Annotated in this window: 83 protein-coding genes and 1 pseudogene (1 of these 84 only partly in view); 42 read left to right on the top strand and 42 right to left on the bottom strand. The window is 72.9% G+C overall.

Annotated elements, in window-relative coordinates; translation table 11 throughout:
• A protein-coding gene (locus tag ACZ61C_RS35275) for a LacI family DNA-binding transcriptional regulator (protein WP_465312224.1) crosses the window boundary here: on the bottom strand, nucleotides 1-718 show its 5' portion. It extends 278 nt beyond the left edge of the window; only the first 718 of its 996 coding nucleotides appear in the window; its start codon is at nucleotides 716-718; its stop codon lies off the left edge, out of view.
• A 112-nt stretch (nucleotides 719-830) separates the two neighbouring features.
• On the opposite strand from ACZ61C_RS35275, the gene ACZ61C_RS35270 reads away from it, so the two are divergent.
• From ACZ61C_RS35270 to ACZ61C_RS35260, 3 genes are read left to right on the top strand one after another with little or no spacing between them, the layout of a single operon-like run.
• Entirely contained in the window at nucleotides 831-1367 is a 537-nt protein-coding gene (locus tag ACZ61C_RS35270) for an NADPH-dependent FMN reductase (RefSeq protein WP_465312223.1), read from the top strand.
• A gap of 11 nt (nucleotides 1368-1378) precedes the next feature.
• The gene (locus tag ACZ61C_RS35265) at nucleotides 1379-2356 is read left to right on the top strand and encodes an ATP-binding cassette domain-containing protein (protein ID WP_465312222.1); all 978 of its coding nucleotides are present in this window, start codon (nucleotides 1379-1381) and stop codon (nucleotides 2354-2356) included.
• Nucleotides 2353-3198, top strand: a complete 846-nt coding sequence (locus tag ACZ61C_RS35260; RefSeq protein ID WP_465312221.1) for an ABC transporter permease — start codon at nucleotides 2353-2355, stop codon at nucleotides 3196-3198. Before ACZ61C_RS35265 ends, ACZ61C_RS35260 begins: the two co-directional genes overlap by 4 nt.
• Here ACZ61C_RS35260 and ACZ61C_RS35255 read toward each other — a convergent pair.
• Together ACZ61C_RS35255 and ACZ61C_RS35250 are read right to left on the bottom strand one after the other, a co-directional pair.
• The gene (locus ACZ61C_RS35255) at nucleotides 3125-3841 is read right to left on the bottom strand and encodes an 8-oxoguanine DNA glycosylase OGG fold protein (RefSeq protein ID WP_465312220.1); all 717 of its coding nucleotides are present in this window, start codon (nucleotides 3839-3841) and stop codon (nucleotides 3125-3127) included. The genes ACZ61C_RS35260 and ACZ61C_RS35255 overlap by 74 nt on opposite strands.
• 30 nt (nucleotides 3842-3871) lie before the next feature.
• A complete protein-coding gene (locus tag ACZ61C_RS35250; RefSeq protein WP_465312219.1) occupies nucleotides 3872-6946 on the bottom strand; it encodes an ATP-binding protein in 3075 nt (1024 codons plus the stop codon).
• A gap of 111 nt (nucleotides 6947-7057) precedes the next feature.
• Here ACZ61C_RS35250 and ACZ61C_RS35245 point away from each other — a divergent pair, with 111 nt between their 5' ends.
• Nucleotides 7058-8719, top strand: coding sequence for a peptide-N4-asparagine amidase (locus ACZ61C_RS35245; RefSeq protein WP_465312218.1), 1662 nt, complete (start codon nucleotides 7058-7060; stop codon nucleotides 8717-8719).
• A gap of 52 nt (nucleotides 8720-8771) precedes the next feature.
• Nucleotides 8772-10049, top strand: coding sequence for a cytochrome P450 (locus ACZ61C_RS35240; protein WP_465312217.1), 1278 nt, complete (start codon nucleotides 8772-8774; stop codon nucleotides 10047-10049).
• Between the two features lie 3 nt (nucleotides 10050-10052).
• On the opposite strand, the gene ACZ61C_RS35235 is transcribed toward ACZ61C_RS35240, so the two are convergent.
• The 3 genes from ACZ61C_RS35235 to ACZ61C_RS35225 all read right to left on the bottom strand — a co-directional run bounded on the left by ACZ61C_RS35235 (nucleotide 10053) and on the right by ACZ61C_RS35225 (nucleotide 12614).
• Entirely contained in the window at nucleotides 10053-11009 is a 957-nt protein-coding gene (locus ACZ61C_RS35235) for a DUF1152 domain-containing protein (RefSeq protein ID WP_465312216.1), read from the bottom strand.
• Nucleotides 11010-11374: 365 nt separating this feature from the next.
• Entirely contained in the window at nucleotides 11375-12001 is a 627-nt protein-coding gene (locus ACZ61C_RS35230) for an alpha-ketoglutarate-dependent dioxygenase AlkB (RefSeq protein ID WP_465312215.1), read from the bottom strand.
• Between the two features lie 37 nt (nucleotides 12002-12038).
• On the bottom strand, nucleotides 12039-12614 hold the full coding sequence (locus tag ACZ61C_RS35225; RefSeq protein WP_465312214.1) for a dihydrofolate reductase family protein: 576 nt from the start codon (nucleotides 12612-12614) through the stop codon (nucleotides 12039-12041).
• Between the two features lie 240 nt (nucleotides 12615-12854).
• Here ACZ61C_RS35225 and ACZ61C_RS35220 point away from each other — a divergent pair, with 240 nt between their 5' ends.
• Nucleotides 12855-13433, top strand: a complete 579-nt coding sequence (locus ACZ61C_RS35220; RefSeq protein ID WP_465312355.1) for a hypothetical protein — start codon at nucleotides 12855-12857, stop codon at nucleotides 13431-13433.
• A gap of 23 nt (nucleotides 13434-13456) precedes the next feature.
• Here ACZ61C_RS35220 and ACZ61C_RS35215 read toward each other — a convergent pair whose 3' ends face one another.
• Genes ACZ61C_RS35215 through ACZ61C_RS35205 form a run of 3 tightly spaced genes read right to left on the bottom strand, consistent with a single transcriptional unit; the run spans nucleotide 13457 to nucleotide 15391 of the window.
• The gene (locus tag ACZ61C_RS35215; protein ID WP_465312213.1) at nucleotides 13457-14044 is read right to left on the bottom strand and encodes a cadmium resistance transporter; all 588 of its coding nucleotides are present in this window, start codon (nucleotides 14042-14044) and stop codon (nucleotides 13457-13459) included.
• The gene (locus tag ACZ61C_RS35210) at nucleotides 14041-14982 is read right to left on the bottom strand and encodes an RluA family pseudouridine synthase (RefSeq protein ID WP_465312212.1); all 942 of its coding nucleotides are present in this window, start codon (nucleotides 14980-14982) and stop codon (nucleotides 14041-14043) included. Before ACZ61C_RS35210 ends, ACZ61C_RS35215 begins: the two co-directional genes overlap by 4 nt.
• A 16-nt stretch (nucleotides 14983-14998) precedes the next feature.
• Entirely contained in the window at nucleotides 14999-15391 is a 393-nt protein-coding gene (locus ACZ61C_RS35205; protein ID WP_465312211.1) for a DUF5313 domain-containing protein, read from the bottom strand.
• Nucleotides 15392-15461: 70 nt separating this feature from the next.
• On the opposite strand from ACZ61C_RS35205, the gene ACZ61C_RS35200 reads away from it, so the two are divergent.
• The 3 genes from ACZ61C_RS35200 to ACZ61C_RS35190 all read left to right on the top strand — a co-directional run bounded on the left by ACZ61C_RS35200 (nucleotide 15462) and on the right by ACZ61C_RS35190 (nucleotide 17418).
• Nucleotides 15462-15899: a MarR family winged helix-turn-helix transcriptional regulator gene (locus ACZ61C_RS35200; RefSeq protein ID WP_465312210.1), complete on the top strand. Its 438-nt coding sequence runs from the start codon at nucleotides 15462-15464 to the stop codon at nucleotides 15897-15899.
• 60 nt (nucleotides 15900-15959) lie between these two features.
• A complete protein-coding gene (locus ACZ61C_RS35195) occupies nucleotides 15960-16841 on the top strand; it encodes a TIGR03854 family LLM class F420-dependent oxidoreductase (RefSeq protein ID WP_465312209.1) in 882 nt (293 codons plus the stop codon).
• 94 nt (nucleotides 16842-16935) lie between these two features.
• Nucleotides 16936-17418: a hypothetical protein gene (locus ACZ61C_RS35190; protein ID WP_465312208.1), complete on the top strand. Its 483-nt coding sequence runs from the start codon at nucleotides 16936-16938 to the stop codon at nucleotides 17416-17418.
• 8 nt (nucleotides 17419-17426) lie between these two features.
• Here ACZ61C_RS35190 and ACZ61C_RS35185 read toward each other — a convergent pair whose 3' ends face one another.
• Nucleotides 17427-18227 (bottom strand): hypothetical protein, encoded by an 801-nt coding sequence (locus ACZ61C_RS35185; protein WP_465312207.1) that lies wholly within the window; start codon nucleotides 18225-18227, stop codon nucleotides 17427-17429.
• 193 nt (nucleotides 18228-18420) lie between these two features.
• On the opposite strand from ACZ61C_RS35185, the gene ACZ61C_RS35180 reads away from it, so the two are divergent.
• Nucleotides 18421-20640, top strand: coding sequence for an ATP-binding protein (locus tag ACZ61C_RS35180; protein WP_465312206.1), 2220 nt, complete (start codon nucleotides 18421-18423; stop codon nucleotides 20638-20640).
• Nucleotides 20641-20873: 233 nt separating this feature from the next.
• On the opposite strand, the gene ACZ61C_RS35175 is transcribed toward ACZ61C_RS35180, so the two are convergent.
• The 4 genes from ACZ61C_RS35175 to ACZ61C_RS35160 form a co-directional block, all read right to left on the bottom strand.
• Nucleotides 20874-22100 carry a hypothetical protein gene (locus ACZ61C_RS35175; protein WP_465312205.1) on the bottom strand — a complete coding sequence of 409 codons (1227 nt, stop codon included), beginning with the start codon at nucleotides 22098-22100 and terminating at the stop codon, nucleotides 20874-20876.
• 501 nt (nucleotides 22101-22601) lie between these two features.
• Nucleotides 22602-23465, bottom strand: a complete 864-nt coding sequence (locus tag ACZ61C_RS35170) for a helix-turn-helix domain-containing protein (protein WP_465312204.1) — start codon at nucleotides 23463-23465, stop codon at nucleotides 22602-22604.
• 221 nt (nucleotides 23466-23686) lie between these two features.
• Nucleotides 23687-23839 (bottom strand): DUF397 domain-containing protein, encoded by a 153-nt coding sequence (locus tag ACZ61C_RS35165; RefSeq protein WP_465312203.1) that lies wholly within the window; start codon nucleotides 23837-23839, stop codon nucleotides 23687-23689.
• A gap of 371 nt (nucleotides 23840-24210) precedes the next feature.
• Nucleotides 24211-25728: an MDR family MFS transporter gene (locus tag ACZ61C_RS35160; protein WP_465312202.1), complete on the bottom strand. Its 1518-nt coding sequence runs from the start codon at nucleotides 25726-25728 to the stop codon at nucleotides 24211-24213.
• A gap of 125 nt (nucleotides 25729-25853) precedes the next feature.
• Here ACZ61C_RS35160 and ACZ61C_RS35155 point away from each other — a divergent pair, with 125 nt between their 5' ends.
• Nucleotides 25854-27014 carry a DUF1015 family protein gene (locus tag ACZ61C_RS35155; protein ID WP_465312201.1) on the top strand — a complete coding sequence of 387 codons (1161 nt, stop codon included), beginning with the start codon at nucleotides 25854-25856 and terminating at the stop codon, nucleotides 27012-27014.
• 121 nt (nucleotides 27015-27135) lie between these two features.
• Here the strand turns inward: ACZ61C_RS35155 and ACZ61C_RS35150 are convergent, their stop codons facing one another.
• Both ACZ61C_RS35150 and ACZ61C_RS35145 read right to left on the bottom strand, forming a co-directional pair.
• Nucleotides 27136-28059 (bottom strand): prenyltransferase/squalene oxidase repeat-containing protein, encoded by a 924-nt coding sequence (locus ACZ61C_RS35150; RefSeq protein WP_465312200.1) that lies wholly within the window; start codon nucleotides 28057-28059, stop codon nucleotides 27136-27138.
• Entirely contained in the window at nucleotides 28059-28565 is a 507-nt protein-coding gene (locus ACZ61C_RS35145) for a DinB family protein (protein WP_465312199.1), read from the bottom strand. The genes ACZ61C_RS35150 and ACZ61C_RS35145 overlap by 1 nt, the downstream gene beginning before the upstream one ends.
• 54 nt (nucleotides 28566-28619) lie before the next feature.
• Here ACZ61C_RS35145 and ACZ61C_RS35140 point away from each other — a divergent pair, with 54 nt between their 5' ends.
• The 3 genes from ACZ61C_RS35140 to ACZ61C_RS35130 are packed head-to-tail and all read left to right on the top strand — an operon-like array spanning nucleotide 28620 to nucleotide 31163.
• The gene (locus ACZ61C_RS35140) at nucleotides 28620-29699 is read left to right on the top strand and encodes an ATP-dependent DNA ligase (protein ID WP_465312198.1); all 1080 of its coding nucleotides are present in this window, start codon (nucleotides 28620-28622) and stop codon (nucleotides 29697-29699) included.
• Nucleotides 29696-30700 carry a DNA polymerase domain-containing protein gene (locus ACZ61C_RS35135; RefSeq protein WP_465312197.1) on the top strand — a complete coding sequence of 335 codons (1005 nt, stop codon included), beginning with the start codon at nucleotides 29696-29698 and terminating at the stop codon, nucleotides 30698-30700. The genes ACZ61C_RS35140 and ACZ61C_RS35135 overlap by 4 nt, the downstream gene beginning before the upstream one ends.
• Nucleotide 30701: 1 nt before the next feature.
• On the top strand, nucleotides 30702-31163 hold the full coding sequence (locus ACZ61C_RS35130) for a GNAT family N-acetyltransferase (protein ID WP_465312196.1): 462 nt from the start codon (nucleotides 30702-30704) through the stop codon (nucleotides 31161-31163).
• Here the strand turns inward: ACZ61C_RS35130 and ACZ61C_RS35125 are convergent.
• The 3 genes from ACZ61C_RS35125 to ACZ61C_RS35115 form a co-directional block, all read right to left on the bottom strand.
• A complete protein-coding gene (locus ACZ61C_RS35125) occupies nucleotides 31140-31400 on the bottom strand; it encodes a hypothetical protein (RefSeq protein ID WP_465312195.1) in 261 nt (86 codons plus the stop codon). The two genes, ACZ61C_RS35130 and ACZ61C_RS35125, sit on opposite strands and share 24 nt — an antisense overlap.
• A gap of 238 nt (nucleotides 31401-31638) precedes the next feature.
• On the bottom strand, nucleotides 31639-32658 hold the full coding sequence (locus tag ACZ61C_RS35120; protein WP_465312194.1) for a CobW family GTP-binding protein: 1020 nt from the start codon (nucleotides 32656-32658) through the stop codon (nucleotides 31639-31641).
• Nucleotides 32655-33011, bottom strand: a complete 357-nt coding sequence (locus tag ACZ61C_RS35115; RefSeq protein WP_465312193.1) for a hypothetical protein — start codon at nucleotides 33009-33011, stop codon at nucleotides 32655-32657. The genes ACZ61C_RS35120 and ACZ61C_RS35115 overlap by 4 nt, the downstream gene beginning before the upstream one ends.
• Before the next feature lie 84 nt (nucleotides 33012-33095).
• Between ACZ61C_RS35115 and ACZ61C_RS35110 the strand changes: the two genes are divergently transcribed.
• From ACZ61C_RS35110 to ACZ61C_RS35100, 3 genes are all read left to right on the top strand, one after another.
• The gene (locus ACZ61C_RS35110; protein WP_465312354.1) at nucleotides 33096-34241 is read left to right on the top strand and encodes a nitric oxide synthase oxygenase; all 1146 of its coding nucleotides are present in this window, start codon (nucleotides 33096-33098) and stop codon (nucleotides 34239-34241) included.
• A gap of 94 nt (nucleotides 34242-34335) precedes the next feature.
• Entirely contained in the window at nucleotides 34336-34842 is a 507-nt protein-coding gene (locus tag ACZ61C_RS35105) for a flavodoxin domain-containing protein (protein WP_465312192.1), read from the top strand.
• Nucleotides 34843-34922: 80 nt separating this feature from the next.
• Nucleotides 34923-36218: an MFS transporter gene (locus ACZ61C_RS35100; protein ID WP_465312191.1), complete on the top strand. Its 1296-nt coding sequence runs from the start codon at nucleotides 34923-34925 to the stop codon at nucleotides 36216-36218.
• Between the two features lies 1 nt (nucleotide 36219).
• On the opposite strand, the gene ACZ61C_RS35095 is transcribed toward ACZ61C_RS35100, so the two are convergent.
• The 3 genes from ACZ61C_RS35095 to ACZ61C_RS35085 are packed head-to-tail and all read right to left on the bottom strand — an operon-like array spanning nucleotide 36220 to nucleotide 40100.
• Nucleotides 36220-38196 (bottom strand): hypothetical protein, encoded by a 1977-nt coding sequence (locus ACZ61C_RS35095; protein WP_465312190.1) that lies wholly within the window; start codon nucleotides 38194-38196, stop codon nucleotides 36220-36222.
• A 35-nt stretch (nucleotides 38197-38231) separates the two neighbouring features.
• Nucleotides 38232-38891, bottom strand: coding sequence for a response regulator transcription factor (locus ACZ61C_RS35090; RefSeq protein ID WP_465312189.1), 660 nt, complete (start codon nucleotides 38889-38891; stop codon nucleotides 38232-38234).
• 9 nt (nucleotides 38892-38900) lie between these two features.
• Nucleotides 38901-40100, bottom strand: a complete 1200-nt coding sequence (locus ACZ61C_RS35085) for a sensor histidine kinase (protein WP_465312188.1) — start codon at nucleotides 40098-40100, stop codon at nucleotides 38901-38903.
• A 170-nt stretch (nucleotides 40101-40270) separates the two neighbouring features.
• On the opposite strand from ACZ61C_RS35085, the gene ACZ61C_RS35080 reads away from it, so the two are divergent.
• On the top strand, nucleotides 40271-40885 hold the full coding sequence (locus ACZ61C_RS35080) for an MmpS family transport accessory protein (RefSeq protein WP_465312187.1): 615 nt from the start codon (nucleotides 40271-40273) through the stop codon (nucleotides 40883-40885).
• A gap of 85 nt (nucleotides 40886-40970) precedes the next feature.
• Here ACZ61C_RS35080 and ACZ61C_RS35075 read toward each other — a convergent pair whose 3' ends face one another.
• Nucleotides 40971-42467, bottom strand: coding sequence for a sialidase family protein (locus tag ACZ61C_RS35075; protein ID WP_465312186.1), 1497 nt, complete (start codon nucleotides 42465-42467; stop codon nucleotides 40971-40973).
• Nucleotides 42468-42583: 116 nt separating this feature from the next.
• Nucleotides 42584-43558 carry a YeiH family protein gene (locus tag ACZ61C_RS35070; RefSeq protein ID WP_465312185.1) on the bottom strand — a complete coding sequence of 325 codons (975 nt, stop codon included), beginning with the start codon at nucleotides 43556-43558 and terminating at the stop codon, nucleotides 42584-42586.
• A 71-nt stretch (nucleotides 43559-43629) separates the two neighbouring features.
• Here ACZ61C_RS35070 and ACZ61C_RS35065 point away from each other — a divergent pair, with 71 nt between their 5' ends.
• From ACZ61C_RS35065 to ACZ61C_RS35055, 3 genes are all read left to right on the top strand, one after another.
• Nucleotides 43630-44532 carry a LysR family transcriptional regulator gene (locus ACZ61C_RS35065; RefSeq protein WP_465312184.1) on the top strand — a complete coding sequence of 301 codons (903 nt, stop codon included), beginning with the start codon at nucleotides 43630-43632 and terminating at the stop codon, nucleotides 44530-44532.
• 308 nt (nucleotides 44533-44840) lie between these two features.
• Nucleotides 44841-45863, top strand: coding sequence for a PadR family transcriptional regulator (locus tag ACZ61C_RS35060; protein ID WP_465312183.1), 1023 nt, complete (start codon nucleotides 44841-44843; stop codon nucleotides 45861-45863).
• Nucleotides 45864-45922: 59 nt separating this feature from the next.
• On the top strand, nucleotides 45923-46954 hold the full coding sequence (locus ACZ61C_RS35055) for a class I SAM-dependent methyltransferase (RefSeq protein ID WP_465312182.1): 1032 nt from the start codon (nucleotides 45923-45925) through the stop codon (nucleotides 46952-46954).
• 1 nt (nucleotide 46955) lies between these two features.
• Here ACZ61C_RS35055 and ACZ61C_RS35050 read toward each other — a convergent pair whose 3' ends face one another.
• Nucleotides 46956-48275, bottom strand: a complete 1320-nt coding sequence (locus ACZ61C_RS35050) for a M14 family zinc carboxypeptidase (protein WP_465312181.1) — start codon at nucleotides 48273-48275, stop codon at nucleotides 46956-46958.
• Nucleotides 48276-48477: 202 nt separating this feature from the next.
• Between ACZ61C_RS35050 and folP the strand changes: the two genes are divergently transcribed.
• From folP to ACZ61C_RS35035, 3 genes are read left to right on the top strand one after another with little or no spacing between them, the layout of a single operon-like run.
• On the top strand, nucleotides 48478-49341 hold the full coding sequence (gene folP, locus ACZ61C_RS35045) for a dihydropteroate synthase (protein ID WP_465312353.1): 864 nt from the start codon (nucleotides 48478-48480) through the stop codon (nucleotides 49339-49341).
• Entirely contained in the window at nucleotides 49332-50099 is a 768-nt protein-coding gene (locus ACZ61C_RS35040) for a dihydrofolate reductase family protein (RefSeq protein WP_465312180.1), read from the top strand. The genes folP and ACZ61C_RS35040 overlap by 10 nt, the downstream gene beginning before the upstream one ends.
• A complete protein-coding gene (locus ACZ61C_RS35035) occupies nucleotides 50096-50638 on the top strand; it encodes a DUF6630 family protein (RefSeq protein WP_465312179.1) in 543 nt (180 codons plus the stop codon). Before ACZ61C_RS35040 ends, ACZ61C_RS35035 begins: the two co-directional genes overlap by 4 nt.
• Here the strand turns inward: ACZ61C_RS35035 and ACZ61C_RS35030 are convergent.
• The 5 genes from ACZ61C_RS35030 to ACZ61C_RS35010 all read right to left on the bottom strand — a co-directional run bounded on the left by ACZ61C_RS35030 (nucleotide 50635) and on the right by ACZ61C_RS35010 (nucleotide 59831).
• Nucleotides 50635-56106 carry an ATP-binding protein gene (locus ACZ61C_RS35030; RefSeq protein ID WP_465312178.1) on the bottom strand — a complete coding sequence of 1824 codons (5472 nt, stop codon included), beginning with the start codon at nucleotides 56104-56106 and terminating at the stop codon, nucleotides 50635-50637. The two genes, ACZ61C_RS35035 and ACZ61C_RS35030, sit on opposite strands and share 4 nt — an antisense overlap.
• Before the next feature lie 263 nt (nucleotides 56107-56369).
• Nucleotides 56370-56609: a hypothetical protein gene (locus tag ACZ61C_RS35025; protein WP_465312177.1), complete on the bottom strand. Its 240-nt coding sequence runs from the start codon at nucleotides 56607-56609 to the stop codon at nucleotides 56370-56372.
• A 180-nt stretch (nucleotides 56610-56789) separates the two neighbouring features.
• Nucleotides 56790-58406 carry a DUF6345 domain-containing protein gene (locus tag ACZ61C_RS35020; protein WP_465312176.1) on the bottom strand — a complete coding sequence of 539 codons (1617 nt, stop codon included), beginning with the start codon at nucleotides 58404-58406 and terminating at the stop codon, nucleotides 56790-56792.
• Nucleotides 58407-58509: 103 nt separating this feature from the next.
• Entirely contained in the window at nucleotides 58510-59103 is a 594-nt protein-coding gene (locus ACZ61C_RS35015) for a hypothetical protein (protein ID WP_465312175.1), read from the bottom strand.
• A 167-nt stretch (nucleotides 59104-59270) separates the two neighbouring features.
• Nucleotides 59271-59831 carry a hypothetical protein gene (locus ACZ61C_RS35010; protein ID WP_465312174.1) on the bottom strand — a complete coding sequence of 187 codons (561 nt, stop codon included), beginning with the start codon at nucleotides 59829-59831 and terminating at the stop codon, nucleotides 59271-59273.
• Nucleotides 59832-59922: 91 nt separating this feature from the next.
• Here ACZ61C_RS35010 and ACZ61C_RS35005 point away from each other — a divergent pair, with 91 nt between their 5' ends.
• The 3 genes from ACZ61C_RS35005 to ACZ61C_RS34995 all read left to right on the top strand — a co-directional run bounded on the left by ACZ61C_RS35005 (nucleotide 59923) and on the right by ACZ61C_RS34995 (nucleotide 62725).
• Complete coding sequence (locus ACZ61C_RS35005) at nucleotides 59923-60249, top strand: hypothetical protein (protein WP_465312173.1); 327 nt, start codon at nucleotides 59923-59925, stop codon at nucleotides 60247-60249.
• A gap of 76 nt (nucleotides 60250-60325) precedes the next feature.
• Nucleotides 60326-61843 carry a CehA/McbA family metallohydrolase gene (locus ACZ61C_RS35000; protein WP_465312172.1) on the top strand — a complete coding sequence of 506 codons (1518 nt, stop codon included), beginning with the start codon at nucleotides 60326-60328 and terminating at the stop codon, nucleotides 61841-61843.
• Nucleotides 61844-61930: 87 nt separating this feature from the next.
• Nucleotides 61931-62725 carry a hypothetical protein gene (locus ACZ61C_RS34995; protein ID WP_465312171.1) on the top strand — a complete coding sequence of 265 codons (795 nt, stop codon included), beginning with the start codon at nucleotides 61931-61933 and terminating at the stop codon, nucleotides 62723-62725.
• Nucleotides 62726-62836: 111 nt separating this feature from the next.
• Here the strand turns inward: ACZ61C_RS34995 and ACZ61C_RS34990 are convergent, their stop codons facing one another.
• The 3 genes from ACZ61C_RS34990 to ACZ61C_RS34980 are packed head-to-tail and all read right to left on the bottom strand — an operon-like array spanning nucleotide 62837 to nucleotide 65545.
• Nucleotides 62837-63862 (bottom strand): NAD(P)-dependent alcohol dehydrogenase, encoded by a 1026-nt coding sequence (locus ACZ61C_RS34990; RefSeq protein ID WP_465312170.1) that lies wholly within the window; start codon nucleotides 63860-63862, stop codon nucleotides 62837-62839.
• Nucleotides 63859-64530 carry an iron-sulfur cluster assembly protein gene (locus ACZ61C_RS34985; protein ID WP_465312169.1) on the bottom strand — a complete coding sequence of 224 codons (672 nt, stop codon included), beginning with the start codon at nucleotides 64528-64530 and terminating at the stop codon, nucleotides 63859-63861. Before ACZ61C_RS34985 ends, ACZ61C_RS34990 begins: the two co-directional genes overlap by 4 nt.
• Nucleotide 64531: 1 nt before the next feature.
• The gene (locus ACZ61C_RS34980; protein ID WP_465312168.1) at nucleotides 64532-65545 is read right to left on the bottom strand and encodes an amidohydrolase family protein; all 1014 of its coding nucleotides are present in this window, start codon (nucleotides 65543-65545) and stop codon (nucleotides 64532-64534) included.
• Between the two features lie 163 nt (nucleotides 65546-65708).
• Between ACZ61C_RS34980 and ACZ61C_RS34975 the strand changes: the two genes are divergently transcribed.
• Entirely contained in the window at nucleotides 65709-67172 is a 1464-nt protein-coding gene (locus tag ACZ61C_RS34975) for an AAA-type ATPase lid domain-containing protein (RefSeq protein ID WP_465312167.1), read from the top strand.
• Here ACZ61C_RS34975 and ACZ61C_RS34970 read toward each other — a convergent pair.
• Nucleotides 67147-68373 carry an MFS transporter gene (locus tag ACZ61C_RS34970; protein WP_465312166.1) on the bottom strand — a complete coding sequence of 409 codons (1227 nt, stop codon included), beginning with the start codon at nucleotides 68371-68373 and terminating at the stop codon, nucleotides 67147-67149. The two genes, ACZ61C_RS34975 and ACZ61C_RS34970, sit on opposite strands and share 26 nt — an antisense overlap.
• An 81-nt stretch (nucleotides 68374-68454) precedes the next feature.
• On the opposite strand from ACZ61C_RS34970, the gene pdxR reads away from it, so the two are divergent.
• Nucleotides 68455-69861, top strand: a complete 1407-nt coding sequence (gene pdxR / locus ACZ61C_RS34965; RefSeq protein WP_465312165.1) for a MocR-like pyridoxine biosynthesis transcription factor PdxR — start codon at nucleotides 68455-68457, stop codon at nucleotides 69859-69861.
• A gap of 32 nt (nucleotides 69862-69893) precedes the next feature.
• On the opposite strand, the gene ACZ61C_RS34960 is transcribed toward pdxR, so the two are convergent.
• Together ACZ61C_RS34960 and ACZ61C_RS34955 are read right to left on the bottom strand one after the other, a co-directional pair.
• Nucleotides 69894-71285 carry an MFS transporter gene (locus tag ACZ61C_RS34960; protein ID WP_465312164.1) on the bottom strand — a complete coding sequence of 464 codons (1392 nt, stop codon included), beginning with the start codon at nucleotides 71283-71285 and terminating at the stop codon, nucleotides 69894-69896.
• An 81-nt stretch (nucleotides 71286-71366) separates the two neighbouring features.
• Nucleotides 71367-71843: an SRPBCC family protein gene (locus ACZ61C_RS34955; RefSeq protein ID WP_465312163.1), complete on the bottom strand. Its 477-nt coding sequence runs from the start codon at nucleotides 71841-71843 to the stop codon at nucleotides 71367-71369.
• A 160-nt stretch (nucleotides 71844-72003) separates the two neighbouring features.
• Here ACZ61C_RS34955 and ACZ61C_RS34950 point away from each other — a divergent pair, with 160 nt between their 5' ends.
• Both ACZ61C_RS34950 and ACZ61C_RS34945 read left to right on the top strand, forming a co-directional pair.
• Nucleotides 72004-72519, top strand: a complete 516-nt coding sequence (locus tag ACZ61C_RS34950) for a bifunctional nuclease family protein (RefSeq protein ID WP_465312162.1) — start codon at nucleotides 72004-72006, stop codon at nucleotides 72517-72519.
• Nucleotides 72520-72596: 77 nt separating this feature from the next.
• Nucleotides 72597-73538, top strand: coding sequence for a sigma-70 family RNA polymerase sigma factor (locus tag ACZ61C_RS34945; RefSeq protein WP_465312161.1), 942 nt, complete (start codon nucleotides 72597-72599; stop codon nucleotides 73536-73538).
• 1 nt (nucleotide 73539) lies between these two features.
• Here ACZ61C_RS34945 and ACZ61C_RS34940 read toward each other — a convergent pair whose 3' ends face one another.
• Entirely contained in the window at nucleotides 73540-74025 is a 486-nt protein-coding gene (locus tag ACZ61C_RS34940; protein WP_465312160.1) for a DUF2087 domain-containing protein, read from the bottom strand.
• Between the two features lie 587 nt (nucleotides 74026-74612).
• On the opposite strand from ACZ61C_RS34940, the gene ACZ61C_RS34935 reads away from it, so the two are divergent.
• The 7 genes from ACZ61C_RS34935 to ACZ61C_RS34905 all read left to right on the top strand — a co-directional run bounded on the left by ACZ61C_RS34935 (nucleotide 74613) and on the right by ACZ61C_RS34905 (nucleotide 87006).
• Nucleotides 74613-75299, top strand: coding sequence for a helix-turn-helix transcriptional regulator (locus ACZ61C_RS34935; RefSeq protein ID WP_465312159.1), 687 nt, complete (start codon nucleotides 74613-74615; stop codon nucleotides 75297-75299).
• Nucleotides 75300-75701: 402 nt separating this feature from the next.
• Complete coding sequence (locus ACZ61C_RS34930; RefSeq protein ID WP_465312158.1) at nucleotides 75702-78422, top strand: AAA family ATPase; 2721 nt, start codon at nucleotides 75702-75704, stop codon at nucleotides 78420-78422.
• Between the two features lie 178 nt (nucleotides 78423-78600).
• The gene (locus tag ACZ61C_RS34925) at nucleotides 78601-81366 is read left to right on the top strand and encodes an AAA family ATPase (RefSeq protein ID WP_465312157.1); all 2766 of its coding nucleotides are present in this window, start codon (nucleotides 78601-78603) and stop codon (nucleotides 81364-81366) included.
• A 9-nt stretch (nucleotides 81367-81375) separates the two neighbouring features.
• Nucleotides 81376-84117, top strand: coding sequence for an AAA family ATPase (locus tag ACZ61C_RS34920; protein ID WP_465312156.1), 2742 nt, complete (start codon nucleotides 81376-81378; stop codon nucleotides 84115-84117).
• Between the two features lie 507 nt (nucleotides 84118-84624).
• Nucleotides 84625-85068: a MarR family winged helix-turn-helix transcriptional regulator gene (locus ACZ61C_RS34915; protein ID WP_465312155.1), complete on the top strand. Its 444-nt coding sequence runs from the start codon at nucleotides 84625-84627 to the stop codon at nucleotides 85066-85068.
• Complete coding sequence (locus tag ACZ61C_RS34910) at nucleotides 85065-86435, top strand: MFS transporter (RefSeq protein ID WP_465312154.1); 1371 nt, start codon at nucleotides 85065-85067, stop codon at nucleotides 86433-86435. The genes ACZ61C_RS34915 and ACZ61C_RS34910 overlap by 4 nt, the downstream gene beginning before the upstream one ends.
• Nucleotides 86428-87006 carry a cysteine hydrolase family protein gene (locus tag ACZ61C_RS34905; RefSeq protein WP_465312153.1) on the top strand — a complete coding sequence of 193 codons (579 nt, stop codon included), beginning with the start codon at nucleotides 86428-86430 and terminating at the stop codon, nucleotides 87004-87006. The genes ACZ61C_RS34910 and ACZ61C_RS34905 overlap by 8 nt, the downstream gene beginning before the upstream one ends.
• A 1-nt stretch (nucleotide 87007) precedes the next feature.
• Here ACZ61C_RS34905 and ACZ61C_RS34900 read toward each other — a convergent pair whose 3' ends face one another.
• Nucleotides 87008-89629: a helix-turn-helix transcriptional regulator gene (locus ACZ61C_RS34900; RefSeq protein WP_465312152.1), complete on the bottom strand. Its 2622-nt coding sequence runs from the start codon at nucleotides 89627-89629 to the stop codon at nucleotides 87008-87010.
• Nucleotides 89630-89999: 370 nt separating this feature from the next.
• Between ACZ61C_RS34900 and ACZ61C_RS34895 the strand changes: the two genes are divergently transcribed.
• Nucleotides 90000-92753, top strand: a complete 2754-nt coding sequence (locus ACZ61C_RS34895; protein WP_465312151.1) for an AAA family ATPase — start codon at nucleotides 90000-90002, stop codon at nucleotides 92751-92753.
• 10 nt (nucleotides 92754-92763) lie between these two features.
• Here ACZ61C_RS34895 and ACZ61C_RS34890 read toward each other — a convergent pair whose 3' ends face one another.
• The 4 genes from ACZ61C_RS34890 to ACZ61C_RS34875 are packed head-to-tail and all read right to left on the bottom strand — an operon-like array spanning nucleotide 92764 to nucleotide 98385.
• On the bottom strand, nucleotides 92764-94305 hold the full coding sequence (locus ACZ61C_RS34890; protein ID WP_465312150.1) for an MFS transporter: 1542 nt from the start codon (nucleotides 94303-94305) through the stop codon (nucleotides 92764-92766).
• Complete coding sequence (locus ACZ61C_RS34885) at nucleotides 94302-95237, bottom strand: ACP S-malonyltransferase (RefSeq protein ID WP_465312149.1); 936 nt, start codon at nucleotides 95235-95237, stop codon at nucleotides 94302-94304. Before ACZ61C_RS34885 ends, ACZ61C_RS34890 begins: the two co-directional genes overlap by 4 nt.
• 27 nt (nucleotides 95238-95264) lie before the next feature.
• Nucleotides 95265-96677 carry a class I adenylate-forming enzyme family protein gene (locus ACZ61C_RS34880; protein ID WP_465312148.1) on the bottom strand — a complete coding sequence of 471 codons (1413 nt, stop codon included), beginning with the start codon at nucleotides 96675-96677 and terminating at the stop codon, nucleotides 95265-95267.
• A gap of 19 nt (nucleotides 96678-96696) precedes the next feature.
• A complete protein-coding gene (locus tag ACZ61C_RS34875; RefSeq protein WP_465312147.1) occupies nucleotides 96697-98385 on the bottom strand; it encodes a flavin monoamine oxidase family protein in 1689 nt (562 codons plus the stop codon).
• 396 nt (nucleotides 98386-98781) lie between these two features.
• On the opposite strand from ACZ61C_RS34875, the pseudogene ACZ61C_RS34870 reads away from it, so the two are divergent.
• The 3 genes and pseudogenes from ACZ61C_RS34870 to ACZ61C_RS34860 all read left to right on the top strand — a co-directional run.
• Nucleotides 98782-105072 (top strand): annotated as a pseudogene (locus tag ACZ61C_RS34870) (SDR family NAD(P)-dependent oxidoreductase); the annotation flags it as partial.
• A complete protein-coding gene (locus ACZ61C_RS34865) occupies nucleotides 105072-105290 on the top strand; it encodes a hypothetical protein (RefSeq protein ID WP_465312146.1) in 219 nt (72 codons plus the stop codon). The pseudogene ACZ61C_RS34870 and the gene ACZ61C_RS34865, both read left to right, overlap by 1 nt.
• Nucleotides 105291-105306: 16 nt before the next feature.
• Nucleotides 105307-115215 (top strand): SDR family NAD(P)-dependent oxidoreductase, encoded by a 9909-nt coding sequence (locus tag ACZ61C_RS34860; protein ID WP_465312352.1) that lies wholly within the window; start codon nucleotides 105307-105309, stop codon nucleotides 115213-115215.
• Nucleotides 115216-115343 lie beyond the last annotated feature (128 nt).

The raw sequence follows: 115343 nt of genomic DNA, 5'->3' as shown, positions 1-115343 counted from the left end.
ACACCGCCGTCGGCCGGGGGCTCGTGTCCAGGAGGCGGGCTCCCGCGTCGCGCCCCGACGAGACGTCGAGGCCGATCGCCTCCAGCACCGTCAGCTCGGCCGTCGAGCCGGAAAGCGCGGTGCGGACGCCTTGTTCGCGGTCGCGGCACTGGGCGAGGATCGCGGGCCCGTTGACGAACGCGATCCGGTGGTGGCCGGTCTCCAGCAGGTGCCGGGCCGCCAGCGAGCCGCCCGCGACGTCGTCGACCGACACCGAGCTGGCCTCCGAAGCCGGCGCCTTGCGGTCGACCAGGACGTACGGCGTGCCGCTGCGGCGGAACGCGTGCAGAGCCTCGCCGGTGGTCGCGACCGGGCTCAGCAGCACCCCGCGGACCCGCTGCTCGGCGAACATCGCGAGGTAGGACGCTTCGAGGTCGGAGCGCTGGCTGCTGTTCGCCGTGATGACGTTGAGGCCCTCGGCGTGCGCGGCCTGCTCGGCGCCGCGCGCGACGTCGACGAAGAACGGGTTGCCGAGATCGAGGACGAGCAGGCCCATGATCCGGCTGCGGCCCGCGCGCAGCTGGCGGGCGGACTCGTCGCGGACATAGCCCAGCTCCTCGATGACCGAGAGCACGCGGTTGCGGGTGGCCGCGGCGACCACGTGCGGCCGGTTGACCACATTGGACACCGTGCCGATCGAGACGCCGGCCCGCTTGGCGACGTCCTTGATGCCGACCAAAGCACCCCCTCGCAGAGAAGGCGTGAGCCTATCACGCACGATGAAACGTTTCAGCCAGATTCGATCTGGCGGCGCGTCTCGCGCCCTCCCCATGAGACGAGGGGAGGACGGCATGGACGACGCGCTGCGGGTGACGGTGCTCGTCGGCAGCACCCGCGAAGGCCGGGCCGGCGGGCGCGTCGGCCGGTGGTTCACGGCCGCGGCCGCCGCCCGGCCGGGGCTCGCGCTCGACCCCCTCGACCTCGCCGACGCCGGCCTCCCGGCGGGCTACCCGGCGGCGCCGACCCCGGCGCTGAGCCGGTTCCGGGAGCGCATCGCCCGGGCGGAGGCGTACGTCGTCGTCACCCCCGAGTACAACCGCAGCTTCCCCGGGCCGCTCAAGCAGGCGATCGACTTCGCCTACGACGAATGGCACGCGAAGCCGGTCGGTTTTGTCTCCTACGGCTACCGCGCCCGCGGCCGCCACGCCGTCGAGCAGCTGCGGGAGGTCTTCCTGGAGCTGCACACGGTGACGATGCGCGACGCGGTCGCCCTCGACCTGCTCGCCCCGGCGTTCGACGACGAGTGCGTGACCGCGCTGCTCGACGAGCTCACCTGGTGGGGGCTCGCGCTGCGCGACGCCCGCCGGACCCGCCCCTACTGCGCGTGAAAGGACCGCAGATGAACGCACCCGCGATCGAAACCTCCGGACTGGTCAAGGTTTTCGGCGACACCCGGGCGGTCGACGGTGTCGACCTCGTGGTGCCCGCCGGCACCGTCTACGGCGTCCTCGGGCCCAACGGCGCCGGCAAGACGACGACCGTCCGGATGCTCGCCACCCTGCTCCGCCCGGACGGCGGTGAGGCCAGGGTCTTCGGCCACGACGTCGTCCGCGACGCCGACACGGTCCGCAGCCGGGTCAGCCTCACCGGGCAGTACGCGTCGGTGGACGAAGACCTGACCGGCAGCGAAAACCTGGTGCTGCTGGGCCGCCTGCTCGGCCACCCCCGGGCCGCGGCGCGCGACCGGGCGGCGCAGCTGCTCGCCGCGTTCGGCCTCACGGAGGCCGCGGCCAAGCAGGTGAAGCAGTACTCGGGCGGGATGCGGCGGCGCATCGACATCGCCGCGAGCATCCTGCACACCCCGGACCTGCTGTTCCTCGACGAGCCCACGACGGGGCTGGATCCCCGCAGCCGCAACCAGGTCTGGGACATCGTCCGGGCGATCGTCGCGCAGGGCACCACCGTCCTGCTCACCACGCAGTACCTCGACGAGGCCGACCGGCTGGCGTCGCGGATCGCGGTGATCGACCACGGCCGCGTGATCGCCGAAGGCACCAAGGGCGAGCTGAAGGCGTCGGTCGGTGCGGGCGCGATCCACCTGCGACTGCGGGACGCGGCCCAGCGCGAGGCCGCTTCGGACGTGCTGGGCCGGGTGGTCGACGCCGCGATCCAGCACGAACCCGACCCGGTCGCGCTGACCGCCCGCCTCACCGCGGCGGCGGGCGAGGCGGCCGCCGCCGAGCAGTCCGCCCGCGCGCTGGCCGAGCTGGCCGCCGCCGGGATCACCGTCGACACGTTCTCACTCGGCCAGCCCAGCCTCGACGAGGTGTTCCTGGCCCTGACCGACCACACCGCGAGCGGAGAGGAAGCAGCGTGAGCGCCACCGCAGTCAAGGAGACCGAACTCGCCGCGCCGAAGGCCGAAGACCTGGCCGCGGTGCTCGTCGCGACGCACCGCCCAACCCGGCCGGGCCCGCTCTCGACGTCGTTCACCTTCGGCTGGCGGGCGGTGCTGAAGATCAAGCACGTGCCCGAGCAGCTGTTCGACGTGACGGCGTTCCCGATCATGATGACGCTGATGTTCACCTACCTCTTCGGCGGCGCGCTGGCCGGTTCGCCGGGGGAGTACCTGCAGTTCTTCCTGCCCGGCATCCTCGCGAGCAGCGTCGTGATGATCACGATGTACACGGGGATAGCGGTCAACACCGACATCGAGAAGGGCGTGTTCGACCGCTTCCGCACCCTCCCGATCTGGCGCCCGTCGGCGATGGTCGGCTACCTGCTGGGCGACGTGCTGCGGTACCTGATCGCCTCGGTGGTGATCATGCTGGTCGGGCTGGTCCTGGGCTTCCGCCCGGGCGGCGGGTTCCTCGGCGTGGCCGCGGGCGTGGCGCTGCTGATGGTGTTCTCGTTCGCGTTCTCGTGGGTGTGGACGATGTTCGGGTTGCTGCTGCGCTCGGAGAAGTCGGTGATGGGCGTCAGCATGATGGTGATCTTCCCGCTGACGTTCCTGTCCAACATCTACGTGAGCCCGACGACGATGCCCGGCTGGCTGCGGGTGTTCGTGGAGGTGAACCCGATCTCGCACCTGGTGACGGGGGTGCGGTCGATGATGGCGGGAGCGTGGGACGTGCCGGCGGTGCTGATCACGCTGGGGGCGTCGGTGCTGCTGGTCGCGGTGTTCGGCACGTTGACCATGCGGCTCTACAACCGCAAGTGACTGTGGTGAAGAGGGCCAACTCCAGTTCGTCGGGGGCGTGGCCGCCGGTCTTGGCCCAGCGGGCGAGCAGGGCGCAGTACCGCTCGTAGGTCACGGCCGGCCACGGGCCGAAGCGGTGCAGTGACTTCCACTCGCAGTGCTCGTGCAACGCGGTCGCGACCACCCGGTCGAGGATGAGGCACGGGTGGTCCGGAGCGCCGCCTCCGGCGAAGTACAGGAACTTCGTGAAGAAGGACGGCCCGAAGGACCGGAAACGGTTGTGCCGTCCCGGGCGGAGGAGTGCGAAGGCGCGCGCCGGGTCCACGCGTGACGCTTCCGCCGCTTCGGTCAGAACTGCCCGGGCGGCATCAACCTCGGCGGCGATGCTGTTCAGCCTGCGGATGTTCTGCCGCAGGCGCGAGCCGGAGCCCCAGGCCAAAGTGCGCCACAGCACCGTGAACACGTCGTCGGCCGGCGCCCACACGTCGGCGCGTGTCAGTGCCGGGCCGCTCGGCGGATCGCCCGGCAGGTCTCGGCTGCTGAGCTCGTCACGCCACCACTCCGCCGGGATGCGGATCGGCTGCTGCTCGACAGTCTCCGTGCGCGGAGCCGTGGGAACCGCCCACGCCGGCAGCGGCAGGGGACTCAGGTCGGTCATCGTCATGGCGACTGGGTCGCCCGCCGCACCGAACCGTTACAGCCGCCAGCGGGTCTCCGGCTCCGGCGCATACCTGCACGACGCCCCGGTCGTCACCGCCGCCTTGAGATGCTCCGCCAGCTCCGGATGCAGTTCCGTCAGCTTGCGGAGCGTGTCACGGATGCGGGCTGTCACCGCCTTCCGGGCCCGCTCGGCCTCGTCGCCCAGGCGGCGGGTCCGGCCGCCGAGGCCTGCTGCCGTGCGTAGCTCCTGCAACAGGGCCTCGCGCTCGCGGTCCAGGGCTGCCGCTCGGGTGTCGTCGCCGCGGTCGGTGGCCTGGTCGATCTGTGAGTCCAGGTCATCGAGTCTGCGGCGGTAAGCCGCTTTCGCCGTCTCGTCCAGGACCGGGTCGCCGCCGAGGCTGCGGGACGCCACCGCCGCTTCGCCACCTTCCGGGGACGACAAACGGACCGCCGGCACCTCCGAACCGGGACGGCTCAAGAGAATCTGCAGGTCCCGCAAGCCCTTCGTATCCGGCACCCGCACCTCACGACCGGCGAACCGCAGCGTCCACACCTCGTCGGTCCGGCGGAACTCGTTGTCCGGCGGGGGAACCCGCGCCGGCGCCGCGGCCGCCAGGTGCGGCATCTCCAGCTCCGCCGCCTCGGCCCGGACCGCCGCCGTCAGCGCCGAAGCCCGTTCCGCGTCGCCCGGGGCACCGCGCTCGGCGAGCACCGAGGCGAGCCTGCTGCGGATCTCGGCCGCCCAGGGACGCATGCGCATCCGGTCCGCCGACGCGGCCGCCGCGGTCAGGTGCTCGACCGCCGTGTCCCGGCGGCCGAGCGCCGCCTCCAAGAGTCCCGCCCACAGGTCGACCGGGCCGCTGATCTCGCAGCCGTACAACGCCACCAGCCACTCGCCGGAGTACGGCGTCAGCTCGCCGAGGAGCCGTTCGCACGCCTCGCGCTCGCCCGTCAGCGCGGCCACCTGTGCCTGGCACCGCAGCCACATCGGCGCGAACTCGCGCGAGAACGGCCCCGTCACCTCACGCGCCGCGGCCGTGTCACCCCGCTGGGCCGCGGCCAGCGCCGCCAGTAGCTCCGGGTGCGGGTGGTCGCCGGTGGCCAGCCGCGCGATGTGGGCGGCCACGTCGTCGAACCGGCCCTGCAGCAGCAGGAAGCTCCAGCGCACCTGGTCGACCATGTACCCGAACTCGTGGCCGAACGCCGTCTCCACCTGCGCCAGGTCCGCGTGCGCCTCGGCGAAGCGGCCACGCAGCGCGCGGATGATGCTGCGGTCGAGCAGGCCCGCGAACTCGGCCCCGCGCAGGCCGCTCCCGGCGGTCAGCGCCTGGAACGCCCGGTACTGCTCGAGGTACCGCGGATCACCCTGCTCCAGCAGCGCGACCCACTTCAGCGACGACGCGAAGTACTCGTTCTCGCGGTCGCCGGTCCGCCGCGCCAGCACGGCCAGCTCGTCGGTCAGCCGCTCCCGCTCCCGCGCGGTGCCCGGTCCCCAGATCAGGTCGTGACGCGCCCACAGCGTGAACGACAGCTCCTGGTCGTCGTGCCCGTCCCGCGCCAGCACCGCGGCCCGCGCGGTGAGCTCCAGCGTGACGCGGTCGAGCGACAGCGGCTCGGCGGGCTTCCCCGCGAGCCGCTCGTGCGCCGTCAGCAGCAGCTCCGACGTCAGCGCGAGCCGTGGCCCGCTCGGGCCGGTGCGCGACAGCGTGAGCGCGGCCCGGGCGAGCAGCGCGTCGTCGTCGAGCTCGCGCACCAGCGCGACCGCCTCGTCGAACGACTGCCACGCTTGCTCTTCCTCGCCCCAGCGGCTGAGCATCGTGCCGAGGTCGAGCGCGATCACGATCCGCTGCCGCGGCGCCACCGCGCGCTCCAGCGCCCGCCGGTAGTGGCCGATCGACTCGTCGCTCGCCAGCCGCGCGCTCGCGTCGCGCGCCGCGGCGACCAGCAGCTCGGCCGCGCGCTCCGGGGCGACCTCGTCACCGGCGAGGTAGGCGTGGCGGGCGCGGTCGGCCGCGAACACCAGCGGCACCAGCTCGGTGGACGCGTCGAGCGCGCGGACCACCGCGGCGTGTCTTCGCCGGACCTCGGCCGGCTCCAGCTCGGCGTACCGCGACTCCCGCACCAGGTCGTGGGCGAAGGCGAACCGGCCGTCGCCGAGCGTGGTCACCAGCCGCGCCGCGGCCGCGCGGGCCAGCAGCTGGTCGATCTCCGGCGCCGGCGTCGCGGTCAGCGCGGCGAGGATCCGCCGGTGGAACTCCCGGCCGAGCACCGCGGCGTCGGTCAGCAGCCGGGTGACCGGCGCCGGCAGCAGGGAAAGCCGCCGCTGCAAGGCATCCCGTACCCCGGGGGCGACGGCCGACACCGGGCTGCCGCTGTGCCACAGCCGCGCGGTCTGCTCGACGAAGAACGGGTTGCCGCCGGTCCGCAGGTGCACCTCGGCGGCCAGCGCGGGGTCCGGCTCGGCGCCCGCGGTGCGGCTCATCAGCTCGGCCACCTCGGCCGGCGCCAGCCCGGTCAGCGTCACCGTGGTCGCCTTCGCCACCAGCGGCAGGACGAGCTCGCGCAGCGGGTGCCCGGGCGCGTCGACCTCGACGTCGCGGTAGGCGCCGACGAGCAGCAGCCGCTCGAACCACGTGTGCCGCGCGGCGAACTCCAGCAGCCGCAGCGACGCCGCGTCGGCCCAGTGCAGGTCGTCGAGCACCACGACGACCGGGCGGTCGTGCGCGGCGGCGGCCAGCGCGGTCGTGACGGCGTCGTGCAGCCGGAAGCCGTCCTCGGCCGGCGCGCCCGCCGACTCGCCGAGCAGCGCCGACAGCGTCGCGGTGTCGGCCCGCGCCCATTCCTCCTCCGGCAGCTCACGCCGCAGCGCGCGCACGACCTGGACCCACGGCCAGTACCCGGGCGCGCTGTCGGAGTCCCAGCAGGCGCCGGCGAGCACCAGTGCGCCACGCCGGCGCGCGTCGTCGGCCAGCCCGGTGACGAGGGTCGTCTTGCCGATCCCGGCCTCGCCGGTCACCAGGACGAGGCCGCCGTGGCTCCCGACGGCCCGGTCGAGCTCGGCCCGCAGCGCGGCGGCGGGGTGGGCCCGCCCGATGAGCGCGGCTGTCATGTCCGGTTCCTCCCGATTCCGGGGCTGAGCCTCTCACGCTTTCCCGCCGTTCGTCGCACGATCACCGCACTAGGCTGCGCAGCGGTGTGCCTGCCGCTGGGAGGAGTCCGGGTGCGGATCTTCACGATCGTCCTGTCCGTGGTGCTGACGTGGGTGCTCGCCGGGGCGGTCGCCTCGGCCGCGCCCATTGTGGAGGGCAGCACCGACAATCCCGTGACACCGGCGCCCGCGGTCACCCGGCCGGCCACCCCGCACTGCACCGTCACGCTCGCGGACGCCTTCCGCTCCAACACCGCCGACGGCACCCCGCAGTTCTACGAAGGCACCCTCACCCCGCCGAAGGCCTGCCCGGGCCCGTGGGCGAAGGTCGTCATGGACCAGACGGTGACCGTGAGCGGCCGCCAGTACGACCGGATCGGCGACCTGAAGATCGGCGCCACCGAGGTCTGGTGGGGGACCACCGAGGAGCCGAGCGGCGAAGGCACCCGCCCGATCACCTACCACTTCGACAAGGACCTCACGCCGTACGCGGCGCTGCTGCGCACACCGCAGGCCTTCCACGGCGGCATCGAGAACTTCACCTCGCCGATCTACACCGGCGTCTACGCCCAGACCGTGACGCTCACCTACTACCAGGCGGACCGGAAGCACCCGGCGCCCGACACCGCCGACCACGTCGCCGGGTTCGGCCACGCCGCCGCGACGCCCGCCGCGCCCACCGTGCACTTCACCGCGAAGGACCTGCCGCGCAACATCACCCGCGCCTACCTCGAGGTCACGCTCGAAGGCCACGCCTGTGACGAGCAGTGGTTCGACGACGTCCCCGACGACGTCTCGGCCGAGTACCCGGCCGCCGGGCTGTGCGGCAAGGGGCCGTACCGCGAAGCGAACTTCGCGATCGACGGGACATCCGCCGGGAGCGCGTTCACCTTCCCGCACATCTACTCCGGCGGGATCGTGCCGCAGCTGTGGCGCCCGATCGTCGCGATCGACACCTTCAGCCTGCACGCCGAGACCTACGACGTGACGCCGTTCGCCGGGCGCCTGGTCGACGGCGGGACCCACGACCTGTCGTTCACCGTGCCGAACATCGGCGGCGAGTGGACGGTCGTGCCGACACTGCTGCTCTACACCGACGACCACGCGGCTCGGACGTCCGGCGCGCTGACCCAGCACGACGTCGCCGCCGCGCCCGCGCGCAAGACCGCCGTGAAGGACATCGAAGGCGGCGTGAACGTGACGGTCACGGCGAAGCGCGACGACGTCACGGCGGGCTACGTCGACACCTCCGCCGGGCGCGTCTACACGCGGGTCGAGCGCACCCGCGACTACCGCAACAGCGACGACGTCACCGACGGCGGCTTCACCCAGCACGTCGTGCAGGCCGACGCCGGGCAGCAGACGTCGACGTCCACAGTGGACGGCCGGGTGCGCTCCGCCGCCCGGCACACGTGGTCCTACCCGCTCACCACGGACGCGACCGCGAACGTCACCGACGACCAGAACCTGCGCATCTCCGGCTCGGCCGAGATGACGAAGATCCTGGCCGACTTCACCGGCGACGGCCGCCGCTGGCGCCCGGCGCGGGCGTCGCGGGAGTGGCTGAGCGCGTCCGGCGTGCTGGCCCGCACCAGCGGCGTCAACACGGAGGCGGACGGCCGGTCGAAGACGCTGTACACCGGCGCGGACGATCTCGGGCGGCCGTACTTCCACTACGTCGCGAGCGAGCACGGGCTGGTCACCGAGAACCGGGAGCTGCCGCCGCGCGGGTGAGCCCAGTCTCGCTCGCCTCACCCGATCGGGCTAGTGCGGTACTGTCGGAGGCATGGGGAGTCTCCGCTCACGGATCCTGGGCTGGGTCGGTCGCCGGTACCTCGCGCGGCAGTCCAAAAAGGGCTTCGACCTCGAAAAGATGTCGTCCCTCCTGCCCGACTCGGCGCTGCTGCCGCTGAAGCGGGACGGCCTGGACCCGGTCGCGGAGATGGGCACGACCCGGGCCGAGGCGCCGATCAGCAAGCTCGACCTGCCGTTCGGGATGAACGCCTGGCTGGTCACGGGTTACGACGAAGCGAAAGCCGTGCTCGGCAAGGCGAACGGGTTCTCCAGCGACTTCACCAACCTGGTGGGCAACGCCGGGGTGACCGAGGACCAGAACCCGGGCGGCCTCGGCTTCGCGGACCCGCCGGTGCACACCCGGCTGCGGAAGCTGCTCACGCCGGAGTTCACCATGCGCCGGCTCGGCCGGCTGACCCCGCGGATCGACGAGATCGTCGCCGAGCAGCTCGACGCCATGGCCAAGGCCGACGGCCCGGTCGACCTGTGGCAGGCCTTCGCGCTGCCGATCCCGTCGCTGACCATCTGCGAACTGCTCGGCGTGTCCTACGAAGACCGCGAAGACTTCCAGCGGCTGAGCACCGCCCGCTTCGACCTCTTCGGCGGCGCGACCGCGTCGTTCGGCGCGATGTCGGAGTCGCTCACGTACTTGCTCGAGATCGTGAAGAAGCAACGCGAAGAGCCCGGTGACGGCCTGCTCGGCATGCTGATCAAGGAGCACGGCGACGAGATTTCCGACCGCGAGCTGGCCGGGCTCGCCGACGGCGTGCTCACCGGCGGCCTCGAGACCACCGCGAGCATGCTCGCCCTCGGCGCGCTCGTGCTGCTGCGCGACGAAAAGGCGTTCGACGCCGTCCGCGGGGACGAGCAGTCCGTGCACCGGTTCGTCGAGGAGCTGCTGCGGTACCTGACCGTCGTCCAGATGGCGTTCCCGCGGTTCGCCAAGGAGGACATGGAGATCGCGGGGGTGAAGATCTCCGAAGGGGACATCGTGCTGGTGTCGCTGTCGGCCGCGGACCGCGATCCCAAGCTGGGCAAGGACATGGAGAGTTTCGACGCCGCGCGCGAACCGACGTCACACCTCGCGTTCAGCTACGGCATCCACCGCTGCATCGGCGCCGAGCTGGCCCGGATGGAGCTGCGCACGGCGTACCCGGCGCTGGTGCGCCGGTTCCCGAACATGCGGCTCGCCGTGCCGGCCGAAGAGCTCGCGTTCCGCAAGGTGTCCATTGTGTACGGTCTGGACGAGCTGCCGGTCCTCGTCGACTGAGCTTCAGTGCGGGATGGCCTGCCGCGGCCGCCGTTTGGCGCGTTCATGGTGCGCCTCGATGACGAGCGCGACTTCGGTGGCGGTGGTCGTCTCCGCGAGCTCGCCGAGGTAGCCGACGCCGGCGGCCAGGAGCGCCAGGTCGGCCGTGAAGTAGACACCCATCAGCGGGTTCACGAACAGCTCACTGCCCGCGGTGCGGCTGGTGAACTGCACGTTCCCGAACTCGCCACGCAGCGCGGCCGCGATCTGGCCCTGCACGATGCTCGGCCGGTCCGGGGTCGTGCGCTGCGCGTGGGCGACGGCGTCCAGGTAGGCGTGGGCTTCCGGGGAAGCGGACGGGATCGACAGCGCGCCCAGGTACCCGCCTTCGCGGTCGAGCGCGGCGAGGTTCTCGAGCACGTGGGCGTGGCAGACGCCGTGGAAGGCGTCGATGCCGAAGCCGAGGCTGACGACCAGGCGGTCGACGCCGTCGAGCGCCGCCACCGCGGCGAGGCTGGTCATGTCCTCTTCGGGGGTGCCGAGCCCGGCTTCGTCCCCGCGCAGGAGGATGTCGGTGCCGCCGTCGACGAGCACGACGGCGTCCAGCCCGAGGTGGCTCGCCAGCTCCCGGTAGGCCTCGCGCACCGGCCGGACGCCGACGCGCGGGAAGGCGTGGACGACCGGCTCCCAGCCCTGGGTTTCGAGCCACCGGGCGAGCGTGCGCTCCGGGAAGTACGCGTCGTCACCCGCGCTGCCGGGCCGCACCCGCGCGAGGCCGGGGGAGAGCCAGTCGTCGAGATCGAGCCGGTTCAGGTCGCTGAAGGCGAGGTTGGCCAGGTGCACCTCTTTGCCCTGCGCGCGCAACGCGCTCGCGAGCGGCAGCCCGGCGTAGACGTCGAAACCGCCCCCCGCCCCGGCGATCAGCACCCGCCGCGCGGGCCGCAGGCGGGCGAAGAGCGGAGGTTCGGCGAGAGTGTGCACGTCGCCATCGTAGGGGAGGCGGCGCCAGTCCTTTTGCGACGCGAGTTCCGCCTGCGGTCACGCGAGTTCCGGGTTCAGTCACGCGAGTTCCGCCTGCGGTCACGCGAGTTCCGGACTCGGTCACGGAGTTCCGGAGCCGGTCACGCGAGTTCAGCCCGCAGTCATGCGAGTTCCGCCCGCGGTCACGCGAGTTCGGGACTCGGTCACGGAGTTCCGGAGCCGGTCACGCGAGTTCCGCCTGCGATCACGCGAGTTCCGGGTTCAGTCACGGAGTTCCGGAGCCGGTCACGCGAGTTCCGCCTGCGGTCACGCGAGTTCCGGGTTCAATCACGCGAGATCCGCCCGCAATCACGCGAGATCCGGGTTCAGTTCACCCCGCGCGGCCGGAACTGGACGCTGATCCGCGGCCCGACCGGCTTGGCCGTCTTGGGGATCGAGTGCTCCCACGTGCGCTGGCAGCTGCCGCCCATCACGAGCAGGTCGCCGTGGCCCAGGGGGCGGGCCAGTGTCTTGCCGCCGCCGCCCCGGGGGCGCAGCGCGAGCGTGCGCGCCGCGCCCACGGAGAGGATCGCGATCATCGTGTCCTCGCGGGCGCCGCGGCCGATGCGGTCGCCGTGCCAGGCCACGCTGTCGCGGCCGTCGCGGTAGTAGCACAGCCCGGCCGTGCGGAACGGCTCGCGCAGCTCCCGCAGGTAGTGCTTGCTCAACGCGTCCCGCGCCGCCATCAAGGCGGGGTGGGGGAGCGGCACGCTCTCGCGGTAGTAGCTGAGCAGCCGCGGCACGGCCACGAGGCGGTCGTACATCTTGCGCTTCTCCGCCTGCCACGGCACACCCTCGACCAGCGCCGCGAACAGCTCGTCGGCGCCCTCGAGCCAGCCGGGCTGGATGTCGACCCACGCGCCCGAGCCGAGGTCGGTCCGCTCGGGCGTGAGCGGGCGCAGCGAGATCGAGCCCTGAGCGTCGAACAGCGAGGACTGGAGACCCGGGTTCATGCGCTCACCCTACACCAAGATCGAACACTTGTTCTACTCAGTGGACGACGTCGTAGACGAGCTTCTGGATCCCGTTGCCGTAGGACTCGCTGTCGACGACCTTCAGGTTCTGCTTGTCCTTGTCGGCGTCGCTGAACAGCCGCTTGCCCGCGCCGAGCAGGACGGGGAAGACCAGCAGGTGGTACCGGTCGACCAGGCCGGCGTCGGCGAGGGCGCGGTTCAGGGTCGCGCTGCCGTTGACGATGATCGGCCCGCCCTCGGTCTCCTTGAGCGCGGCGACGTCGTCCAGCGAGCGGAGGATGGTGGTCTCGCCCCAGTTCGTCACCAGGTCGGAGTCCTGCAGCGTGGTGGACACGACGTACTTCGGCATCGCGTTGTAGCCCGCGAACTCCACCGTCATGCCCGGCCACACCGGCGCGAACGCCTGGTAGCTGACCCGGCCCAGCAGCAGCGCGGTGGCCTCCTCCTGCTCGGTGCCCTTCATCGCGTAGGCGGCCGGGTCGAACTCGATGTCCTTGAAGGTCCAGCCGGAGTTGCGGTAGCCGGGCTCGCCGCCGGGGCCTTCGACAACGCCGTCGAGCGAGACGAACGAGGTGGAGATCAGGGTGCGCATGCGGTGCTCCTCGGGTGATCTTGCGTGCTTTCACCAGTGTGTCGAACGGTGGCCCGCGGATTCGACAACGCCGCGCGGAAAACTTCGGACGGGGTACGGCCGCCGGAAGTGGGTCTTGTCCGCGGCTGCGCGGACTCGTACAGTCAGGCGCACGCCGGACAAAGGTCTGAACCTGTGTCCGGGCACCGCCGCCTCGAGTGACACAGGAGGTCGACGGTGCGCAGACTTCGCGGAGCGGGCGTGCTCACGGCGGTCGCGGCGGCACTGGTGGTGCTCGCCCCGACGGCGGGCGCCCAGGTCGGGACGGGCCCGTGGGTTTCGGACTCGCCGGGGTTCTCGACGCAGCAGAAAGGGTGCGGCCAGGTCTCCGGCCTCACCTTCAAGCTCACGTGCTCCACTGCGAGCGGTGAGCAACGCGCGGAACGCCGGTACACCACCTACACCGGCGGGACCCACCAGTTCGAGGGCTCGTTCAAGATCACCAGCATGTCCGGCTCCCGGATCAGTCTCAAGCAGACTTTCCGGGACGGCTCGGGCGCCGGCCCGTACTTCCTGCTGGCGGTCGAGAACGGCGGCCGGATGTACGCGGTGGAAGGCGGAGCGACGCTCGGCAGCGGCGCGACCGTCGGCACCTCGGTGCGGGTGAACACGATCAACCAGGTCGGCAGCTCGCACAAGGTGTACATCAACGGCTCGCTGAAGCAGACGATCTCGAGCCCGAGCGGCAGTTATTACGACAAGTTCGGCAGCTACCGCACGGCGAGCGGCGCCGGGCCCATCACGGTGACGTGGAGCGGCGTGAAGTTCTGGCACAAGTAGGAGCTCGCCCTGGCCGAGGGTGGCTACAGGCCGAAAGCACCGCCCTCGGCCAGGATGAGCACGCCGATGCCGACCAGGACGAGCGGGAGCAGGACGTGTCCCCAGCGGGACAGGGCCGCCGCGATCACCGGCCGGGTGGCGAAGTAGCGGCCCGCCGCGATCCACACCGCGAGCAGAACCAGGAACACGACCACGTAGACGGCCATGCCACCGAGGCCGGCGGTGGCGAAGACCGGCACGTAGACCCCGATGTTGTCCCCTCCGTTGGCGAAGGTGACGGCCGCGACCTCGAAGCACTTCGGGCCCCCGCGCCCGGCCGTCCGCTCATCGCCGGAGTCGCCGCGACGGCGCCGCGCCTGGACGGCGGCTTTGATCCCGAGCGCGAGGGGCAGCAGCCCGAGATAGGGGACAGCGCTCTCGGGCAGGAAGGTGGCCCCGAACGCCGCGGCGACCGCGACGACGAGGATGGCCGTGAACCCGAGGTACTGGCCGAGCGCGATGGCGCGGGTCGCCCCGGCTCCTCGGGCGAAGAACAGCGCCAGCACGAGGACGTCGTCGATGTTGGTGACGGCGAAGAGCCCGACGGCCTGGCCGAGGACGGCCGGGTTCACGAACTCCGGCCTGCCGTCCAGGCGTCGAGGTCGTCCCAGGCGGACAGGCGCAGCCCGCTGGTGAAGCGGCGGGGGAGCCCCGTCAGCGGGTCGTCGAACGCGAGGACCTTCGCCAGCAGCTGCAGGGGTTTCGTGAAGTCATCGAGAGGCTTCTCGCGCACTTCCGGGTAGAAGTCGTCGCCGAGGATCGGGACGCCGAGGCCGCTGAGGTGCACCCGCAGCTGGTGCGTGCGGCCGGTCGCGGGCCGCAGCCGGTAGCGGCCCAGCCCGTCGCGGTGCTCGGCGAGCTCGACGTGCGTCTCGGCGTTCGGCGGGCCCGGCACCTCCTGCGCCGCGAGCACCCCGCGCTCCTTGACGATCCGGCTGCGCACGGTCGTGGGCAGCACCAGCGCCGGGTCGTACGGCGCGATCGCCTCGTACTCCTTGTGCACCTTCCGGTCCCGGAACAGCGTCTGGTACTTGCCGCGCAGCTCCGGCGTGATCACGAACATCACCACGCCGGCGGTGACCCGGTCGAGCCGGTGCGCGGGGGACAGCTGCGGGAGGTCGAGCTCGCGCCGCAGCCGCACGAGCGCCGTCTCGAGGATGTGCCGCCCGCGCGGGATCGTCGCCAGGAAGTGCGGCTTGTCGACGACCAGCAGGTGCTCGTCGCGGTGCACGACGTCGAGGGCGAACGGCACCGGGACCTCGTCGGGCAGGTCGCGGTGGAACCAGATGAAGGAGTCCGGCTCGAAGGGCGTGTCGACGCCGAGCGGGCCGTCGGCGCCGTGGATGCGCTCCTCGCGCAGCATCTCTTCGATGCGCTCGGGTGCGACGCGCGGCAGCCGCTCGACGAGGTGCGCGAGCAGGGTCGGCCACTCGCCCTCGGCGGGCATCTTCAGCCGGGCGGGCTCGAGCCCGTGGCGGGGCGGGATCGGCGGCCGGAGCTTGCGTCTCATCGTCCGCCGACTGTAGCTAACCCTCCGGCGACGTCCGGTAGCGCGCGATGTACCGGGCGTTCACCTCGGCGTTGGCCACCGCGGCGGCCTCGGCGCGGACGCGGCGGCCCGTGTGGTGCGGGAAGCCGTGCCGGCCGAGCCGGTGCTCGATGCTCTCCTCCATGTACGCGCACGAGTAGAAGTACGCGACGAGGGACGCCATGAGCACCAGGCCCAGGCGCAGCCACAGCGAGCCGGGTACCAGCAGCCACGCCAGGCACAGCGGCGCGATGCCGACCGAGCTGCGCAGGACGTGGCGAGCGCGCCAGTGTTTCGACGTCGCGTCGTGCAGGACCCACTCCGCGTAGCGCTCAGGCAGCCGTACGCCGACCGCGTAGCCGAACCAGCGAAGCACACCAGGTCGTTCCATGAGAGCGACAGTACACTAATACTTAGTGCGCTAATCATTAGTGCGACGAGTGACACGGTAGGATCACGGCATGATCGACCTGGGTGAGGACCCGCTGAAGCTCGACCGTCAGGTGTGTTTTGCCCTGTCCGTCGCTTCGCGCAGCGTGATCGCGATCTACCGGCCGCTGCTGGAGCCGCACGGGCTCACCCATCCGCAGTACCTGGTGATGCTCGCGTTGTGGGAGCGGTCGCCGCGGTCGGTGAAGGACCTCGGGGCGTCGCTGAGACACGAGCCGGCGACGCTGTCGCCGCTGCTCAAGCGGCTGGAGGCGCTGGGCTACGTCACGCGCGCCCGGAGCCGTGAAGACGAGCGTCAGCTGACCGTCGAGCTGACCGCGAAGGGACGCGCGCTGCGAGCCGAAGCGGAGAAGATCCCGTACAAAGTCGTCGAGAAGCTCGGGATGGAGCTCAGTGAGCTGGAGGACCTGCACGCGGCGCTGGGGCGCGTCATCGCGGCGACGGCCTGAGCGGCGGAATGCCTGGGCTCGCCGAGCGTTGGAGATGAACATCGACTTCCAGGGGGCAGTGTGCTGAAGATCAGGCTGGGCGTCGCACCCGCGACGGGGACCGGGCCCGCGGAGTTCGCCGGGCTGGCGCGGCGGCTGGAGGAGGCCGGCGTCGACTCGCTGTGGCTGTCCGAGCTGGTCTACTCGCCGGAGGTCGACCCGATGATCGGGATGGCCCACGCGCTGGCGACGACGGAGAACCTCAAGGTCGGCACCGGCGTCGCGATCCTGCCCGGCCGGCACCCGGTGCTGGTCGCCAAGCAGCTCCTGACGCTGGCCGGGCTCGCGCCGAAGCGGGTGCTGCCGGTGTTCGGGCTCCGCCCGGCCCGCCCGGCCGAGAACGCCCTGTTCCCGGTGCCGGACGGCCGGCGCGCCGAGGTGTTCGACGAGTCCCTGACCCTCCTGCGGCTGCTGCTGGAGAAGGAAGAGGTCTCGTTCGACGGCGAGTTCTTCCAGGTGTCCGGTGTCCGCCTCGGCCCGCGCCCGCAGAAGCGCCTGGACGTCTGGCTGGGTGGAACAGCCCCGGCGGCCCTGCGCCGCGCCGGCCGTCTCGCGGACGGCTGGCTGGGCAGCTTCCACACACCGTCCCAGGCCCGCGACGCGCGGATCGCGATCCAGACGGCCGCGGCGGAGGCGGGCCGCGAGATCGAGGAGGACCACTTCGGGCTCAGCCTGGCGGTGATGGACAAGGGAATCCCGGCCGAGCTGGCGGCGGTCGCGGCCCGCCGGAGTCCGGGCGTGCCGGTGGAGGACCTGGTGGCGACCAGCTGGCCCGAGGCCCGGCGGCTGGTGGAGCAGCACATCGAGGCGGGGTTGTCGAAGTTCGTGATCCGGCCGGGGCACGGGGACTTCGAGGGGTTCCTGGAGAACTTCCAGGCGGAGCTGGTGCCGCTGCAGAACTAGGGTTGCGCTGATCGGGTGACGTGGCTCAACCGGAAGGCGGACCGGGGCGTTTCCCCCGCGACCCCCACCCGGAACCCGGAAGGAAGGACCCCGCATGCGCCGCTTCGCCCGACTCGCAACGATCCTCGGACTCTCGGCGACACTGGCGGCCGCAACGATCGGCACGGCGAACGCCCGGCCGAACCGGTTCAGCGTCGCCGCGGTGCACAGCGCGGGGACGGGAGCCACGGCGGGGCTGCTCAGCGGCGGGATGAGCTGGTCGTCGTCCCTGAAGACGGTGACCTTGAGCAACGTCAAGCTCTTCGTCAAGGGCGGCGAGTGCGTCAACTTCCAGCTCCACGGCGACCAGGGCTCGACGATCGTCACCGAGATCAAGCGGTACCCGGCTTCCCCGAGCGGCGGCAGTTACTGCCCGGGCTCCGACTACACCTACTCGTTCACCACGATCAGCCTGACGGCGGACGCCCGCGGCGGCATCGGCCAGGTCAGGTTTGACATCGTCGACTACGACCACGGCGTCCACGGCTGGGCGGTCTGCGACCGCGACGCCGCCGCCTGCACGGGCGCCAACCATTGACAGGCCCCTCACCGGTTGCGCAGGTCGCCGTGCAGCTGCCCGATCTGGATCGCGGTTCCGTCGTGCATCCCGGAAATGAAGTTCGTCGTCGTGCCCGGCCGTGAGTTTTCGATTGTGGTCTTGGCGTCCTTCAGTTCCTTTTCGTAGTCGCCGTCGGTTCCGCGTCGCAACAAGTCGCCACTGGGTTTCGGCACGTACAGGTAGACGGTCCCGCGGTACTCCTTGACCTGGACGTCGGCGGGAACGACCCGCGTCGCCGGCAGGTCCGCGTACTGGCTCGCCAGTACGTCCTCGAAGACGCGCTGGGAGAGTGCTACCGCGAGAAACGTCTGCTCGGGATCGGACCGGTCCAGCAGCTCCCGCACGGGGGTGGCGTCGAGCAGCCGGTGCGTGGTGATCACCGCGCTGCCGATCGCGACCGCCGAGTTCGCTCCGGGAGCCGGGGCGAGGATCGGGCCGACGTTGAGACTGGCCCGCATCCGCATCCGGACCGGGCGGCCGGTCGCCCGTAGACGCGTGTCCCGCTCGGCGAGGACCACCTGGAGCTCGTCGAAAAGCCTCGTCACGACGGCAGGCAAGAACCTCGGGTCGAATCCGATGCCGAAGCCGTCGCCCGTTCCGTGCGGGAACAGCGCGGAGTCCCAGACCGTGCGCAGCCCGGCGCGTTCGAACGCCTGGGAAAGCACGTCCGGAATCGCGGCCGACAGCACTGCTTGGGTGGCGTCGGGATTGCTCCCGAACTCCTTGGTGTCCACCACCAGCAATGCCCGGTACGGCGGCAGTTCGGCGAGCACTTCATCGGCGGACACGGGTGTTGCCTCCTGGGTCGTCGGTCGGCAGTCATGCTCGGCCATCGGTTTGCTGTGTGTCTCTGACTTGACGGACAGCCGCACCGGGGTTTTCGTACTTTCGGGTGTTCCTGTGCTTCTCGTGTGCCCCGTGTGAGCGGTGCCCGGTAGACAGAGAACTCCGAGGATCTGGCCACGACTCCGGAGGTTGGCCATGAGCCGCACGGGCATCGAACAGACCACAACGCACAACAGCGTCGGGGACGGCACGGTCGGCGTCGTGGTGCAGGCGGGTGTGATCGCGGGTGACGTGTGGATCGGCGGTCCGCGGACATCGGAACCAGCGCGGATCCCTCGTCAGCTCCCGCCTGGTCCGTCGCACTTCACGAGCCGTACCGAAGAGCTCTGCCTGCTGGACGAAGTTGCCGGCGCGGAGAGCGACGGACAGCCGGCCGTCGCGGTGCTGGTCGGACCCGGGGGAGTGGGGAAGACCGCACTTGCCGTCACGTGGGGCGGCCGGCACGGTGGCGACTATCCCGACGGCCAGCTGTACGCCGACATGCGAGGGTTCTCACCGGAAGCGGCGGTGGACCCGGGTAATGCCCTCGGCGCATTCCTGCGCGGGCTGGGGGTCGAGCCGCAACGCGTACCGGTCGAGCTGGCCGAACAGGCTTCGCTGTTCCGGACGATGACCGCCGGTAAACGGCTGCTGGTGGTGGTGGACAACGCACTGTCCGCCGCACAAGTCCGCCCGCTGCTCCCCGCGTTCGTCGGCTGCATGGTGCTGGTGACCAGCAGACTGCGCCTCGACGGTCTGGTTTCCGAAGGCGCGCGTTTTGTGGATGTGGCGCCGCTTTCCCAAGACCACGCCGTGGAGCTGGTCGCGCGGGCCGTGGGCCGGTCTCGGGTTGCGGATGAGCACGACGCGGTCGCCGAGCTCGCCTCGCTGTGCGGTCGGCTGCCGATTGCCTTGCGCGTCGCGGCGTCGCGGTTGGCATCCCGGCCACGGTGGCCGGTGGCGCGGGTGGTGGCCGAGCTCAGCGACGAACGAAAGCGGCTGAGCAGGCTGTCGGCAGACGGCGGCGCGCCGGTGACGGCGATGTTCGACTGGTCCTACCGGGCGCTGCCGGGAGCCGCGGCGAGCCTCTACCGGCTGCTGAGCGAGTTCCCGGGCCCGGCTTTCGGTGTCGATGTGGCTGTGGCGGCGACCGAGCAGGCCGAGCAGGAGACCGCAGACGGACTGCAGGTGCTGGCGGATGCGAGTCTGCTGGAAGAGATCGACGACCGGCAGTACCGGTTCCACGACCTCGTACGACTGCACGGACGCGCACAACCCGACGACGACCGAGTCGAGGTGGTGCCGCGCGTGGCCACCTGGTTCCTGCATTCGATGACGCGGGCGAACATGGTGGCCATTCCGATTCGCTGGCGCGTCAGCCCCGTGTGCGACCAGTACCGGGATGTGCCGGCAGCGTTCGCGTCGGGGCGTCAGGCGATCGAGTGGCTCGACGGGCAGCTGTCGAACGTGCTGGCCGTGCTCGAGGAGGCGGGTGCCCAACGCCACGACGATCTGGCGTGGCAGCTGTGTGAGGCGTTGTGGGAGCTTTTCCTCCATCGTAAGCACTTCTCGCAATGGCTGCGTTCGCACGAGATCGGGATCCTCGCGGCACGGCGCTGCGGCAACGATGTGGCGGAGGCACGACTGCGGTGTCAGCTGGGTCGCGCTTATCTCGATTTGGGCCGGTTCGAGGCTGCCGAGCAAGAGTGCCGGCAAGCGCTTGATCTGGCGCGCGATGCGGGGAGCAGACACAACGAGTCGGTGGCGCTGGACCAGCTGGGCGCGGCAGCTCAGGGACGGGGAGACTGGGACGCGGCAGTGTCGTTCTACTCCGGCAGCCTGGCCGTGGAGCAGGAGCTGGGGATCGATCGCGGTGTCGCCCAACGCCACCGCAGGATCGGCGAAGTCTTGCTCGCGATCGGCCGTGACCACGAAGCGACACGACACCTAGAGCGGGCGCGGGCGATGTTCGGTGCCATGAACGATGAAAAGGACGAGGCCAAGGTGATGGTGGGGCTGGCCCGGCTGGAAGCGCGCGCCGGTGAGGTCCGGTCGGCTTTGCGCCGTCTGGACCGGGCACGGGCGGTGCTGGCCCATTCGGGGTCAGCGGTCTACGAGGCGGATGTGCTGGTCGCTTTCGCCGACGTGGCCGAGTGCGACGATGACAGGACGGCGGCGCGACGGTACCTCGTCGAGGCGTTGAAGCTGTACCAGCAGGCCGGCGGGCCGCAGGTCGAGCGGATCCAGGCCCGGCTCGGCCATTCGGACGCCCACGAAGTCGAGGTCGAGGAGGCGCCGCCCGCTGAGCCGCCACGCGTGGGCGGCAGCACTGGTGAGCCGGGGGTGAGCTGCGTGGACGACGGTGATTCCTCCTGAGCGGTCGCCGATCACACTCGTCGTGGGCCCGATGGGTGCGGAGCAGATCGACAGACCGGGCAGGGCGGCGAACGAACCGGCGATGAGCGCTCGTGCGTCGGCGAGCACCACGACCTCGAGGTGAACGAGGACGTCCGCCAGCGCCGGACGTGCGCAGCGTCCGGCGTCGGCGGTGACGAAGTCGCCCTGCACGCCGAAGGCCAGCGTGTAATGCCACAGGCTCGGCGCGGCTGTCACGGAGCCGACCGCCGGTGGGGCGGGGACACGAGACGGGGCGACGGCGCCGGTGACCAGGGCCGTCTTCGTGCTGGTTCGGGTAGCCCGAGCATGCGGTACATGGCCGAGCGGAGGATTTCGCCGGCTCGTCCGGGACGTGAGGTCAGCAGTCCGGCGATGCGAGCGCCCAGCCCGCGGTTCTGTGCGTCGGCCGCGCGGTGCAACTGGGGGACGAGGGACCGGGCAGGGTCCCACGAGGGACTGTGCTCGGCGAGGACCGCGGTCGGAGACCCTGGCAGCAACGGCTGAGGACCGTGGGGGATCCGCAGGATCGGGGTGCCGAAGCCCGCCGCGAACCCGGTGACCGAGGTGAAGTCACCCATCAGGTAGTCGGCGGCTGCGACGGCGCCGCGCCAGTCGGTCCGGGGCGCCAGCACACCGAGCCCGGCCTCGATGCTGTCCGAGAGCCAGCCCAGCACCTGGCCCGTGCCGTGGTGCGACCAGATCTGGGGATGCAGGGTGGCGATGACCTGGAAGCGATCCGGCGGGAGCGCGCCGAGGACGTCGCGGAAGAGCTCCGGGTTGCTGCCGAAGCCGGACTTCGGGGACCAGCTCGAGGTCACCACGACGACTTCGCGGTCGTCCGCGACACCGAGGGCGCGCCGGTAGACGTCACGTAAGCCGGCGCTGGCGACGAGGCGGTCGAAGGCGATGTCGCCGGCGAGGAGCGCGTGTGGAACGGCTTCCGGGCAGAACCGGGTGAGGAGGTCCAGCTCACGTTCGTGGGTCACCACGAAGGTCGTGTCTTCGCGAACCTCGCCGTCCCGCAACAGCTGGTCGGGGTGGAGCCCCGTGGTCGGGCGGTCGCCGTCCATCGCCGCCGGCGAACGCCAGGTCCGGAACTGGCCGAACCCACCGCCGTGAGGAACGAGCAGCTTCGGCCCACGCACGTCATCGATGCCACGGGTGCTGCCCGCCAGAACGAGACCGTGCGTGTGCTCGGCGGCCTGTGACAGGGGAAGGACAATTTCTTCGCGGTTGTGAAGTTCCCTCTCGACGTCACGCCAGCCGTCCCTTTCCGGAATCGTGCAGACCCGCTGTGTCCGGTGGTCGGCTTCGATGAGCGGAATGAGGTCGTCGAGCCTGGCGAGCGCGACGATGTGCGGCGCGAGGACGAGGACGGACTTTCCGATGCGGGTCGACCAGTGCTCGTCGTGGCCGCCGATCGGGCTGCGTACGCTCATCGTGGCCTCCCCGAACGGCACAACTCGTAGCGCAGGGCACGAGTGCGGTGCGGGGTGGCGGTCGGGGAAGGGAATCTGCGGTCAGCGCGAACCAGCACTTTCACGAGGTGCCTCCTGGAACGGGTGCGGCGGTGTCGCCGACTCGTCGGACATGGGCTGGGAGGTCGCGTCTGGGCGCGACCGGGCACGACCGGCGGGTGCGGTACCGGTCGTGCTTCGCGGACAACCCTGTCCATGGGAGAGACACCTGGTGGCCGGCTGCGGGCTTGTGGTCCGCTCGTTCGGCTCGGGTGGCTCTGTGTCACCTGTGAGAGTGACTTCGTGTCCCCGGAGAGATCATTTTCGGGCATTAGCCGGGACGGCGGCACCGCCCTCAGGGTGCGGGGTCGTATGCTGGCGCCTCGGCAGTAGGTCCGCGCTTGCGTCTCAGTGGGTGGGGAATATTGCCTTTCGAAGCGGTCCCTGGTGCCAGCCAGGGGCCGCTTCTCTATGCGTGTCTCATCAGTCGTCCAGCCTTTCCAGTGTCCTGTCGATGAACTCGGGTGTGTCCTCGGGTGAGAGCGCGGCGGCTTCCAGGCGGTAGAAGATCTCGATGAACTGAGCGGCCTTTTCGGCGCCGATCACGTCGTCGAAGAACACGTCGCCGTCGGGTTGTTCGAGGTTGAGGAAGAGGTCGTCGGCTTGTTCGGACAGCTGGAGCAGCTCGAAGGAGCTCTGCATCCCGTCGACCCAGCCGGCTTTGAACGGCAGGATCTGCAACGTCACGTTGGTCTGCTGGGAGATCTCGCGGAGGTGGCGCAGCTGAGTGCGCCAGCTGTCGCCGTCGGTGACGCGCCGGTGCAGCACTGATTCGTCGAGGATGAAGAAGTGTTCGAGCTCGGTGTCCTTCAGCCGTTCCTGCCGGTCGGCGCGAAGCTTGACCCGCCGTGCCTGGACAGTGGGATCGCCCGTGTTCTGCGACACGAGAGAGTAGGTGTACTCGGGGACCTGCAACAGCCCGGGCACGAGGTGCAGCTGGTACTGGCGGAGGATGACCGTCGCCGCCTCGAGGCCGAGGAACTTCACGAACTCGGCATTGTCGCTGCGCTTGTACGCGTCCCACCAGCCAGGCTCCCGGCCGGCCTTGGCCATCCTCACGTAGCTCTCGACGCGGTCTCGGTCGGTGACGCCGTAGTGCAGCAGAAGGGCCTTCAAATCCGTGATCGACAAGCCCACGCTTCCGTTCTCGATCCGGATGAGCTTCGAGACCGACCAGTCTAGTGCCTCCGCGACATCTTTCTGAGTCAGTTGCAGGGCCTCCCGTGCCTCCCTTATCGCCGCCAGCACTCGCCGTTGACTTGCTACTGGCGAGTGGGCCCTAGTCATGATCTTTTCACTCCTTGTCGCTCAAGTGGCTCCCTGTCTGAGTGCCACATGGCAGAACGATAGCACCATGTATGACACGCGTCACTCTGCGGACTGCAGTATCGCTCGCTAGACACCTGCAGGCTGGCTTTTTGGGCGCTGGCGCATTGCCTGTGAGAACAAGAAAGCCCTGGTCAGGGCTGTTGTCAGTCCTGACCAGGGCGCAGAGCGGATGGATGCGTCTAGAGGTGACTGTGGAGGAATGCTTGCCAAGTCTCGCGAGTGAACGACAGCCGGGGACCCGGGTGCTTCGAATCCCGCATGAGCACAAGATCGGCGGTCTTGGCGACCTCGACGCACTCGCCGCCGCCGCTGCTGCTGGCCGAACTCTTCATCCAGGTCATAGTGAACCTGTCGGCCTCGCTGGAAGGCTGCCGGACCTGCTCGGCCACGTGCGTTCCCCCGGTTCTCTCGATGGGCGCGTGCCGGCCGGCCGGGGCGGCATCGGGGCCGGAACGTCGCGTAGGCGTCCGTGTAGGTTAATCGCGGAGTTCGATAGCCGACACCGCCGACAGTAGGATAACGCGCGTCCCGCTGCGTGATCGTCCCTGATTTCCGGGCTGTTTCATGACATTTCATGGACATGAGCCGAGGCTGGATTCCCTTGGCGCGTCAGGCCTTCTGACTGTGCTCGATCAGGTGCACGTGCACGAGTGGTGTGCAGATGACCGCGTCGTGGAATCCGTTTTCGATACGCAAAATGAAATCAGAACTCCAGCTGTTCCGTCTTCCGCGGCATCAGCAGCAGAGCCACCACGGAAAGCACGGCCACAGCAGCCAACCCGACGAACACGTAGTGCGTCGCATCCGCCAACGCGCCGCGCACGAACACCGCCACCGGCGAATCGTCCGTGTGCCCGCTCAACACCAGGCTCGTCGCGTCCACCGAAGGCGGCAGGTGGCCCGCCACCTCCGCCGGCGGTGACGCGAAGCGCGAAGCCAACGTCGCGTTCGCGATCGCCCCGAAGACGGCCGCGCCCACCGCGCTGCCCAAGGACCGGCTGAACAGGTTCGTGCCCGTCACCACGCCGCGGCGGTCCCAGCCGACCACGGACTGGACCGCCACCAGCGTCGGGCTCGAGGACAGGCCGAGGCCCACGCCGAGGACGAACGCCGCCAGCGCCGCCGACCAGATCGACGAACGCGCGTCCAGCATCGCCACCAGGACGCCGCCCGCGATGATGAACGCGCTGCCGATCAGGGCCGTGTCGCGGAAGCCGATGCGCAGGTAGATCTTGCCCGCCAGGGACGCCGACAGCGGCCAGCCGACCGTCAGCGCGGCCACCGCGAAGCCCGCCACCAGCGCGCCCGCGCCGAGGACTCCCTGGGCGTACGTCGGCAGGTACGACGTCAGCCCCATCAGGACCGCGCCCACCACGACCGCCACCAGGTTGCCGCCCACCAGGACCCGGCGGGTGAACACCCACAGCGGCAGCACCGGCTCGACCGCGCGCTTCTCCACGAAGACGAACCCGACGAGCAGCGCCGCGCCCGCGACGAAGATCGCCACGCTCGGCAGCGACCCCCAGCCCCACGCGACGCCGCCTTCGAGCAGGCCCAGGATCACCAGCGAGCAGCCGGCGGTGAGCAGCCCCGCGCCCAGGTAGTCGACCTTGTGCGGCTTGCGCTCCACCCGCTCGGCGAAGTTCCGGAGCAGCATCAGCACGGCGATCGCGCCCAGTGGCAGGTTGATGAAGAAGATCCAGCGCCAGTCCAGGTACTCGGCGAACACCCCGCCGAGCGTCGGGCCGACCACCGACGCGATGCCCCACACACTCGCGACGTATCCCTGCACCCGGGCGCGTTCCTCGACCGTGTAGAGGTCCCCGATCACCGTCATCGACATCGGCTGGATCGCGCCCGCCCCGATGCCCTGCACGGCGCGCGCCGCGATCAGCACCGGCATGCTCCACGCGGCGCCGCACAGCACCGAGCCGACGAGGAACGCCGCGATGCCGAAGAACATCACCGGACGGCGGCCGAGCACGTCGGCGAACTTGCCGTAGAGCGGCACCGTCACGGCCTGGGTGAGCAGGTAGATCGAGAACAGCCACGGGAACTGCGAAAACCCGCCGAGGTCGCGGACCACCGAGGGCACGGCGGTCGCGATGATCGTGCTGTCCAGCGCGACCAGCGCGGTGCTGAGCATGACCGCGATCAGCACGGGGCCGCGTTCGGACCGGAAGCCGACCCCCTTCACGCTGGTGGCGGCGGGTGTCGTCATCGGCGGTGCGCTCCTCGGGACGGTCATGACCGGGGTCAACTACTTTGCAGTCCTAAGCATTCCATCGGCCGACGCCGCACCCCAGCGAATTTCGGTCACAGTCGTCTTCGCGGAAGATGGATCGGATGAGCAACTGGATCCGGCCGATCGGCCAGGGCTGGGTGGTCCGCGACACCGTGCCCGGCCCCGACGTCGACGAGTTCGCCGAGCCCGACCGCGTGGTCGCCGCCCTCGCCGCGCCCGGCGCCGCGGACAGCCTGCTGGCGGTGCAGCACCCGGCCCGCACCCCCGCGGCGCTGGCGCGCGGGCTCGGTCTGGCCGAGGCGGTCCCGGTCGCCCGCGCGGTGCTCGAACGGCTCCGCAAGCGGTACTACCGGCCGGTGCGCGAGTTCGTCGCGCCCTACCGGATCGACGGGCCCGACGGCGTCGCGCTCGGCCTGCTCTGCCTGGTCGACCCGGCCGCGGTGACCGACGACGGGGCCGCGCGGGTCCGGCACACCGAGGACGTCTACCCGGACGTCGTCGCCGAGCGGGCCGCCGTGCTGGCCGGGCTCGGCTGCGCGACCAGCGCCGCGCTGCTGGTCCCCGCGGCCGGCGGCGAGCGGCTGACCGACGAGGTCGACCGGGCGTTCGCCGGGCTCGGCCTGCCCGATCTGTCCACTTCGGACGCGGCCGGGCGGCGGCACGAGCTGTGGGTGGTGCCCGCCGGGCCGCTGCAGGAGCGGCTGCTGGCCGCGGTCGCCGGCGCCGACCTGCTGGTGGCCGACGGCAACCACCGCGTGGCCGCCGCCGCGGCGGCCGGGCACGGCGCGCTGCTCGCCCTGGTCACCGCCGGCCCGAGGCTGCGGATCGGCGCGATCCACCGCGTCCTCACCGGCACCGGCCTCGGCCCGGAAGAGCTGGTGTCGCGCTGGTGCGAGGCCGGCCTGGACGTCCGCTACGACGAGCACGCGGTCCCGGTCCCCGGCGAGGTCGTGGTGTGGGCGGGCCCGGCGGTGCTGCGGATCCCGCTGCCGTCGCTCGCGGGGCCGCAGCCGGTGATCGACCACGAGGTCGTCGAACGGGTCCTGTTCGCCGAGGCGCTCGGGCTGGATCCGGACGGCCCGTGCGTCCGCCCGCTACCCGCCGGCCGCCCGGTGCCGCCGGACGCGGACGCGGTGGTCCAGCTGGCGCCGGTGCGCTACGCCGACGTCCTCGCGGTGCACGCGGCGGGCCGCCGGATGCCGCGGAAAGCCACGTACTTCACGCCCAAACCGCGCAGCGGCTTGGTGCTGGCGGCGCTTTAGCGTCCAGGAACGTCACGCGCGTTTCGCGCAGGAAGTCCCACACCGCGACGCCGCCGGTGCCGTGGTCGATCGCCTCGTCGATCCGCCACGCGCCGCGCGCGCTCGAGCGCAGGGGCAGCCGCTAGGCCGCGTCCCACCAGTTCAGGACCCGGGTGGCGAACAGCGTCAGCCACTTCGACGGCTCGCCGGCGGGGACGTCGACGTCGAACCACACACGGCCGGGGTCGGCGGCGGCCTGCAGCCAGGTGCCGTCCGGTTGCCGGGCCGCGCGGACCAGCTCGATCGCCTCCGCCAGCCGCGGGTCGGGCCGGTCCGCGGCGCGGAAGTAGCCGGCCGCGTTCAGCGCGGTGAACCGCCAGCGGATCGGGGACGAGAACTCGCCCACATCCGCCACGATCGGCTCGCCTGTCGAGAGCCGCCGCAGGAGCCGTCGCTCCAGCAGGTACTCCTCGCCTGCCCGCCGGGCGGCGCGGGTGGCGGGCGAGCCGCCGGTGGCCGATTCCCAGGCGAGGAGGCCTTTGAGCGAGTTCAGGGTCGAGTGGACCGAGGACCGCGTCGAGCCCTCGACCCACTCGCAGTTCCAGCCGCCGTCGGGCAGGCGGTGCTCGACGAACCACTCGGCGATGCCCTCGACGTCCGCGCCGAGCCAGAGCCCGTTCATCAGGGTCCACGCGTTGATGCAGCAGTCGACCTCGCCACCCCAGTACGGCAGGTCGTCGTACTCCCAGCGGCTGTGCTCGGCCAGCCGGGCAGCCGTGTCGCCGAGCACCGACGCGTCGAGACCCCATTCGCGCAGGCAGTTGAGCGACCAGGTCGTGGCTGTCCAGGGCTGGGGCTCGTCCCCGCGGAAGCCCGCCGGGAAGAACGCGCCGCCCGCCCACTGGCCGTCGGGATCCTGGTGCGCCAGCAGCCGGGCGCCGAAGCCTTCCGAGGCGACTCGCGCGCGGGTCGCCTCCCAGACCGGCGGCGGCTCGCCCAGCAGGTCGCGCTCGACCTGCCAGCGCAGGGCCGGGTCGGAGTCGCGCAGCCAGGCGAGCACGTCCATCAGGCCCCCGTCACGCCGTCGATGGCCTCGCGGAGGAAGTCGGCGTGGCCGTTGTGCCGCGCGTACTCGTGGATCATGTGCAGCATCACCAGCCGCAGCGAAACGTCCTCGCCCCAGCGCGGCTGGTAGCCGGTGACGTCCAGGGACTCGGCCGACTCCTCGATCTTGCGCGACTGCTCGACCTCGGCCTGCCACGCCTCGAACGCCTCCGCGCGCGTCGACGAGCTCGCGTCGTAGGCGGCCTGGAAGTCCCCTTCGGGTGACCACCGCAGGGGGACGTCCTCGGCGTTGATCACCCGCCGGAACCAGGTGCGCTCGACCTCGGCCATGTGCCGCACGAGACCCAGCAGCGAGAGGGTCGAGGGCGGGCTGGACGCGCGGCGCAGGTCCTCGTCGGACAGTCCGTCGCACTTCATGGCGAGGGTGGCGCGGTGGAAGTCGAGGAACGTGCGCAGCATTTCGCGCTCGCCCCCGACCAGCGGCGGTTCGGGGCGTTCGGTGGTCACGGGAGAGTGTGTATCACGCCTGGAAATGTCGTACCGGTGTTTTAAGCTCGCGCGGTGGACTTGCCCGTGATGCCGCCCGTGCGGCCGATGCTCGCGAAAGCCGTGCACGAGGTGCCTCGTGACCCGGGGCTGCTCTACGAGCCCAAGTGGGACGGCTTCCGCTGCATCGTGTTCCGCGACGGCGACGAGATCGAGCTCGGCTCCCGCAACGACCGGCCGCTCACCCGCTACTTCCCGGAGCTGGTGGAGCTGCTCGCCGCCGCTTTGCCGCCGCGCTGTGTGGTCGACGGCGAGATCGTCCTCGTCACCCCGGCGGGCCTGGACTTCGAGGTGCTGCAGCTGCGGCTGCACCCGGCCGCGTCGCGCGTGCGCAAGCTCGCCGAGGAGACGCCGGCCAGCTTCGTCGCCTTCGACCTGCTCGCGCTCGGCGACACCGACCTGACGAACGAGCCCTTCCGCGAGCGGCGCCGGCAGCTGGAGAGCGTGCTGACGACCGACGCCGAAGGCCTGCAGCGGGTCCACCTGACGCCGCTGAGCGAGGATCCGGCGCAGGCCGAGGACTGGTTCACCCGGTTCGAGGGCGCGGGTTTCGACGGGGTCATGGCCAAGCCCGCCGACCTGCCGTACGAGCAGGACAAGCGCGTCATGCTGAAGATCAAGCACGAGCGCACGGCCGACTGCGTCGTCACCGGGTTCCGCTGGCACAAGGACGGCGTGGGTGTCGGCTCGCTGCTGCTCGGCCTGTTCGACGACGAAGGCGTGCTCCACCACGTCGGCGTCGCGAGCAGCTTCACCAAGGCGCGGCGGGCCGAGCTGGTCGACGAGCTCGCGCCGCTGCGGGAGAACGCGCTCGAGAACCACCCGTGGCGGTCGTGGGCCGAGTACGAGCCACAGCCCGGCCGGCAGCCGGGCGCTAACAGCCGGTGGGCGCCACAGAAAGACCTTTCGTGGGAGCCCGTGCGCCCCGAATGGGTGGCGGAGGTCCGCTACGAGCACCTGCAGGGCGGCCGGTTCCGGCACGGCGGGCGGCTGGTGCGGTTCCGGCCCGACCGCACGCCGGAGTCCTGCACGTACGCCCAGCTCGACGAGGCGCCGCCGGCCGAGCTGGCCAAGCTGTTCGGGGAGGCGCGATGAGCGAAGCGGTGCTGCTCGACGTCGACGGTGTCGAGGTCAAGATCAGCAGCCCCGGCAAGGTCTACTTCCCCGAGCGCGGCGAGACGAAGCTCGACCTCGTCGAGTACTACCGGGCGGTCGCCGGGCCGCTGCTGGCGCGCCTCGGCGGGCGCCCGCTGCTGCTGGAGCGCTACCCGGACGGCGCCGGCGGCAAGAACTGGTTCCAGAAACGCGTCCCGAAAGGCGCGCCGTCGTGGCTGAGCACCACAGTGGTCTCGACTCCGAACGGCACGACGAGTGACGCGCTCGTCGCGAAGGACCTCGCGCACATCCTGTGGGCGGTGAACCTGGGCTGCCTCGGGTTCCACGTCTGGCCGTACCTCGCGGACACGCCCGAGGTCACCGACGAGCTGCGGGTCGACCTCGACCCGTCACCGGGGATCGGGTTCGACGAGCTGCGCGAGGCCGCGGTGCTGACCCGGGAGTTCCTGGCCGAGCACGGCATCGAAGGCCACCTGAAGACGTCCGGTTCGCGAGGTCTGCACCTTTACGTGATGCTCGAGCCGTGCTGGGACGGCTTCCAGGTGCGGGCCGCCGCGGTCGCGCTGGCGCGGGCCTTGGAGCGGCGGCACCCTGCGAAGATCACGGCGCAGTGGTGGAAGGAAGAACGCGGTTCGCGGGTGTTCGTCGACTTCAACCAGAACGCGCCGCACAAAACGGTGTTCGGCGCCTGGTGCGTGCGGCCGCGGGTCGGCGGCCAGGTGTCGACGCCGATCGGGTGGGACGAGCTGGACACCGTCGAGCCCGGGGCGTTCACGCTGAGCACGGTGCCGGCCCGCGTCGCCGAGCGGGGCGACCCGTGGGCCGGTGCGGGGGAGCGGCCGCAGTCGATCGCGCCACTGCTGGAGATGTCCGAAGCGGACCTGGCGAACGGGCTGATGGACGCGCCGTGGCCGCCGGTGTACCCGAAGATGCCGAACGAGCCGCCGCGGGTCGCGCCGAGCCGGGCGAAGAAGGCCTGACGTGCCCACGGTCGCCGAATGCCCGGCCGACGACGGGTTGCTGCTGGCACTGATGACCGCGATGACGGCCGAGCTGGTGGTCGTCCACAACCTGCCCCCGGATGCCCGGCCGCGGCCGCTGGACCCCGAGAGCCGGTACCTGCTGGCCCGCGACGGCGAGCGGGCGATCGGCTGCTGCGCGGTCGAACCGGTCGAGCCGGGCCTGTACGAGCTGAAGCGGATGTTCGTCGCACCGGACGCGCGCGGCACCGACCTGTCGGGTGCGCTGGTGGCGGAGTCGGAGCGGCTGGCCCGCCGCCATGGCGCCCGCCGCATCCGGCTGGAGACGGCGGTGCGCCAGCCCGAGGTGATGCGTCTCTACGAGCGCGCGGGCTACCAGCGCGTGCCGAACTTCCCGCCGTACGAAGCCGATCCGGAGGCGGTGTGTTACGAGAAGGTGTTAAAGCTCGAGGTTGAGCGCTAGCTGCCCGAGATCGTCCCCGGCGGTCGTGCCACCGAGGGTGGCGACACACGCGGGGCACGGCGCGAGCTCGGAAGTGGTCAGGTCGACCGGCTTCCAGCTGCGTGACTCCCGCTCACCGCAGGCCGAGCGCCGGTAGCGGAGGTCACCCGAGCGGGTCATCAGGTGGGCCAGCGGAACGTCTTCGGGCAGCACGCCGACCAGGTACCAGCGTGGTGCGCTCACCTCGGTGGTCGTCATGGCGGCCAGTCTCCGTCGAGGTGATGAGGGGGAGGAGCATTTCCCGATCTTCGGCGTGGCGGCGCGGGTGCGCCAAGCCGGCCTCGGCGGGTTGCGTTGCCGCGGGTGCTGCGGCCGTCGGTTGAGTCGCCGCGATGAGCCAGGCCGCTTCGGCAGGCTGCCCCGCCGCGGATCGGGCGATGCGGTGCACTGGCTCAGGCACGTGGGCAGGACCGCGAGCGCCGCCGAACCAACGCTGTCAGGCCTCTTCGGGCAGGTAGCGGAGGATGTGCAGCAAGCCGCGCTCGTCCACCACTTCCGGGTCCGGCGCCAGGCACCCACCCAGCTCGGCCAGCACTGCATCGGTGTCGATCCCCGCGCCGATCAGGACCAGCTCCGTGCGCCGCGGGGCTCGCGGCGGCCACGCCGAACGCTCGAGCTGCACGAACCCGCCGACGGTGTGCAGGTGGAAGCGTGCGCGGGGCCCGGTCGGGCCGAAGTCGGCCTGGCCCTTCATCCGGTACAACCCGGCCGGGCGGCGCTCGAGGAACTCGACGAACGCCCGCGGCGCGAGCGGCGTCTCCGCGGTGAACGTGACCGACTGATAAGCCGCGTGCAGGTGCTGCGAGTGGTCGTGGTCGTCCTCGCGCAGGTCGTCGAACGACAGCTGGCCGATGCGGTCGCCGCGGGGCTCGGGGTCGAAGAACAGCCGCGGGTCGACGCGGCCGTGGTCGGTGACCAGCACCGGGCGGCCCGGCGCGAGCTCCTCGACCGTCGCGGTCAGCTTCGCCAGCGCCTCGGCGCCGACCCGGTCGGCCTTGTTCAGCACCACGACGTCGGCCAGCCGCAGGTGGTCGGCCAGCTCGGGGTGACGCTCGCGCGCGGCCTCGAACTCGGCCGCGTCGACCACCTCGGCCAGCCCGCCGTAGCGGATGTCCGGGTTCTCGCTCGCGATCATCAGCCGGATCAGGTCGCGGGGCTCGGCGATGCCGCTGGCCTCGACCACGATCACGTCGATGCCCGCCTCGGCCGACGACAACCGGCCCAGCATCGCGTCGAGCCCGCTGGCGTCGACGGCGCAGCACAGGCATCCGTTGCCGAGCGAAACCATCGTGTCGACCTGCCCGGCGACCGCGAGCGCGTCGACGTTCACGCTGCCGAAGTCGTTGACCACCACGCCGACCCGCGCGCCTTCGCGGTTCGCGAGCAGGTGGTTGAGCAGTGTCGTCTTGCCCGCGCCGAGGAACCCGGCGACGAGGACCACGGGAATCCGGCTCACCCGGCGACTCTAACGTCGTGCTCGCGCGCGCTGATACACGGGTGGCCGCCCCGGTGAAAGGCCGTCCGGCGAAAACCCACGAACAGACGAAAGCATTCCAGCGGGAAAGGATCACGTGCATTTACGTCGAGCACGTGATTGATTGACGGCAAATGCGCAGAGATATGTCCGAATAACGCTTGGTAGCAGTTATTTTCCCGGTGTTTCCGCTGCTGAAGACGGAGTTCCGTGATCGTCCGGAAGCTGTTCACGTCCGGTGGATTGCGTTCGGCGGAGCGGGGGATATCCTCCGCGGCCTGGCCGGAGGTGCTGCTGTGCAGTGACTTCCGGCCGTCGGCGTTGTCGGCGACCATCGGAGGAACGGTGAACCTTTCCGTCGGGATGCAGATCACGATTCCGGAGAGTGGGGGAGTACGGTGACGGTTACACCCGAGCGGGTGACGGTCCCGCTGTCGCTGTGTCCCCAGCGTGTCTCGGGGGAGCAGTCCGTCAATTCCGCGGAAGCGGAGGAATTCCTCGACCGGATGTTCGCCGAAGGCGCCGCCGAAGAGGGAGCCCGCTTCGAAACGCGGCTGACGGAGGTCCGCGCGGAAATCGCCGAAACCGGCACCTACCGCCACACCCCGGCCGAGCTGGCGTACGGCGCGCGCGTCGCGTGGCGCAACTCGGCGCGCTGCATCGGCCGGCTGTACTGGAACAGCCTGCGGATCCGCGACCGGCGCCGGGTCACCGACCCCGCCGCGATCGCCGGCGAATGCGTCGCGCACCTCCGCCAGGCCACCCGCAGCGGGCGGATCCGCCCGACCATCACGGTCTTCGCGCCGGACACCCCGGCCGTGCCGGGCCCGCGCATCCACAACGAGCAGCTGATCCGCTACGCCGGGTACCGCCTCGAAGACGGCTCGGTCCTCGGCGACCCGCGCTACACCGAGTTCACCGAGCGCGTGCGAAGACTCGGCTGGCGGCCACCGGAGCGAAGAGGCTCCTTCGACGTCCTCCCGTTGCTGGTCGAAGCGGTCCCCGGCGAGCCACGGCTGTTCACGCTCCCCGCGGACGCCGTGCTCGAGGTCCCGCTGACCCACCCCGACCACCGCTGGTTCGCCGGGCTGGGCCTGCGCTGGCACGCCGTGCCCGCGATCAGCGACATGCCGCTGGACATCGGCGGTGTCACCTACCCCGCCGCGCCGTTCAACGGCTGGTACCTCGGCACCGAGATCGGCGCCCGCAACCTCGCCGACGAGCAGCGCTACGACCTGCTGCCGGTCATCGCCGAGCTGATGGGCCTGGAGACCGGCTCGGAGCGCACGCTGTGGCGCGACCGGGCGCTCGTCGAGCTGACCCTGGCCGTGCAGCACTCCTTCGACGCCGCCGGCGTCACGATGGCCGACCACCACACCGAGTCGCGGCGGTTCCTGTCCCACCTGGAGCGTGAGGAGCGGGCCGGGCGCGGGTGCCCGGCCGACTGGAGCTGGATCGTGCCACCGCTGTCCAGCGGTCAGACCGCGGTGTTCCACCGCTACTACGACGAGCCCGACCCCGCGGCCCGGCCGGCGTTCCTGCCCCCGGAGGGATCCGCCGGGTGACGTGCACGCACGCAGAGCAGCATGGGAGCGCCCGTTCGGCGGATCGTGACCGGCCCACGGCGCAGCCCGGCGCGGGAAGGCCGACAATGGACCCATGCAGGCAGTCCTCGTCGCCTACGCCGGGCGCCACGGCGGAACCCGGCAGATCGCCGAGGTGATCGCCGCGGAGCTCGGCGAAACCGGCCTGACCGTGGACGTGCGCGACGCCGCCGACGTGGCCACCGTGGACCACTACGCCGCGGTCATCGTCGGCAGCGCCCTGTACTACCACCGGTGGCGGCCGGAAGCCGTCCGGCTGCTGGAGCGCAACGCACGGGAGCTCGCCGAACGGCCGGTGTGGCTGTTCCACAGCGGACCGTGCGGCCCGGGCGCGGCGACCCACCAGGTCAGCCTGCCGGCGAACGTGGCGCTGCTGGCCGCGCGCATCGACGCCGAGCGCACCGCGACGTTCGGCGGCAAGCTCGACCCGGCGACCGTGCGCGGGCTGGTCCCGCGCCTGATGGCGTCGGGGCGGCGCGCGGGCGACTTCCGCGACTGGGACCGGATCAAGGCCTGGGCGCGCGACGTCGGGCGCCGGGTCCGCACCCGCGTCACGCTCTGAGGGCTCTTGCCCGCGCGGGGTGGTGAGTGCTACACCGTGCCTGAGGTCTTCCGGTGAGGAACCGACGGGACGGGGCGAACGTGACGGATCGGCAGGCGGCGGCGGAACCAGCCAAGAAAGCGCTTACATCGGATCAGCGCAACGCGTTCCTCGCGGCGCTGCTCGGCTGGAGCATGGACTCGTTCGACTACTTCCTCGTGGTGTTCGTCCTGGCCGACATCGCCAAGGACAAGTCGTTCGGCGCGACGGCGACGCAGCTGGCGTTCATCACGACGGCCACCCTGGTGATGCGCCCGGTGGGCGCGCTCCTGTTCGGCCTGTGGGCCGACCGGGTGGGCCGGCGGATCCCGCTGATGGCCGACGTCCTGCTGTACTCGGTGGCCGGCCTGCTGTGCGCGTTCGCGCCGAACTTCACCGTGCTGCTGGTGCTGCGGTTCGTCTACGGCATCGGTATGGGTGGCGAGTGGGGGCTGGGCGCGGCGCTGGCGATGGAGAAGATCCCGGTCGCGCGGCGCGGGTTCTTCTCGGGCCTGCTGCAGGTCGGGTATTCGATCGGGTACCTGCTGGCCGCGCTCGCGTACCTGCTGTTCCACTCGGCGCTGAACCTCGAATGGCGCTGGATCTTCGTGCTGAGCATCTTCCCGGCGCTGATCAGCCTGCTGATCCGCGCGCGCGTGCGTGAGTCGGAGGTCTGGGAGACCACGCGCGAGAAGCTGCGCGTGACGCGCACGTCGGTGAAGGACGTGCTGCTGAACGGGAAGGTGATCCGCCGGTTCGGGTACCTGGTCCTGCTGATGACGGCGTTCAACTGGATGAGCCACGGCACGCAGGACGTCTACCCGAGCTTCCTGAAGGCCCACGACAACGGCGGCGCGGGCCTCAGCGCGTCGACGAGCACGTGGATAGCGGTGCTGTACAACGTCGGCGCGATCATCGGCGGCCTGACGTTCGGCACGCTGTCGGAGCGTTTCGGCCGCCGCCGCACGATCGTGCTGGCGGCAGTGCTGGGCCTCCCGGTGATCCCGATCTTCGCGATCGACCACGGCGCGGGCATGCTGGCACTGGGTTCGTTCCTGATGCAGATCATGGTCCAGGGCGCGTGGGGTGTGATCCCGGCCCATTTGACGGAGATGTCTCCTGATGCGATCCGCGGGTTCTACCCGGGGGTGACTTATCAGCTGGGGAACCTGCTGGCGGCGTTGAACCTGCCGATCCAGCAGGCGATCGCGGAGTCACACGGGTACACGTCGGCTCTCGTGTGGACGGTGGCGCCGGGGTTGGTGGCGGTGGCCGTGTTGACGGCGATCGGGAAGGAGGCTAAGGGGATTCGGTTCGGGGAGTCGGCCGTGAGTACAGCGCCGGCGGGAGCGAAGTGAGTTACTGCTTGAAGGTCTTCAGCAACTCGGATGCCCGGGTGCGACCGGTTTCGGTGGCGTACCGGAGTAGGTCGTTGACCGCTTCGCGTCTTTCCGCCGCAATGAGGTAGGCGGCGAAGAACTGGAGGCTGACGAGGTTCTCGGCATCGATAGCGTTCGTTGAGGCATCGGTGAATTCGCGGAATCGATCGATATCGACGAGCCACTGGGCGATGGCCGCCAGGCTTTCGGTCTTGCCGCCGCGCGCAGCGTGCCTCAGGAGCGCGGCGCTGAGCATCGAGTTCGGCTCCAGTACGTAGAGCACTCTGGTGACGATGGGGCCGCTGTTGTGCTCCACCGCGTAATGAGCGATATCACTCAGCTGATCGACGCCGAGCTTGTTCTCGACCCCGGCCATGACCTCGATGATCGTATCTTCCGGTCCGTGGTCGATGGCAAAGATGGCCAGAGCGTGAAGGTCTTCCGATCGGGTGGCGAGAGTCGGGGCAAGTGCGAGGAAAGTCTTGCCTCGAGAGTTCTCGATCGCTTGACGGGCGACAACGATGATCTCCTCGAAGACTTCGTTGAGTTCAAGCCCCACGGCGACCCGAAGCAGAGTTTCCTTGTCCTCGTACTGTGCTGCTTCATGGAGCATGTCATTGACCTCGGCAAGGCGTCCTATCTTGACCATGGTCAAGGCTCTCAGGGTGAGCGCGTCGTTTCCGGCGCGCCGAAAGAACCGTTCCGCCACCTCGAACCGGTCGGCCCGATAGGCGGCCGAGCCGACCGCGACCAGGTTCTGCTCCGAACCGAGTGAGAACAACACGTCCCAGACGCGATCAAGAACCGGTGCGTCGCCGAGTGGGCTGTCGCCTTCCTGGGCCCGGTCGAGCAGGTAGTCGGAAGCCAGGAACGTCCCGTCCGGCCGCGGCTGCAGGCACGAACTCGCCCCCAGCACCGGCCGCGCGGCCCACTCCAGACCCTCCTCCACCGAAGGCAGGTCACCCCGCTCCCGCCACGGCCCCGGCAGATAACCGCGGTACAGCTCGGCCAGCACCTCCCGGGGCAGGGAATCCGGACACCCCGCCCGCCGGCAGTCGACCGCCGCGCTGATCAGCGCCTGCCCCACGTAAAACACCGGGCTGTCGCCCACGGACCAGCGCTGCATCATCGGCGTCCCGGCCGCCAAATACTCCGCGAACCCCTCGGAAGCCGTCAACGCCCGGCCGATGCGTGGGTCGTGGGCCTCGGCCGCCCGGGCCGACTCCGCCGGTGTCAAATGCTGCTTGATCATCACCAAATGGCTCGGCGGGATCGATGCGATCACGTCGGCCGCCGCCTGGTTGATCGCGCCGTCCAGGGTTCGGTGGGCGGCCAGCTCGTTGTCGCGGATCGTGGCCACCGCGCACGCCGAGGGGCCCATTCGCTGCAGCAGCCCGACATCGAGACCGCCCGGTACGAGGAAACGCTCCAGGTCGTCGAGCCACACCACCGTGTCGGTGAGCGGCTCCGAGGACTCGACGATCTTCCGCAACGCCGGGCCGTCGAGCGGCACGAGCAGGGCGTGACCCGGACGCAGGCGGCGCAACGCCTCCGCCGCCGCCCGGCTCTTGCCCGCCGCGGCGCGGCCGTGCAACAGCACCAGGCCGCCGCCGGCGATCGCCCACTCCAGGTCCTCGTCGCGGTCGCGCGGGACGTACCCCGGGAGGTCCTCGCTGCGGAACGTGTCCATCGCCCGCTTGACCCGCAACGCCAGCAGGGACACGTCCGCGACCTTCGGCAGGCGCTCGCCGCCGTCGAGGTGGAGTGCGCGGCCCTGGTAGACGCTGCGCTCGGCTTCCGCGTGCGGGGCTCGTTGCCTCCGCAGCTCCAGCAGGGTGAGCCCGAGTGCGGCCAGTGCCGCGAGCCAGCTCAACGCTTCGACCGTCCGGCGGACCGGGCCGCCGTCCGCCACCAGCCAGCTCAGCCACCCCAGCCGCAGCGCCACCAGGACGAGCACCGGCACCAGGATGGCGACGCCGCGGCGGACCCACCTCACGGCGAGACGAGCCCGGCCTCGTAGGCGAAGATCGTCAACTGGACCCGGTTGCTGACGTCGAGCTTCGCGAACGTCCGCGTGATGTGCGTCTTCACCGTCGCCTCGCTGAGGAACAGCTCCGCCGCGATGTCGGCGTTCGGCTTGCCCTGGGCGACCGCCGTGACGATCTGGCGTTCGCGGTCGCTCAGCAGCTCCAGCTTGCCCAGGGCCCGCGTGCGGCGCGGGTTGGCGCGGGACGCCACGAACTGGCCGATCAGCTGCTTCGTCGTGCGCGGGGACAGCATCGCGTCGCCGCCGGCCACCACCCGGACGCCCTCGATGATCTCCTGTGGTGAACCCTCCTTGAGGAGGAACCCGCTCGCGCCCGCCGCCAGGGCCTCGAACACGTACTCGTCGAGGTCGAACGTCGTGAGGATCAGGACCTTCGGCGGCCGCGGCTGGGCCAGCACCGCCGCCGTCGCCGCGAGGCCGTTCATGCGGCGCATCCGGATGTCCATGATCACCACGTCCGGCGCGTGCCGGGCGACCTGCTCGACCGCCTCGTCGCCGTCACCCGCTTCGCCGACCACCGCCAGGTCGGGGGTGCTGCCGAGGATCATGGACAGCCCGGTGCGGACCAGCGGGTCGTCGTCGACGAGCAGTACGCGCACGCTCACCCGCCCATGCTAGGGCGCGGTCGCCGCCCAGGGCAGCCAGGCCTGCAGGACGAACGTCCGGTCGTCGACCGGGCCCGCCGAGAGGGTGCCGCCGAGCAGGGAGACCCGCTCGTTGACCCCGGTCAGACCGGTGCCCGAACCGGGTGAGGGCACCGGGTGCGGCGGCAGCGGGTTGGCGACCTCCAGCAGCAGGCCCGTGCCCGGCCCGCCGCGGACGGCGACCTCGGCGGACGCGCCCGGCGCGTGCCGGAGGACGTTGGTGAGCGCCTCCTGCAGGATCCGGTAGGCGGCCGTGCCGAGCGGCGCCGGGGCCGCCGACGCCTGGTCGAGCAGGATCGTGACGTTGACGGTGAGCCCGGCCTTGCGGGCGCCGTCGACCAGGTCGGGGATGGCGGCCAGAGTCGGCTGGGGCGGCTCGGCGGGCCCGCCGGCCGGCCGGTCGCCGAAGCCCGCGCCGCGCAGCGCACCGATCACGTGCCGGAGGTCGTCGAGCGACTGCCGGGCGGTCGTCCGCACGGTCTTGGCCGCCTCCGCCGTGCCGGGCGACGTCCCGGAAGTGACCTCGAGCGCGCCCGCCTGCAGGGACAGCAGTGACAGCCGGTGCCCGAGGACGTCGTGCATCTCGCGGGCGATCCGGGCCTGCTCCTCGCGCCGCGCCACCTGGTCGCGCATCACGTCGTTCTCGACGATCCGGCGGCGCGTCTCGGCGATGTTGTGGCGCACGAGCCCCAAGGTCAGCGGGACGGCGGTGAACACCGCCGCGGTGATCAGGATGCCCGCCAGCTTGGCGCCCGCCGGCGCGGCCGAAACCCACATCCCGGCCAGCGACATGTCGGCAGGGCGGTCGACGTCGCGCCACACCGCCATGATGGTCGCGGCGAAGACGAGCGCCGTCGCGCCCCACCGCCGCCAGCCGGTGAACCGGGTCGTGAGCGCGGCGAGGGCGATCAGCGCGGGCAGGGAGTCCGCCCGCAGCAGCAGCGGAGGCACGATCGCGACGCCGGTGACGACCAGTGGCCAGCGGTGGCGCCAGACGAGCAGGACCGTCGCGCCGACCCCCAGGAACCAGCCGAGGATCGCCCCCACCGACGGCCGCAGCTCGTCGGAGTCCGGCAGGCTGATGTCCAGCGCCATGTAGCCGAAGCCGACGATGACGCACGCGATGACCGCGAGCACGGTGCTCACCACGCGCAGCACGGACCGTTCCATGGGGGCAAGAGTACGAGGCCGCCGCCGCGCGTCCGTCAGCCGTTCCGCTGGTTCACCCGGCCGCGGGTGACGACTTTTGTCGTACCCCGGGCGAGGCCTCCGGACGACGCGGGGCCGGCCGCGCCGCTGGTTTCCTGCTCGTCGTCAAGCAGAGGCGAAAGGACACCCCGATGACCGACCAGATCCCGCTTCAGCAGTATCCGGCGCCCCAGCCCCAGCAGGCGCCCCCGCGCAACGGCCTCGGCACGGCGGGGTTCGTCCTCGGCCTGCTGGGACTGGTGCTCTCGCCGATCCCGTTCGTCGGCGTGGCCGCCTGGCCCCTGGTGGTGCTCGGCCTGGTCCTGTCCGCCGTGGGCGTGGCCAGAGCGCGGGCCGGGAAGGCCACCAACCGGGGGCTCGCGATCGCCGGCGTGGTCGTGTCGGTGCTCGGCCTGGTGGTGAGCGTCCTGTGGGTGGTCGTCATCGGGAAGGCGATCGGCGACGTCCAGGACCAGGCGACCCAGCACCACACCATCGTCTACGAGGTGAGCGGCGCGGCCAAGACCGCCGACGTCGACTACAGCACCTTCGGCGACCACACGATCCTGGTCAACACCGAGCTCGGCGCCGCGGTGCCGTGGACGAAGACGGTCGAGGCGACGGGGTTCCTCGACGGCGCCCAGTTCGCCGTGACCACCGGCGCCGACGGCGGCTCCGTCACCTGCAAGGTCGTCGTCGACGGCAAGCAGACGAAGACGGCGACCGCGTCGGGACCGTCGGCGAAGGCGGACTGCGCCGGGTTCTGAAGCCCCGTGCCGTCCGGACGAGGGGGCCGGACGGCACGGAAATTCGGGGGTGGGACCCGGCCAGGGGGCGGGTCCCACCCGCGGCTCAGCCGCAGTGCTCGAACTCGCTGTCGAAGGCGGCGCCGCCGGTCGCGCCGCCCCACTTGACGCACTTGTCCGCCGCGGCCGCCTTGAGCGGGCCGGCGAACCAGGAGAACGAACCGGAATCCGTCTGCCGCGCCGCGCCCTTGACCTCCAGGTAGGCCGAGGTCGCCGTGGCCGTACCCGAGGAGGTGCTTTTCATCGTGGTGACACAGTTCTGGCCGTTGCTCGCGTTGTAGGACAGGTAAACCGTGCCTGCGGTGCCGAGCGGCTTCGAGTCGATGACGCCGAAGCCGGCACCGCAGGCCGGGGCGCCGAGGGCGGCTTCGCTGACCGTGGCGTACCGGATCGTGTCGTTGGCGTGCAGTTCGGGCCCGGCCTCGAACAGCACACCGGCCGAAGACTGGGAAAGCTGCACCATGTCCGAATAGGCCGCGTCCTGGCCCCAGACGAGCAGGCTGTCCGCGGTGCCGGTCCAGTTGGCGCCCTCGTCGAAGGACGAGTGGACCCGCAGCTGCTTGCGACGGTCGCAAGTGGACGGTGCCGCGAACAGGATCCGGTTGTACTTGCCGCCGGTGTCGGTGGCGCTCATCCGGGCCGTCGAACCCTCGACGGTCGGGGCGACGAGGTCGGTGGCGAAGGCGAACTTCGAGCTGAAGGTCTCCCCGCCGTCCGGGCTGATCGCGAAGGCGCGGTTGCGGGTGCCGTCGGCGAGGCACTTGTCACCGTCGTTGGCCTGGTTGCGGGCGGCGGCGTAGACCCGGCCGTCCTTCAGCTCGGTGACGCTGATCTCCTGCGGGTTCATCGCGGTCGTCGTCGGCGTGTCGGTCGCCCCGCGGTGCCAGGTGGAGCCGTTGTCGTCGCTGTAGACCAGCGCACCGGTGTCCTTCCCGCCGGTCGTCCAGCTCACCCCGGCCACGAGCCGGCCCTGGTGCTCGCCGCGCGTGAGCACGATCCCGTGCGACGGCCCGGTGGCCAGCCAGCCGGGTGCGCTCGCGAAGCCGAGCTCCGAGGTCAGCACCTTCGGCGCGCCCCACGTCTTCCCGTTGTCCTCGCTGATCGACACGCGCGGGATCCGGCCGCAGGCGGGGTTGGTGTAACACTGCATGGTCGAGAGCAGCACCACGCGGTTGCTGCCCGGGATGACGATCGGCGCCGGGTTGCCCTTCGTGTCGCCGTTGGCCTTGATGACGGTCTGCAGCGCGCTCCAGGTCTTGCCGCCGTCGGTCGAGCGCTTCAGCACGAGGTCGATGGCGCCCAGGTCGTTGCACACGCTGGCGCCGGCGTTGCGGCCTTCGGCGAACGCGAGCAGCGCGCCGTCGTTGGCCTTGACGATGGTGGGAATGCGGTAGCAGTCGTGGCCCTCGGTGTTCTTGGTGAACACCAGCGTGCTGGCCACGTCGGCCTGCGCGGTGGCGGCACCGACGGCCGCCGGGACGGCGAGGGCGGCGCACCCCAGCAGCCCGGCCAGCAGGCCTCTGGCGATCCGGGTGAAGTTCACGGGTTCTCCCTGTGGCTCGTTCTACGTCCTACGTCTCGGCAGTAGCGTCGACCGGGCCCGTACAAGAGCTGTATAAACGCGCGTATAACGTCCTATACCTAGCTGAAAGGGAAACATCAGGTGAACGCGGCGAGCGTCCCGAACCCCGTCGCCAGCACCAGAAGCGTGGACAGGAGCCCCAGGAGCAGGGCCCGGCCGCCACCGCGCAGCAGCGGGCCGAGCCGGACCGCGCAGCCGAGCCCGAACAACGCCCCGGCGAGCAGGAGTGTCGACGCGGTCTTGGCGACGTCGAGCGCGAACGCCGGGACGAGCCCGGTGCTGCGGACCGCGACGAGCGCGAGGAACCCGAGCACGAACAGCGGCACAAGCGGCGCCGAGCCGCCGCGGCGTGTGCGTTCGGTGGCGCCGACGATCGCGACCACCGGGGCGAGCAGCACCACGCGGCTGAGCTTCACGACCACGGCGATCGTGACCGCGGCGGCGCCCGCGGGCCCGGCTGCCGCGACGACCTGCGCGACCTCGTGCACCGAGATCCCGGCCCAGCTGCCGGTCCGGGCCGCGTCCAGGCCGATCCAGCGGGCGAGCAGGGGGAGCACGCCGAGGGTCAGGCTGCCGTAGCAGGTGACGAGCGCGACGGCCGTGGCGACGTCTTCGTCGTCCCGCTCGACGACGCCTTCCATCGCCGCGATCGCCGACGCGCCGCAGATCGAGAACCCGGTGGCGACCAGCAGGGCGAGCCCGCGCGGCACGCGGACCAGCCGGCCGAGCCCGAGGGTGCCGAGGAAGGTGACCACGACCGTCAGGACCACGGCGGCGAGCGTGCCGGGGCCGAGCGCGAGGACCGTGGGGATCGCCAGCTGGAGCCCGAGCAGCACGACCCCGGCGCGCAGCAGGCGTTTCGTGACGCGCGCGACGGCTTTCCGGAGGTCGTCGGTCAGCACCGGTGTGCTGCCGACGACGATGCCCAGCACAACGGCGACGGTGAGCGCGCCCAGCACCGGCCAGGCCGAGCTGAGGGTGTAGGCCGCGACGACGCCGAGCCCGGTGATCGCGAGGCCGGGGAGAACCGGCTTTGCCGTCGTGAGTGCCATGCTGCCCAGCGTCGCCGCCCGCGGCCGCTTCCGGTAGCCGGCGAGTGGTGCTCAGGTCATAGAGTGAGGCTATGACCGGACCGGATCTGGACTCCCTGCGCCTGCTGGTGCTCGTCGACGACCTCGGCAGCATCGGCCAGGCGGCCGGCGCACTCGGTATCGCCCAGCCGTCGGCGAGCAAGCGGTTGTCCACTTTGGAGAGACAGCTGGGACTGTCCCTGGTGGACCGCACCCGCCGCGGCTCGGCACTGACCCCGGACGGCCGGGTGATCGCGGGCTGGGCGCACCGCGTACTGGCCGAAGTGGACGGACTGCGCACCGGCGCGGAGGCCCTCCGCACCCAGCGCGGCGCCCAGCTGAGGGTGGCGGCGAGCATGACGCTCGCCGAGCACTTCGTCCCGGCGTGGATCGGCGAGGTGAAGCGCACCGGGCCGGACACCTACGTCGGGCTCGAGGTGGTGAACTCCGAGCACGTCGCGGAGCTCGTCTTGGGCGGGCGCGTGGACCTGGGGTTCGTCGAGTCGCCGGGCCCGTGGCCGGGGCTGGCGACCCGCCGGGTGGCGACGGACCGCCTGGTGGTCGTGGTCCCGCCCGGCCACCCGTGGGCGCGCCGCCGCCGCCCGCTGACGGCGGCCGAGCTGGCGGCGACGCCGCTGGTGGTGCGGGAGCCGGGGTCGGGAACCCGGGAGACGGTGGAGGCGGCGCTGCGGCGAGCGGGGGCCGGGCCGGTGAAGCCGTTGCTGGAGCTGGGATCGGCTTCGGCGGTGCGGAACGCGGTGATTTCGGGCGCGGGGCCGGCGGTGATCAGTGATCTTGATGTGGTGCGGGAGGTCGCGGGCCGGCGGCTGGCGCCGGTGGCGGTGGAGGGGGTCGAGCTGGGGCGGGTGCTGCGGGCGGTGTGGCCGGCGGGGAGAAGGTTGGCGGGCCCGGCGGCGGAGTTGCTGGCGTTGGCGGTGAAGTCGGGGGTGGCTTGAGGTGGGCCGCGGCGGCCGGGCTGATGGGCAGCCGGGACGGGTTGAGGTGGTCGCGGTGGAGCTGGGGCGGCCGGACTGATGGGGGAGCCGGGGTTGCTTGGGGTGTGCCGCGGGGTGGTGGCCGGTTCGGTCGGCTGAGGTGCTGCTGCTGCGGCGCGGCTTGAGGTGTGCGCAGGTGCCGAGCACTCCGATCGGGGCCGATGCCGCGATCTGGCGCGGCTGTCGCCCGGCCTGCCTTGCGAGCGATCCAACGGCGATATATCGTCGAAGTGTCGGCGATACGAACTACCGAGGAGGCAGGCATGGAAATGAGCGCTGGAGCAGGGCGGATGTTCGGCGGGTTCGGGGGCGCCGGGCCGTTCGGCGGGCCCGGGCACGGCCACGCTCACGATCACCCGGGGCACGCGGGAAGTCGCGGGTTCCACCCGGGCGGGCGTCCGGACCTCAGGCTGGGCGGCCGCGGCCACCCGGGCGGAGACCACGAGCCGGGCGGCCACCCGCTGAGTGGCCTCGGGCATCCCGGCCCCGAGCTGGGTGAGCATCCGATGAGCGGCCGCGGGCACCCTGGCCCCGAGCCGGGTGGCCACCCGCTGAGCGGCCGTGGGCACCCGGGGTACGAGGCCGGTGACCACCCCGGCCACGACCACCCCGGCCACGACCACCCCGCTCACGACCACCTCCCCGGCCACGAAGACTGGGACGGCGCCCCCGACCTGGCCCGCGGCGGCTTCCCGCCCCACCCGCCGCAGCCACCGGGCGCACCCGGTTTCCCCGGCTTTCCCGGCGGCCCCGGCTCCTTCGGCGGCCCCGGCGGCTGGGGCGGCGGTGGCCCCTGGCAGCGGGTGAAGGAGTTCCGCGGCGGACGGCCCGCCGCGCGGCCCGTGCGTCCCGCCGTGCTGGCTCTTCTTGCCGAGGAGCCGATGCACGGCTACCAGCTCATGCAAGAGATCCGGCGCCGCACGCACGATCGGTGGCGGCCGAGTCCCGGGTCCGTCTATCCGATCCTGCAGCAGCTGGAAGACGAAGGCCTCGTCCACACCGCCGAAACCGGCGGCCGCCGGGTTGCCGAGCTGACCGACGCCGGGCGGGAACACGTCGCCGGGCGGGAAGCCGAGTTCGCCGCCCTCTGGGAAGAGCCCGAGGAGGAGCCCGGGGCCGACCGGTTCGCCGCCCTCTGGCGCGCGCTCGGGGAGCTCTCCGGGGCGGCCGCGCAGGTCGGGTACAGCGGCAACGAGGCGCAGGTCGCCGAGGTGAAGAAGATCCTCGCCGACGCGCGGCGCCGCGTTTACGCCGTTCTGGCCGATGCCGGGCTCGAGGACGAAGAAGCCTGACCACCGGGAGCGGACCGTCCGAAGTGGACGGTCCGCCCCGAGGGGTACGCTCGGGCCGCATGGAAGAAAAGGACTTCGCGGCGCACCTCACGGCCACCATGACCGGCAGCGCGCTCACCATGCTCATCGGCCTCGGCCACCGCACCGGGCTGCTCGCCGCCGCGGCCCGCGGCCCCGCCACCAGCGCCGGGCTGGCCGAGCGGGCCGGGCTCGAGGAGCGTTATGTCCGCGAGTGGCTGGGCGCCATGGTCACCGGCGGCGTCTTCACCCACGCCGCGGGGGAGTACACCTTCCCGCCGGAGCACGCGAAGTTCCTGCTCGGCGAGACCGCGGCCAACCTGATGCCGTCCCTGCTGACGCTGTCGGCCTTCACCGGCATCCTGCCTGACCTCGAACGCTGCTTCGCCGACGGCGGCGGCGTCCCGCGCTCGGCCTACGGGCCGCACCTCGAAGCGCTCGGCGCCCGGACCGGCGACAGCTGGCGGCACATCTACCGCGAGCACCTCGTGGACGGCTTCTTCGGCGCCGTCCCCGAGCTCACCGAGCGGCTCACCGCCGGCGCTCGGGTGCTCGACCTCGGGTGCGGCACCGGGCACGCCGTCTCCGTCGCCGCCCGCGCCTTTCCCGCGTCGCGGTTCACCGGGCTGGACATCGTTCCCCGCGTCGTCGAGCAGGCGCGGGAGACGAACGCCGGGCTGCCGAACGCCGAGTTCGCCGTCGGGGACGCCGCGGAGCTGACCGGCGACTTCGACGTCATCACCGCCTTCGACGCCATCCACGACCAGGACCGCCCCGACGTCGTGCTGCGCCGGATCCGTGGTGCGCTGAAGGACGACGGCCTGTTCTTCATGGTGGACACAAACTTCTCCAGCCACGTCGAGAAGAACGTCGGCAACCCGCTCGCCGCGCTGTGCTACTCGATCAGCCTGATGTACTGCACCACGACGTCGCTGGCCGAGGGCGGCGCCGCGCTCGGTGCGATGTGGGGCACCGAAACAGCAAGGGAAATGCTGGCGGACGCGGGGTTCCGGCACGTCGACGTGCTGGCGTCCCCGCGTCCGCAGAACTGCATCTACGCGTGCCGGCCGTGAGTCACTGCTGGTACGGCGCCGCCGCGGCCTTCGCGGCCGTGACGAGCGCGCCCTTGTTCTTCGGCCAGAAAGTGCTGTCCACGCAGGTGTAGCGCGGCAGGAAGCCGCCGCAGGTGCCGCTCGAGCCGCCGACCTCGAACGTCACGCTGGCGACGCCGAGCTCGCCGTAGGTGAAGTCGTCGGTGGTGCCGCTCGTGTCGTACCCGACGGTCTCTTCGTTGGTGCCGACGAGGTAGCCGTTGGACGCGGCGTACTTCGCGCCGAGCTTGCGGTACTGCGCGTCGTTCGGCGAGGTGGCCTGCGTGAAGCCCCACGGGATGATGATGTCGTTGCCGTAGCTGTGCAGCGTGATCATCGTGCCCTTGGCCGTCGACGGCGCCGGGTCGTTGTTGCCGGTGCCGCGCTGGTCCGGGAAGATCGCGCGGGCCAGCTTCTCCAGCGCCTGCGTCTCCGGCTCGGAGCCGGCGCTCACGCCCTGGTAGGTCTCGGAGCACGCGGAGTTGGAGTCGCCGCCCCACTTGAACGTCGAGTTCCGGTTGAGGTCGATGCCGATGTTCGTGCCGGTGCAGCCGCCGCGGGTGTTGTTGGCGTTCTTGCGCTGCAGCTTCGGCGAGTTCCCGCCGGAGGCGACGATGTCGACGCCGTCGGGGTTCGAGATCGGCACCACCCAGACCTCGGTGGTGTCCAAGATGGACTTCGCGGTGGCGTCGGTGGCGTAGCCGTCGGCGAGGTAGTCGATCCAGCGCCAGGCGAGCTCGCCGGTGGACAGCTCACGCGCGTGGATCTGGGCCATCAGGAAGAACTTCGGCTTCTTCGACGTCGTCGAGAGCGTGCAGTCGCCGGTCTGCTTCTTGGTCAGGCAGATGGCCTGGACGTCGTGCCCACCCTGGCCCTTGGTCTTCTTCCACGACTGGCCGATCGTGTACTTCGTGGCCAGGTCGGGGTGCGCGGCGGCGACGGCCGTCAGGTGGTTCTCGTGCGCGGTGACGGTGCGGTACCCGCCGTAGAAGGTATCGGCCGCCAGGGAGTTCGCCTGCGCGGGCAGTTCTTTGTAGACGGTGTCGAAGAACGACGGCCGGTAGCCCAGCGCCCGCAGCCGGTTCGCGACGGCCTGGCCGCCGACGACGAGCGCGGCGCCCGCGTCGCCCTCCTCGACGTCGAACCCGGCCGCGGTCAGCGCCTGCGCCTGGGCGGCGGTGGCGGGGACGCGCCAGAACACGGGGGTGTCGGCGGGCTGCGCGGCCGCGGTGCCGCCGAGCAGGGCGGACAGCACGACCCCGGTGGCCGCCAGGGCGAGCCGGGACAGGGACCTTGACGCCATCGGGGAGCTCCTCACGGACGCACGGATGGAGGTTCGGCCCGGGGCTCTCGGTCACCGGACCGGCACGCACAGTGTGTCGGCGCGGACAAAACCGCCATACCCCCGAAAGTCGCGAAACCGGTCGCGCCCGGCCCCGCGGCGCCGCCCTCACTATGCTCGGAGGCGGTCAGATCCGATCTTCGTCCGGGGGTGCCGCTTGCCGATCCACGATCTCGTCTTCCGGGGCAAACGCCTCACCAGCGACCACGCGCTGGTGATGGCGATCGTCAACCGGACCCCGGACTCGTTCTACGACAACGGGGTGACGTACCTGGAGGAGCGCGCGCACGCCGCCATCCGCAAGGCGCTCGAGGACGGCGCCGCGGTGATCGACATCGGGGGTGTGCCGGCCAGCCCGGGCCCCGAGGTCACGGTCGCCGAGGAGATCGCCCGGGTGGTCCCGACCGTCGAATGGGCCCGCGAGCACTTCCCGGACGTCGTGATCAGCGTCGACACCTACCGCGCCGAGGTCGCCGACGCGGTGTGCCGGGCCGGCGCCGACCTGATCAACGACAACTGGGCCGCCTACGAGCCGGAGATCCTCGACGTCGCGGCCGAACACGGCGCGGGTTACATCTGCGCGCACGTCGACGGCCTCGACCCGCGCACCGACCCGGTGAAGCCGCAGTACGACGACGTCGTCGCGTCGGTCGTGCAGGACACCACGGAGCTGGCCGAACGGGCGGTCGCGAAGGGCGTGCCGCGCGGGGGCGTGATGATCGACCCCTGCATCGACTTCTCGAAGAACACCCACCAGTCGCTGACCATCCTGCGGAACGTCGACAAGCTGGTCGCCACCGGCTGGCCGGTGCTGATGGCGCTGTCCAACAAGGGGGTGGTCGGCGAGACGCTCGACGTCGGCATGGACGACCGCGTCACCGGCACCCTCGCCGCCACCGCGCACGCGGCCGCGCAGGGCGCCGCGATGTTCCGGGCGCACCAGGTCCGCGAGACGCGGCACGTGACCGAGATGATCGCGAGCATCGTCGGCACCCGCCCGCCCAAGAACGCCGTGCGGTGGCTGTGAACCCGCCGACCCCGCCGATCCGCCAGATCTGGCCGCCGGAAGCCGGCCGCGAGCTCGGCACGGAAGACCTCGAAACCCTCTACCGCTTCCCCGACGTCGCGAAGTGGCTGGTCGTCAACTTCGTGTCGAGCACGGACGGCGCGATCACGGTCGCCGGCCGGTCCCGCCCGCTGTCCACCGAGCCCGACCGGGTCGTCTTCAAGCTGGGCAGCGACCTCGCCGACGTGGTCCTGCTCGGCGCCGGGACCGCGGTGATCGAGGAGTTCGACGGGGTCCACCCGGACCCGGAGACCGCGGACCGGCGCCGCCGGCACGGGCTCGAGCCGATCCCGCCGATCGCCGTCGTCACCACGGGCCGCGCCCTGCCGCCGGACGCGCCGGTGCTCACGCGGGCCGCGGTGCCGACGATCGTCATCACCTGCGAACGGGCCCCCGGTGGCCTGCGCGACGCCTGGGCGGCGGCGGGTGCCGACGTCATCGTCGCGGGTGACGACGCGGTGGCGCTCGACGTCGCCGTGGCCGCACTGACCGAGCGGGGCCTACACCGGATCGACTGCGAAGGCGGGCCGCGGTTGTTCGGCTCGCTGGCCGAAGCGGGCCTGGTCGACGAGTTCCGGCTGACCGTCGCGCCGTTCCTGGTGGCCGGCACGGCCGACCGGGCCGCGATGGGCGGCCTTTTCGACCCGGTGGAGCTCGACCTGGCCACCGTCTTGACCGATGGCGCGAGCCTCCTGACCCGATACCTGGTGCCCCGATGAGCGCTCGTGCCGCCCTGGTCGCCGTGGCCGCCCTGCTGGCCCCGGACCTCCCGCAGGTCGGCGCGCGCGCCGCGGCCGCGCACGACGACCCGGACGCCTACGTCGCCGAGCACGCCGACCGGCTCGAAGACCGCGGCATCGACGAGCCGTTCCCGGGCCTGGCCTGGATCGCGCTGGTGGACGCGCTCGACGACCACGGCCTGCTGGCCGAGGTGGACTGGAAGGAGGCGGCGGACGAGATCGTCGGCCGCCTGCGGGCCCTGCGGTCCGCGCCGCCGTCGGACGAGGCCTGGGCGGGGCTCGCGGAGTCGGACCTGCCGACGTACGAGTTCCTCGAGACGGCGGGGGACCGGCTGGCCGGCCACGGCACCGCGCTCGCCGTCCTCGACATCGAGTCCGACTGCTACCCGCTGGTCCTGCTGCCGGCCGCGCGGGCCGGTGAGCTGGGCGGGCTGGCGAAGGCGGCCGGGTTCGAAGCCGCCGTTCTCGGGCATGAGCCGGGGCCGGCCACCGTGGTGACCGGCCCCGGAGCTCCCTAGCGCTTCAGGCCGTGCTCGATGGCCTCGATGATCCGCGGCCGCAGCTCGGCCGCGCTGATGATCGCGTCGACCGAACCGACCTCGACCGCGCGCTGGATGCTGTGCACCCGGTCGAACTCCGCGGCCACTTCGTTCACCTTCTCCGCGCGGACCGACGACTGGACCTCGGCGACGCGGGCGTTGAGCGCGGCCCGCTCGGCGCCGGCGGCCGTCGAGGCCTGCGCCTGCAGCTCGGTCACCCGCGGGTCGTTCGCCGTGCGGTTGTTCACCTCGCCGGCGAACACCACCGCCGCCGCGGGCGCGCCGCCCAGCACCGAGGCGAACGAGCCTTCCAGCGCCAGCACCGTCATGTTCGGGTTGAGCGTCTTGGAGAACACGACGAACGCGCCGCCGTGGTACCGCGAAATCACGGTGAACACGATCGGGCCCTCGAAGTTGACGATCGCCCGGCCGATCTCCGCGCCGTACTCCAGCTGCAGCTTGCGCAGCGACTCCGGCGAGCCGTCGAACCCGGACAGGTTCGCCAGCACCACCAGCGGCCGGTTGCCCGACGCCGCGTTGATCGCCCGCGCCGTCTTCTTCGACGACCGCGGGAACAGCGTGCCCGCGGTGTAGGTGTCCGGGCCGTCGGTGGGCGGGAAGCCGCGGCGCGGCACCGAACGCGACTCGATGCCCACCAGGCAGACCGGGCGGCCGCCGATGTGCACGTCCTGCACCGCCGACGTCTCCGCGTCGGCCATGCCCGCCCAGCGCTCCAGCACCGGGTGGTCCTGGTCGGACAGCGCGCGCATCACCGTGCGGATGTCGAACGGCTTCTTGCGGTCCGGGTTGTGCTCGGCCGAGAAGATCTCGCCGACGGTCGTGAAGTCGCTGCCGACGATCGCGTGCGGGTACGACGAGACGTCGCGGGTGGCGGGGTCGTTGGTGGCCGTCTTGCGCGGCCCGGTCTCCCCCGGCACGACGTAGGTGTGGTCGTAGTGCGCCATCAGCACGTCGCGGGCGGCCGGCAGGTTCGGCGCCCAGTACTGCGCCTGGCCGTTCGGGCCCATCACGCGGTCGTAACCGCCGATGCCGAAGTTGTCCTCGGCCGACACGCCACCGGAGAAGTCCAGTGCCTGCTTGCCGGTCAGCACCATCGCCGAGTCCGGCGTCATGACCAGGATGCCCTTGGTGTGCATGAGCATCGTGGCTTCGGCGTTCCAGTACGGCTGGGCGCCGACGTTGATGCCGTTGACGACGATGTTGATCTCGCCGCCGTCCTGGGTGAACGTGACGATCCGCTTGAGCGCCGCGCCGACCCAGTCCATGTTCTCGGTGCCCGAGGACATCGAGATCCGCGCGCCCGAGGAGAGCGCGAACCACTCGAGCGGCACCTGCATCCGCTCGGCCAGGTCGAGCGCCGCGATGACGCGCGAGCACTCCGGCTCGGACAGCGCACCCAGCGACTTCGTCGGGTCGCCGAGCAGCACGACCCGCGTGACGCCTTCGGGGTGCCGCTCGGTCACCGTCGTGACGACGCCGGCGACGATCGCCGCGGTGTTCTTGCCCTTCGGCCGGTCGACCGGGACCAGCTCGGTCGAGCCGTCGAAGTCGTGCTCGACGAACGAGCCCTCCGGGCCGGCGAGCAGCTCGGTCAGCTCGTACGGGTAGACGTTGCCGCGCCGCGCGGCGCGCTGCACCTTCAGGCGGTACTCGTCCAGCGGCCGGACCGGCTCGGTCGAGGGCGGCCCGACGTGCAGCCGCGCGCCGTTGCCGGGGTCGAGGGTGATCCGGACGGCGAGCTCGGTCAGCTTGCCCGCCTCGGTGCGCCGCCGGCCCAGGAACTGGACCTCCTCCAGGCCCGCGCCGACCGACGTCGGCCGGATGCGCTGGACGAGCGTGTTCAGCTCGTCGGTGGTCAGCTCCGTCTGCGGCCAGACGTACATCATGATCCGGTTGGTGTCGTAGCGCTTGTTCTGCGGCCGCTGCGCCTGGATGTTGCGGATCGCGTCGAGGCAGGCGGTGACCGCGTCCTCGAGCGCGGGCAGCGCGACCAGCCGGCCGTCGGCCTCGCGCAGCGGGGTCAGGTCGCGGACCTGGCCCATCGCGATCAGCCGCTCGTCGGCCGGGTTGCTCTTGGCGGCCGCCTTGAACAGGTAGATCTCCTCGTCCGCCGACGGCAGCCGGGTGAGGTCGAACTCGCGCAGCCGCTCCAGCTGCAGCCGCTGCGCGATCTGCGGGTGCAGGCCGCGGATCAGCCGGTCTTCCGCGAAGCCCGCGCCCTCACGCAGGAACGTGAAGTGGTGGTGCATCACTGCGCCGCCGGTGCCGGCCACGGTGACGACGACCCGGTGCACCTCCGCCGGCAGCGGGTGCTCGGCCAGCAGCGCCCCGAGCCGGGCCGCGGTCGCGTCCGCGTCGGGCTGGTCCTCCCAGCGCAGGTACAGGTCGGCGACGACCCCGTCGGTGGCGACCTCGCCGAGCGCGCCCAGCGCGGCGGGCAGGTCGGCGATGTCGACGGCGGTGGTGACCAGCGGCAGCACGCCGTCCGGGCGGTTCAGCCGGGCGGTCAGCCAGCGGTGGCCCGCGACGTCGCGCACCACGACGTCGGAGAGCCGCCGGTTGCCGTAGTAGCGGCGGGTCAGCACCTCGAGCAGCGGCGCGTGGTCGCAGCCCGGGCGCCCGATCCGCTGGCCGATCAGCCGGACGAGCGGCTCCGAGCCGGTGATCATGGCCTGGATCCGCTCGGCGCGGTCCGGCGCGTCCGGGTTCCGGTCGAGGTAACGCAGCTCGGTGCGGACGGCGGCGTAGACCTCGGCGCGGTGGCGGCGCAGCAGCGGCTGGGCGAACCAGCGGAAGACCACCCCGCGCGCCAGGTCGGACACGGCGGGGAACCGCACCTGCGTCGCCTCGACCAGGTGCTCCAGCGTGAGCCCGGCGCGCTCGCTGAGCGACTCCGCCGGCGGCGCCCCGGTCAGCCACTGCCGCAGCAGCTCGGAGACGACGGCGATGTCGGCCGCCATCCGCTGCTGGGCCAGGAAGATCCGGAAGACCGCGGCCTCCAGCTCCGGGGTGCGGTCGAGGTCGGTGACGCCGTAGTGCCCGAGCACGCGGCGCAGCTTCGCCTGGAAGCCCTCGGTGACCCCGGCGCGCTCGACGTCGAGGCTCTGCAGGTAGCTGTGGAAGAACTCGCGGGCGCTGTGCACCGAGCTGTCGGGCTCGGTGTCGAGCTCGCCGCCCGGGGTGTTGCGGCTCAGCTCGGACAGGTCGGCGAAGACGGTGAGCAGCTCCAGCTCGCCCTCGACCGGCCGGTTGCCCAGCTCGGCCCGGGCTTCCCCGTAGGCGACGAGGAGGCGCTTGCGCTCGGCCGGGTCGACGTCGAAGCCGAGCAGCAGGCTCCGCAGGTCCTGCTGGCCGCGGTCGACGCGCTCGGCGGCCGAGACCTCCGGCGGCGCGGCCGGCAGGTCGATCTCGACGGTCTCGCCGCTGTCGGCGGCCTCTTCCTCGGCGCCGTCGGCCAGCGGCTCCAGGCGCATCAGCGGCGCCCCGGTTTCCACCTGGCTGCCGACCGACACCGGGCACTCGCGGACCCGGGCGCGGAACGGCGCACGCAGCACCGTCTCCATCTTCATGCTCTCCAGCACGAGGATCGGCGCGTTCGCCTCGACCTCGTCGCCGACGGACAGCGGTGTCGCGACCACCAGCGCGGGGGCGGGGGAGCGGACGACGCCGCCCTCGTCTCGGCTGACGCGGTGGGTGACGCCGTCGACCTCGACGAGGTGGATCGGGCCGTGGGTGGCCGACACGAGCCGGAAGCGGCGGCCGTTGACGTGGATCTGGCCGCTGTGGGCGTCGAACCGGCTGATCTCGACGTCGGCGTGGTGCACGTCCGAGCCGCCGGCGGAGATGCCGACGCGGAACCGGCTGCGTCCGGCCCTGGCCACGCTCACGCGGTAGCCGACCCCGCGCAGCTTGAGGTCGAGCGGGCGGCCGGTCTCGTGCTGCACCTGCGGGCGCCCGCCGTGCGCGGTGGCCAGCAGCCGCTGGACGGAGACCTCTTCCTCGTCCTGGTAGGCCTCGATGGCGGCCGCGGCGAGCGCGATCGCGGAGTGCCGGTGGGTGACCAGGCGGCCCTCGGCGCGGACGCGGTCGATCCAGCCGGTGTCGGCGCTGGCGTCGATCACCTCGGGCTGGTCGAGCAGGTCGAGCACGAAGCTCTTGTTGGTCGCGCCGCCCTCGATGATCACGACCGTCTCGGCCATCGCGCGACGGAGGCGGGCGAGCGCCTCGTCGCGGTCGCGGCCGTAGGCGATGATCTTGGCGATCATCGAGTCGAAGTCGGCGGGGATGGTGTCGCCTTCGCTGACTCCGGTGTCGACCCGGATGCCGGGGCCGGCGGGCAGCGCCAGCCGCGCGATGCGGCCGGGGGAGGGGGCGAAGTCGCGGTCGGGGTCCTCGGCGTTCAGGCGCGCCTCGACGGCGTGGCCGCTCTCGCCCGGCTGGTCGCCTTCGAGCTTGCCGCCACCGGCGACGTGCAGCTGCAGCTTGACCAGGTCGGTGCCGGTGGTGATCTCGGTGATCGGGTGCTCGACCTGCAGGCGGGTGTTGACCTCGAGGAAGGCGAACAGCTTCTCGCCCGGGTGGTAGAGGAACTCGACGGTGCAGGCGCCGCGGTAGCCGACCTTGACGGCGAGCCGCTCGGCCGAGGCCTTCAGCTCGGCCGTCTGCGCCGGGCCGAGGACCGGGGACGCGGACTCTTCGATGATCTTCTGGTTGCGCCGCTGCACCGAGCAGTCGCGGACGCCGAGCGCCCACGCCGTCGCGCCGTCGGAGATCACCTGGACCTCGACGTGCCGCGCGCCGGTGACCAGGCGCTCCAGGAACACGACACCGGAGCCGAACGCGCGCAGCGCCTCCTGGCTGGTGCGCTCGTAGGCGTCGGCGAGGTCCTCGCCGGAGGCCACCATGCGGATGCCGCGCCCGCCGCCGCCCGCGGTGGCCTTGAGCATCAGCGGGTAGCCGATCTCGTCGCCGGCGCGCAGGGCGTCTTCGAGGGTGGCGACCTCGCCGCGGCTCCACGGCGCGACCGGGACGCCGACCTCTTCGGCGATCAGCTTCGCGCCGATCTTGTCGCCGAGCTTGCGCATCGCGTCCGCGCTCGGCCCGACGAAGGCGACACCGACCTTCTCGCACAGCTCGGCGAAGGCGGGGTCTTCGGCGACGAAGCCCCAGCCGACCCACGCGGCGTCGGCCTTCGTCTCGACGAGCGCCCGCTCCAGCTTGGCGAGGTCGAGGTACGGCCGGGCGGACGCCGGGCCGAGGTCGTAGGCCAGGTCCGCCTCACGGACGAACGTGGCCGTGCGGTCGGCGTCGGTGTAGAGGGCGACCGTCTCGATCCGCGTCCCGGTTTCCGCCGACAGATCCCGGACGGCGTGGATGAGCCGCATCGCGGCCTCTCCGCGGTTGACGATGGCGACACGACTGAACACCGGCTGAGCCTCCCAAGTACCCACGCGCAGAAGGCGACGCACCTGTCCTGGGGCGTCGCCTGCACCTGCCTACACCCTGCTGGATTACCGCCGGGTAGACCAATGTCCGGCATGGCGCATGCCGGGGCGGTTGTGTTGTGGGAACCCCACAAAAAGCGACCCGCGCCACACTGGCGGGGCGCTGTTTCTCGCGAGGCATGCCACAAAGCACACGCGCAGCCTACGGTGACGGCGGCTAGGGAAACAGCCAGTCGGGAGAAGTGTCAGGAGGCCAGCAGGACGTCGGACTCGAGGACCTGGCCGAGCTCGCGGCGTTCGGCCTCCGACAGGGGGACGGCGGCGACGCTGCAGCGGCCGTCCGCACCGGGCGCGGTGGTGACGACCAGCACCGGCCTGCCGTCGACCTCCCGCAGCGTGACGCGCCCGCCGCAGGAGAGGTCGACGGTGACACCGGGGCGTTCGTGGTTACGGCCCAGCCAGCGGCTGACGAAGTCGAAGGTCATCGCGGTCTCCCCTCGGGCGCGTTCAGCCCTCGGCACACAGGTGTGCGTGGTTAATGCCCCGGATACACCGTGTTCACACGCGGAGGGCGAAAAATTCGTGCCGGACGCCGTCCGCGCCGGACGAGAGGCGGGGCGGCACCCCCCGACGAGGTGCCGGCCCGCCCGGGCCCGTGCGGCGCGTCAGCGCAGCGGCGCCTCCAGGACGTAGCGCTTCGCGAGCCCCTCGCCGCAGTCCACCTCGACGGTCCGGCGGGCCACCTGGGCGCCGTCGTCCCCGCGCAGCGAGTACCCGACGGCCGTCGAGTCCTCGATCGTGCGGACCTCGGCGGGCACCCGGCCCCCGGCGGAGAGCCGGCGCAGCAGCCGCTGCAGCGGGACGTCCAGCGCCTCGTCCACAGTGGACGGCCGGTGGGTCTCGCCGCGGGCGGCCGCGGGCGCGCTCTCGGTGAGCCGCTCGACCTCACGCGTGGCGTCGACGATCGTGGTCACCGTGCCCGCGCCGTCGATGCCGACCCGGACCTCGCCGAGGCCGGGCGTGACGACCGGGTGACCGTCGACCAGCTGCGTGAACACGACGTGCGTCTCCCGCACCCGCGGGTCGGCGACCTCCGAGGCCGTGCCGCCCGCGTGGTACTGGTGGCGCACCTTGTCCGCGACCAGGTCGACCCGGTCGGCCAGGCCGAACGTCTCGACGGCGTCCTGGGCGATCCGGACCGCCTCGGCGGCGCTCGGCGCGTCCCGGCCGGTGCCGTCCACCTCGGCGAAGGTGATCTCGCGGACCCCGCGGTGGTCGACGGTCAGCCGCGGCCCGCCCTGGCCGTCGCCCAGCACGACCCCGTGCGAGCCGAGCGCGGCTTCGGCCTCGCCGCCGCCGAGCCGGACGCCGTAGTGCCCGGCCAGCTCGGTCAGCTTCGCCGTTGACATCCGCTGCGGCGCGAACCGGGCCGTCTGCGGCGACGCCGGCAGCTCCAGCTTGGGCGCCCGGATGCTCTTGGCGGCGTCGTACCAGGTCCACCACCACCAGTTCTTGGCCGCGGCGGCGGTGGTGAAGGTGCCTTCGTTCCAGAGCCGGTCCTGCGCTTCGGCCTGCGTCGCCCCGCACGCCACGGCCGACGGCGCCTGGTGGTGGTCGATGTCCCACGACGCGTCCAGCCACGCCTTGCTGAACTTGTGGCCGTTGGCGTTCCACTTGGTGAAGAAGAACGCGCCGTAGTTCGGGTTGTCGACGCTGGTCGTCTCGAAACCGAAGATCATCCGCAGCCCGAGGTTCGCCGCGTCCCACGTGCGGATCGGGCTGTTGCCGTCGCTGATGCGCAGCGAGAGGCAGGTGGAGAAGAAGAGGTAGCGCGCGACCTCGTTGCCGAGGCGCATGTCGTTCGAGCCCGCCCAGGCGGTGCCGCTCCAGGTGCCGCCCATCGGCATCCAGAACACGCCGTTGCCGTCCATCGTGCCGTGGCCGGAGTGGTACTCGGCGACACACGCGTCGAAGCCGTAGGTGCCCTGCCAGTCGTCGTACTGCTCGCCGTAGATCCACGAGAGCACGCCGCCGTCCTGGTACCAGAAGTTCGGCGCGGTGAACTGCTTGACGTAATTGTAGAAACCACCCGCGTCGTCGTGGGTGTAGGTGAGGTCGTTGATTCCGGCCGGGAAGTCCTCGATGGAGCAGACGCCGTACCGGTTCGCGCCGCGCTCGGCGGTCACCCCGGTGGCCCCGAAGGGATCTCCCGAGGTCAGTGGGTGTGCGGCGGCGGGCGCACCCGGCGGTGCGGTGACCGCGCCGTTCTTGAGCAGTGCCATGGTTCCTCCCCGGATCCGGCTTTCTCGAGCGCTGTGACGCTAGTCGTCGAAACCGGGAAAACCGCCGGATACATCTTTTTGCCACACCTTCAGCGCAATTTTTTCAGCGCTGCACCGATTCCGTGAACCTTTTCCGTTTTCCCGGCCTATCCGGTCGTCGGGGGTGGCCCAGAAGATCCACAATGGACTCCGGGCGCAGGCCCGGGTGCCCGGCGAGCACCCGCAGGGCTTTCCCCGGCGCTCCGGCGAGCAGCACGCGGGCGAGGTCCGCCGGGCACCGCGGGTTCGCCGCGATCCGCGCGGAGACCGTCGTCCCGTGCCGGGCGAGGGCGCGCAGCTGGGCCGGGGTCAGATCCGGGTTGGGCGCGACGAGCCGGGCGACCCCGGCGTCCGGGTCTTCGGTGAAGCGGTCGAGGAGGTCGGGCGGCAGGTCCGGGCTCGCCGCGGCCAGGCGCCGGACCTGAGCCGCCGGGGATTCGGCGAGCGTGCGCAGTTCCGTCGCGTTCGCGGCGGCGACGCGGGGCACCAGCAGCCCGATCTTCGTCGCGGGCGCGAGTTCGGTGAGCAGGGAGAGCGGGATCCGGGGGTTGAGGGCGGCGGCGCGCTTCATCTCGCGGCTGGTGTCCCGGGTGAGCAGCCGCGGCAGGAACGCCACGGCGGCGGGGTTGCTCGCGAGGTCCTGCCGGGCGCCCGGCAAGTCGTCCTCGGCGAGCTTCGCGTAGACCTCGGCGGTGAGGTCGCTGCGGGATGCCGGCTTCCAGCGGGTGAGGTCGTCGCCGTCGGCGGGCAGTCCGTGCGGGGGTGTGGCCGGGTTGCCCGCGAGTGTGTGTAGGAGGTTCTCGGGCGCCGCCCCCGGTTTCCATGCTACCCGGGATCACCGACAAGAATCGGCCTCGCGCAGGAGGCTGAGCAGCAGTTCCGGGGGGGGGGGGGGGGGGGTGACTGCTCGTTCGCGGCGAGGGCCAGGCGGACCTCGGGACGGGCGTCGGCGGCCAGGCGGGCGGGCGGCGGCCGGCACCGCGCCGCCGAGGTGACGACGTCGAGGTCCGGATCCGCGGCCAGCAGGTCCACGATCGGCTCGGGGAGCGGGAACCGGGCGCTCAGCTCGCGGCGGATCACCGGGTCGGGGTCGCGGGCGAGGCGGGCGAACAACCCCGGGTCCGCGTCCGGGTGCGTGAGCACCGCGAGCCCGGCCCAGGGGTCGTCGGAAGGCACGTCGGCCGGGGTGAGCAGGCCTCGGTCCAGCAGCGGGTACAGGACACCCGCGCCGCAGCGCCCGGCCAGGACCCACACCTGGGCCGCGGTCAGGTCTTTACGCCGGGCGAGGATCGGGCCCAGGTCGTCGTCCGCCGTGGTGACCAGGCGGTCCAGCAGGGGCGCGGGCAGCGCCGGGTTGGCGGCCAGGCCGCGCAGTGACGGGGTCATTGTCCGCTCCGAACGTCCCGCCGGCGCGGAACACCGCAGGATCGCGGACGTTCCGCGGCGCCGCAACCGGATTTGCCGCCATGATGGCGGCATGAAACTCGGGCAGCTGGCGTCGAACGCGCGGGACCTGTTCACCGCAAAACTGGTCTACGGCGAACCCGTGGAGCGCGACGGGGCCGTCGTGATCCCGGCCGCCGCGGTGTTCGGCGGGGGCGGGGGCGGCGGCGGGGACACCGGCGCGGCGCCGCTGCGGGAGGGCGCCGGGTTCGGGGTGCTCGCCCGGCCCGCCGGGGCGTTCGTCGTGCGGGACGGCACCGTCGTGTGGGTGCCCGCCCTCGACGTCACGCGGCTCGGGCTGGCCGCCGCCGTCACGGTCGTCGCCCTCGCGAAGATCCTGGCCAAGCGCGCCGGACGGTGAATGTTCACCACCGGTTCTTGTCGGCGTTCGCGTTGCTCCCCTAGCGTCCGGGGCGTCTTTCGATGCGGAGGTACGCATGAGTTCTGGGGACTTGAGCCGGCGCGCGCTGCTGCGCGCGAGCGGGGTCGCGGCGGCCGGCGCGGCGATGGGGATGCTGCCCGGGGTGGCGTTCGCCGACCAGCCGGGCGGCACCGGCAGCCAGACCCGGACCGTCACCGGCACGCTGAAGCCGGACGTCCCGGACTGGTACTACCTGCCCGTCGACGTCCCGCGCGGGGTCAAGCAGATCGACGTCGTCTACTCCTACGACCGGCCCCAGGTGCCCGCCGGCACCCGCGGGAACGCCTGCGACATCGGGATGTTCGGCCCGGAAGGCCACGAACTGGGCAACGCCCGCGGCTTCCGCGGCTGGTCCGGCGGCTTCCGCGACCGGTTCTCGATCAGCGCGTCCGAGGCGACTCCCGGCTACCTCGCCGGTCCGATCCGGCCCGGGCGGTGGCACGTCATCCTCGGCCCGTACACCGTCGCGCCGCAGGGCCTGACCTACAAAGTGGACATCACGCTGACGTTCGGGCCGGACGCCGCGCCGTTCAAGCCGAACCCGGCGCCGGAGAGCGCGCCGGCCCGCGAGCGCGGCCGCGGCTGGTACCGCGGTGACGGCCACCTGCACACCGTCCACTCCGACGGCCGCCGCACACCCGACCAGCTCGTCGCCGACGCCCGCGCGGCCGGGCTGGACTTCCTGGTCTCCACCGACCACAACACGTCGAGCTCCCAGCTGGTCTGGGGGAACTACGCCACCGACGACCTGCTGATCCTCAACGGCGAAGAGGTCACGACCCGGTCCGGGCACTGGCCCGCGATCGGCCTGCCCGCAGGCACCTGGATCGACTGGCGCTACCGAGCGGCCGACGCGGCGGACTTCCGCCGCTTCACCGACCAGGTGCACCGCGCGGGCGGCCTGGTCACCGCGGCGCACCCGTTCGCCAACTGCTTCGGCTGCACCTACGAGTTCGCGTACGAGATCGCCGACCTGGTCGAGGTGTGGAACGGTCCGTGGACCCAGGACGACGAGGCGAGCGTCATCCACTGGGACGGCCTCCTGCGCGGCGGCCGGTTCATCCCGGCGATCGGCGACTCCGACGCGCACAACCCGGACCAGCGGGTCGCGCTGCCGCACACCGTCGTCTACGCCGACCGCCTGCGCCGCAAGGAGCTGCTGGCCGGGCTGAAGGCCGGGCGGTCGTGGCTGGCGGAGTCCTCGGCGGTCCAGCTGGACTTCACGGTGTCCGCCGGCGGGCGCACGGCGGGCATCGGCGAGCGGCTCCCGGCGGGCACCGGCACCCCGGTGACAGTGCGCGCGGTGGTCGGCGGGGTTCCGGGCACCACGGTGACGTTCCTCGACCAGCTCGGCCCGGAGCACACCGAGACGGTCGGCGACACGGGCACGGCGACGGTGATGTGGACCACCTACCCGCGGTACTCGCGGTGGGTGCGCGTGGAGGTCCGCCGCCCGTCCGGTGGCCCGAACACCACCCAGCCGAACGCCATGGTCGCGATGTCCAACCCGATCTTCCTCGGCGCCGACCGCTGAACCTCGCCCGCTGCACCGCGTCCTGTCTTTGGGCAGACTGGTGCGAACGGGTGACGGGGAGGCAGTGTGCGTGGATGTGGCCTGAAGGTGGCCATCTTCCTGGGAGCGGTCATCGTGCTGACGGCGGGCGTGGTCGTGGCGGTGGTGCTGAGCCGCGGCCCGGACCGGACGCCGGGCTGCACCGTGGCGCTGCCGGGGGAGAACACGGCCTCGTACACGTTCAGCCCGGAGCAGATGAACAACGCCGCGACGATCTCGGCCGTCGGGACGAAGCTGGGGCTGGTCCCGCACGCGGCCACGGTCGCGCTGGCCACGGCGCTGCAGGAGTCGAAGCTGCGGAACCTCGCCGGTGGTGACCGGGACTCGGTCGGGTTGTTCCAGCAGCGGCCCAGCCAGGGCTGGGGCACGGTCGCGCAGCTGCAGGACCCGGTCTACGCGGCGACGGCGTTCTACGAGAAGCTGGACAAGCTGCCCGGCTGGGAGACGATGCCGATCACCGAGGCGGCCCAGGCGATCCAGCGCTCGGGCGCCCCGGACGCGTACGCGCAGTGGGAGCCGCAGGCCCGCGCGATGGCGGCGGCGTTCAACGGCCAGTTCCCGGCCGCGCTGACCTGCCGCAACCTGACCTTGGCCGCCCCGGGCGACGTCGCCGCGGCGGCGACGGCCGAGCTGGGCACGGTCAAGCTGAGCGGCGCCCACCCGGCGGCGCAGGGGTGGACGTACGCGAGCTGGCTGGTGGGCCGCGCGGAGGCCTTGGGCCTGGACAAGGTGAGCTTCGCCGGTCAGACGTGGACGGCGGAGTCCGGCGCCTGGGCCCAGGACTCCGCCGCCGGCCCGGACCTCTCGCTGCACCAGGCCCCGGCGGCCCAGCCCAGCCAGTGACCGTCACTTTCACTGAGAAAGTGATCCCGAGGCTGGCTTGGGACGTCACTTTCACTGAGAAAGTGATCCGGAGTTCCCGCTCCGGGGGTCTCCTTCGGGTGACGGGCTGGGTCAGGGGACCAGGATCGCCCGGCCGCGGATGCGGCCGGCGTCGAGGTCGTCGAGGGCCTCCTGGAAGTTCTCCAGGGGGTAGCGGGCCGTGTGCAGCTTCACCCGGCCCTGCGCCGCCAGGACCATCAGCTCGCACAGGTCGTTGTACGAGCCCACCAGGTTTCCGATCAGGTTGATCTCGCTCGAAATCACGTCGATCGTCGGGACGTCGATGTTTTCGCCGTACCCGACGACGTGGTAGTCGCCGGCCCGCCGCAGCATCGCGATCCCCTCGGCCGTCGCCCCGCCCTCGCCGACGAAGTCGAGCACCGCTTCCGCGCCGTGGCCGCCGGTCAGGTCGAGCACCTCGCTCACCTGAGCGCCGCTCGCCACCACGCCGTGGTCCGCGCCGATCGCCAGCGCCAGCTTCACCGCGTCCGGGTTGCGATCGACTACGACCAGTTCGGCCGCCGAGATCGCCTTGAGCACCTGGACGCCGATGTGCCCGAGCCCGCCCGCGCCGATGACGACGCACCGGTCGCCCGGACGCAGGCGCCGCGCCGCCTTGGCCGCCGCGTGGTACGCCGTCAGCCCGGCGTCGGCCAGCGCCGCGACGTCCGCCGGCTCCAGTGCGTCGTCGATCTTCACCACACTGCGCGCCGACGTCTTGAGGTACTCCGCGTAGCCGCCCGCCGTGTCGATGCCGGGGAACTGCGACTGTGCACAGTGGACGTCGTCGCCGAAGCGGCACGCCCGGCACAGCCCGCACGTGATGAGCGGGTGCACGATCACCTTGTCGCCCTCCGCGACGTTGGTCACCGCGGCGCCGACCGCGTGCACCCAGCCTGCGTTCTCGTGCCCGATCGTGTAGGGCAGCGTGACGCCGGACTTCTCCGCCCACTGCCCTTCCAGGATGTGCAGGTCGGTCCGGCAGACGCCGGCGCCGCCGATCCGCACGACGACGTCGTACGGGCCGCTGACCTCGGGCGCGGGCACCTCGGTCAGCCGCAGCGGCTCGTGGTAACCGACAACCTGGACCGCCTTCATGAAGCCTCCACTGTGGATTCGGGGTAACGGGTGCGGAGCAGGCCGCGGCAGAAGTGCGCGTTGCCCTCGATGGAGATCCGGACCGACCGCGCGAACCGCAGCCGCAGCGGGATTTCCTCGCGGGGGAACGGAGTTCCGTGCTCGTCGACCAGCACGAGCGCCGCCGGGCCGGGCGAGAGCCCGAGTGCTTCGCGACGCCGCAGCAGCGCGTCCGTCGCCGGACCGGCCTCCAGGTCCGCGAGCGTCACCTCGTGCAGGTCGACGTCCTCCCGGGCGCGCATCAGGACGGTCAGCGCGCGTTCCATCGCCGCCTGGTGTGCCTTGCGCCGGAACGTCTGCCGCAGCTCCTCGAGGTCCTCCTCGGCTTCGTGGCCGAACGTCCCGCGGTACCCGGCGTCGGCGGCGAGGCCGCGGTTGATCAGGTCCGAGTCGTGGTGGTCGTCGAGCAGCACCACGACTTCGCCGGTCCACGGCAACGCCGTCAGCACGTCCTTCGCGTCGGATGCCATGAGATAGGCGAAGTTCGGCGCGCAGAACGACGTCGGCAGTCGCAAGTGGACGGTCACCCGGTCGTCGTCGACTTCCACCGAACGGACGAACCCGAGATCGGTGATGGGCTCGTCGAGCTCCGGGTCGAGAACCGCGTCCAGCGCGGTGTGGGCGTCCATCTCACGCCACCGACACGGCCTGGGTCTCGACCGGCGCGAGCTGCAGCTCGGCGGGCACCGGGATGTCGTACATCTTCGCCGCGTTGAGCCCGAGGATCTTCTTCTTCTGGTTCACGGTCAGCGGCGCGTACTCCGGCAGGTCCTCGGGGATCCGGAAGTCGACGAACCGTTCGACCAGCCACTTCGGCGTCCAGATCGCGTAGTCGCTGGAGAACTGGATGCGGTCCTCGTCGAGCCAGTACAGCAGTTCGCCGATGATCTGCGCGAAGTACTTCGGCCGGGTGTGGATGAACGGCATCGCGACAGCGAGTCCCGCGTGGACGTTCGGCTCCTGCGTCGCGATCCAGCAGAAGTCCTCCAGCCGCGGCAGCCCGCAGTGCTCCACGACGAAGTTCAGCTCGGTGAAGTCGGTGGCCACGTGGTCGACGTCGGCGACGTCGAAGGCGTCGCGGTCCAGCGGCCGGATCGTCGGTCCCTTGTGGACGTGGATGTTCCGGATCCCCAGCTCCTGGCAGGCTTCCAGGTACTTGTACGTCCACTTGTCGTCGAGCTTGTAACCGCGGGAGTCACCCTGCCACTCGGCGGTGTAGAGCTTGACGCCCTTGAGGCCGAAGCGCTCGGCGTCGCGCCTGAGCTGGTCCAGCCCGGCCTGTTCGAGCCGCGGGTCGAAGTTGTGGTTGTAGGTCAGTTTGCCCGGATGCCGCTGCGTCAGTGCGAAAGCTTCTTCGGTCTGGCCGAAGCCGTTGTGGTAGAACGCGCCGAGGTGCGCGGGCTGGAAGATCGCGTGGTCGACGTACCCGTCTTCGAACAGGTCCTTCACCAGCCGTTCGCCGCCCTGGTAGAGGTAGTCCTCGTACGGCCAGACCTCGGACTCCGGGCTGAGGTTGCGGTGGTAGTCGTAGAAGCAGTCGATGAACTGCTTGCCGTGGATGTTCCGCTGGTTCTCCGGGCGGGCGTCCCAGAGCGCCACGTGGGCGTCCACGATGAAGTACGTCTCGCCGTCCTTGCTGTACATGGGGTTCCTCCGCGGTTGGCACGTTGGAGGCGACGGTAGGGACGTCGGCGCTGGTCAGGGACCCGTCCGGTGTCTCGATATGAGACAGCGCGCGCTGCCGCCACCCGATCGGCCGACGTAGCCTGGGGGAGTCCGACGCAGAGCCGCGTCCCGGGAGGCCGAGGTGGAGAACCCGCAGGTGCACGTCACGCGGTCGTTCGACGCGCGCGCCGCGATCGCGCCCAGGCTGCGGGCGTCGTGGCAGCGCAGCGAGCGGTACGGCGTGCCCGAGGACGAGGTCCTGCCGGTGTTCTCGGGCGCGGTCGACACCGGTTCGCTGCTCTACGAATGCGGCACCGAGGTGCTGCGCGGCCTGCAGGCGACACTGGCCAACGAGCCGATCAGCCTGATGATCACCGACAGCGAAGGCCTGGTGCTGAGCCGGCTGTGCACGGACGCCTCCATCAGCCGCTCGCTCGACAAGGTGCACCTGGCGCCCGGGTTCTACTTCGCCGAGAGCAACGCGGGCACCAACGGCCTCGGCCTCGCGCTCGCGGACCGCGTGCCGTCGATCGTGCGGGCCGGCGAGCACTACTGCACCGACCTGCGGGGCTACACCTGCGCGGCGGTGCCGGTACTGGACCCGCTGACCGGCGTGCTCGCCGGGAGCGTCAACCTGACGACGTGGTCGGAGCAGTCGTCGGAGCTGCTGCTCGCGCTGGCCCAGGCCGCGGCCGGGAACACCGCGGCGCTGATGCTGGCCCGGGCGTCCGGCCGGACCGCCCGGCCGACCCCGCGGGGTGAGGTCTTCCGCGTCTACGCCGACCGGGTCGACCCCGGTGACGTGCCGCGGCTCTCGTCGGCGTGGACCACCGCGGTCGCCGAGACGCAGGCGGCGCTGGCGGCCGGCCGGGTGGTGGCCGTCGTCGGCGAACCGGGCGCGGGCAAAACGGCGCTGGCCTCTCTCGCGCACCGGGCGCTGCGGCCCCGCGACCGGGTCCTCAACGCCCGCCCGCCCGCGCCCGACGACGCCGACACCTGGCTGACGCTCTGGACGCCCGAACTGGCCAAGGACGACACTTGCGTGATCGTGTCGGGGGTGGACACGCTGCCCGCGTGGGCGGCGTGGGAGCTGGCGCGGCTGTTCACCGAGGCGCGGCACCCGGGTGGGCCGGTCCCGTTCGTGCTCACCGCGGAGGACGGCTCGCTGTGCGCGGCGCTGAGCCCGCTGGTCGACCGGGTCGTCGAGGTGCCGGCGCTGCGGTTCCGCCCCGACGACGTCCTCCCGCTGGCCCACCACTTCGCCCGCCGGGACCGCGGCCGCGACGTCGCGTTCACGTCCGCGGCGTCGCGCGCGCTGACGGCTTACGACTGGCCGGAGAACGCGAAGCAGCTTCGCCGCGTGATGCGTGAGGCCGCCGCGCGATCGGACGTCATCGACACCCAGCACCTGCCGGCCGAGGTGTTCACCGGCGTCGGGCACCGGCTGAGCCGCCTGCAGGCCCTGGAACGCGACGAGATCGTGCGGTGCCTGTCCGAGCCGGGCGCGACGGTGGTCCACGCGGCGACCCGGCTCGGCATGGGCCGCGCGACGCTCTACCGGAAGATGGCGCAGTACGGGCTCAACGCGCGGCAGCTGAAGTCGTAGCCCACCGCACCGCCGGCCCCATCGCCCAGCCGGCGGCGAGGAAGACCCCGCCCATGAGCAGCCAGCCGGGCAGGCCCCAGCCGATGACGACGGTGCTCAGCAGCACCGGGCCGATCGCGCGCGCCACCGACGTCCCGGTGCCGAAGAACCCCTGGTACTGGCCCTGGCGGTCGGCCGGGGCGAGGGCGAAGCCGATCTCCCACGAGCCCGCCGACTGCAGCATCTCGCCGAACACCTGCACCAGCGCGCCGGCCACGAGCACCGCGAACGCGACCCACGGCGAGGTGCCGGACGCCGACAGCGCGAACGCCACGCAGGAGGCGAACAGCAGCAGGCCGGACCGGCGCACCATCCGGGCCGCGGCGCCGATGCTCGCCAGCCGCCCGGCCACGCGGACCTGCAGCAGCACCACCACGACCGTGTTCAGCACGAACAGCGCGGACACCGCCCAGCCCGGCGCGGCCGTCCGTTCGACGATCCACAGCGGGATCGCGACGCTCAGCAGCGGCATGCGCAGCAGCAGGATCGCGTTCAGCAGCGTCACCAGCGCGTACGGCCGGTCGCGCAGCACGGCCAGCTTGGGCTCGCCGGAGCGCGGGACCGACGTCTTCACGGCCGGCAGCGCGAGCATGAGCGCCGCCGTGAAGACGAAACTCGCCGCGTCGAGCACGAACACCGTCAGGTACGCCGAAGCCGTGTCGGCCGAAAGCGCGAGCCCGCCCAGGCCGGCGCCGACGGCGAGCCCGGCGTTGCCCGCCGACTGCAGGTGCGCCCGGACGCGCGTCCGCCGTTCCGGGTCGGCGAGCGCGGCCAGCAGCGCCTGCCGCACGGCGGCCAGCCCGGTCTGGCAGCTGCCGTAGAGGCACGCGGCGAGGACGAACAACAGCGGCGAGCGGACGACGAGGAACGCCAGGATCGACACCGCCGTCGCCAGCGACAGCAGCACGGCCGAGCCGCGCGCGCCGTGGCGGTCGGCGAGGTGGCCGAGCGGCACCCCCGCGACCGAGCCGACCGCCCAGCCGAGCGTGAGGCCGAGCCCGACCTGTGCGGGAGTCAGCCCGGCGATGCGCGTGAAGAACAGCACCGAGCACGTCAGGAACGCACCGTCGCCGAGCGAGCCGGTCAGCTGGGCGGCGGCGAGCAGCCGGCCGGGGCGCCGGTGCCGGTCCGGCGGGGCGGGGCGTTCCAAGGTCACCGTCATGCGGAGGACGTTAGAGCGGAACTTGGCCCGATCCCAGATCCAATTATGGCTTCGTCGACTGGGCCAATGTAGCCTCGCCGGATGGACTTCCACGTCAGCCTGGCCGGCCGGGGTGATCTCAGCGCCCGGATCTACCGGCAGCTGCGTGACGCCGTCCTGGACGGCAGGCTGCGCGCGGGGGAGCGGCTGCCGCCGACCCGGGAGCTGGCGCGGCGTCTGGCCGTCTCGCGCAACACCGTCGCGGTCGCCTACGACCGCCTCACCGCGGACGGCTTCCTCACCGGCCGCGTCGGCGCCGGGACCTACGTCAGCGCTTCGCTGCCGACACCCCGGCCGCGCAAGGCGCTCTCGGTGCGGGGGCCGCAGCCGAAGGCGGTCTGGCGGTCCTTGCCATCGGCGGTCGCGGCCGTCCCGCAGGCGCCGGTGTACGACTTCCGCGTCGGCATCCCCGACGCGGCGCTGTTTCCCGTCGAAACGTGGCGGCGGCTGCTGGCGCGGGAGCTGCGGGACGCCGCCGGGTTCGCGCACTACGCCGACCCGGGCGGGCATCCCGGTCTGCGCACGGCGATCGCCCGGCACGTCGGCGTCTCGCGTTCGGTGCGCGCGGACGCCGACGACGTGCTCGTCACCCAAGGCGCGCAGCAGGCGCTCGACCTGCTGTGCCGGGTGCTGCTCGAACCCGGCGACCGGGTCGCGGTCGAAGAGCCCGGTTACCGGCTGGCGAAACTGCTTTTCACGTCCCACGGCGCCGAAGTCGTGGGTGTGCCGGTGGACGGCGAAGGCCTCGACGTCGCCGCGCTGCCGCCGCGCACGAAGCTGGTGTACGTCACGCCGTCGCACCAGTTCCCGCTCGGCACCCCGATGTCCCTCGCGCGCCGCACGGCGTTGCTCGCCTGGGCCGAGCGCACCGGCGCGGTGGTCGTCGAGGACGACTACGACAGCGAGTTCCGGTTCTCCGACCGGCCCCTGGAACCCTTGCAGAGCCTGGACCGCGGGGGCCGCGTGGTCTACGTAGGCTCATTCTCGAAGACGCTGCTTCCCATGCTGCGCCTGGGTTTCCTGGTCGCCCCGGCGTCACTGCGGGACGCGCTGCGCCACGCCCGCCGGCTCGCGGACTGGCACGGCGACCTGCCCGCGCAGGCGGCGCTGGCCCGGTTCGTCGACGAGGGCCTGTTCGCCCGCCACATCCGCCGTGCGACGAAGGTGTACGCCGAGCGCCACGAGCGGATCACCGAGACGCTGGACCGGGTGTTCGCCGGTCGCCTGCGGCTCGTGCCGTCGGCGGCGGGGCTGCACCTGTGCGCGCTCGGCGAGGCGGACCTGGAGCCGGTCGCGGCCCGCGCGGCGGCGGCCGGGGCGGCGGTCCAGACGCTTTCCGACCTGTGCGGCGGGTTTCCGGGACACGGGCTGGTCCTGGGGTACGGCTCGATCCCCCTGGACCGCATCAACGACGGCCTCGCGGCTCTCGACCGCGCCTGGGTCTCGTGAGTGTTTTTTAGGGTTAGAACCCTAAAAAACACTCACGACAACTGCGGCAGGGGCTCGACGTGGTGGTCGGTGCGCCGGCGCGCGGCGATCGCCAGGCCGCCGGCGCCGGTGACCACCGCGGTGGCCAGCACCAGCAGCCAGCCGCGGCGGAAGTCCGCCAGATCCGGCGTCCCGGCGAAGACCGCGACCAGCACCGCCGTGCCGAGCACCGTGCCGACCTGCCGCATCGTGGTGACCATCGACGAGCCCGCGCCCCAGCGGGCCGCCGGGAGGACCGTGCCGACGACCCCCGAGAGGCTCGGCAGGATCAGCCCGACCCCGATGCCGGTCAGCAGCTGGCCCGGCAGCATCGCGCCCAGGTAGTCACGCGTCGAACCCATGCGCAGCAACCAGATCAGCACCCCGGCGCCGAACGACAGCCCGCCGAGGGCGACGAGCGGGCCGGGCCCGACGCGGTGCGCGAACCGGCCGCCGGCGATCGACACCGGCACCACCATCAGCGGCCCGGGCGCCAGGGACAGCCCGGCCACGAGGATCGAGTCGTGCCAGATCGAGGTCAGAAACAGGACGTTGCCGAACAGCATCGCGGCGAACCCGGCCGCGAACACACCCGTCGTCACGCACGCCAGCCACAACGTCGGGACGCGCAGCGCCGGCAGGTCCAGCACCGGCACCGCGTGGCGCGCCGAGCGCAGCGGCACCCACACCAGCGCGACGGCCGCGACCGCGAACGCCAGCAGCACCGGCTGGCCGCCCCAGCCGTGGTCGGACGCCTCGACCAGCGCGTACGCGAGCGCGGCGACGCCGACGAGCAGCCCGGCCGCGCCGAGCAGGTCCGGGACGCCGGTGGCGGTGTCCCGCGACTCGCGCAGCACCCGCGGCCCCGCCAGCAGCGTCACCGCGCAGATCGGCAGGTTCACCAGGAACACCCAGCGCCAGGACGCCTCGACGAGCAGGCCGCCGACCGGCGGGCCGAGCGCCGCGGCCGCCGCGCCCACCGACGCCCAGACCCCGACCGCCAGCGGCCGCCGGTGCGGCGGGAACGCCGTCAGCAGCAGCGCCAGTGACGTCGGCATGACCAGCGCGGCCCCGATCGCCTGCACCGCGCGGAAGGCGATCAGCACGGGGATCGACGGCGCGGCCGCGCACGCGGCGGAGGCGAGGGTGAACACCGCGACCCCGATCAGGAACAGCCGTTTCCGGCCGTACCGGTCGGCCAGCCGGCCCGCCGGGGCGAGGCACGCGGCGAACAGCACGGTGTAGCCGTTGAGCACCCACGACAGCGTCGCGAGGTCGTCGCCGGGGAACGCGGCGCGGATGCCGGGGAAGGCGATGGTGACGATGAACGTGTCGAGACTGGCCAGGAAGGCGGCCGTCGAGACGACCAGCAGCACGAGGCCGGGCTTCGGCGGGGAGTCGGTCATGACGCTCCTAGGTTTGAAAAAGCAACCTAGCTGGAGACAGTGAGTCTCAACAAGAGACTGACCTGACCGGAGCGACCTATCTCACGCAGTGGCGGCGTACTCCTCGGCCCGGGCCTTCAGCGCGGCGAGCGTGTGCTCGATCGAGCGGACGTTGTAGCCGGGCCGGTCGGCGCGCCCGGTGACCCGCGGGCCCATGAACTTCCGCACGATCCAGCTGCCGATCCGGTACCAGTTCTCGGTGACCAGGCAGCCGTCCGCGCTCGGTGCCAGCACGTACTCCCACCGCGAGACCCGCGAGCCGAACGGCGTCCGCACGTCGAAGGCGAACCGGCGGCCCGGTTCGAACACGACCACGCGCACCCGCGTCCACCACTGCAGCTCGCCGTTGCGGTTGCGGCCGCGGAACCGCGCGCCGAGCGCCGGGCCGGTGTCGTCCAGCCAGCGGCCGCCGACGTTCTCCGGGCTCAGCTCGCCCATCCGCGGCAGGTCGGTGACCCACGACCACACCGTGCCCGGGTCGGCGGGGACGGCGGTGCTGCGCGAAATCGTCGGTTCCACCCCACGACGGTGACAGCGCGGCCGCAGGTCGGGCAAGGGATCCCGGGGTTGTCCGCAGGGCAGGAGAGCCGCGGTGAAAAAGCCGGTGACCCGACCGCGTTGCAAACGGCGTCATTCTGGGTACCTCGCGCGCGGAGGAGTCTCCGACACGGAGGGTGCGGTGGTGGGCGTGATCCTGATCGAAGTGGTGGGGATGGCCGTTCCGGTTCCCGGTGAGGCGCCGCTGATGCTGCTCCGCGAGCCGGACGGGGCGCGCCGCTGGCTGGCCATCATGATCGGGTACGGCGAGGCCGAAGCCCTCGTGCGGGCGCGGGAGCAGATCGCGCAGCCGCGCCCGGGCACGATCGAGCTGCTCGGCGACGTGCTCGCGGCGTTCGGCCAGGGGGTCGCCGCGGTGGAGCTGACCGAGGTGCGCGACGGCATCTTCTACGCCGACCTCGTGCTCGTCGACGGCACCCGCGTGTCGGCCCGCCCGAGTGACGCGGTCGCGCTCGGCCTGCGCCAGGGCGCGCCGATCAGCGTCGCCGAAGAGGTGCTCGACGTCGCGTCCGTGCAGCTCGAGGTCGAACAGGAGGCCGAAGGCCCGGCCGCCGACGTGCTGGACACCGAGGCCGAGGTCGCCCGGTTCCGCGCCGAGCTCGACGGCCTGGGCCCGGAAGACTTCGACGACCTGTGACCCGTTTCTCCCGTCCGCGATGAAAAGCGGCCGCGGCGCCGGTATACCTGCGAGGTCGCCGGCCGGACGGGAGAACGATGCAGGACTTCGCCACGCGCACCGAGCCGCACCGGCGTGAGCTGCTGGTGCACTGCTACCGCATGCTCGGCTCGGTCCACGAGGCCGAGGACCTGGTGCAGGAGACCCTGGTCCGCGCCTGGAAGGCGTGGGCGGGCTACGATCCGGCCCGCGCGTCCGTGCGCACGTGGCTCTACCGCATCGCCACCAACGCCTGCCTGACCGCGCTGGAGGGGCGGACGCGGCGGCCGCTGCCCTCGGGGCTCGGCCGGCCCAGCGAGGACCCGGCCGCGCCGCTCACGCCGTCGTTCGAAATCCCGTGGCTGCACCCGTTCCCGGACGCGCGTCTCGACGACCCCGGGCACCGGCTCGCCCGCCGGGGCACCCTGCGGCTGGCGTTGCTGGCGGCGATGCAGACGCTGCCGCCGAAGCAGCGCGCGGTGCTGATCCTGCGGGACGTCCTGGCGTTCAGCGCGGCGGAGGTGGCCGGGTTCCTGGACACGACGCCCGCGGCCGTCAACAGCGCCCTGCAGCGCGCCCACGCGAGCCTCGGCGGGCTGTCGGCCGACGACGTCGCCGAGCCGGACGACACCGCGGTGGAAGCGGTCCTCGACCGCTACGTGCGCGCGTTCGAGCGCGCCGACGTCACGGGCCTGGTCGAGCTGCTCACCGAGGACGCGGTGCTGGAGATGCCGCCGGTGCCGCTCTGGTACCGCGGCCGCGACGGGTACGGCGCGTTCATGGCGCGCCTGTTCGGGATGCGCGGCCCGGACTGGCGCCTGACGCGCACCGCCGCGAACGGGCAGCCCGCGCTGGTGGCGTACTGCCGCGACGACACCGGGGTGTACCGCCTGCACACGCTCCAGGTGTTCACCGTCCGCGGCGGGCGGGTGGCGCACAACGTCGTGTTCGCCGATCCCGCCGTGCTCGCCCTGTTCGAGCTGCCCGCGGTGGCGCCGTGACTCAGCCGGCGGCCCGGGCTTCCGCCGGGCGGCCGTAGGCGCTGCCGTCGTTGCTGCGCTGGAGAAGGCCTTCGTCGACGAGGAAGCGGCGGAGCGCGGCGTGGTCGTCGTGGACGGCCGAGAGCTTCTCGCGGACGTCGCGCTCGGTGTAGAGCCGGCCCGGCTCGAACCGCTCGGCGAGGTGGGCGAGCAGGGCGTGGCGGAGCTTGCCCGGCCGCGGGATCGTGACCAGCCTGCCGCGGCTGAACAGCGCGTCGAGCGGGTCGGCCGGGGTCTTGACGAGCGCGTCGCGGAAGACCTCGGGGACGGCGTGGTAGCGGTCGCCGGACCGGGTGACCAGCCCGGCCGCGACCAGGCGCTGCGCGAGCTTCGCCGTCTGCCGGTCTTCGGCGGCCGGGAGCCCCTCGGGCGCGGTGCAGATCCGGGCGAACAGGCGCAGGCGTTCGGGGTCGGCGAGGGCGGAGACCAGCGCTTCCGGTGCAGTCATGAGCGGACGGTACCGGGGCCGGGGCGGCGGGTGAACCGGTTCGGCCCGGCGGCGCTCCGGTGACCGGCATCGGGTGGGACAGCGCGCGGGCGGGTGTCTCACGGTTTCCGTCCACTGTGGAGACTATTCGGTGATGGTGATATGCGTGACCGAACATGAAGGCGTCTCGAATCCACCTTAAATGAATGTTAAGTATCCCGACGTTTGCTGGTACCGTGGCCGGGGAAAGCGGTGGGGGCGAGGGAGTGAACGGGCAGTCCGGTTGCCCGAACACCCGCGCCCGGCGGCCCGTGAATTATCAAGGAATTGTGAGCGTCGAATTGCCTGCGGGGGCGGGCGTTCGGTACGGCCACCCCCGCCCCGGACTGGGAACTGGCCGCTGAACAGGGGATTAAGCTGCGGGAGCGGGGATACCGAACCTTCGGTGCGGAGGGTCCCGCACAGCGGGTACGGGCGGCCACGAACTTCACTCGCCAGCCCCGGGAATGCGTTGACCGCGCCGATCCGCCGTTCGTAGTCTTGCGGCGTCGTCTTCGAGTCGGACGGCTTTATTGGACGCTCAGACCTCAAGCAGAAGGGGGCTTTCCATGGCCGGCATCCGAACGATTTCCCCGCTCGCCACGCACCGCGCCGACCCGGGCCGCCGGGTGGTGCCCGGGCTGCGGCCCGGCATCATCGGCGACTTCGTCGAAGAGGCCGACATGCCGTTGGTCGTGCTCGGCTCGGGCCTGCGGGTCGGCGGCGCGAACGCCGCCTTCTACCGCTGGCTGGGCCGCCGCCCGGCGGAGGTGCTGGGGGAGTCCTTTCCCGACCTCGTCGCCACCGCGCCGGCGTACCTGCGCGAACGGCTGAACCGGGTCGCCGAAGGCCGTGAGCAGCGCTTTCGCGGCAGTGTCTCGGGTCTGGTGCCCGCCGGCGTCGACCGCGTCACGATCGTGGCCGGCCGGATGCGGGCGCCCGGCGACACGATCCTGCTGACGGTGGTGCCCGAAACCGCGCCGGCCGGGCTGGGTAGCGCGACCGCGGAAAGCTCGCGCTCGGTGTCCGGCATCGAGGCGAAGATCCTCCAGGGGATCGCCAGCGGCCTGTCCAGCGTGCAGATGGCGTCGCGGTTCTACCTGAGCCGCCAGGGCATCGACTACCACGTCGCCCGGCTGCAGCGGAAGTTCAAGGCGGGCAACCGCGTCGAGCTGATCTCGCGGGCCTTCGCCTCCGGGCTGCTGGACTCCACCACGTGGCCGCCCCGGGTGCCGGACTCCCGGCTGGCGAGCTGAGCGCGGGCAGCCGTGCGGTTGCGATCGGCTGACGTCCCGGTGACCGGCCCGGGAACGGCTCCCGGATGCGGTGCTCGTCACACCGCCGGGGCGGTGCCCAGCGCGGCGATTACGCAACGACGTTGTGCGAACGGAAACGCTCATCTGAGCACTCGATCACCACTGTCCGCGCCTCCATCACGGTATCCACTGGTAGCTGGCCGCATTGGTCCAGATCTTTCTTCGCGAGAACCGTCGCCAAACCGCTCAGATGAGCAGGCGACTTCGGGTAGTGAGGGATAACCCCTGCCGGGTCCCGTCACCCTGTTCGGTAAGTCGATCACGCGATGAGATGAGAGCAGTCAGGAACCGTGCGCTCTGTGTGACGGCACCGGCTCCGACGGGAGGACGGGGAGGCAGCAGATGGTGGATCGGGAGGCCACGACGACCGGGCCGACGCTGGCCGGGCGCGACGCGGAACTGCGTTGGCTCGCCGCGCGGCTGGGCCCCGGCGCGCCTCACCGCACCCCCGCCGTCGTCGTCGTGCGAGGCCCGGTCGGCATCGGCAAGACCAGCCTGCTCGACGCCGCGCTGGCCCGCTGCGGCGAAGTCGTCGTCTGCCGGACCGCCGGCGCGGAAGGCGGCCAGGCGTGCCGGAACCTGATCGCCGGGCTGCACGCCGCGGGCGCCCCGGCGCCCGACCCCGAACCCCGCGCTTTCGAAGCGTGGTACACGGATTTCGCCGCCTGGGCCGCAAACCGGCCGGGCGTGGTGCTCGTCGTCGACGACGTGCAGTGGTGTGACGAGCCCACGCTGCGGTGGCTGAGCCTGCTGGCCCGCCGCGCGAACGGCCTGCCGCTGCGGATCGTCCTGGTCCGCGCCGGCGCCGCCGGCCCCGCGGCGGCCGCCGACCGGCTCTCGGACCTGGAATCCTCCTACAGCACCGAGGTCCTCGACCTCGGCCCGCTGCCGGCGGAGGCGGTCGCCCGGCTGGCGCGCGAGGTCGCCGGTCCCGGCGCCGGGGAGCTGTTCGTCCAGCACTGCGTCGAGCAGTCCGGCGGGAACCCGTTGCTGCTGCGGGAAATGCTCGACGACCTGAACAAGGTCGCGGCCGGCATCGCGCCGCTGGCCGGGGTGCCGGTCGACACCGGGCTCATCCGTTCGCTGTTCGCGTGCCTGCCGGAGTACGTCCGGTCCGTCGCGATCGCGGTGGCGGTGCTCGACGGCCAGGACCTGCTCCTGGTTGCGCGCCTGGCCGAAGTGCCGCTGCGCACCGCCGAAGCGGCCGTGGAGATGCTGCGGGCGCAGCACGTCCTCACCGCCGAAGGGCTCGCGTTCCGGCACGACCCGGTGCGCGCCGGGCTGCTCGAGGACGTCCGGCCCAGCGAGCTGGACCGGTGGCGCCGCACCGCGGCGACCCTGCTGAGCGACGCGGCCGAGCCGGCCGAGGTCGTCGCCGAGCAGGTGCTCGAGATCGGCGCTCCGGACGCGTGGATGGTCGACCTGCTGCGGGACGCGGCGAACAGCGCGTGCGACCGGGGCGCGCCCTGGGACGCGTTGCGCTTCCTGCGGCCCGCGTCGGCCGCCCGGCCCGGGGACGCCGGTCTGGCCGTGCAGCTCGCCGAGACCGTCGCCCGGATCGAACCGGGCAGCGGTTTCGACCTGCTGCAGCGGGCGTTGGAGCTGCAGGACGACCCCGAGGACCGGGCGCGCACCGCCGTCCGGCTGGGCCGGCTGGCGCTGGTCGCCCGGCGGTGCCGCACCGCCGTGGGCGTCCTGGAAAGCGCTCTCTCCCGGCTGGGCGAGGACGCGGACCCGCAGCTGCGGCTGCACCTGGAAGCGTTGCTGTGCCTGGTGGGCATCGAAGATCGCGAGAGCCTCCAGAAGCTCGGCACGTGGCTGAACACCGACGACGACCGCGTGCCCGACGGCGTGGTGGAGGCCGGGCACCTGGCCGTCTGCGCGGTGGTCACCGCGCTCGACGGCGAGCGGCCGGCGCAGGCCGCCGAGTGGGCGCTGCGCGCGATCCGCGGCTACGACCTGACCGACGACGACTCCGCGGTCAGCGCGGCCGTGCTGGCCCTGCTGCTGGCCGACGAGGTCGACGCGGCGCAGGACGAGCTGACCAGGGTGGTCGAGCTCGTGCCCGCGCAGCGCAGTGAATACCTGGCCTTCCGCGCGCTGCTCGGGCACTGGTGCGGCGACCTGACCGCGGCCTCGGCCGACGCCGAACGGGCGTACGCGCTGGGGCGCCGGGCCGAGGGCCGTACCGGCGGGGTGGTGCCGCGCATCGCGTACGCGACCGTGCTGGCGGAGCTGGGGGAGACCGCGGAGGCGGACCGCCTGTTGCGCGAGTCGGACACTTCCCTGCTGTGGGAGCACACCGTGATGCGGCCCTGGTTCCAGCTCGTCGACGCCCGGGTCCGCTGGGCCGCGGGTGACCACGAGGCCGCGCTGACGGAGTTCCGGCGGTGCGGGGAAAGCCTCGCCGACGTCGGCATCGCCAACCCGCTGCTCGCGCCGTGGTGGTTCGAGGCGGCGTGCCTGCTGGCCGACGAAGGCCACCACGAAGCCGCCGCGGAGTTCGCGGCCCACGGCCGGGAACCGGCGCAGCGGTGGGGCACCCCGCGCGCGGTCGGGATGGCCCGCCTCGCCGCCGGGGTCGCCGCGCCGCCCGCGTCGCGGATCGGGGTGCTGGAGGAGGCCGCGGCGATCCTGGCCGGCTCGCCGGCGCGCCGGGAGGAAGCACTGGCGGAGTTCCAGCTGGGCCGCGCGCTGGTGTCGGTGGGGGACACGGCGGCGGCCCGGGCCCGGCTGCGCCGCGCGGTGGAGCTGAGCCTGCGGGGCGGCGACCGGCGGCTGCTGCGCCGGGCCCAGCAGACGGCGGCCGACGCGGGCATCCCCGGCCAGGCGTCCCCGCTGGCGTCGCTGAGCCCCGCCGAGCGCCTGACGGCCGGGCTCGCCGGGCGCGGGGTGAGCAACCGCGTGATCGCGGAGCGGCTGTTCGTGACGGTCCGGACGGTGGAGACCCACTTGACGAGCGTGTACCGCAAGCTGCGCATCACCGGCCGCGCGGAGCTGGCGGCGGCGCTGGACCAGCCCGACGGCACGGCGCGCCCGGCCGCGCTGGGGGTGTCCCGGTGAGCGCGGTGCGGTGGTGGGTGGTCTCGAGCGGCGAGGGCGTGGCGGAGTGCTGGACCTGGTTGGGCGCCGCGCCCGCCGAGCGGCCGCCCGAGCCCGCGAGCACCGATCCCCGCGCCGAACCCGCGCCCGGCCGACCGGCTGACGGCGCCACCCACCCCGGCACCCTGGGAGCCTCCCGATGAGCGCCGTCCGGCGGCTGGACGCCGCTGCCGACCACCTGGTCGAGCGCGAGACCGAACTGCGCGTTCTCACCGACCTCCTCGACGACCTCGAACGCGGCCGCGCCGGGAACGTGCTCGTCATCGGGCCGCCCGGCAGCGGGCGCACCGCCCTGCTCGACCAGACCGCCGCCCTCGCCGCGGAGCGGAACCTCCAGGTCTTCAGCGCGCGCGGGTCGGCCACCGAGGCCGAGCTCCCGTACGGGCTGCTTTCCCAGCTGCTGGCCGGTGTTCCCGAGCTCGCCGCCGTCCCCTGGCTGCCCGCTCTCCTCGAGGACGGCGCCGACGTCCAGGTGCTGCACGAGCTGCTCTGCCAGCGTCTGCTGGAAGCGGCGCGGCGGCGGCCGGTGCTGCTGGTCGTCGACGACATCACCCTCGTCGACGACCGGTCCGCCGCCTGGCTCGCCGCGCTGCACCGCCGCCGCGGGCCGGCGCCGCTGCTGCTGCTCGCCGCCCACGCCGGCCTGCCGGAGCCCGGTGGTGACGAGCCGGGGCCGTTCAGCCCGGCCGGGCTGCCGGGAGAGCGCCGGCTGGTCGTGCGGCTGCGGCCGCTCAGCCCCGCCGCCGTCCGCCGGGTCGTGCACGCCGTCCCGGCGCCGCGGCCGCCCGCCGGGGAGCTTTACGCGGCCACCCAAGGAAACCCGGCCCTGCTGGCCGAGGTGCTCACCCGCTCGGCCGCCCGGCCGGGGCGCGGCACGGAGATCGGCGCGATCACCGCCGACGTCCGCCGCGAAGGCGTGCTCGGCCTGCTCGCGCGGCTGCCGGCGGACCTCGCCGCGCTGGTGCGGATGATCGCGGCCGTCGGCACCGTCGACGAGGCCTACCTGCGCCCGCTCGCCGGCCCCCTCGGCATGCCGATCGCGCGGGCCCTGCGCGTGCTCGCCGACTTCGGCCTGATCGGCGCCGACCCGGACGAGCCGATGGACACCGACGTCGCCACCTGGGTGCTGGCCGCGACCGGTCCCGAGGAGCGCGCCCGGATGCGCCGCAGCGCGGCCGAGCTCGGCCACCGCCGGGCGGCGCCCGAAGAAGAGATCGCCGAGCTGCTGCTCGGGTCCGAGCCGGTCGGCCAGGCCTGGGCCCTCGAAACCTTGCACGCGGCCGCGCGGCGACGTCGCGAGGCGGGCGACCGCCCCGGTGCGGCCCGCTACTACCGCCGCGCGCTGACCGAGCCGGCCCCCGACGGCGCCCTCGCGCGGCTGCGGCTCGAGCTGGAGACGGTCGAGGCGTCGTCGTGCCCGTTCACCGGCGACCTGCGCCTGGTCCGGGCCACGCCCGTCGCGGCCGACGGCGAGTCCGTCCGAACGCGACTGTCCGCAGTGGACTTGATGCTGCTGCGCGGCGCCCGTGACAACGCTTTGCGCGAGCTGGCCGGCTTGAGCGCCGCGGTGCTCGGCGAGGACGACCGCGCGAACGTCATCGCGTTGCACTGGCTGGCCGAAGGCACCGGCCGCGGCGCCGTCACGCTCGGCGTGCCCGCCGTCGCCGACGTCGACCCGGCCGGGATGAGCCCGGCGCAGGCCGCCGTGGCGGCGTGGCTGGCGACGATGGCCGGCCGCGACAGCCGGGCCGCGCGACGGCTGGCCCGGCGGGCGGGGGAGACCTGGCACGACCGGGTTTCGCTGTACGCGCCGAGGCTGGCGATGGCCGCGGCCTTCGGCCAGACCGACGACGTCCTCGAAGCACTTTCGGTCTACGACAGCGTGATCGCCGCCGGCACGGCCGCGGGGGCCCGGGTGCCGGTGGTGCTGGCGCTGACCGGCCGCGCCTGGATCCACCTGCAGCGCGGCCGCGTCCAGGCCGCCGAAGACGCGCTCGCCGAGGCCACCGCGTCCGACCCGCCCGGGGGCCGGCCGCCGACCGTGGCCGGGGCGCTGAGCACGATCGCGATCGCCGCGGCGCTGACCCGCGGCGACCTGGTGGCCGCCCAGCGCGCGGTCGACGCGGCCGGCGGCGACACCGGGCCCGGGATCACCACGCCGTACCTGCTGTTCATGCGCGGCCTGCTGGAGCTGGACCTGAAACGCCACCAGCGCGCGCTCGGCCTGTTCCAGGAGTGCGGACGGCGGATGCACGCGCTCGGCTGGACCAACCCCGGCATGGTCCCGTGGCGCTCGCACGTCGCGATCGCCGCGCAGGCCCTCGGCGACGAGCACACGGCCGCGGCGATGATCAGCGAAGAGTGGCAGCTGGCCCAGAACTGGGGCACCCGCACCGCGATCGGGCGCACCCACCTCGGCGCCGGGGTCGCCGTGCGCTCGGAGGACGCGGTGTTCCGGCTGACCCAGGCGGTGAACGCGCTCCAGCAGTCGCCGGCCAGGGTGCTCTACGTCGAAGCGCTGCTGCTGCTCGCCGCGGCCCAGCTCAACCGCGGGCAGACCGGCGGGGTGGCGCGCCAGCTGCGCGAGGCCGAGCGGCTCGCGACCGCCTACCAGCTCGGCTGGGCCACGACGCGGATCGCCGACCTCGGGAAACGGCTGTCGATGCGGCCCAAACCGCGGCCGAGCCACCGCGCGGCGTCCCGGCGGTGGCGGTCGCTCCCGCCCGCCGCGGCCGATCTCGTCCGCCGGGTGCTGGCGGACGCGTCCAACGCCGACCTGGCGGCCGAGCTGGGGATCAGCAAGCGGGCCGTCGAGCTCCGGCTGACCGCGATCTACCGGCAGCTCGAAGTCACCGGGCGGGCCGAGCTGCGGGAGCTGTTCGCGGCGCTGGACAAGGAGCTCTGATCCGTCGTCATGATGATCGAGCGCGCTGAACAGCTGGCCGCGCTCGCCGCGGCGGTCGCCCGCGTCCGGGCGGGCGAAGGGGAACTGGTCGTCGTCCGCGGCGGGCTCGGCACGGGCCGGTCGGCCCTCCTGCACGCGGCGGGCGAAGAGGCGGCGGCCCGCGGCCTGCGTGTCGTCCGGACGGTGGCGACGCCGTCGGAGCGCGACGTCGACCACGGCGTCGTCCGGCTGCTGCTGGACCCGCTGCTGGAGTCGGGGCAACGCGGGGAGCTGCCCGCCGAGGTGCGGCTCGACCGCGGGTTCCCGCCGCCACCGGGGTCGTGCGGGCGGCGCGCGCACCTCGTGCTGCACGAGCTGCTGGGCCTGTTCACGAAGGTGGTGCACGACAGCGGCCCGGTGGCGCTGCTCGTGGACGACCTGCAGTGGGCGGACCCGGCGTCGCTGCGCTGGCTCGCCTACCTCGCCAACCGGCTGGGCCACCTGCGTGTGCTCGTCGTGGCGACCCTGCTGGAAGGGGACAGCGGCGCGGGTGAGGTGGTCGTCGAGGACATCGTCCACGCCGCGGCGCGCCGGGTGCACGCGACGCCGTTGTCGGCCGCGGGAGTGCGTGCCTACCTCGCCGCGCGCTGCGGCGAACCGCCCGAGGACGAGTTCGCGGCGACCTGCCACGCCCGGACCGGCGGGCTGCCGATGCTGCTCGAAGCCCTCGTCAACGCGATGCTCGGGCACGGGCTGCGTCCGGTGACGGCCACCGCCGCCGAGCTCGCCGCACTGCGGCCCTCGCCGGCCGCGGCCCGGCTGTCGCGGTGCCTGCGCGCCCAGCCGGAAGCCGTCGGCACGGTCGCCAAGGCGATGGCGGCGCTCGGCGAGGCGACCGAGGCCGAGGTGATCGCCGAGGTCGCCGGGCTCGACCTGCCGGACTTCGACGCCGTCGAACGCACGCTGCGGCGGCTCGGGCTCGTCGAGGACCCGACCGGCGGCGGGCTGCTGCGGTTCGCCGGGGCGATGACCGGCGACCTGATCGCCGACCAGCTGACCGCGGACGAGCAGGACCGGCTGCACCTGCGCGCGGCGAACGTCTACTACCGCCACGGGCGGTCGGTGGAGCAGATCGGGCGGCAGCTGCTGGCGACCGTCGCCGAGCCCGAGCCGTGGGCGGCCGAGGTGCTGCGGACCGCGGCCGGCGCCGCGCTGGCCAACGCCGCGCCCCGCACCGCGGCCCAGTACCTGCGGCACGCGCTGGCGCACCCGGGCGCGGACCGCGCGGAGCTGCTGGTGGACCTCGCCGCCGTCGAGCGCGGGTACGACCTGCCGGCCGCGCACCGGCACCTGCACCAGGCGCTGGGGCTCGTGCGCGACCCGGCGGACCGCGCGTTCGCCCTCGGCCTGCTGCCGGTGGTGACCGGGCCGCGGTTCGGCCCGGACGTCCGCCACCTTCGGCGGACGCTCGAGGAGCTGCGGGCCGAGCCGGGACCGGACGCGGCGGAGGCGGCGCTGCGGCTGGAGGCCCGGCTGCGCTACCTGGAGCGGGCCCAGCCCGGGTCCGGGAGGGCGGCGGCCGAGCGGCTGGCCGGGCTCGGGCCGTCCCCGGCGCAGGGTTCGTCGGCCCAGCGCGAGCTGGTCGCGGTGCTGCTGCACCTGATGACCGTCGCCGACACCGCGCCGCGCGAGTTCATCGCGGACCTGGCGCGGCAGGTGCTGGAGCGGGAACCCGGCTCGCCGAACCAGATGTACACGACGTTGCCGCTCGTGGTGGTGGTGCTGGCCGCGGCGGACGCGCTCGAAGGCGTCGAGTCGTGGCTGGCAGCGGCCTGCGGACCGGACGAGAACCCGGACCTGCCGACGCTGGTGGCCTGGACCGGGCAGGCGCTGGCGGCGTTCGCCGCGGGCCGCCTCGGCGCGGCGCGCGAGCGGGCCCTGGCCGCACTCACCGCGGCCGGCCCGAGCCGGCTCGGCATCACGTCGACGGCGATGCGCGTGCTGACCGAAATCGCCGTCGAGCAACGGGATCCGGCGCTGGCCCGGCTGGTCGTCGAGCACTGCGAGCCGGAGCACGAGCCGTGGCTGAAGTCGTTGGCCCACGGCGGTCTCGCGCTGACCGAAGGCAACCACACGGCGGCGATCGAGTACTTCGTGGACTGTTCGCACCAGGTGGAGCGGTCGGGCCGCGCCAACAGCGTGCTGCTGCCGGTCCGCGGCAAGATCGCCCTCCTCCTGGCGGCGACGGACCAGCCGGAACGCGCCGAGGCGATCGCCCGAGAAGAGGTCGACCGCGCCACGGCGTGGGGCGCCCCGGCGGCGGTCGGCCGAGCCCTCCGGATCCGGGCGACGCTCGTCGACCGCGACGAGGAGGCGGTGCCGCTGCTGCGCGAAGCGGCGGAGGTGCTGGCCCGGTCGGCGGACCGGTTGGAGCTGGCCCGGGTGCTGCTGACGCTGGGCGAGCGCGACACAGGGCCGGACGCACGCGAGCACCTGGAGGAGGGCAGGCGCTTGGCGACCGAGTGCGGCGCGACCTGGCTGGTCCGCGCGGCGGCGGAACCGGCGGAGCCCACGGACGGCGGCCCGCTGACGGCGACCGAGCAGCGGGTGGTGGATCTCGCGGTGTCGGGGAGCCGGAACCGGGACATCGCGGAGCTGCTGCAGGTGACGGTGCGGGCGGTGGAGAAGCATTTGACGAGTTCGTACCGGAAGCTGGGGATTTCGGGGCGGGCGCAGTTGGCGGCGGCGATGCGGGGGCATCGGGCTGGGTGAAGCCGGGCGCGGGCCGAGACGCTCGGTCGGCGGCGGTGATGCGGGGGCGCCGGGCAGGCTTAAGCGGGGCGCGGTTCGGCGGCGGTGGCGTGAGGCAATGGGGGCCGACGCACTCGGTCGGCGGCCGGTGATGCGGCGTTGCTGGGCGGGCTTAAGCGGTGCGGCGGTGGGGTGGGGCACTGGGGCCGAGACGCTCGGTTGGCGGCGGTGATGCGGGGGCGCCGGGCGGGTCGAAGTCGGGCGCTGGCCGAGACACCCCGCCGGGCGGGCCTGGCCGGTCGCGGGTGCCGGTGAGGTGACGCGCGGGTTGCAGGCGAGCGGGGCAGGCCGGCCGGGGCCGTGAGCTACCGAGCCCAGCCCGCGACCTCCACCTGCCTCACCACCCCGCCCGTGCCCCCGACCGATCCCGCCAACTCCAGTCCACTGTGGATTCCCGACATCCCGGACAACCCACCGCCCCGATCCCGAAAAATTGACAGCCTTACCTGTTCAGTTTACCCTGCCTATATGAGCGCAAAGACAGTCTCTCCCGCCGCGGTCACCGCCGCGCAGGCGTTGCGCGTCGTCGTCGGGCGGCTGCGGCGCCAGATGCAAGATGCCTCCGCCGTCGGTGAGCTCACCTCCGCCCAGGCCTCCGCCCTCGCCCGCCTCGCCGTGAGCGAACCGTCGTCGGCGAGTGTGCTCGCCGGGGCCGAACGGGTGCGGCCGCAGTCGATGGCGGCCACCGTTGCCGCCCTGGAGAAACTGGGGCTCGTGCGGCGGGAGGCCGATCCCGCCGATGGCCGCCGTCAGCTGCTCTTCCTCACCCCGGCCGGGCGGAAACACGGTCAGGGCGCCCGCGCGTCGCGGCACGAGTGGCTGGCCCGGACCCTCGCCCAACGGCTCACCGAACCCGAACTCGCCGTCGTCAACGAAGCCCTGGTCCTGCTCGAACGCGTCGTGGAGCCGTGAAGAGCGCAGCACGCAGCGAAGCCGGCTTCAACCGGAAACTGCTCGCCCCGCTGATCTCGGGCGCCGTCCTGAACCCGGTCAACTCGACCGTCATCGCCGTCGCGCTGGTGCCGATCGGGGTCGCCTTCGGGGAACCGGCGTCGGCGACCGCGTGGCTGATCTCCTCGCTCTACCTCGCCACCGCCGTCGGGCAGCCGGTGGCAGGCCGGCTGATCGACCGCTACGGCCCGCGGCGGGTCTTCCTGCCCGCCACCGCCCTGGTCGGCGTCGCCGGAGTGATCGGCGTGCTCGCGCCGAACCTCGCGGTGCTCGTCGTCGCGCGGGTCGTGCTCGGCTTCGGCACCTGCGCCGGCTACCCGGCCGCGATGCGGCTCATCCGCGACGAAAGCGAGCGAACCGGCCAGGACAGCCCCGCGGCCGTGCTCACCGTGCTCGCGATCTCGACCCAGACGATCTCCGTGATCGGCCCGGCGCTGGGCGGGCTGCTCATCGGCGTCGGCGGCTGGCGGACGACATTCGCCCTCAACATCCCGCTGGCGCTGTTCGCCTTCGTCCTCGGCGCCCGCCGGTTTCCGAAGCGGCCCAGGGAAACCGGGCCGAGGCGGGCCTTCGACCTCGACCTGCCCGGGATGGTGCTCTTCGCCGCCGCGCTCGTCGCGCTGCTGCTGTTCCTCATGCACCCCGGCGCGGGGGACTGGTACCTGCTTGTCATCACCGCCGTCGCGGCCGCGGGCTTCACCGCCCGCGAGCTGACGCACGCCCAGCCGTTCATCAACCTGCGGCTCCTCGGCCGCAACCGCCCGCTGCTGGCCACCTACGGACGCGCGCTGCTGTCGTACGTCGTGTCCTACAGCGTCGTCTACGGCTACACCCAATGGCTCGAACACGGCCGTGGCCTGTCGGCGAGCGAAGCCGGCCTCGCCACCTTGCCGCTGTTCGCGGCCGGGATCGTCGTCTCGCTGGTCACCGGACGGCGGGAGTCGGTGCGCGGCAAGCTCGCCGTCGCCGCGGTCGGCCAGCTCGCCGGCTGCGCCCTGCTCCTGACGCTGGACTCCTCGGCCGCGGTCTGGCTGCTCGTCCTCGTCGCGGTCGTGTTCGGGATCCCGCAGGGACTCAACAGCCTCGCCCTGCAGAACTGCGTGTACCGCCAGGCCGATCCGGCCGACATCGGCGCGTCGGCCGGGCTGCTGCGCACCTTCGGCTACCTCGGCGCGATCATCTCCTCCGCGCTGCAAGGCGCGTTCTACGGCCAGGCCGCCGACACCGGCGGCCTGCACCACCTGGCGCTGCTGCTCATCGGCATCGGCGTCGTGTTCCTGCTCATCACCGTGTTCGACCGAGCGTTGAAGGAAAAGAACCATGCCTGAAGCCACCACCACCGCGCTGCTCGTGATGGACTACCAGAACGGGATCGTCGGGCAGCTGCCCGACACCGGCCCGCTCGTCGACCGGGTTTCCGCCGCCACCAAGCAGTTCCGCGAGCGCGGCGGCCACGTCGGCTGGGTCCGCGTCGCGTTCGAAGACGCGGACTTCGACGCCATTCCCGAGACCAGCTTCTTCGGCGGGCTCGTCGCGTCGGCCCAGATGCGGGCGGCGATGCACGCCGACGCCCCCACCACGCAGCTCGACGCCCGGCTCGACCCGCAGCCCGGCGACGTCCAGGTCCGCAAGATCCGCGTCGGCGCCTTCAGCACCACGGACCTCGACGAGCAGTTGCGCGCGCGAGGCGTCACCACGATCGTCCTGGCCGGGATCAGCACCAGCGGCGTCGTGCTGTCGACCGTGCGCGAGGCGATGGACCGCGACTACCGGATCGTCGTCCTGCGCGACGCCTGCGCCGACCGCGAAGCCGAGACGCACGACTTCCTCACCCGGCAGCTGTTCCCGCGGGCCGCGCTCGTGACCGACGTGGCGGACCTCGACGCCGTCTGGGCCTGACTCAGGCCGGGATCGCCGCCGCGCCCAGGCGGCCCTGCAGCCACGCCGCCGCCAGCTCGACCCGGGAGTGGCAGCCCGTGCGCTCGAACAACGACGTCAGCCGCGCCTCGACACGCTTTTCGCTGATCCTCAGCGCCGCCGCGATCTGGCGGTTCGTGCGGCCGCTCGCGACCAGGTCGGCAATCCGCTGCTCCAGCGGGTCGAGCGCCGCGCGGTCGGCGCGGTCACGGGGGACGGTGATGCGGCGGCGGTCCAGCAGCTCGGCCACCGGGGCCATCGCGGCCGACGCGTCGAGCCGCTTCAGCGTCCGGTGCGCTTCGAGCAGCCACGGCGCCGGGACCGGACTCAGCTCGCCCAGTGCCACGCACGCTTCGGCGACCCGGAAGACGTCGCCGGAGCGGCGGGCCAGGTCGAGGCCCGCGCGGACCGCCACCGGGTCCTCGCGGACGAGACCGCCGTAGACCAGGAACGTCTCGCGGGTGGACAGCGTGGGGTGGTGTTCGGTCAGGTCCTCCAGCTCGGCCAGCAACCGCTCGACACCGGTGTGGTCGTTCACCGAGCGCGCGCACCGCAGCAGCCGCGCCAGCAGGAACTCCGCGCCCGCGTGCACCCCCTGCCCGCGGCAGGCGACGTACTCCTCCCAGCCCAGTTCCACCGCTTCACCGGGCTGCCCGGCATAACGGCGCAACGCGCAGCGCACCCAGGCGACGTACGCGGCCGCAGCGGCGGGGAACGGGATCCGGCGCAGCCAGCTCGCGGCGCGGTCCGGTTCCCCGCGCTGGGCGCAGATCTCGGCGGCGAACACACTCGCGAACCGGTGCCGCCGCGGCGACTCCCACCACAGCCGGGCGCCCTCGAGGCGCCGAGCCCGCGACAGCGCGGTGTCCCAGTCGCCCGCGCGGTAGGCCTCGCGCACCCCGTGCCAGCCGGCCGCGAAGCCGGTCGACGGTGCGCGGTAGCGGCCGGGCAGCAGGTTCTCCAGCACGTGGGGGAAGTCGTAGAGGTCGGCGGCTTCGGACACCTCGTCGGCGGCGGTGCCGGGCAGGCACGCGAGCAGGACGGTCGCGCCGAGGTCGAACAGGTCGTCCCCGCGGCCGCCCAGGTCGTGCGCGGCGGCCGCGGCCGCCGTGCGGTCGGCCCGCCGGACCGCGCCGAACAGCCGGGTGGCGGCGGGGCCGAGCGTGCCGGCCAGCGGCCGGACGACGTCGAGCTCGAGCAGCCGGTGTTCGTGGGCGAGCGCGCCGAGCCAGCACACCAGCGCCGTGGCCGACGGTCCCCGGCCGGTCAGCCGGGGCGCGACGACCGTGGCGAGGTCGTCCGCGAGCTGCCCGTAGGCGCCGGTCGCGAAGCTGTCGGCGAGCACCGCCCGCAGGACTCCAGGGAACCGCGGGTCGTCCGGATCGAGGCACCGCAACGCCGTGACACGGTAGCGGCGCGCGTCCTCGGGGGCCGCGGTCTCCGCGCCTTCCACCAGCACCCCGGCCGCGTCGACGTCCACTGTGGACGGCGGCAGCTCGGCGAGGTGCCGGGCGATCGCGGACGCCGGGAACGTCGAGCCGGCGCGCCGCTCGGCCATCAGGTGCCCGGCGATGCCGCCGTGCAGGGCCCGGCGCCAGCGGGCGTCCCGCTCCACCCGCAGCCGGTCGGCCAGCGCGGGCACGGGGAACTCGACCGCGCCGTCTTGCCCGATCCGCAGGACGTCCGTGCGCACCAGCTCGTCCAGCACCCGCCCGGCGGCGGGCAGCGACATCCCGGCCGAGGCGGCCAGCCCGGTCAGGTGGTCGACCGCCGGGGTGCAGTGCTCCCCGAGCACCGCGACGACGGCGGCCAGCTTCCGCGCGGCCGGCCCGAGCGCGTGCAGCCGCAGCGGCAGCGGGTGGTTCGCCGGCAGCAGGATCGGCAGCCCGGTCCCGGCCAGGCACACGTGGTCGTCGACGACGACGAGGCGGCCGCGGGCGCGCAGCTCGGCGACCGTCGCGCGGACCGTGCCGGGGTTGCCGAACAGCGGGCCGAGGGCCGTGCGGAGGGTGTCGACGAGCCCGGGGTCGCTGGCGCGGCGGCCGTCGGCGGTGGTCCAGTCGGGCAGCAGCGCGGTGGTTTCGGCGGCGGTGAGCGGGCGCAGGTCGACCGTGCCGTCCGCGACGGCGAGCAGCCGGCCGGCGGGTTCGCCACCCCGCTCCGCGGCGGTCGCCACGGTGATCGTCCCGGCCGCGCGAGCGCCCTCGGCGACCAGCGCCAGCACGGCGGCGATGTCCGGCGGCAGGTGGTCGAAGTCGTCGCACTGCAGCACGATCCGGGTGTAGGGCGCGAGGGTGGCGAAGATCGTGACGAGGTCGTGGGCCACCGGCAGCGGCCGGGGGCCGGCGCCGGAGTCGAGCCGGCTGCGCAGCCACGCCACCGCGGTCAGCATGCTGACCAGCTCGGGCCGGTCCAGCGCGGTGATCAGCTCGACCAGCTCGGTGGTCAGCCGCACCAGCGCGGTGTGCGGGGCCGCGCCCGCGGGCACCGCCAGCACCGCGGCGCCGGCCCGGCGGCCGCGCGCGCCCATCGCCGCCAGTGCCGTGCTGCGTCCCGCGCCGAGGCGCCCGCGCACCAGCCACACCGCGCCCGGACCGGTGAGCACACGATCGAGCGCGGCGAGCGCGTCGCCCGGCCCGGCGTCCGTGACCGCCGTGCGGTGCCGATCGTTGCCGATCCGACCATGGCCACGGCCGAATGGCTTCGCATCGACGGTTCCGTCTCGCGTGAGAGGCGGCCTGCTTTTGGCAGGATCGGTAACGCCCATGTTCCTCCTCGACCGGCCCGGCGCCGGCGGCATCGGCGCGAACGGGCGGCGGATCGTCCCCCCACTTTCCGAGCGTGCTGCCGCCTGTCCGGTTCGTCCAGCCGGGCCGCGGTCCCCGGTCACCTTCAGGCATCGTTGTTGCCCCGCCACACCCGGTCGACCGATCGGGACCGACGGGCGGCTCGCGGGAGCTGGTCAACTGGACGGCATGGTCGCTGCGAAGGGGGCGCGGGCGGACGCCCGCGCGGAGGAGGTCGGCTTCCTCCGGGACGACGCGTGGCTCGGCACGACACCGCTCACGGTGCTGGCCGGCGAACCGGGCAGCGGGCGCAGCACGGTGCTCGACCGGCTCGCCGCGGAGCTCGCGGGCTCGGCGACCGTCGTTGTGCTGCGGCTGGCCGAGCTCGACCGCGAACTGCCCTACGGCGTGGTGTACCGGCTGCTCAGCAGCCTGGAACCGGGCCGGTCGGACGACGACCCGCCGGTGCAGCCGGCGCTGTCGCTGCTCTCCCGGGTGAGCGCGGCGCCCGGCGGACGGCCGGAAACCGCCGCGATGGTCGCCACCGCGGTGTTCCCGCTCCTGCGCGCCCGGGGCCCGCTGGTGGTGCTGGTGGACGACGCCCAGTGGCTGGACGAAGGCACCGCAGGCCTGCTGGGGCCGTTGCTGCGCCAGTGTTCCGAGGAGACGCGCATCGGCGTCGTCGCCACCCTGCGGCTCGGGGCCGACGCCCCGGCCCGCGCGACGTTCGCCCGCCTGCGGGCCGAAGGCCGGGCGCGGTTGCGGCTGCTGCGGCCGCTGTCGCGGACGCAGTCGCGGTCCCTGCTGGCCGGGCTGATCTCGGCCCGGCCGAGCGCGAGCCTGGTCGGCGAGCTGTACGCGGCGGGCCGCGGCAACCCGGCGGCGCTGACCGCGCTGGTCCGCGGGTACCGGTCGGCCGGGGCGATGCGGATCGTGGACCGCACCGCCTACCGCGCCGACTGGGTCGACCCGCCGGTCGCCACCGAGGACCACCCGCTCCTGCGCGTCACGACCGACGCCGGCGAGCAGGACCGGGAGGTGGCCGAGGCGATGGCCGTGCTCGCCCCGCTCGGCGAGGCCGCGGCGACGCTGGCCGCGGCCGCGCTCGGCCGGGACGAGACCACCGTCCGGGCGGCGGTCGAGGGGCTCGTCGACCGGCGGGTGCTGGTCCGGCACCGCGACGGCCGGCTCTGGTTCCGGGTGCCCGCCGTCCGCGACGGCCTGCTGTCGCGGCTCGGGCCCTACGCCTGGCGGAACCTGGCCGCGCACGCCGTCCACGCGGTGTGGGAGGGCGAAGTCCGGGCGCCCGACGACGACTTCCTGCTCGACCGCGTCGCGCAGGCCGGCGCGCTCGTCGACGCTCGCCGGGCCGCCACCGAGCTGCTCGCCCACGGCCGGCGGGTGCTGCTCACCGACGGCGTCAAGGCCGAACGCTGGCTCAGCGCGGCGGTGGCCCGCGTGACGACACCGTCCGAGCGGGCCGAAGCGTTGCTGCTGCTCAGCGGCGCGCGGGCGCTGCACTACCGGCAGGCCGAGGCGGGGGACTGCGCGCGGCACGTGCTGCGGGACCACGTCGCGCACCTCGAGCCGCACCAGGCGCAGGAGCTGTCGATCGTGTTCATCACCGGGCTGACCGCGCGCGGGGAGTTCGGCGAGCTCGCCGAGATCGCCGCGGGCGCGTCGCCGGTGCTGCCGGACGACCCGGCGCTGAAGGTCGTCAACCAGGCGTTCGCGCTGATGATGTCCGGCCGCTGGATCGAGGCGTGCGACCTGCTGGAGCGGCGGCGGGAGGTGTGGAGCGGCAGCAACAGCGTCACCGCCGACTTCGGGACGATGTTCCTGGCCGGCGCGCGGGTGGTGCTCGGGGACTCGTCGCAGCTGTTCGAGCTCGTCGAGCACCCGGAGCGGTGGCGCTCGGGGCACCTGCCGAACCACTGGTTCGAGCAGCGCCGGTTCGAGCTGGACATGTTGCTGCAGCTGGGGGAGCACCAGCACGCGCTGCGGCGGATGGCGGACGCGGGGCTGACCGTCGAGCAGCTGTCCGGGCCCGACCGGTTCTACCTCGACTACCTCGGCGGCGACTGGCCGGAGGCGATGGAGCTCGCCCGCCGGACGATGCTGGAGGGCACCGACCCGGCCCGGCCGATGCACAACATGATGATGGGCGGGGCGATCCGCATCCTCGGCGGGCAGGGCTGGCTGGCCCGCGCCCGGGCGCTGGCCGCCGACGGCCGCGACATGCCGATGTCCCACGTGATCGACCACGCGGAGTTCACCGTGCTGCGCAAGCTCGGCGACGACGAGGCCGCCGACGAGCTGCTGTTCGCGGCCGCCCGCAGCGCCGACCAGGGCGGTTACCTGCTCGGCACCGAGGACCTCTGGGCCGACCTGACGCGTTCGGCGCTGCTGCGGAAGAACCGCCGCGAGGCCGAGCACTGGGTGGACCGTTCGGCACGCACGGCGATGCGTCTCGACACGGCCCGCGCGCACCTGTGCCACCACCTGTCCCGGGCGGCGGCCTACCGCGACACGGCGGCGGCCCGCCGCGCGGTGGCGATCGCCCGCGAACGCCGTGACGTCCCGTACGAGACGGCGATGGCGTACCTGTGGGCCGGCCTGGCCGGCTACGACACCGAGCGGCTGCTGAACGAGGCGTACGAACTGTACGGCGAGGTGGGGGCGTGGTTCTGGCGCGCGCGTCTGCGGAAGGTGCTGCGCGACCTGGGGTTCGCCGGGCCGGGACGAGCGGAGGCGGCGGCGGAGAACGAACGGCTGCTGGCCATTCTCGTGGCGGAAGGGCTGAGCAACCGGCAGCTGGCCGTGGTGCTCGATACGAGCGAGAAGAGCGTGGAGGGGCGGTTGTCGCGGATGTTCGCCCGGATCGGGTATGGCTCGCGCGTGGAGCTGGCGGCGGCGATCCTCACGGGTGAGTACCTGTCCTGACCCACGCTGTCTACTGTGGACTTTCCACCGGCTGCGGCTGGTCGAGCGGGTTCTCGATCACCTTGGGCACCCGCCGCAACGTCCGCAGCGCCACCACCGACAGCACCACCATCACCGCCGCGCTGCCGAGCATGCTCGTCCGGATCCCGCCGACGAACGACTGCTCCGCCGCCAGGCGGACCGCGCTCGCCACCGGCTCCGGCAGGCCCGCCGCCACCGCCGCCGTGGCGCTGAACGACTCGTGGACCTGGGCCGCCAGGGCCGGGGGCACGCCGGCCGGGAGGGTCAGCTCCGCGTGGTACACCGCCGAAAGCACGCTGCCCACCACCGCGATGCCCAAGGAACCGCCGAGCTCGTACGCCGTCGCGGAGATCGCCGCCGCCGCGCCCGCGCGGTCCCTCGGCGCCGTGCCGAGGATCGTGTCGCCGGTGACCGTCAGGGTCAGCCCGGCGCCCGCGCCGAACGCCACCTGGGCGGCCAGCACCAGCGTGTACGGCGTGTCCGCGCCCACCGAGCCGAACAGCCCGAACCCGAGCGCCGCCAGTGCCAGCCCGCCCGACACCGTCGGCGCGCGGCCGAACCGCCGCACGCACTTGGCCGCCAGCACCCCACCGGCCACGAGTGCGGCCAGCGCGCCCGGCACGAACGCCAGGCCCGAGCGCAGCGGGCTCCAGCCCAGCACGAGCTGGAAGTACTGGCTGCTGATCAGCGCGAACGCCGACATCGTGAACACCGACACCAGGTTCGACCCGACCGACGCCGAGAACCCGCGCCGGCGGAACAGTTCCACGTCGATCAGCGGCGACGCCAACCGGCGCTGACGTCGCAGGAACACCACCAGGCACCCGCCGCCGAGCGCGAACGCCCCCAGCACCTCCGGGTACCACAACCCGGCGTAGAACGCGCCCTTCAGCGCGTACACCAGCGCGACGACCCCGACGATCGAGAGCCCGACGCTGAGCGCGTCGAGCGGCAGCCGGTTGTTGCTGCGGGACTCCGGCACCAGCCGGGTCGCGAGCAGGATCAGCGCCGCGACCGGGACGTTGACGAGGAACACCGAACCCCACCAGAAGTGGTCCAGCAGCACCCCGCCGACGATCGGGCCGATCGCGAACCCGGCCGCCGACACCCCGGCGCCGGCGCCCACGGCCGCGGTCCGCGCCCGCTGGGTCGTGAACACCGCGCGCAGCAAGGAAGACGTCGAAGGCAGCACGGCCGCGCCGGCCACCCCCAGCAGCGCACGGGCGACGATGAGCAGCCCGGCGGTCGGGGCGTAGGCGGCCAGCAGCGACCCGACGGCGAACGCCGTGACGCCGATGACCAGCACCCGCCGCCGGCCGAGCCGGTCGCCGAGGTTGCCCATCGTCACCAGGAGCCCGCCCATCGCGAACCCGTAGACGTCGGCGATCCACAGCAGCTCTTCGGCGGATGCGCCGAGCTGGGTGGTCAGCGCGGGCACGGCCAGGTGCAGCACGGTCATGTCGATCGCGACCATCAGCTGCGCCAGGCAGGACACCAGGATCGTCGCGAGGTTGCGGACCCGGGTGCTCATGCCGCCACCGCCCGGGCCAGGCGCGGCCGCCGCGGCGGTTTCAGGGTGGCACGCAGGTCGGCGCGCAGCAAGGTGAACCGCCTGGTGAGGCCGGGCAGCCGGTGCAGCAGGTGGTCCGGACCGGCGACGAGGACCCGGCCGACGCCGAGCCGGGCGAACCGGTGGACCAGCTCGGGTAGCCGCACCGCGTTGACCGTCGACTCCAGCAGGAGTGACGCCGCCCCGTCGCCGGTCCGGACCGGCTCTCCGTCCTGATCGGACACGATCGGCAGGACCGGGTCGGTGAACCCGAACCCGCCGAAGACTTCGGCCAGCTCGTCGCGCAGCGGGCCGAGCGCCCGCGCGTGCGCCGCCGGCCGCATGGTGGTGAGCGCGTAGCCGCCGGCCGCGCGGACCCGCCGGACGAACTCGTCGAGCTCGCTTTCCCGCAGTGTCACCAGGTGCACGTCGTCGTCGAACCGGCCGGACAGCTCGTGCCCGATCCCGTCGAGGACGTCGGCGAGCGCGGTTTCCGTGGTCCGGACGACGAACTGGCTGACCAGGTCCTGGTGCGCCCGCTCGAAGTACGCCCGTTCGCGCCGGGCCACTTCCGCGACCAGGCGGACGAGATCGGCCAGCGGCAGCGCCCCGGCGCGCACCACGGCGGCGCGCTCGCCGAAGCTGGACCCGCCGACCGCGACCGGCGCCAGGCCGTGCTCCTGCTCGGCCCGCTCGGCCACGGCCAGCGAGGCGAGCACGAACGCGAGCTGGCTGTGCTCGGTGTACTCGTCGCCGTCGCGGGCGAGCGGGTCGAGCAGGGAATGGCCCAGCGCCTCCTCCGCGACGCCGAGCAGCTTCCGCGCGCGGGGGTCGACGACGAGGAACCGGCCCAGCTCCCCGGCGCGGGCCGGGCCCATGCCGGGGAAGAGGACGGCGTCCGCGGTGTTGTCCACTGTGTACACCCAGTTTCGGCAGGAGGTTCAGAGCTGTTCGGCGACGGCGAACCGTTCCAGCTGCTGGCGGTCGGGTTTCCCGTTGCGGTTCAACGGGAACTGCTCGGTGACGAGCACGCGGTTCGGCTGCTCGGCCGGCGGCAGCACCCCGTTGATCCGGTCGCGCCAGTACCGCGGGTCGCGCAGGGCGTCGTCCTGGACGACGAACACTAGGCTCGACCCGCGCCGCTGGTCGGGCAGCGCGACGATCTTCGCCGAGCAGCCGCCTTCGGCCAGCCGGTGCTCGATGACGTCCGGGTGCAGGGTGTGCCCGTTGCGGTGCACCGCCCGCTTGCGGCCGACGACGAACAGGTTCCCGCCCGCGTCGAGCAGCCCGAGGTCGCCGGTGGCGTACCAGCCGCGGTCGACGGGCCGGATGCGCCCGGCGCCGTCGAGGTAGCCCTCCATCAGGTCGGGGTCGAGCACGAACAGCTCGCCGACCTCCCCGGCGGGCAGCACCGTGCCGTCCTCGGCGCGCACCTCGACCTCGAGGCCCTCGACGACGTGCCCGCAGCCGTGCGGGTTCTCGAGGTTCGCGAAGGCGACGTTGCCCATCTCGGTGCTGCCGTAGCTGTCGAGCAGCGTCAGGCCGAACAGCTCCTCGCCCTGCTCGACGACGGCTTTCTCCAGCGGCGCCGCGCCACTGCACAGCATCCGCACCCGGCCGAAGTCCTCCTTCAGCGCCGGGCGCTTGGTGATGATGTTGAACAGGCTGCGGTAGGTCGACGGCGTCGCGTCGACGACCGTGGCCCCGGCCCGCCCGGCCAGGCGCAGCGCCCGGTCGGGACGGCGGTAGGGCGCGATCACGAACTCGCAGTCCCGCAGCCACGCGATGAGCACCATCGACAGGCCGTACTGGTGGTTGAACGGCAGCAGCGGCAGCAGGACGTCACCGGAGTGGTGCCCGACGAGGTCGGCGTTGCGCTCGAGGTTCTTCAGGAACTTCGCGCCGTTCTTCGCGACGCCCTTGGGCACGCCGGTCGAGCCGGACGACCACATCACCAGGCTGTCGGGCAGCTTCTCCCACGCGTCGAAGCGCAGGTGGACGTCGTCCGGGACGCGGTCCGCGGCGGCGACCATGATCTCGTAGGTGAACGCCGAGGGCGCGTCGGCGGGCATCGGCGCGTCGTCGTCGACGACGGCGAGCACGACCCCGGACGAGGCGATCGTCTCGGCGGTCCGGTCGGCGTGCTCCATGTGGTCCACGAGCACGATCGACGCGCCGACGTGCATCAGCGCGAGCAGGACGGTCAGGTAGGACAGCGTGTTTTCGGCCTTGAGCAGCACCCGGTCGCCGGAGCCGACCCTGCGGTCGCGCAGCACCTCGGCCACGCGCAGGGCCTGCTGTTCGAAGGCCGCGCCGCCGGTGACCGCGTCGGGGGAATAGATCTTCGCGAACATGGGAAGTCCTTTCCGCTGGTCAGTCGAGGCTCACCGGGGCGATCTCGGCGAAGACGTCACCGGGACCGGGGTTTTCCGGGTGCGTGCCGCCGCCGAGGTGCCCGACGACGCCCCAGACGGCGTTCAGCGCCGTGGTGACCGCGCTCTCGGAGAACCCGGCGATCCACGCGACGTCGTCGCCGGCCAGGAAGAACCCGCGGTGGTCCGGCGCGGTGTCCCGCTGCATGAACTGGGTGAACAGCCGCCGTTGGTAGCGGTAGCTGCCGGGCAGGCACGACTTGAACGCGCCCTTGAAGTGCGGCTGGGTCTCCCAGGTGATCGCGATCGGCGGGCCGATCATGTGCGAGCGGATGTCGACCCCGGGGTAGATCTTCGCGAGCGCGTCGAGCATCACGTCGAGGCGCTCCTCGGCGCCCAGCGACGCGACCTTCAGCGAGTCGTCGTTCCAGGTGTAGGACAGCAGCATCACGCCGGGCTCGTCGGGGCCGTTCTCGATGAGGTAGACCCCGCGCGGGAAGCGGTCGGTGAGTGTGGTGCTCATGACGTCGCGGCCGGTGGCCGGGTCCTGGTCGAGCCAGAACGGGCGGTCGGTGATGACGAACAGCTTCGACGCGCCCATGTAGTGGGTGCGCTCGAGCGCGGTCCACACCGGCTGGGGCAGCAGGTCCTCGTCGGCCTTCATGCCGGAGAGCAGGTTCCAGTTCTGCGCGGCGAAGATCGCCGCCGGGTAGGTGCGCACACCGCGGCCGGAGTCCTCGATCGTGAACCCGCGGCCGGTGCGGTCGATCCGCACGACACCGGGGCGCGGCTCGCCGCCGTGCAGCTTCGCCAGCGACGTCCCGACCGGCCAGTACTCCAGGTCGGCCGGCTCGTCGGCCCACAGCCCGAGCGGCAGCTGCTGGCAGCCGCCGAGGATGCGGTGGTGCTCGTCGCTGGTGTCGGTGGCGATGACCCGCAGGATCTCCAGCGCGGAGTTGGGGAAGTCGGTGTCCCAGCCGCCGCAGCCGAAGCCGACCTGGCCGAAGATCTCGCGGTGCTCGAAGGAGGAGAACAGCGGGGAGGAGGTCAGGAAGCCGTAGAACGACTCGTTGTCGAACTTGGCCACCAGGTGGTTCCACAGCGCCTTGATGGTCGCGAAGTCGCGGCGCCGGATGGCGTCCTCGAGCAGCGACATGTCCGCCTGCTCCTGCAAGGTCTTCGTCCAGGCGTCGTTGACGTCCCGGTAGACCGACGGCAGGTCGGCCGGCGTGCGGGCCCAGTGGCTCTCGCCGTGCAGGTTGATCACCGTGCTCGGGGACGCGGCCGAGAGCGGGTTGGGGAACGGCGTGGTCTGCAGCCCCAGCTTGTCGATGTAGTGGAACAGCGTGCCGGCCGACGGCGGGAAGCGCATCGCGCCCAGCTCCGCGACGGCGTCGGGGTACCCGTCGAGGGTGACCGAGCGCATCCGGCCGCCGAGCTGCTCGGCTTCGTAGATCACCGGCTTCAGGCCGAGCTTCATCAGCTCGTAGGCGGCCACCATCCCGGACAGCCCGCCGCCGATCACGGCGACCTCGGTGCCGTGCGCGTGCTCCGGCACGCGGCCCAGGCCGGCGGGGTGCTTGACCCAGTCGTCGTAGGCGAACGGGAAGTCGGGACACAGCATGCTCGCCGAACCCGCCTCGGCCCGCAGGCCGGGCCGTGTGCGTTCTTCAACGGGGGACATGGTCATCGGCGTTACCTCCGGCTCGGGTTCTGGCGTCGCGCGGGCATCCCGTGGCCGGCCACGCCGCCGGGAAGGGATGCCTTCGCTGTCGCCGGACGCGGCCTGTGCGGCCACGGGTCTCGGCGCTGAAATCCGGTTCGCCGAGGGCCACGTTATCGATTCGGCACGCCGGCGCCCGGATACCTTTTCCACTCCTCGCCCACGGCCCGGAAACTCCGCGCCGGTTACCGGGGCGTGGAACAGTTCCCCCCGGCCGGACACCGGGGCGTCGCTACCTTGACCGGCGAGACCCCTGTGCCGGCGACCCGAGGTGGCGAGTGCGCGCATGAGCGAGCTTGCGAGTGAATCATCCAACACTGCGCTTTCGGCTCAGGCTGCGCTGAGCGTCAGCGAGGTGCGCGCATGAGCGAGCTGGATTCCCTGCGGCGGCTGGAAGGCCGGCCACGGCCCGAGCGGCGGCGGACGCTGCTCGGCCTGGTGCGGCGCGCGACGGCGGCGGTGCTGGACGGGCCGGCGCCCGCGGCCGGCCGCACGTTCGCCGACCTCGGCTTCGACTCGCTGCTCGCGGTGCGCCTGCACGAGCGGCTGAGCGCCGAGACCGGCGCCGACCTGCCGGTCACGCTGGCCTACGACCACCCCGGACCGGAGGCGGTCGCGGACTTCCTCGACGAAACGCTGTACGGCGGTGGTTCCGCGGCGGCTGCGTCGGTGTCCACAGTGGACACCGCGGAGCCGGTCGTGATCGTCGGGATCGGCTGCCGGTTCCCCGGCGGCGCGCATTCCCCGGCCGACCTGTGGTCCATTGTGGACGACGGCAGGGACGTCATCTCCGAGTTCCCGGACGACCGCGGCTGGGACGTCGACGGCCTGTACGACCCGACCCCGGGCACGCCGGGCCGGACTTACGTTCGCCACGGCGGGTTCCTGCACGACGCCGCCGAGTTCGACGCCGGCTTCTTCGGCGTCTCGCCGCGCGAGGCGCTGGCGATGGACCCGCAGCAACGCCTGGTCCTGGAGACGGCGTGGGAGGCGCTCGAGCGCGCCGGGATCGACGCCGGGAGCCTGGCGGGCAGCCCGACCGGGGTGTTCGTCGGCGCCGAGCCGCAGGAGTACGGCACCCGGCTGGCCGACGCGCCCGACGGCCTCGACGGGCACCTGCTCACCGGCAGCGCCCCGAGTGTCGTCTCCGGCCGCATCGCCTACACCCTGGGCCTGCAGGGCCCCGCGCTGACCGTCGACACCGCGTGCTCGGCGTCGCTGGTGGCGATGCACCTCGCCGTGCGGGCGCTGCGGGCCGGCGACTGCGGCCTGGCGCTGGCCGGCGGGGTCGCCGTGCTCGGCACGCCGGGACCGTTCGTCGCCTTCTCCCGCCAGCGCGGCCTGGCCGCGGACGGCCGCTGCAAGCCGTTCTCGGCCGCCGCGGACGGGACGGCGTGGGCCGAAGGCGCCGGGATGTTCGTCCTGGAACGGCTTTCCGACGCCCGCCGGCACGGCCACCCGATCCTCGCCGTGGTCCGCGGCAGCGCGGTGAACTCGGACGGCGCGTCGAACGGCCTCACCGCGCCGAACGGGCCTTCGCAGCAGCGGGTGATCCGGGCCGCGCTCGCCGACGCCGGACTGTCTGCTTCGGACGTCGACGTCGTCGAGGCCCACGGCACCGGCACCACCCTCGGCGACCCGATCGAGGCGCAGGCCCTGCTGGCCACCTACGGCCGCGACCGCGCCGAGCCGCTGCGGCTCGGTTCCGTGAAGTCCAACCTCGGGCACACCCAGGCCGCGGCGGGCGCGGCCGGTGTCATCAAGCTGGTCGAGGCCTTCGGGCACGAGTGGCTGCCCCGGACCCTGTACGCCGAGGTGCCGACCCCGGCCGTCGACTGGACGGCCGGCGCGGTCTCCCTGCTCACCGAGCCCGTGGCCTGGCCGCGAGGGGAGCAGCCGCGACGCGCGGCGGTGTCGTCGTTCGGCATCTCCGGCACGAACGCCCACCTGATCCTCGAAGAGCCGCCGCTGCCGGAGCCCGCCGAGCCCGAGCCGCCGGCGCCGGCGCCGATCGTGGTGGCCTTCTCGGCCGCCGGCCCGGACGCGCTGCGCGCCCAGGCCGAGCAGCTCGCGACCGTCGATGCGCACCCGGCCGACCTGGCCTTCTCCCTGGCTCGCTCCCGCGCGACCTTGCCCGAGCGCGCGTTCGTCGTGGCTCCCGACGCCGCGGGCCTCGCCGACGCGCTGACCGCGTTCGACGAGCGTGTTCTGCGGGGTGGCCCGCTGCCGGAGGCGGCGGACCTCGCCTACCTGTTCACCGGCCAGGGCGCGCAGCGCGTCACGATGGGCGCCGAGCTGTACGACGCTTTCGACGTCTACGCCGACACGTTCGACGAGGTCTGCGCGCACGCCGACCTCCAGCTGGACGTCCCGCTGCGGGACGTCGTCTTCGGGCGTTCGGAGCTGCTGGACCGCACCGACTACGCGCAGCCCGCGTTGTTCGCGGTGGAAGTCGTGCTGTACCGCCTGCTGGAGAGCTGGGGCGTGACCCCGGCGTACCTGTGCGGGCATTCGGTCGGCGAGTTCGCCGCCGCGCACGTGGCCGGCGTGCTTTCGCTGGCCGACGCCGCGATGCTGGTCACCGCGCGCGGCCGGCTCATGCGGCAGCTGCCCGAAGGCGGCGCGATGGTGTCGCTGCGGGCGTCGGAAGAGACGGCCCGCGCGCTGCTGGCGGGTCACGAGGACCGCGCCGGGATCGCCGCGGTCAACGGCGACGAAGCCGTTGTCCTTTCCGGTGACGCCGAGGTCCTGCGCGCCGCGCTCACCGGCTTCGACGGCAAGACGAAGTGGCTCAACGTCAGCCACGCGTTCCACTCACCGTTGATGCGGGACATGGTCGACGAGTTCGGCCGGATCGCGCGCCTGGCCGACTACCGGCCGGCGGCCCTGCCGATCGTCTCGACGGTCACCGGGGAGATCGGCGGCCACGACACCGCCGACTACTGGATCCGGCACGTCGAGGCCGCCGTCCGGTTCGCCGACGCCGCCCGCACGCTGGGCGCGGCGGGCTGCGGCACCTACCTGGAACTGGGCCCGGACGGTGTGCTGTCCGCGCTGGTCGACGCCGGCGTAGCCCGGCCGCTGCTGCGCCGCGACCGCCCCGAGGTCCCCGAGCTCCTCACCGCGCTGGGCACCGCCCACGTGCGCGGGGTGGACGTCGACTTCGCCGCCCTCGCCCCGGGAGGGCGGCGGATCGACCTCCCCACCTACCCCTTCCAGCGGTCGCGGTTCTGGCTGACGCCGGGTTCGGCCGCGGACGCGCGTGGGCTGGGCCTGCGGCGCGCGGACCACCCGCTGCTGGGCGCGGTCGTCCCGGTCGCCGACGGGGACACCGTCTTCACCGCGCGGCTGTCGGCCGTCGACCAGCCGTGGCTCGCCGGACACCGCGTCGGCGGTGAGATCCTCTTCCCGGGCACGGGTTTTCTGGAACTCGCGCTGCACGCCGGGGCCGAGACCGGCTGCCCGGCCGTCGAGGAGCTGACCCTGGGCGCGCCGCTCGTGCTCTCGGCTCCCGCCGAGGTCCAGGTGGTCGTCTCGCCTGAGGACGACGGCCGCCGCACGCTCACCATCCACTCGCGCCCCGAGACCGCCGACGACTGGACCCGCCACGCAACCGGCACCCTCGCGGAGCTTTCACGTGAAAGCGGCGGTTGTCCACAGGCGTGGCCGCCGCCGGGGGAGGCCCGGGAGCTGGACTACGACAACCTGCCCGGCTTCGAGTACGACGGCGTTTTCCGTGGTCTGCAGTCCGCGTGGGTGGACGGCGACGACGTCTACGCCGAGGTTTCCGTGCCCGACGGCGGATTCGGGATGCACCCGGCGCTGCTGGACTCCGCGCTGCACGCGCTCTTCCTGCGGGAGTCCGCCGAGTCCGCGGGCGGCCTGCCGTTCTCGTGGTCCGGGGTCCGGCTGCACGCGAGCGACGCGAAGTCGCTGCGCGTCCGGCTGTCGTTCCAGGCCGGGGACACCGTGTCGCTGGTCGCGGCCGACGACGCCGGCGAGGTGGTGCTGAGCGTCGACGCGCTGGTCGTCCGGCGGCCCGCCGCGCGGAGCCGGGAGCTGCCGTCCGGGCTGTACACCGTGGACTGGGTTCCGGTGCGGGCGGCGGAGCCCGTCGAGCCGGCGGCCGTGCTGACCGTCGAGACGGACGGCGAGCCGGTGACCGCCACCCACCGGGCGACCACCCAGGTTCTCGCGGCGCTCCAGGACTGGGTGACGCGCGACGAGTCCACTTTGGTCGTCCACACGCGACAGCACGACCTGGCCGCTGCCGCGGTCTGGGGCTTGGTCCGCAGCGCCCAGGCCGAGCATCCGGGCCGGTTCGTCCTGGTCGAGGGCGACCTCGCCGACGTGCCGCTGGCCGTGGGCACCGGTGAGCCGCAGGTCGCGGTGCGCGACGGCGTCCCGCTCGTGCCGCGGATCGCCGAAGCAGGTGGGGTTCTCCTGCCGCCCGAAGGACCATGGCGGCTGGACAAGGCCGGTGAAGGCACGGTCGACCACCTGGTCTTGACGGACGCCGTCGAGCCGGAGCTGGGCCCGCTCGACGTCCGCATCGCGGTACGCGCCGCCGGGCTGAACTTCCGGGACGTGCTCAACGTCCTCGGCATGTACCCCGGCGAGGCCGGGCCGCTCGGCTGCGAGGTCGCCGGCACCGTCCTCGAGACCGGTGCCGCGGTCACCGACCTCACGCCGGGCGACCGGGTGATGGGCATGGTGCACGGCGGCATCGGCCCGGTCGCCGTCGGCGAGCGCCCGATGCTCACCCGCGTCCCGGACGGCTGGACCGACGAGCAGGCCGCGACCACCCCGCTGGTGTTCCTGACCGCCTACTACGCCCTCGTTGATCTCGCCCGGCTCCAAGCCGGGGAGTCGATCCTCGTCCACTCCGCGGCCGGCGGGGTCGGCATGGCCGCGACCCAGCTCGCCCAGCACCTGGGCGCCGAGGTCTACGGCACGGCGAGCGAGGGCAAGCAGCACGTCCTGCGCGCGGCCGGTCTCGACGACGACCACATCGCGTCCTCCCGCACGCTGGAGTTCGAAGAGCGGTTCAGCGGCATCAACGTGGTGCTCAACGCCCTGGCCGGGGACTTCGTCGACGCGTCGATGCGCACGCTGGCGCCCGGCGGCCGGTTCCTCGAGATGGGCAAGACCGACGTCCGCGAAGGCCCGGGCTACCGGGCGTTCGACCTCATCGAGGCGGGTCCCGAGCGCACCGCGCGGATCTGGGACGCGCTCACCGAGCTGTTCGCCGCCGGCGCCCTGACCCCGCTGCCGGTGCGGACCTGGGACGTCCGCGAGGCCCGGGAGGCGTTCCGGTTCCTGAGCCAGGCCAAGCACATCGGCAAGATCGCCCTGACGATCCCGCGTGCGCTCGACCCCGGGCGGACCGTGCTGGTCACCGGCGGCACCGGCGGGCTGGGCGCGCTCGTGGCCCGGCACCTGGTGACCACCCACGGCGTGCGGAAGCTGCTGCTCACCAGCCGCCGCGGCCCGGCCGCCCCGGGCGCGGCGGAGCTGCGCGCCGAGCTGACCGGGCTGGGCGCGCAGGTGGACGTCGTGGCCTGCGACGTCGCCGACCGCGACGCCGTGGCCGCGCTGCTCCAGGACGTCGACCTGACCGGCGTCGTGCACACCGCCGGGGTGCTCGACGACGGCATCCTGACCTCGCTCACCCCGGAGCGCCTCGCCGGGGTCCTGCGCCCCAAGGCGGACGCGGCCTGGCACCTCCACGAGCTGACGAAGAACCGCGATCTCGCCCTGTTCGCGCTCTACTCGTCGGTGTCCGGCACCGTCGGCTCGGCCGGGCAGGCGTCCTACGCAGCCGCGAACACCTTCCTCGACGCGCTCGCCGAACACCGGCGAGCGCAGGGCTTGCCCGCTGTCTCGCTGGCGTGGGGCCTGTGGCGGGAAGGCATGGGCAGCGGGCTGGCCGGCGCCGACGTCGACCGCATGGCCCGCGAAGGACTGCCGGCGCTCACGGCGGAGACCGGGCTGAAGCTCTTCGACGCCGCGCTCGCCGGCGGCTTCGCCGCGGTGCTGCCGATCGAGCTCGACCGCGCCGCGCTGCGGGCCCACGCCCGCACCACCGAGGTCGCGCCGGTGCTGCGGGGCCTCGCGAAGGTCACCACCCGCCGGGCCGTGACCACCGCACGCCAGGAGACCGGCCTGCGGGAACGGCTGGCCACACTGCCGGACGACGAACGCCGGACCGTCGTCGTCGACCTCGTGCGGCACAACGCCGCCGCGGTGCTCGGCCACGAAGCGGGCGGCGCGATCGACCCGGCCCGCGCGTTCAAGGACCTGGGCTTCGACTCGCTGACGTCGGTGGAGCTGCGCAACCGGATGAACGCCGTCACCGGCCTGCGGCTGTCGGCGACCGCGGTGTTCGACCACCCGACCGTGGCCGCCCTCGCCGCGCACCTGCTCGCCGAGCTCGCGCCGCCGGAGGTGGACGCGGCCGACGCGGTGCTCGCCGAGCTCGAGCGCCTGGGGACCCGGCTGGCGGCCGTGGCCGACGACGGGCGGATCGCCGCACGGCTGCGGCAGCTGCTCGACGGCGTCACCACGACCGGGTCCGACGTCGGCGGCCGGCTCGAGGACGCCAGCGCCGACGAGGTCGTCGACTTCCTCGCGACCGAGCTCGGGATCTCCTGATGGCGGAGAAGGACGTCGAGCGGGTGCGGGCGGAGATCGACGCGCTCGGCAAGAGCCTGCGCGCGCTGAAACCCAAGGAGCGCAAGAAGGTCGCCAAGTCGCTGAAGAAGCTGCTGCTGGAGTACGCGTCCGCGGACGGCGACAAGGAGTTCGACGACCTGCTGTTCGACGCCGCCGTCGACAAGGTCTTCGACTTCCTCGCCGACGAGATCTTCTGACCACAGTGAGGGAATGATGGCGGACCAAGAGAAGCTGCTGGACCTGCTCAAGCGCGTCACCGGCGACCTGCACCGCACGCGGGAACGGCTGCGCGACGTCGAGTCCGGCCGGCACGAGCCGGTCGCGATCGTCGGCATGGCCTGCCGGTTCCCCGGCGGCGCCGACTCGCCCGCGGCGCTCTGGGACCTCGTCGAAACCGGCCGCGAAGGCGTCGGCGAGTTCCCGGCCGACCGCGGCTGGGACACCACCGGCCTCTTCGACGACGACCCCGACCACCGCGGCACCACCTACGTGCGCACCGGCGGCTTCCTGCCCGGCGCGGGCGGGTTCGACGCCGAGTTCTTCGGCATCTCGCCCCGCGAGGCCCTCGCCATGGAGCCGCAGCAGCGGCTGCTGCTGGAGACGTCGTGGGAGGCCGTCGAGCACTCCGGCATCAACCCGGCCGCGCTGCGCGGCAGCGCCACCGGCGTCTACGTCGGCGTGTCCGCGCAGGAGTACGGGCCCCGCCTGCACAACCCCGGCGACGCGGTCGACGGCTACCTGCTCACCGGCACCACCTGCAGTGTCCACTCCGGACGGATCGCCTACCAGCTCGGCCTCGAGGGCCCGGCGGTGTCGATCGACACGGCGTGCTCGTCTTCGCTGGTCGCCGTGCACGCGGCCGTGCGCGGGCTGCGCGCGGGGGAGTGCTCCCTCGCCCTCGCCGGCGGGGTCAACCTGATGGCCTCACCCGGCATCTTCGTCGACTTCGCGCGCCAGCGCGGCCTCGCCCCGGACGGCCGGTGCAAGTCGTTCTCCGACGACGCCGACGGCACCGCCTGGGCCGAGGGTGTCGGTGTCCTGGTGCTCGAAAAGCTGTCCGACGCCCAGCGCAACGGGCACCGGATCCTCGCCGTCGTGCGCGGCACGGCGGTGAACTCCGACGGCGCGTCCAACGGCCTCACCGCGCCGAACGGCCCGTCCCAGCAACGCGTGATCCGGGCGGCGCTCGCCGACGCGCGACTGTCCACTTCGGACGTCGACGCGATCGAGGCGCACGGCACCGGGACCCGGCTGGGCGACCCGATCGAAGCCGAGGCGCTGCTGGCGACCTACGGCGCCGACCGCGACCGGCCGCTGTTCCTCGGCTCGGTCAAGTCGAACTTCGGGCACGCCCAGGCCGCGGCCGGGGTCGCGGGCATCATCAAGATGGTCGAGGCGATGCGCCACGGCGTCCTGCCGCCGACCTTGAACGTCGGCACGCCGAGCCGTGAGGTCGACTGGGCCGCCGGGCCGGTGTCGCTGCTGACCGAGCGCACGCCGTGGCCGATCGCGGGGGAGCCGCGCCGGTGCGCGGTGTCGTCGTTCGGGATCAGCGGCACCAACTCGCACGTCGTGCTGGAGCAGGCTCCCGACGCCGTCGCCGAAGAAGCCGCGGCGGCGCCCACGGTCGTCCCGCTGCTGCTGTCCGCGGCGACGGAACCGGCTCTCGCCGCGCAGGCCGCGCGGCTGCTGGCCGCCCGGCCGGCCGAGCCGGCCGATGCCGCGCACACCCTGGCCACGACCCGGGCGGCGCTGCCGTACCGTGCGGTCGTCGCCGGCACGGACTGGGAGACGCTGTCGGCGGGCCTGACCGAGGTGGCCGAAGGCCGCGGGACCACCGGCCGGGTCACCGAGGGCGGGCTCGCGTTCCTGTTCACCGGACAGGGTTCGCAGCGAGCCGGGATGGGCGAGGGCCTGTACGAGGCGTTCCCCGTCTTCGCGGCCGCCTACGACGAGGTCCGCGCACTCCTGCCGGACTTCGGTGACCTGTCCCGCACCGAGTTCGCGCAGCCGGCGATCTTCGCCCTCGAGGTGGCGCTGTTCCGGCTGGTGGAGTCGTGGGGGGTGCGGCCGGACGTGCTGGCCGGGCACTCGATCGGCGAGATCGCAGCGGCCCACGTGTCCGGCGTGCTGTCGCTCGAGGACGCGGCCAAGCTCGTCACCGCGCGGGGCCGGTTGATGCAGGCCCTGCCCGAAGGCGGGGTCATGGTCGCCGTGCAGGCCTCCGAAGCCGAGGTCGTGGAGCACCTCACCGACGGGGTTTCCCTGGCCGCGGTGAACGGCCCGACGTCGGTTGTCCTGTCCGGCGCCGAGGGGCCGACACTCGCGCTCGCCGCGCGGTTCGCCGACCGCAAGACCAAACGGCTCGACGTCTCGCACGCGTTCCACTCGGTGCTGATGGAACCGATGCTCGAGGAGTTCGGCGAGCTGGTCCGCGGCCTGACGTTCAGCCGCCCGCGCATCCCGATCGAATCCACGGTCACGCCGGACGCCGACTTCACCGACCCCGCCTACTGGGTCACCCACGTCCGCGAAACCGTCCGGTTCGCCGATGCGGCCGGCCGGCTGAACGGCATCACGAAGTTCCTCGAGCTCGGGCCCGACGCCGTCCTCAGCGCGCTCGTCGACAACGGCGTGCCCCTGCTCCGGCGCGGGCACGACGAGGCAATGCAGGCGGTCACCGCCGTCGGAGCCTTGCACACCCAGGGTGTGCCCGTCGACTGGACGGCCTACCTCGGCGGCGGCGGAAGGTTCACCGAGCTGCCCCCTTACCCCTTCCAGCACGAGCACTTCTGGCTCGCGCAGGACGACGAAGCCGACGTCACCTCGGCCGGCCTTGCGGCGGCCGACCACCCGCTGCTGGGCGCCGCGGTGTCCGTCGCCGACCACGACGGCCTGCTGCTCACTGGCCGGCTCTCCCTGGACCGGCACCCGTGGCTGGCCGACCACGTGGTCGCCGGCCGGGTGCTGGTGCCCGGCACCGCGTTCGCCGAGCTGGCCGTCCGCGCCGCCGACGAAACCGGCTGCGGCGGCGTGGAAGAGCTGGTGCTGCAGGAGCCCCTCGCGCTCGACCCCGGCACCGCGCCGGAGGTCCAGGTAGTGGTGGGTGCGGCCGACGAGCAGGGCCGCCGTCCGGTCTCGATCCACTCGCGCCTGCCGGAGCACCCGTGGACCACCCACGCCACCGGCACCCTCGGCGCCCCGGAGCTTTCACGTGAAAGCTCCGCCTTCCCGGCCGCGTGGCCGCCGCCGGAGGCCGACGCCGCCGAGCTGGGTGACGCCTACGAGCGGCTCGCCGCCGCCGGGCTCGCCTACGGCCCGCTGTTCCAGGGCCTGCGCCGGGTCTGGCGCCGCGGCGACGAGATCTTCGCCGAGGTCGCCCTCCCGGACGCAGACCAGGCCGCGAAGTTCGGCCTCCACCCGGCGCTGCTCGACGCGGCACTGCAGGCCACCGCCGTCCCCGGTGGGGACGACCAGGGCTCGGTCCCGTTCGCCTGGCGGGACGTCGTCCTGCACGCCCGCGGGGCGACGGAACTGCGGGTCCACGCCCGCCCGACGGCGGAAGGCTTCACCTTCGACCTCGCCGACGGCACCGGCGCGCCGGTCGCGTCGATCGGCGGCTTGAGCGTCCGCGCGGTGACACCCGCGGCGGCTCCGGCCCGCGACGGCCTCTACCGCGTCGAGCTCGCCCCCGTTCCGGCAGGCACGGCCGAGGTGACTGTTGCCGACGTCTTCGAGGTGCCCGGCGCCGACCCGGTGACCGCGACGCTCCTTGCGGTGCAACAGTTCCTGGCCGCCGACCACGACGGTGTCCTCGTCGTCCTGACCGCCGGCGGCGCCGCCGACGGCCTGGTCCGCACCGCGCAGGCCGAGAACCCGGACCGGATCGTCCTGCTCCACGGCGGCCGCGCCGACATCGACACGGCGCTGGCCACCGGCGAGCCGGAGGTCCACGTCCAGGACGGCAAGCTCTTCGCCCCGCGCCTCGCCCGCGCCACGGCGTCCGGCGGGTCCACTGTGGACACCGACGGCACCGTGCTCGTCACCGGCGGCACCGGTGGCCTGGGCGCGGAGCTGGCCCGGCACCTGGTCACGACCCACGGCGTCCGGAACCTGCTGCTCGTCAGCCGCCGTGGCCCGGCCGCACCGGGCGCCGAGGCCCTGGCCGCCGAGCTCACCGGACTCGGCGCCACCGTGCGGGTCGAAGCCGCCGACGTCGCCGACCGCGACCAGGTCCGGGCCCTCCTCGAGCGGGAGCCGGTGACGGGGATCGTCCACGCGGCCGGGATCCTCGACGACGGTGTCCTCACCGCCCTGACCCCCGAGCGTCTCGAAGGCGTCTTCCGGGCCAAGGCCACCGCCGCCCAGGTCCTCGACGAGCTCGCCGGCGACCTCGGCTTCTTCGTGCTGTTCTCCTCGATCGCCGGGGTCTTCGGCTCGCCCGGCCAGGCGGCCTACTCGGCGGCCAACGCCGCCCTCGACACCCTCGCCCGGCAGCGGCGGGCCGCCGGGAAACCGGCGCAGTCCCTCGCCTGGGGCCTGTGGCAGCACGGCATGGGCGCCGGCCTGGCCGGTGCCGACCGCGACCGCATCGGCCGGGACGGCTTCGGCGCCCTCGACGTCACCGAAGGCCTGGCCCTCTTCGACGCGGCCCTGGCCGACGGCGGGGAGCTGCTCGTCCCGGTCCGCCTGGACCTGGCCACCGTCCGGAAGGCCGGGAGTGTCCCGCCGCTGCTGCGGGGCCTGGTCCGGGTGCGGACCCGGCGGACCGCGGCCCGCGGCGCGGAGGCGAACGGGCTGGTCACGCGCTTGGCCGCGCTGCCCGAGGGCGACCGCGAACCGGCGCTGACCGACCTGGTCCGGGCCCGGGTCGCCGCCGTGCTCGGCCGTGCGGGCGCGGACACCGTCGAGGCGACCCGGCCGTTCACCGAGCTCGGCTTCGACTCGCTCACCGCCGTCGAGCTGCGCAACGAACTGAGCACCGAGACCGGGCTGCGGCTGCCCGCGACCCTCGTGTTCGACCACCCGTCCCCGGCCGCCGTCGCGCGGTTCCTGACCGGTGAGCTGCTCGGCGGCGAGGAGAAGAAGGCCGCCGTGACCGCGCCGCGCCGGGGTGCGGCCGACGAGCCGATCGCCATCGTCGCGATGGCCTGCCGGTACCCCGGCGGGGTCCGCTCGCCGGAGGACCTGTGGAACCTCGTCGACGCGGGCACGGACGCGATCTCGCCGTTCCCCGGCCGTCCCGGCTGGGACGTCGACGCGCTCTACGACCCCGAGCCCGGCCTGCCCGGCAAGACCTACACGCGGCACGGCGGCTTCCTGCACGACGCGGGCGAGTTCGACCCGGAGTTCTTCGGCATCTCGCCCCGCGAAGCGCTCGCGATGGACCCGCAGCAGCGGCTGCTCCTGGAGGTCAGCTGGGAGGCGTGCGAGCGCGCCCGGCTCGACCCGGCGTCGCTGAAGGGCAGCGCCACCGGTGTGTTCGCCGGGATCATGTACTACGACTACGCCGCGAAGCTGGCCAGCGTGCCCGACAGCGTCGCCGGGTTCCTCGGCACCGGGACGTCGGCCAGCGTCCTGTCCGGCCGTGTCGCCTACACGCTCGGTCTGGAGGGGCCGGCGGTGTCGGTGGACACGGCGTGTTCGTCGTCGCTGGTCGCCCTGCACCTCGCCGCCCGCGCGCTGCGGGCGGGGGAGTGCACGATGGCGCTGGCCGGCGGGGTCACCGTGATGGCGACCCCCGAGACGTTCCTCGACTTCTCGCGTCAGCGCGGGCTCTCGCCGGACGGCCGCTGCAAGTCCTTCTCCGCCGACGCCGATGGCACGGGCTGGTCGGAAGGCGCCGGTGTCCTGGTGCTGGAACGGCTGTCCGACGCCCGCCGCAACGGCCACCCCGTGCTCGCGGTGGTCCGCGGGTCCGCGGTCAACCAGGACGGCGCGTCGAACGGCCTGACCGCGCCGAACGGCCCGTCGCAGCAGCGCGTGATCCGGGCCGCGCTCGCCGACGCCGGACTGTCCACTTCGGACGTCGACGCGGTCGAGGCGCACGGGACCGGCACCCGGCTCGGCGACCCGATCGAGGCCCAGGCGCTGATCGCCACCTACGGCGCCGACCGCGAAGAGCCGTTGTGGTTCGGGTCCGTGAAGTCGAACCTCGGGCACACGCAGGCCGCCGCCGGGGTCGCCGGGATCATCAAGATGGTCGAGGCGATGCGCCGGGGTGTGCTGCCACGCAGCCTGCACGCCGGCGAGCTGTCGCACGAGGTGGAGTGGGACGCGGGAGCCGTCTCGCTGCTGACCGAGCCGCGGCCCTGGCCGGAGACCGGCCGCCCGCGCCGGGCCGGGGTGTCGTCGTTCGGCATCAGCGGCACGAACTCGCACGTCGTCCTGGAGGCCGTCCCCGAGGAACCGGCGCGTGAACCCCGCTCGCGCGGGGTGGTGCCGTGGGTGCTCTCGGCGAAGTCGGACGCGGCCCTGGCCGAGCGGGCCCGCGCGCTCCTGCCGCTGGTGGGCACGGCCGACGCGGACGTCGCTTTCTCGCTCGCCACCACGCGAACCGCGCACGAGCGCCGGGCCGCCGTTGTCGGCGACCTGAAGGCCGGTCTGGAAGGGCTCGCCGAGGGCCGCGGGATCATCGGGCGTCCCCAGCCGGGGAAGCTGGCGTTCCTGTTCACCGGCCAGGGTTCCCAGCGGGCCGGGATGGGTGACGGGCTGTACGAGGCGTTCCCGGTGTTCGCGGCGGCCTACGACGAGGTGCGCGCGCTGCTGCCGGACTTCGGCGACCTGTCGCGGACGGAGTTCGCGCAACCCGCGATCTTCGCGCTCGAGGTGGCGCTCTTCCGGCTGGTCGAGTCCTGGGGCATCCGCCCGGACGTCCTGACCGGGCATTCCATCGGCGAAATCGCCGCCGCGCACGTCTCCGGAGTGCTCTCGCTGGAAGACGCGGCCAAGCTCGTCACGGCTCGCGGCCGGTTGATGCAGGCGCTGCCCGAGGGCGGGGTCATGGTCGCGATCCAGGCCTCCGAAGCCGAGGTCGCCGAGCACCTCACCGACGGCGTCTCCCTGGCCGCGGTGAACGGCCCGGCCTCGGTGGTGCTGTCGGGCGCCGAGGAGCCGACGCTCGCGGTCGCGGCGAAGTTCGCGGACCGCAAGACCAAGCGGCTCGACGTGTCGCACGCGTTCCACTCGGTGCTGATGGAACCGATGCTGGCCGAGTTCCGCGAGGTCGTGCGCGGGTTGACGTTCAATGACCCGCGGATTCCGATCGTCTCGACGGTGACCGTGGACGCCGACTTCACCGACCCCGAGTACTGGGTGACCCACGTTCGCGAGACCGTCCGGTTCGCCGACGCCGTCGAGCGGCTCGGCGCCGCGAAGTGCCTCGAACTCGGCCCGGACGCCGTGCTCAGCGCGCTGGTCGACACCGGCGTGCCGCTGCTGCGGCGGAACCAGGACGAAGCCACCACCGCGATGACCGCCGTGGCGACGCTGCACGTCCAGGGCGTCCGGCTCGACTGGGCCGCGGTCCTGCCCGGCGCGCGGCCGGTCGCCCTGCCGACGTATCCCTTCCAGCGCAAGCACTTCTGGCTCGCCCCGGCCGGCGCCGCGGACCTCGGCCAGGCCGGGCTCGAGACCCCCGGGCACCCGCTGCTGGCGGCCGGGCTGCAGCTGGCCGAGGCCGAAGGCACCGTCCTCACCGGACGGCTGTCGCTGGCCACCCACCCGTGGCTGGCCGGGCACACCGTGCACCACACGGTGCTGCTGCCCGGCGCCGCGCTCGCCGAGCTGGCCGTCCGGGCCGGCGACGAGGCCGGGCTGCCGCGGCTGGCCGAGCTGACCCTGCACGCCCCGCTCGTCATCCCGCCCGCCGGTGCGGTCGAGCTGCAGGTCGCGGTGACCGCGGCGGCGGCCGTCACGATCCACTCGCGGGTCCCGGGCGAGGCCTGGGAGCTCAACGCGTCCGGTGTGCTCGCCGAGGCGGCCCCGCCCGCGTCCGGCTTTGCCTGGCCGGACGGCCTGGAGCCGGTCGACCTCGGGACGTTCTACGGCGACCTGGCCGACCGCGGCTTCGCCTACGACGCGCTGTTCCAGGGCCTGCAAGCGGTCTGGCGCCACGGTGACGACCTCTACGCGGAGATCTCGCTGCCCGAAGAGGCCCACGACGACGCCGCGCGCTTCGGCCTGCATCCCGCGCTGTTCGACGCGGCGCTGCACGGCATGTTCCTCGGCGCCGGTGAGGAGGCCGGGGCGCTGCCGTTCAGCTGGACCGACGTGAGCCTGCACGCGAGCGGCGCCACCGCGGTCCGCGCCCGGCTGCGGTTCACCGGGCCCGGCGAGATCGCCGTCGACCTGACCGACCTCGCCGGCGCGCCGGTGCTGACGGTCGGCTCGCTGGTCGTCCGCGCGGTCAGCGGCGACCAGCTGCGTGGTGGGGAGGACCGCTCGCTCTTCCGCGTCGAGCACGTCCCGGTGGCCGTCCCGGCGGTGACTCCGGTGGTGTGGCAACGCTGGGACGAGGTCACCGAGCCGGTCGGGCCGGTGGTCGTGCTGCCCCGGCCGGAGGGCGACCTGCGGGAGACCACGCACGCCGTGCTGGACGTCCTGCGGCGGTTCCTCGCCGAGCCCCGGTTCTCCGGCTCCCGCCTGGTCGTGCAGACCGGGACCGGGCCGGCCGACGCGGCCGCGTCCGGGCTCGTCCGCTCGGCGCAGGCGGAGAACCCCGGCCGGTTCGTCGTCCTGGACGGCACACTGTCCGATGTGGACACGGCGCTGGCGTTGAACGAGCCGCGCGTCCGGGTCCGCGACGGCCACGCCGAGGTCCCGCGGCTGGTGCGCGCCGAGCCCGGCCGCAAACCCGACTGGGAGCCGGCGGGCACCGTGCTCGTCACCGGCGGCACGGGCGGGGTCGGCGCGCGGCTGGCCGAGCGGCTCGTCACGCACCACGGCGTCGAGCGGCTGGTGCTCACCAGCCGTCGTGGGCTCGCCGCCCCGGACGCTCCGGAGCTGGCCGCCCGGCTGGGCGAGCTGGGGGCCGAGGTGCGGGTCGAGGCGTGTGACGTCGCCGACCGCGACGCCGTGGCCGCGCTGCTCGCCGGGATCCCCGACCTCAAGGGGATCGTGCACGCGGCGGGTGTGCTCGACGACGGTGTCGTCACCGCGTTGACCCCCGAACGGCTGGACCGCGTCCTCGGCCCGAAGGCCGACGGCGCCCGGCACCTGCACGAGCTGACGCGGGACCGGGAGCTGACGGAGTTCGTGCTGGTCTCCTCGGTCTCCGGGGTGCTCGGCGGGCCCGGGCAGGGCAACTACGCCGCCGCCAACGCCTACCTCGACGCGCTCGCCGAGCAGCGGCACACCGACGGGCTGCCGGCGCGGTCGCTGGCCTACGGGCTGTGGGCCGCCGACGGCATGGGCGGTGTCCTCGACCCGGCGCTGGTCGACCGCATGCGCCGGGACGGCTTCGGCGCGCTGACCCCGGAGGAGGGCGAGGTCCTGTTCGACCTCGCCGCCGGGCCGGTGGCGGTGCCGGTCAAGCTGGACGTCGCGGGCCTGCGCGACCAGGCTCGCGCCGGAGTGCTGCCCGCGTTGCTCACCGGCCTGGTCCGGCTGCCCGTGCGGCGCTCGGCGACCAGCACCCCGGCGGCGGCGCCGGACCTGGCGTCGCTGGCTCCGGCGGCCCGCGCCGAGGCGCTGGCCGACCTGGTCCGGGCGCACACCGCGCAGGTGCTCGGCTTCGCGTCGGCGTCCGAAGTGGACCCGGAGCACGCGTTCACCGACCTGGGGTTCGACTCCCTGACCTCGGTCGAGCTGCGCAACCGGCTCGCGACCGCGGCCGGCCGGCCGCTGGGGGCGACGGTGGTGTTCGACCACCCGACCCCGGCCGCCCTCGCGACCCACCTCGGGACGCTGCTGTTCCCGGAGGTCGTGGTGCCGGACGAGAGCCGGCTGCGCCGGGCCCTGGCGGGCGCGTCGCTCGACCGGTTCCGCGAGCTGGGCGTGCTGGAGGCGCTGATCCGCCTCGTCGACGACCACCCCGAGGACGTTCGGGCGCCGGAGGAGTCGATCGACGACCTCGACGTCGGCGACCTGATCAGCCGGGCGATGTCCACCTCCCGCGACTGACCCTCCCGCGGCTGTCGGGGGGGGGGGGGGGGGGGGGGGGGGGGGGAACCACCACACAAAAAAACGAGGAGCCAGCGGAGGGGGGCTTCCGTCGGGGCGGTGGGGTTGTGGGGGGGGGGGTGGGGTGG

The sequence above is a fragment of the Amycolatopsis sp. NPDC104587 genome, from assembly GCF_055583645.1.
The sequence above is the reverse complement of the archived record's forward strand: the minus strand, read 5'-3'. Positions and strand labels throughout refer to the sequence as shown.

Excerpts from the sequence above, each read along its gene's own strand:
- ACZ61C_RS35270 (WP_465312223.1), top strand. The coding sequence starts at position 831 with ATGGACGACGCGCTGCGGGTGACGGTGCTCGTCGGCAGCACCCGCGAA.
- ACZ61C_RS35265 (WP_465312222.1), top strand. The coding sequence starts at position 1,379 with ATGAACGCACCCGCGATCGAAACCTCCGGACTGGTCAAGGTTTTCGGC.
- ACZ61C_RS35255 (WP_465312220.1), bottom strand. The coding sequence starts at position 3,841 with ATGACGATGACCGACCTGAGTCCCCTGCCGCTGCCGGCGTGGGCGGTT.
- ACZ61C_RS35250 (WP_465312219.1), bottom strand. The coding sequence starts at position 6,946 with ATGACAGCCGCGCTCATCGGGCGGGCCCACCCCGCCGCCGCGCTGCGG.
- ACZ61C_RS35240 (WP_465312217.1), top strand. The coding sequence starts at position 8,772 with ATGGGGAGTCTCCGCTCACGGATCCTGGGCTGGGTCGGTCGCCGGTAC.
- ACZ61C_RS35230 (WP_465312215.1), bottom strand. The coding sequence starts at position 12,001 with ATGAACCCGGGTCTCCAGTCCTCGCTGTTCGACGCTCAGGGCTCGATC.
- ACZ61C_RS35225 (WP_465312214.1), bottom strand. The coding sequence starts at position 12,614 with ATGCGCACCCTGATCTCCACCTCGTTCGTCTCGCTCGACGGCGTTGTC.
- ACZ61C_RS35210 (WP_465312212.1), bottom strand. The coding sequence starts at position 14,982 with ATGAGACGCAAGCTCCGGCCGCCGATCCCGCCCCGCCACGGGCTCGAG.
- ACZ61C_RS35205 (WP_465312211.1), bottom strand. The coding sequence starts at position 15,391 with ATGGAACGACCTGGTGTGCTTCGCTGGTTCGGCTACGCGGTCGGCGTA.
- ACZ61C_RS35200 (WP_465312210.1), top strand. The coding sequence starts at position 15,462 with ATGATCGACCTGGGTGAGGACCCGCTGAAGCTCGACCGTCAGGTGTGT.
- ACZ61C_RS35190 (WP_465312208.1), top strand. The coding sequence starts at position 16,936 with ATGCGCCGCTTCGCCCGACTCGCAACGATCCTCGGACTCTCGGCGACA.
- ACZ61C_RS35180 (WP_465312206.1), top strand. The coding sequence starts at position 18,421 with ATGAGCCGCACGGGCATCGAACAGACCACAACGCACAACAGCGTCGGG.
- ACZ61C_RS35175 (WP_465312205.1), bottom strand. The coding sequence starts at position 22,100 with ATGAGCGTACGCAGCCCGATCGGCGGCCACGACGAGCACTGGTCGACC.
- ACZ61C_RS35170 (WP_465312204.1), bottom strand. The coding sequence starts at position 23,465 with ATGACTAGGGCCCACTCGCCAGTAGCAAGTCAACGGCGAGTGCTGGCG.
- ACZ61C_RS35165 (WP_465312203.1), bottom strand. The coding sequence starts at position 23,839 with ATGAAGAGTTCGGCCAGCAGCAGCGGCGGCGGCGAGTGCGTCGAGGTC.
- ACZ61C_RS35160 (WP_465312202.1), bottom strand. The coding sequence starts at position 25,728 with ATGACGACACCCGCCGCCACCAGCGTGAAGGGGGTCGGCTTCCGGTCC.
- ACZ61C_RS35155 (WP_465312201.1), top strand. The coding sequence starts at position 25,854 with ATGAGCAACTGGATCCGGCCGATCGGCCAGGGCTGGGTGGTCCGCGAC.
- ACZ61C_RS35150 (WP_465312200.1), bottom strand. The coding sequence starts at position 28,059 with ATGGACGTGCTCGCCTGGCTGCGCGACTCCGACCCGGCCCTGCGCTGG.
- ACZ61C_RS35135 (WP_465312197.1), top strand. The coding sequence starts at position 29,696 with ATGAGCGAAGCGGTGCTGCTCGACGTCGACGGTGTCGAGGTCAAGATC.
- ACZ61C_RS35125 (WP_465312195.1), bottom strand. The coding sequence starts at position 31,400 with ATGACGACCACCGAGGTGAGCGCACCACGCTGGTACCTGGTCGGCGTG.
- ACZ61C_RS35115 (WP_465312193.1), bottom strand. The coding sequence starts at position 33,011 with ATGGTCGCCGACAACGCCGACGGCCGGAAGTCACTGCACAGCAGCACC.
- ACZ61C_RS35105 (WP_465312192.1), top strand. The coding sequence starts at position 34,336 with ATGCAGGCAGTCCTCGTCGCCTACGCCGGGCGCCACGGCGGAACCCGG.
- ACZ61C_RS35085 (WP_465312188.1), bottom strand. The coding sequence starts at position 40,100 with ATGGAACGGTCCGTGCTGCGCGTGGTGAGCACCGTGCTCGCGGTCATC.
- ACZ61C_RS35080 (WP_465312187.1), top strand. The coding sequence starts at position 40,271 with ATGACCGACCAGATCCCGCTTCAGCAGTATCCGGCGCCCCAGCCCCAG.
- ACZ61C_RS35070 (WP_465312185.1), bottom strand. The coding sequence starts at position 43,558 with ATGGCACTCACGACGGCAAAGCCGGTTCTCCCCGGCCTCGCGATCACC.
- ACZ61C_RS35065 (WP_465312184.1), top strand. The coding sequence starts at position 43,630 with ATGACCGGACCGGATCTGGACTCCCTGCGCCTGCTGGTGCTCGTCGAC.
- ACZ61C_RS35060 (WP_465312183.1), top strand. The coding sequence starts at position 44,841 with ATGAGCGCTGGAGCAGGGCGGATGTTCGGCGGGTTCGGGGGCGCCGGG.
- ACZ61C_RS35055 (WP_465312182.1), top strand. The coding sequence starts at position 45,923 with ATGGAAGAAAAGGACTTCGCGGCGCACCTCACGGCCACCATGACCGGC.
- ACZ61C_RS35050 (WP_465312181.1), bottom strand. The coding sequence starts at position 48,275 with ATGGCGTCAAGGTCCCTGTCCCGGCTCGCCCTGGCGGCCACCGGGGTC.
- ACZ61C_RS35035 (WP_465312179.1), top strand. The coding sequence starts at position 50,096 with ATGAGCGCTCGTGCCGCCCTGGTCGCCGTGGCCGCCCTGCTGGCCCCG.
- ACZ61C_RS35025 (WP_465312177.1), bottom strand. The coding sequence starts at position 56,609 with ATGACCTTCGACTTCGTCAGCCGCTGGCTGGGCCGTAACCACGAACGC.
- ACZ61C_RS35020 (WP_465312176.1), bottom strand. The coding sequence starts at position 58,406 with ATGGCACTGCTCAAGAACGGCGCGGTCACCGCACCGCCGGGTGCGCCC.
- ACZ61C_RS35010 (WP_465312174.1), bottom strand. The coding sequence starts at position 59,831 with ATGACCCCGTCACTGCGCGGCCTGGCCGCCAACCCGGCGCTGCCCGCG.
- ACZ61C_RS35005 (WP_465312173.1), top strand. The coding sequence starts at position 59,923 with ATGAAACTCGGGCAGCTGGCGTCGAACGCGCGGGACCTGTTCACCGCA.
- ACZ61C_RS35000 (WP_465312172.1), top strand. The coding sequence starts at position 60,326 with ATGAGTTCTGGGGACTTGAGCCGGCGCGCGCTGCTGCGCGCGAGCGGG.
- ACZ61C_RS34990 (WP_465312170.1), bottom strand. The coding sequence starts at position 63,862 with ATGAAGGCGGTCCAGGTTGTCGGTTACCACGAGCCGCTGCGGCTGACC.
- ACZ61C_RS34985 (WP_465312169.1), bottom strand. The coding sequence starts at position 64,530 with ATGGACGCCCACACCGCGCTGGACGCGGTTCTCGACCCGGAGCTCGAC.
- ACZ61C_RS34980 (WP_465312168.1), bottom strand. The coding sequence starts at position 65,545 with ATGTACAGCAAGGACGGCGAGACGTACTTCATCGTGGACGCCCACGTG.
- ACZ61C_RS34970 (WP_465312166.1), bottom strand. The coding sequence starts at position 68,373 with ATGACGGTGACCTTGGAACGCCCCGCCCCGCCGGACCGGCACCGGCGC.
- pdxR (WP_465312165.1), top strand. The coding sequence starts at position 68,455 with ATGGACTTCCACGTCAGCCTGGCCGGCCGGGGTGATCTCAGCGCCCGG.
- ACZ61C_RS34960 (WP_465312164.1), bottom strand. The coding sequence starts at position 71,285 with ATGACCGACTCCCCGCCGAAGCCCGGCCTCGTGCTGCTGGTCGTCTCG.
- ACZ61C_RS34945 (WP_465312161.1), top strand. The coding sequence starts at position 72,597 with ATGCAGGACTTCGCCACGCGCACCGAGCCGCACCGGCGTGAGCTGCTG.
- ACZ61C_RS34940 (WP_465312160.1), bottom strand. The coding sequence starts at position 74,025 with ATGACTGCACCGGAAGCGCTGGTCTCCGCCCTCGCCGACCCCGAACGC.
- ACZ61C_RS34935 (WP_465312159.1), top strand. The coding sequence starts at position 74,613 with ATGGCCGGCATCCGAACGATTTCCCCGCTCGCCACGCACCGCGCCGAC.
- ACZ61C_RS34930 (WP_465312158.1), top strand. The coding sequence starts at position 75,702 with ATGGTGGATCGGGAGGCCACGACGACCGGGCCGACGCTGGCCGGGCGC.
- ACZ61C_RS34925 (WP_465312157.1), top strand. The coding sequence starts at position 78,601 with ATGAGCGCCGTCCGGCGGCTGGACGCCGCTGCCGACCACCTGGTCGAG.
- ACZ61C_RS34920 (WP_465312156.1), top strand. The coding sequence starts at position 81,376 with ATGATGATCGAGCGCGCTGAACAGCTGGCCGCGCTCGCCGCGGCGGTC.
- ACZ61C_RS34915 (WP_465312155.1), top strand. The coding sequence starts at position 84,625 with ATGAGCGCAAAGACAGTCTCTCCCGCCGCGGTCACCGCCGCGCAGGCG.
- ACZ61C_RS34905 (WP_465312153.1), top strand. The coding sequence starts at position 86,428 with ATGCCTGAAGCCACCACCACCGCGCTGCTCGTGATGGACTACCAGAAC.
- ACZ61C_RS34895 (WP_465312151.1), top strand. The coding sequence starts at position 90,000 with ATGGTCGCTGCGAAGGGGGCGCGGGCGGACGCCCGCGCGGAGGAGGTC.
- ACZ61C_RS34890 (WP_465312150.1), bottom strand. The coding sequence starts at position 94,305 with ATGAGCACCCGGGTCCGCAACCTCGCGACGATCCTGGTGTCCTGCCTG.
- ACZ61C_RS34880 (WP_465312148.1), bottom strand. The coding sequence starts at position 96,677 with ATGTTCGCGAAGATCTATTCCCCCGACGCGGTCACCGGCGGCGCGGCC.
- ACZ61C_RS34875 (WP_465312147.1), bottom strand. The coding sequence starts at position 98,385 with ATGACCATGTCCCCCGTTGAAGAACGCACACGGCCCGGCCTGCGGGCC.
- ACZ61C_RS34865 (WP_465312146.1), top strand. The coding sequence starts at position 105,072 with ATGGCGGAGAAGGACGTCGAGCGGGTGCGGGCGGAGATCGACGCGCTC.
- ACZ61C_RS34860 (WP_465312352.1), top strand. The coding sequence starts at position 105,307 with ATGGCGGACCAAGAGAAGCTGCTGGACCTGCTCAAGCGCGTCACCGGC.